This is a genomic window from Candidatus Methylomirabilota bacterium, assembly GCA_035709005.1.
Lineage (GTDB): Bacteria > Methylomirabilota > Methylomirabilia > Rokubacteriales > CSP1-6 > 40CM-4-69-5.
In genome coordinates this window covers 57,275-148,877 of record DASTFB010000047.1, presented here as the reverse complement: position 1 = coordinate 148,877, position 91,603 = coordinate 57,275, and the positions used below count along the sequence as shown (strand labels likewise).

Sequence of the window (91,603 nt, the reverse complement as noted above, 5' to 3'; positions counted from 1 at the left end):
TCGCGCCGGCCTCGAACGCGCGGCGGAACTCCCAGACCGTCCCGTAGTTCTCGCCGGCGGCCGTGGCCAAGCCGCCGCGGGCCCGCACCTCGGCCAGCCCCGCGAGATTCTCCGGAGGCCACACCGGCTCTTCCAGCCAGTCGACGTCGAGAGGAGCCAGCCGTCGCGCCATCTCCACCGCCTCGGCCACCGTCCACGGACAGTTGGTGTCGACCATCAGCGGAACGCCCGGGCCCGCGGCATCGCGCGCGGCCTTGATCTCGGGCACGGTGATCTCGTGGATCTTGATGTGGCGGTAGCCGCGGGCCAGCGCCTGATCGGTGTGCTGGGCCACGGCCTCGGCGCTGCCGTAGCGCAGGAGGCTGGCATAGGCGGGCAGGTCGGCGCGCGGGCTACCCCCGAGCAGGCGGTAGAGCGGCAGGCCCGCGGCCTTGCCGGCGAGGTCCCAGAGCGCGATGTCGATCCCCGACAGCGCGTAGATCGCCGCGCCGTTCCGCCCCACCCCGTGCAGGGCCCGCTGCAGCTCGTCGTTGACTGCCAGGATCTGGGCCGGATCGCGGCCCACGCACATCGGGCCCAGCAAGGTGTCGATGGCGGCCCGGGTAGCCGGGAAGATGCGGTGGCCGAACGCCTCGCCCCAGCCGGTGAGCCCGTCGTCGGTCTCCACGCGTACCAGCAGCATGTCGATGCTCGTCCGGGGGCGGCCGCCCAGCATGGGCGTGGCCCCTTCGATGATCATCGGCAGGTTGAGGACGACGGTGTCGACCCTGGTGATCTTCATGGGTGATCAATATACTAAGGCCCCACCGAGGAGGAGGCCACATGGGGACGAAGAAGAAGGGCACCGCGCTGCTGATGGTCTGGGCCGACGTTCCCGCCGACAAGGAGAAGGATTTCAATCGCTGGTACAACGAGGAGCATCTCGCCGAGCGGCTGGCGATTCCCGGGTTCCTGAGTGGCGCCCGTTACGAAGCCGTGAAGGGCGGCCCCAAGCACCTGGCGTACTACGAGCTGGAGAGTCCCGCGGTGCTGGAGAACGAGGCCTACAAGCGTGTGCAGGCCAACCCCACGGAAGGCACCAAACGCTACGGGCCCAGCGCCATCGCCACCACCTACATCCGCAACGTCTACGTGATGATCCACCCCAGGACGCTGGCCGCCGCGGCGATTGAGCGCCCGCCGGCGCCCGCGCTGCAGATCGGACGCATGGACGTGCCGGGCGACGTCGACGACGAGTGGAACGTCTGGTACAACACCGTCTACGTCCCCAACTACGAGAAGGTGCCCGGCGTCATTCGCGGCCGCCGGTATCGGGCTGTCACCGGCACGCCGACCTACATGACGTTCTACGAGTTCGAGCACCCCAAGGTCTCGGAGAGCGCGGCCTGGCAGGCCCAGCGCGACGTCTCTCCCCTGAACGCCCGCATGCGCACCCACATGCGCCACGCGCCCGGCTCGCCGGGCGTCTACGTCAAGACGTTCGAGCTCTGAGGGAGGCCGGCATGCCGTATCGCATCAACCACATCCATCTCAAGGCCAGGGATCCCCGACAGACGGCGGAGTGGTACGTGCAGGCCTTCGGCTTCAAGATCGTCGGCGACGAGGTGCGCGCCTTCGGCGACCGCTTCCTCCGGTGTCAGAGCGAGGACGGCGGCATGATGGTGAACATCTCGGGAGCCCGCACCGGCGAGACGCTCGGTCCGGGTGACGCCAGCGCCCATCACGGGCTCGAGCACTTCGGCTTCGACTCGCAGAACCTCGAAGCGGACATCGCCCGCCTGGAGGGTCTCGGCGCCCGTCTGCTCGAGGGACCGATCCAGGTGCCCAACGGGCCGCGGGTGGCGTTCCTGCGCGCGCCCGACGACGCCCGCGTCGAGCTGGTGGAGCCGCGCCGGGCCGGCATCGCCGGCGGCTGCTGCTGAGCCGCCGCCGTGGCACGCGGCTCGCGAAGGATCAGCCTCGTTTGAGCCGCGGCAGCACGTGCGAGGCCACCTCGTCGACCTGGGCGAGCTGGTCGCCGCCGGCGAAGCGCAAGTTGAGGTGACGCGCGCCGGCGGCGATCCAGCGCTGCAGCCACTCGATGCCCCCTTCCAGGGGGCCGGCGTAACAGGCCTGGCGGGCCAGGATCGTGCGGGCCGGCGCCGCGTAGTACGTCTCCAGAAACGTGTTGAGCCGCTGCTCGGCGGCGGCGCGATCGCGGTCCAGGGCCAGCGTCAGGTAGGCCGCGCCCGTCACGGCGTCCGGCGGGCGACCCGCCGCCCGGGCGGCGGCCTGAATCTTGGGAAAGTGCTCGGCGAAGAACTCGACGCTGGGCCCGGTGGGGAACCAGGCGTCGAAGCGCGCCGCCTCGCGGAGCGCGGTGGGCCCGCTGCCCCCGATCCAGATGGGGGGCCCGCCGGCACGATGCGGCTTGGGCTCGACGGTGGCCTTGTCCAGCGTGAAGTGCTTGCCGCTGAAGCTGACGTTGTCCTGCCGCCACAGGGCGCGGCAGATCTCGAGCATCTCGAGAAAGCGGCCCACCCGGCGCTCGAAGGGCACGCCCACGGCCGCGAACTCCCGGCGGATGGCCGGCGTATCGGCGGCGATGCCGACGCCGAGGATCACCCGGCCTTCCGCGACGCGGTCGAGGGTGGCCACGACGTGGGCCAGCACGACCGGGTTGCGCAGCGCCGGCAGCAGCACGCCGGTGCCCAGCCGCATCCGGCGGGTGCGCGCGGCCACCGCGGCCAGCAGCGTGAGCGGCTCGTGGCGCGGCCGCGCGGTGATGGAGTCGCCGATCCACACGGAGTCGAAGCCCGCCGCCTCCGCGCGCTCGGCCATGGCCAGCAGCGGGACGGTCTCCGGATGCCCGGACATCACCGCCTCGCGAGTGGGAATCAGCACGCCGAACTCGACCGCCATGACTCCCCCTTTTCCAGCGTTGCCAGCGCCAGGCCGGGCAGGACATACTCGGAGCGGAACCACGGCTTCGCCAGCCGACGCCGAAACGGCAGGTCGAAGTATACCGCGCGACGCGAGCCTAATCCTTTCCAGACGGTCAGGGCCCGTGCCATGATCGGAGGGGTCCATGCCCAATCACGTGATCCGGGTCGGCGACGTGGAGATCCTGGCGTTGTCGGACGGCCTGCTCGAGTTCGACCTCTGCAACTTCTTCCCGACCATTCCCGAGCAGGACTGGCAACCCTACGAGTCACACCTGACGGACCATCACGTCCGGTTCAACCTCGGCTCGTACCTGATCCGGTCCGACGGGCGGACCGTCCTCGTCGACACGGGCCTGGGCCCCAAGCCCGCCGACGGGCCCGACGTCCCCTGGGGTCAGCTCCTGCACGACTTCCAGGCCAAGGGCGTGCGGCCCGACGAAATCGACATGGTGGTGATGACCCACCTGCACCGCGATCACGTCGGATGGAACTTGCGGGCCGAGGGCACGCGGTACGTACCGACCTTCCCCAGGGCCCGCTACTGGATGAGCGCCGAGGACTGGGAGGTGTGCCATCAGCCCGACGTCCAGCCGACCCGTTTCGTGAACGCCCCCACGTGTGTCTGGCCGCTGGCCGAGCTGGGGCTGATCGAGTTCATGCAGGGCGAGCAACATCTGACCCGCGAGCTGACGGCGCTGCCCACGCCCGGCCACACGCCCGGGCACATGAGCATCCTGATCACCTCCAGGGGCCAGCGCGCCCTCGTGCTCGGCGACGCCGCCCACAGCCCGGTCCAGGTGCTGGAGCCCGACTGGGTCTCGCGCGCCGACATGGATCCGGACATCACCCGGCGGACCCGCCGCGCCCTGCTCGACCGGCTGGAGCGCGAAGAGATCATCGTGGCGGCCGGCCACTTCCCGGCGCCCGGGTTCGGCAAGATCGTGCGCCTGCACGGCCGCCGCTACTGGCAGGGAATCTAGATCTCGCGCCGGGCGACCACGATTACCGCGATGCGTTGGGCAGCAGCCGCTCTGGGCCTGGGCCTCGTCGTGCTCGCCGCGGGGCCGAGCCACGCGGAGTTCCGCCTGCTGAACGTGGGGATCCGGGGGGGGGCCGATGGCCCGAACGTGTTCGGCGGCGACGAGAAGGAATCGTTCCAGCAGTACGACATCTTCGCGACGGCCGCGTTGCCGTGGACGTGGTACGCGCGATCGGGGTGGGATGTGGCTCCGCGGCTCATGGCCACGGCCGGCGCGCTGATCGGAGCCGGCGAAGCGGGCTTCGTCGGCAGCATCGTGCCGCTCGTGGCGGTCGGCCGGCGGGATAGCCCGCTGGCGCTCGACGTCGGACTGGGGGCGGCGGTGCTCACCAGGCACAAGTTCGGCGTCCAGAACTTCGGCGGCGCCTTCCAGCTCGTGGCGACCTTCGGCGTGCGCGTGCCCGTGTACCGCGGGCTCGGCGTGGGCTATCGGATGCAGCATCTGTCCGACGCCAAGATCTATGGCGAGGGCACCGGGGCCGACCTCCACATGCTGGAGCTGAGCTGGACCTTCCGCTGAAGTAGCACGTCACGCCGGTCGCTGGCGCAATCGAGCCGAAGGCTCGATTGATACGTGAATGGGGTATAGGGGGCCATGTCGGGGCCCCCATCCCATGTCGCCCCCCATCTTCAAATCGAGGAGCGACACGGCTTTGCCGGGGCGCTCCGAGCGCGGGGGGTATGGGGGCCATTTCGGGGCCCCCATCTTCAATCGATCGCCGAGTGCACGCAGTTGGACACCACGTCCAGGCGCGCGCTGTGCCAGGGATCGGGAATGCGGCTGTTGGTGAAGTAAGCGAAGCTGACGCCGGAGTCGGGATCGGCCCAGCAATACGACGAGCCCACGCCCCCGTGACCGAACGTTCGCGGTGAGGCCAGCGCGCCCAGCCCCCGGATGCTATCGGTCGTTCCGCGCAGATGCGGGCCAAGACCCCGGTGCATCGGCATGCCCATGTAGCCATCGACCATGTCGCCGGTGACGTTGCGGGTGACGTACTGGATCAGGCGCGGCGAGAACAGGCGCACTCCGTTGAGCCGGCCGCCAGCCAGCATCATGTGGTAGAAGGCGGCCATGGCTCTCGCCGTGGCGTAGCCGCCGCTGCTCGGCGCCCCGGCCCGGCGGAAGCCCGCGTTGTTCTCGTCGGCGCGCCGGACCTGCCGGGTGCCGTCCGGCGACGGCTCGTGCATGTCCACCGCCCGGCCGTGCTCGGCGTCGGGAAGGCCCACGAAGAGCTCGTCGCCCAGCCCCAGAGGGGTGATGACGTTGTCGCGGATGAACGCCCGGTAGTCGGTCTTGGTGACGGCCTCGATCATCGCCGCCGCCGTCCAGTGGGCCGACCGCCCGTGGTAGTGCAGCCGTGACCCGGGCGTCCACTCGAGGGTGAAGCCACACACCGCACGCCGCAGGAGCTCGTGGTCCTCCCAAACTTCCTTCGGCACCTCCGCGCTCGGAAACCCGGCGCGGTGCGACAGGAGCTGGATGATCGTGATGTCGCCCTTGCCATTGGCCTCGAAGCCCGGCAGGTGCTCGGCTACGCGGTCGGTGAAGCGCAGGGCGCCCCGCTCGGCCAGGAGCCACACGGCACAGGCGGTGACGACTTTGGTATTGGAGTAGAGCAGCCAGAGCGTGTCGTCGCGGGCGGCCTGGCGCTGGGGCTCCAGCCGCGCGTCACCGTACGTCTTCGCGAGGGCGAGCTTGCCGTGGCGGGCGACGGCGATCTGGGCGCCCGGGTACCGTCCTTCGGCGATGTGACGATTGATCAGCTCGTCCAGTCGCGCCAGCGCGGCGGCATCGAGCTGAAGGGCCGCCGGGGTCGAGAGCTCGAGAGGAAATCGCTGAGCCATCGGGGTGTCTCCTCCGGTTAGGGGATCGGGATCACAGCGGCCAGCCGAGCCATTCGCACACCCCACGCCCCATGACCCAGGCCAGATCCTCGGCCTTGAGCCAGGGCAGCTCCTGCGTGAAGAGATCGATGCATTCCCGGTAGGTGCAGGGCATGCGGGTGAGGTCCGTGCCCCAGAACGTCCGGCGCGGGCCGAAGGCCTCGACCAGGGTGCGGATGTGCGGGTGCAAGTCGCGGAACGGATAGCCCTCGGTCGACCATGCCGGCATCCCCGAGGCCTTCACCGCCACGTTGGGGTGCTTGGCCAGCCGGCACACCGCGGGCAGGTCCTCGAAGACCTTCGGGGCCTTCTCGCGAAGGCTGATGCCCACGTGGTCGATCACGAGCTTGAGCCCGGGATGGCGGCCGGCAATGCGGTCGATCACGTCGAGCGCCCCCGGGACGAGGACCATGAGGGGAATGCCGTGGCGCTCCGCCGCCGGCCATAGCCAGTCGGCGGTGCCGTCGGTGAGGAAGTGGCGATAGTGTTCGCTGTGGAAGGTGAACCGCATGCCGAGCATGCCGGGCTGCTTCTTCCAGTCGGCCACCACCGCGCGGCTGCCGGGATCCTGCACGGCCAGCCGCCCCATGACGGCGAACCGGTCGGGGTAGCGGCGCGCGGCCTCCAACGCCAGATCGTTGCGGTCGCCCTCCCACGACGGCGGCACCAGCACCGCGCGACGAACCTTGGCCAGATCCATCTGGAAGAGCACCGCCTCCTTGGAGATCGGATAGGGCTTTTGCGCGTCCTGGGCGCGGCCCGGCGGCCACGGCCGGTCGGGCGTATCGGCACCCCAGATGTGGACCTGCGAATCGACGATGTCCATGCGCGGCTCCCTCGGGTTGAGATTCTCGCTCAGCGCGGGCGCGCCGTCATCTGTCCGGGATCCATGCCGTAGAACCGCGGAGCGCTCCCCTCACCGGGCCGCGGCCAGGGGTGCTCGCGCAGCACGCGCTCGTCGATGTCGGCGCCCCAGCCCGGCGCGTCGTTCAGCCAGATGTGGCCGTCGCGGATGACGGGCGGTCGGGTCACGAGCGGGCCCTTCCACGGCACGTCATCGATGTCGATCTCCATGATGCGCACGTTGGGCAAGACGGCGCACAGATGCAGAGAGTGCAGATCGGCCAGGTGGCTGTAGTAGTTGTGGGGGGCGATGTTGATCTCGCACGCCTCGGCCAGCCGGCCGATCTGCACGGCTTGTGAGAAGCCGTTCCAGGGCACGTCGACGATGGCCACGTCCACCGCGTGCCGCTCCAGGAACGGCCGGTACTGCCGGAGCGTCACCAGGCTCTCGCAGGAGGCCAGCCGCGTGGAGCTCGCCTGCTTGATCTGCAGCAGGGCCTCGGGGTCCCAGTTGTCGTACTCGAGCCACTGCAGGTCGTACTTCTCCAGCAACCTGGCGATGCGCAGGACCCCCTCGGTCCGGAAGTTGTAGTTGAGGTCCAGACAGAGTCCGATCCGGGGCCCGACGGCGGCGCGGAACGTACCGATGAGGCGGTCGATGGCCTCGAGGATCTCGACCGTGGGCGCACCGTCGGTCGTGTTGATGCCGCTGGCGAAGCCGGGGAAGTACACCGTGGCGGGCTCGCCCGGGATGACCATGTTGGTCTTCAGCGCGGTGAAGCCCCGGGCCACCACCTCGCGGCCGAGGGCCGCGATGTCGTCGTACGTCTTGAGCGTCGGCGTCCCCAGCAGGCTGCCCATCCGTGCCCGCGTCGTCCCGCAGTGGGACCAGTAGAGGCGGACCCGGTCGCGCAGGGGGCCGCCGAACAGCTCGTAGACCGGCACGCCGAGCGCCTTGGCCTTGAGATCCCAGAGGGCCAGCTCGATGCCGGCGATGGCCTTGTGGGAGACCCCGCCGAGATTCTGGCGAACGCGGCGCAGCATGTCCCAGTACAGGCGCTCCACCGGCCGGGGGTCCTGGCCAACCAGGAGGTCGGACAGGTCGCGCACGCAGCCGGCGATGCCGTACGGGCTCCGGTTGTCACTGCACTCGCCCCAGCCGACGAGGCCGCCGTCGGTCTCCAGCCGGACGAACGTCCACGGCCGCCAGCCGCCGTCGCAGTGCAGCGCCTCCACGCGGGAGATCTTCATGCCCGCGCTACCTCCGCGCGATCAGCCGCCGGAAGACCGCACCGTACCGAAAGCCGTAGCCGGCGGCCACCTCGGCGGCATGGCGGCGCAAGCGCTGGCCGATCGTCTCCCCATCGGCCACGTTGAAGCCGGGGAGCTGGCTCTCGTGGCGGATCAAGGCGGCGATCTGTCGGTCGATCGAGTCCGTGACGTCCACGATGATGTTGGGCTGGTCCATCCCCCAGTACCACAGCTCGCGGACCTTGTGCGGCTCGAGGCCCTCGCGGGTGATCTGCTCGGGGAAATGCAGGTGGTCGCGGGCATACGGGTACACGGCGTCGGTGGTGGCGATGCCGGCGTGGCGGTGATCGCGATGCTGGAACCCGGTGGTCCGGTAGGGATCGTGGACGAGCACGGTGTTCGGCCGGTACTGGCGCAGGGCCCGGACGAGGTCGCCCCGGAACTCGCGGGTATCCTCGAGCTCCCCGTCGGGATACCCCAGCATGACCAGGTGCTTGACGCCCATGAAATCGGCGGCGGCCCGCTGCTCCTCGGCGCGTTTCTGGGCCAGCGTGGCCGGCGTCAGCGACCGATCGGCCGTGCCGGCCTGACCGTTCGTGCACAGGACATACGTCACCTCACAGCCCGCCGCCACCCACTTGGCGATCACCCCGCCGGAGGCGATCTCGGCGTCGTCGGGATGCGCGAAGATCACCATCGCCCGGTCGGGCACCTCGGTCACGATCTCGAGTGGTCTCGTCCCCTCAGGCACTGGGTCCCTGGCCTCCCCACAGTCGTCGACTCGCCAGGGCGGCGCCCTGGCGCAACGAGTCGAGCTTGGCCCACACCACGCTGGCCGCGCAGTTCTCCGAGCCGGCGAAGGTGCCGAAGCCGCAATCGGTCGAGGCGATCACGCGCGTGCGGTCGCCGAGCGCCTCCACGGCCCGGCCGATGCGATCGGCCACGACCTCTGGGTGCTCCACGTAGTTGGTGGTCGTATCGATCACCCCGGGCAGGAAGAGCATGGCCTCGGGGAGCCGCTGGCGCGCCAGCACCCGGTACTCGTGCTGATGGCGCGGGTTGGCCAGGGGCAGGGAGATCGCCCCCACCCGGGCGCGGACGATGACGGGCAGGATGGTCTCCAGCGGCACGTCGTGGATGTGGGGTCCCTCGTAGTTGCCCCAGCACACGTGCAGGCGGATGCGATCAGCGGGAATGGCCGCGGTGGCCTGGTTGATGGCTTCGACGTGAAGCTCCACCGCCCGCACGAAGCCGCCCAGCGACTCGTGCTGAAAGAATCGCGCCCGTTCCATGGCCAGGTCCGGGCAGTCGAGCTGCAGGAGCAGGCCTCGCGAGTGGATCAGCTCGTACTCCTTCCGCATCTCCCGGGCCAGGGCCATGACGTAGCGCTCGTGAGACTCGTAGTGGGCGTTCAGGAGGATGGTGGCGACGGTGCCGGGGGAGGCGGCGGTCATGAAGCGCTCCGTGAACTGGCCGGGGGCGGCGGCGGTCGCCCGGAGGAAGAGGTCGCACTCCCGCTCCGCCTCGCGCAGGTCATCGTAGCTCACCTCGCCCAGCGCCTGGGGCGCGTTGGCGCTGCGGGCCGCGTTCTGCCGCCGGGCCTGCAGCATGGCCGCCCAGTCCGGGAACTCGGCCAGGTCACGGGCCAGCGAGCGCTTGCTCTCGCCGCCGAAGCCCCGCATCCGCCGCGCCACGTAGGTGGAAAATCCCGCGCGCGGTTGCTCACCGTCGTTGCCGATGTCGATACCAGCCTCCAGCTGCCGGGCCACCACGGCCCGCACCGCGGCCTCGGCCTGGCGCTCGAATTCGCGCTCGTCGATGGGCTGACCGCGGTCTTGCTTGACGAGGAGATCGCGCAGGACGGGGTCGCGGGGGAGGCTGCCGACGTGGGTGACGAGGATCCGGTCGTCGCTCTTGCGCATGGGTGCGGGCGCCCCGGCATCATAACAGAGATCTCACCGACGTTCGGGTCCGTCGGCGGTATGCTGAGGAGCAAGGAGAGCGAGATCGATGAGCGAGTGCAAGCATGGCTTGCGGCAGGGTTGCGCCTACTGTCACGCCCCCACGCCGCGACCGGTGAGACAGGAGGCCGAGACGAAGAAGCCGGCCCGGACGCGCCTCTCGGACAGGATGAACGACCGCATGACGGCGTTGAAGCGACGATTGCGGGAGATTCGCGGGGAGTAGCGCCCCCCGCGTCGCCCGCTCACGCGGGGGCGGCGAGCGGCTCGGGGGCCAGCGTTTTCACGAAGCAGCGAACGTCGCCCAGGTGTTCGTAGCGCTCGGTGTGAGCGACCAGCCCCGCGCGGGCGGGATCGACGCCGATCCAGCGCAACGCGGCTTCCGTGAGCATCAGGTACGCCCGCCGGGCGCTCAGGCGGTTCTTGAGCAGTCGATGGGCGAGGATGACATCCACCCCCGCCGCCTGACTCCGGCCCCCCACCACATGACGGAGAAAGCTCCCGTGGTGAGCGACGATCTTGAGATCGAGAGCGGAGATGTTGGCGCAGACGTTACACGAACAGGTCTCGGTCGCCTGCATGTCCTGCTGGCGCTGACGGAAGGCGATGAACGCCCCTTCCAGCACCTCGAGCACGCGCTCCGGCGGAACCAGGACGCCATCCGGCCCCAGCGCGAAGACCGCATCCCCCTCGACTTCCTGGATCTGCAGCGGGGGCGCGAGCTTGCCGATGACCTCCTCGAGCAACGCGGCGATGATGGGCGGTCCGTGCTCGAGCTCGGTCGCCGTGACGAACGCGGTGAATCCGGAAATATCGGCCAGGACCAGCATTCCCTGCTCGATGTGGGCATCCATACCAGTGAAACCCCGAACGGGCGACTTCGTGAAAGTGGCCGGGGACGATCAGGCTTGAAGGCCGATGGCCCGGGCGAAGGCCAGGAGCTCGCGGGACGTCTTGACCATGGCCTCGTCGACCATGTCGCCCCGGTAGGACACGGCGGCGATCCCATTCCGGGCCGCCTCGGCCATGGCCGCGATCAGGCCCTGGTGGTAGGCGATCTCGTCGGCCGTCGGCGTGAACACGCGGTTGACGATGGGAACGTGGGTGGGATGCATCACCGTCTGGCCGCGGTAGCCGAGTGCGCGGTTCCAGCGGGCGTCGCGCTCCAGCCCCTCCAGGTCCTTGATGTTCCACCACGAGCTGATCGTCGGATACGCGATGCCCGCCGCCCGCGCGTCGAGGACGACCTTGGAGCGCAGGAAGAGCGTCTCCAGCCCCTCCTTGGACCACTGATAGCCGATGGCGCGGGCGGCGTCGCCCCCGGGGCCGGCCGCCAGGCTCACCCGCTTGACCCGCCGGCATCGGGTGGCGATCTCGTAGACGCTGCGCATGGCCGGGGCTGTCTCGCACGCCAGCGGGGTCTCGATCTGGCCCTCCGGGATGCCCAGCCGGCGCTCCAGGTGTGTCAGCAGCGCGTCGAGCTGGTCCAGGTCGGCCGGGCTCTCCACCTTGGGCAGCAGCACCCGCTCCAGCTCGGGGCACAGCACGGCCTCGAGGTCGTCGAGCGTCAGCCCCGTCGCGAAGCCGTTGATCCGGACGGCGCAGGCCTGGCCCCGGGCCTTGAGCATCCGGACCCCGGCCTTGACGGTGGCGCGCGCCGCGGCCTTCTCGGGCCCGGGCACGGAGTCTTCCAGGTCGAGCATCAGCGTGTCGGCCCCGTAGCTCACGGCCTTCTCGATCCATTCCGGGCGATTGCCGGGAACGTAGAGTGCCGAGCGTGAAGGGGTCATCGCGCCTTGTAGACGGGCTTGCGCTTCTCGGCGAAGGCCCGCGGCCCTTCTCGGGCATCTTCCGTCGTCCGCAGAAACTCCTGGAAGGCTTCCTCCAGCCGCAGGCCGTGCTCCAGCGGCACGCTCTGGCTCCGGATGGCGAGCTCCTTCACGGCGCGCAGGGCCAGCGGGCCATGCTCGCACAGCCGGCCGGCGTACTGCTCCGCCGTGGACAGCAGGTCGCCCCGGGGCACGACCGCATTGACCAGCCCGTAGGCCAGCCCTTCCTGGGCGGTCAGGCGCCGGCCCAGCAGCAGCATCTCCATGGCGATGGCGTAGGGCAGCTGGCGCAGCGCCCGCTGGGTGCCGCCGTTGCCGGGCAGGATGCCGCGCTTGACCTCCGAGATCTCGAACACGGCATGCTCGGCGGCGATCCGGATGTCGGTGGCGAACAGCAGCGTCATTCCCCCGGCCAGGCAGTAGCCGTTGACGGCGGCGATGACCGGCTTCCAGACCTCCAGGCCCCGGTTCAGGATCATACTCTGCTGGGTGAGGAAGAAATCCGCCCGCTCGCGCGTTCGCGTGGTCATGGCCTTGAGATCGGCCCCCGCCGTGAAGGCTTTGTCGCCCGCTCCCGTGACGATGGCGACCCACACGTCGGGGTTGTCGCGCACGTCGGTCCAGGCCGTGGAGAGCCCGGCGTAGACGTCGGGGTCCATCGCGTTCATGGCCTCGGGCCGGTTGATCGTGATGCGAGCGACCCGGTCTTTGACGTCGTAGATGACTTTCATGGCGTGCGCCTACGGGGAAAGCCGCTGCTCGAGACGCTCGAGGCGACGGTACGTTTCGTCAAAGTGCCCGAGCATCTCTTGACGAAGCTCGGTGAACTGGCGATCGCTCTCATCGAACCGGCGATCGATCTCGCCGAAGCGGTGTCCGAGAAACTCGGCGAGCTCCTCATACTCGGTGGGAGTCACGAGCTTATCTCTACCTCAGCAGCCGACTGACCTTCAAGCGTCGACTTCTCGCGACATCGCTACGCCCGCCGATCGCTCTTGGGCCGAATCTCGTCGTTGTGCTCACCGATCTTCGGCGGCGCCCTGCGAATCGCCGGCCGGACGCCGTCGAACGAGAGCGGCAGCCCGACCAGCGGTATCTCGTCGCCGGGCACCGGCTGGAGAATCCCGAGGGCGTCGGTCTGCGGCTGGGCCAGCACGTCGGGCAGGCTGTTGATCGGTGCGCACGGCACGCCGGCGGCCTCCAGGAGGTCGATCCACTCGCCCTTGCTGCGCGTGCGGAGAATGTGTTCGATCTGGCCCAGCAGCTCCGTCTTGTTGGCCTGGCGGGCCGCATTGCCGGTGAAGCGCGCGTCGGTCGCCCACTCGGGGTGCCCCAGCACACCCGCCAGCTTGGCGAAGAGCCGATCGTTGCCGGCCGCCACCAGGATCGGGCCCGTCTTCGTCTCGAAGGCCTGGAACGGGACGAGCCGGCCGCTGCCCGTGCGATGACGGTCGGGCACGGCGCCGGTGGTGGTGAAGAGGGCGATCGGCCCCTTGAGCCAGGCCAGACCCGTCTCCAGCAGCGAGGAGTCCACGACGCACCCCCGCCCGGTGTGGGCGCGCTGGAACAACCCGGCCAGCGCGCCGATGGCCGTCCACATCCCGGTGCCGTAATCGAGCGCCGAGACGCCGATGCGCGTGGGCGGGTCGCTCTCGGCCGCGTTCATGACCATCAGGCCGGCGAAGGCCTGCACCACCGGCTCGTAGGCCGGCTTGAGGGCGAGCGGGCCCTGCCGGCCGAAGGCCCACACGGAGCAGTAGATCAGCCGCGGATAGCGGGCGGTCAGGGCCGCGGGGCCAAGCCCGATGGCGTCGAGGGAGCCGGGGCGGTGGTTCTGGATGAGGACGTCGGCCTGGCCGATGAAGTCGGCGAGCCAGGCCACCGCCTGGGGGTCCTTGAGGTCCACGGTGATCCCGCGCTTGTTGGCGTTCACCGCCAGGTAGCTGGGCGCCACGCCCTGGTAGAACGGCGGCCCCCAGTGCCGGGCGTCGTCGCCTTCCGGCCGCTCGATCTTGACGACGTCCGCTCCAAGGTGGCCGAGGACTTCGGCCGCGTAGGGACCGGCCAGGTTGGCTCCCAGCTCGACGACCGTCACGCCGGTCAGCGGCAGCATCGCAGGCGGCCGGGACCGGTCAGCGGAACAGCGAGCGGGCGATGACCATGCGGTGCACTTCGGACGGCCCTTCACCGATGCGGCGCACGCGGGCCTCTCGATACCAGCGCTCCAGGGGAAACTCCTTGGCCACGCCGTAGCCGCCGTGGATCTGCACGGCGGCGTCGATCACGCGCCCGAGCACCTCGCTGGAGTACAGCTTGGCGATCGAGGCTTCCACACGCGCATCCTCGCCCCGATCGGCTTTCCAGGCCCCCTCCCAGACCAGCCACCGGCAGGCCCGCAGCTCCACCTCGGCGTCTGCCAGCATCCACTGGATGGCCTGACGCTGGCTCAGCGGCACCCCGAAGGTCGACCGCTGCTTGGCGTGCTCGATGGCCATGCGGTGCGCGGCCACGGCCACGCCCAGGTTGCAGGCGGAGTACGGAAAGCGGTTCTTCACCAGGAGGTCGAAGGCGAGGTCCAGCCCTTGCCCCTCGGCGCCGATCAGGTTCTCGGCGGGAATCTCGCAGTCCTCGAACACGACATCGTTGGGCACGGCCGAGGTCCGGATCGTGCGGATGTTCCTGGCCGTGAAGCCCGGCGTGCCCGCCTCCACGATGAAGCAGGAGATGCCGGCCCGGCCCTTGGCCTTGTCGGTGCGCGCCCAGACCACTCCCCACTTCGCGTTGTGGGCGTTGGAGATGAACACCTTGCGTCCGTTCAACACCCACCGATCGCCCCGCCGCTCGGCCCGCGTCTGGATGGCCCCGGCGGGATCGGAGCCGCCCGAGGGCTCGGTTATGGCGAAGAAGGTCCGCCATCCCTCGCGGATGGTGGGCACCGCATATCTGGCGATCTGCTCCTTGCTGCCGGCCCAGATCGCCGGCGGCGGGTAGCGGCCGAAGACGCCGCAGCCGGGGCTGTAGAGCCCCATCCGATGCTGGGCCATCTCCTCCAGGATCACCGACATGCTGAAGGTGTTGAGCCCGCCGCCCCCGTGCTCCTCGGGGGCGCCCAGCGCCCACAACCCCGCCGCCCTGGTCTTGGCGGCCAGCCGCTGGAAATCCTCCTCGGGGATGCCGGGAGCGTCCGGGTCCAGCCGCTGCTCCAGCGGGATGATCTCCTCCCGGATGAAGCGGCGGACCTGGTCGCGGAGGAGGCGGAGCTCGTCGGGGAGGCTGAACCCGGAGAACGCCGTCACAGCGCGGGCGCCGTCAGGAGCCTGAGACGGCGACGACAGGCTCGGCGATGTCCAGGGTCGTCACCCGGCGCAGCTCGCGGCGATAGGTCGTGTCCTCGAAGGGGCGAGCCCGATGCATGGTGGCCCGGTTGTCCCAGATCACGAGGTCGCCGACACGCCAGGAATGGCGATAGACGAACTCGGGCTGGGTGGCGTGCTCGATCAGGTCGCGCAGCAGCAATCGCCCCTCGGGCACCGGCCAGTCGATGATCCGCGAGGCGTGAGAGGCGACGTAGAGCGATTGCCGTCCCGAGCGCGGGATCCTGCGTATCAGCGGGTGGATGGCGCCCTTCAGCTTCTCCTGCTCGTCCTCAGAGAACTCGAACCCGAGGGTCTGCCGGGAGTGGGCAATCGAATGGTGGACACGCAGGCCTTCCAGCCGGGCCTTGATCTCCGCAGGCAACGCGTCGTAGGCGGCGCGCATGTCGGCGAACTCCGTGTCGGCCGCCACGGGCGGGACGACCTTGGCCGAGAGCATCGAGTAGCGGCCCGGCGGATCGACGAACGACGCGTCGGTGTGCCAGAGCCGGTTGCCCAGCGTGTACATGCGACGGCGGTCCCCCTCGCGCTGGATCTCGCCGCGCTCGTCGAGGTTGGAGATGTCGGAGAGCGCCTCGTTGCCCAGTCGGCTCTTGCCGAGGGCGGCCGACCCGGTGCGGGTGTGGAGCTCCCCGTCGAGGCGCTGGGCGAAGGCCAGGTGCTCCTCGTCCGAGAAGGGCTGCTCCCGGAAGACCAGGACGGCGTACTCGTCCATGCCCGCCCGGATCTGGGCCAGGGTGTCCGGATCATGGACCCGGCGTAGATCCACCGGGCTAACCTCGGCGACGAAGTGCGGATGAAGCTTGTGGAAGGTGAGCGCCATGGTCCCCGAGACTAGGCCGGCCCCGGTCCGGGAGTCAAGCGCGCCCCGCCTGGTCAGGTCCCCCGTTGACACGGGCCCCTGTCCCCTGTTAGCGTCCGCCATGCGTCCCTTCGCATAAAGGTTCACTGTCCCGTCACTGTACAGGTCCTACGTCCCTTCGTTCGCGGGAGGTGTCAGATGGCGGAAGCAACCCGGCGTACCCGAACGCTCCTTACGGTCGTAGCCCTCACGTTCCTGCTCGGCTCGCTGGTGCTCCCGCTGCCGGATACCGCCGCGGCGGCCGAGACCCCCCGGAGAGGCGGGATCCTCCTGGCGGCCATCGGCGCCGACCCGCCGAGCCTCGACCCGCACCAGGAGAGCACCTTCGCCAACATCCAGCTGGTCGCGCCCCTCTACAGCACCCTGCTCCAGTTTGACCCGCTGGACTCCTCCAAGATCATCGGCGACGCCGGGACCGAGTGGAAGACCTCGCCCGACGGCCTTACCGTGACCGTCAAGGTCCGTCAGGACATCAAGTTCCACGACGGCTCGAAGCTGACTGCGGCCGACGTCAAGGCGAGCTACGACAAGCTCGTGTTCCCGCCCAAGGGGGTCAAGAGCATCCGGAAGGCGCATTTCGCGGCGGTCAAGGCCATCGAGGCCCCCGACGCCTCCACCGTGGTCTTCAAGCTCAAGCACCCGTCAGCCGCGTTCGTGTCCAACCTGGCCTCGCCCTGGAACGTGATCTTCCCGAAGAAGTACCTGGACAAGGACCCGAACTACTTCAAGACGAATGTCGTGGGATCCGGACCGTTCAAGTTCAAGGACTACACGCGCGGCGCCACGTTCGAGGGTGAGCGCAACCCCGACTACTTCGTCAAGGGCCGCCCCTATCTCGACGGCTACAAGTTCTTCATCAGTCCCGAGACCGCCGTGCGCTCAGCCGCCGTCCGCTCGGGCCGGGCGTACATCGAGTTCCGGGGCTTGCCCATGTCCGAGGTGGAGGCGATCAAGCGGCAGCTCGGCGACAAGGTTACCGTCCAGGAGGCGCCCACGCCCGGCTGGTGGGCGGTCTCGTTCAACCACAAGGTCAAGCCATTCGACGACGTGCGCGTCCGCAAGGCGCTCACGCTTGCCATCGACCGCTACACGATGGGCAAGGTGCTGTTCCCTCTCACCGGGCTCAAGAACGTCGGCGGCCTGGTGCGCCCGGGGACCGAGTGGGCAATGTCGCAGGCCGAGCTCGAGAAGCTCCCCGGGTTCGGGCGGGACATGGACAAGAACCGCGCCGAGGCCAAGAAGCTGCTGGCCGAGGCCGGTTTCCCGAACGGCCTCAAGTTCGTCATGGCGAACCGCAACGTGAAGCTCCCCTACCAGGACTTCGCGGTGTACTTCATCCAGGAGTGGAGGAAGATCGGGGTCGAGGCGACCAACCGGCCACTCGAAACGGCCGCCTGGTTCGACGCCGGCCGGGTCTCGCGGAATTTCGAGACGATGGTCGATCCGCACGTCGACTTCATGGACGAGCCCGACCTGACGCTGGTGGATTTCATCAGCACCAGCCCGCTGACGAACTGGAGCCAGGTCTCGGACCCCCAGCTCGACGACCTCTACGACCGGCAGTCGAGGACCCTGGACAAGGCCGAGCGCAAGAAGCTCGTGAACGAGTTCGAGAAGATCGTGTTCGAGAAGGCGTACTTCGCCCAGGGACTCTGGTGGGTGCGCAACATCGTGCACTGGTCGAAGGTGAAGAACTGGAAGGCCGCGCCCAGCCACTACTCGAACCAGAAACTCCAGGACGTCTGGCTGGCCGAAGATTGACCGGATGAGGTGACCGCGGCATGCGCACCTACATCCTGAAGCGTCTGCTGCTGGTCGTCCCCACCCTGCTGGGGGTCGCGGCCATCGTCTTCCTGATCATGCGGGTGATCCCGGGGGACGTGGCCCTCCTCATCCTGGGTGGGGACGACGGCGGCGGCCAGATCGACCAGGCGCAACTCGATGCCCTGCGGAAGCAGCTCGGGCTGGACCAGCCCCTGATCGTCCAGTTCGGGACGTGGTTGTGGGGGGTGCTGCAGTTCGACTTCGGCAAGTCGCTGTGGACCGGGCAGCCGGTCACCGAGGAATTGCTCATCCGGCTGCCCGTGAGTCTCCAGCTCGCGCTCATGGCCACGCTGGTGTCCGTGATCATCGCCATCCCGCTCGGCATGCTCGCCGCCGTCCGCCAGGACACCTGGGTCGATTATCTGGTCCGCGTGGTCAGCATCGGCGGCCTCGCTATCCCGGGGTTCTGGGTCGGCATCCTCTGCATCCTGTTCCTGGTGATCGTGTTCGGCTGGGGACCCCCGCTGGAGTTCACGCCGCCGTGGGTCGACCCCTGGGCGAACTTTTCGATGATGGTCTGGCCCGTGGTTACCGTCGGCTACCGCTACTCCGCGGTGACCACCCGGATGACCCGGTCCACGGTGCTCGAGGTGCTCCGCGAGGACTACATCCGCACCGCCTGGGCCAAGGGGTTGCGGGAGCGGGTCGTCGTCATCCGTCACGCGCTGAAGAATGCGATGCTACCGGTCATCACGCTGATCGGGACCGAGTTCGCCTTCCTCATCGGCGGCCTCGTCGTCACCGAGACGGTGTTCACCCTGAATGGGATCGGGCGGTTCGTGGTGGACGCCGTCGCGCATCGTGACTACCCTGTGGTGCAGGCCCTGGTGTTCCTGATCGCGTTCAGCTTCGTGATCGTAAACCTGCTCGTCGACCTGACCTACGCCTGGTTCGATCCGCGCATCCGGTACCGGTAGCGTGGCCACGACGGTTCTGACCCACGCCCAGGCCTCGGCCCCCATGGCGCCGCGGCTCACCCTCGGCGAGGAGGTGCTGAAGTTCGCCCGGACGAAGCCCCTCGGCGCGGCCGGCGCGGCGATCATCCTCGGGCTGCTGTTCGTCGCCGCCTTCGCGGACATCCTCGTGCCCTACGATCCGTACCTGGCCGACTACGGATTGCAGTTCGCGCGACCGAGTGTGGAGCACTGGTTCGGGACCGACGAGTTCGGGCGCGACGTGATGAGCCGTATCATGTACGGCGCGCGGATTGCCCTCTTCGTCGGCTTCACGGCCTCGTTCATGGGCTGCACCATCGGTGGTCTGCTCGGGGTGACCAGCGCCTACCTGGGGGGGAAGGTCGATCTCTTCCTCGAGCGCGTGATGGACATGATGCTGGCGTTCCCGCAGCTGATCCTGGCCCTGGCGATCGCCTCGATCCTGGGGCCGGCCGTCGAGAACGTCGTCATCGCAATCTCCATTCCCATCATTCCTCGAGCGGCCCGAGTCGTGCGGTCCGCCGCCCTGTCGGTGAAGGAGCACGTGTATGTGGAGGCCGTGCAAGCGCTCGGGGCGTCGCGGCCCCGCGTCGTGCTGCAACACATCATCCCCAACGTGGTGGCGCCCTACATCATCATCGTGACCGCACAACTGGGAGCCGCCATCCTGGCCGAGGCCGCGCTCAGCTACCTGGGCCTGGGCTCCGCCGAGCCCACGCCGTCCTGGGGGCTGATGCTCTCGGGCTCGGCCCTGTCGTACGCGGAGAAGGCGCCGTGGGTCGCCATCTTCCCGGGCATCGCCATCAGCCTGGGGGTGTTCTCGTTCAATCTCTTCGGCGATTCCTTGCGAGACGCGCTCGACCCCAAGCTGCGGGGACGGTAGGGATTCTCCTGGCTCCGACGTAACCTCCGCGCTCGCGACACGCCAGCCTTGACGCGGCGCAGGTCGCCTCCTAGGCTGCTCCCCGGTGCTTGCCTCAGCGCAGGCGCGGGCATGGAGTGCCGGCCTCGGCCTGGTCGCGCTGGTCACGCTCGGACCGCCGGCCAGCGCGCTTGCCCACGCGAGCAGCCTCGCGACCGGCGAGGTGCACATCTCGGCCGATCTGGTCGCCTACCGACTACGGGTGGCGGCGCGCGACCTGGCGGCAGCCCTGGGCATCGTGACGGATGCGACCAGGCCGATGCCCGCCGCGGCCTTCGACGATCGCCGGTCGGCCCTCGCCCGCTACCTCGCCGAGCGGCTGAGGGTGTTCGCTCAAGACGAGCCGTGTACGGCCGACGCGCCGCTGCTCGACGACGGGGAGGCGTCCGGGGAGCTCGTACTCGTGCTCCGCTACCGCTGTCCCGAGCCGGTCGCCCGACTGGGCCTGCAGTACGGGCTTTTCTTCGAAGTCGACCCGACGCACCGTTCGGTGGGGCGCGTGATGTTGCGCAGCCGCGAGGCGCCATTCACCTTCGACCACTCACACCGCCGGCTCGAGGTTGACATCACCGCGGGCTGGTAACCGCCCTCCGCCTAGCGCCGGGCGACGTCGGCGGCCGCGGCGGCGTCGGCCTTCTTGAAGTCCTCCTCCGTGAAGCCGTACAGGTGCGCGCCCCCCATGAGGATCTGGGCCGCGATCGGCCGCGGCACGTTCTTCAAGAGATTCTCGGACACGTGGGGGAAGTTCGAGTCGAAGTGCGGGTAATCGGTCGACACGCACATCCGATCGGCGCCGATCAGCCCGGCCGTCGCTTCGATCTCGGGCTCGCTGCCCTCCACCGCCGCCCAGCAGTTGCGGCGGAAGTACTCCCGCGGGGTCAGCGTGAGGTAGGGCGCGTGGGAGTCGCGGTACTGGGGATAGTCCCACTCGATGCGGGAGAGCAAGCCGGGCACCCACGAATTCTGGGCCTCCAGGAAGCCGACCCGGAGCTTGGGGTGGAACTCGAACACCCCGCCGATGATCATGGCGATGAGGGCCTGCTGCATCTCGATCCAGTGGCTGGCCACGTGCCGGTAGAAGCGGTTCTCGCCGTAGAGCTCGATCATGCGGGAGTAGATCGCGCTCACGCCCTCGTGGAACCCCCAGGTCACGCCCAGCTCCTCGTGCAGGCTGTAGAGCGGCTCCCAGTAGTTCGAGTGCCAGTAGCGGCCGTTGACGAGGTTGGGCCGGATGAACGAGCCGACCGCCCCCAGCTCCCGCACGCAGCGTACCAGCTCCTTGCAGGCCAGGTGCACGTCGTGCACGGGCAGCATGGCCACGAACTTCAGGCGATGGGGGCTGTACTGGCAGAACTCGTAGATCCAGTTGTTGTACGCCTGGCACAGGGCCAGGGACAGCTGCGGATCCATGCCGTTGCGGCCGAGCAGGGCCAGGCCCGTGGTGGGGTAGAGCACGGCGATGTCGACCCCCTCCATCTCCATGCCCATCACCTGGGCCTCGGGGTTGTAACTCCGCTCGATGGCGAAGTCGAGCCGGCCGGTGTCGAAGAGGCGGGAGCTCGAGAGCGGCTGACTGCTCTGCGCCGAGGTGGCCCGGTGCCGCTTGCGATACTGCTGGATGTCGGAGTCCGAGATGGACATTCCGTCGACGGCGATCATGCCGGCGGCCCATCCCCGGGTGGGCCGGCCGTCGGCCCCGATGGGCAGGCTGACCCGGTCCTTGAGCTTCGGATCCAGATAGCGCTCGAACAGGTCGGGGGGTTCCATGATGTGCATGTCGGAGTCGACGAAGCGGAGTCCATCTTTCATGGCGCGCTCCTTCCCACCCCTGTGCTGGAGAGTGCTCGCACTATAGCTCGCCCAACGGAGGAGTCAATACAGGTGGCAGCCTGTGCACCGACCCCGGTCGGACCGGGGGCCCGAAACGGCAGCGGTGAGGTGTCGCCGGTACTGATTCAGGAATTGATCGATAATTGCCGCGAGGGGGGCGCGATGAGCAAGACCTATCTCGAGCCGAGCGACGTCCAGAAGACCCGGGCCTTCTCGCCCGCCGTCGTGACCGAGGGGGGACGGATCGTCTGGATGGCCGGTCAGACCGCCACGCTGGACGAAGCGGGCAGGAACATCGGCGGCGACTTCGAGGCCCAGACCCGCCGCGTGTTCGCGCTCATGGACCAGACCCTGCGGCGCGTCGGGGGCACGCTGGCCGATCTGGTCACCATGACGGTGTTCATCAAGGAACCGCGGCACGGCGACCACTTCGTGCAGATCCGCAAGGAGCTGTTTCCCGACGGGAAGTTCCCGGCCAGCGCGCTCATCACCGTGTCGAACTTCGCCCGGCCCGGCATGGAAGTCGAGATCCAGGGCATCGCCGTGATCGGGGCCTGATTCGGGACGCGCGTCAGTCCGGGATACCGGCGGTGACGGTGATCTCCACGAGGAGCTCGGGAGCGTTCAGCATCGCCGATACGGTCGTGCGGGCCGGCTTGTTCGTCGGGAAGTATCTCGCGTACTCCTCGTTGTAGGCGGCCAGATCTTCCCGACGGGTCAGATGCGTCGTCGCCGTCAGGACGTTGTCGAGCGACGTGCCGGCCGCCGCCAGGATCAGTTTGATCCGCTCCAGGGCGTTCCGGGTCTGCTCGCGGACGTCCTTGCCGACTACCCCGGTCGTGGGGTGCCTCCCGGTCTGGCCGGCCACGAAGACGAGGTTGCCGAACCTGGTAGCGGCCGACAGGTGAGGGTTGGAGGCGGCGAGATCCACCTGAATGATCTGCTTCGTGGGCATAATAGACCCCTTTCCCGGGGCGAGACGCTCGCCCCCTTAGCCGATCGGAGGGCTAGCGATGGCGACACCCAGGCCGCACCGGATCGACGTCCACCACCACCATACGCCGCCGCCTTATCTCGCGGCTATCACGGCGCGGAGCATCCCGGGCCCCGTGCGCGACTGGACGCCCGAGAAGTCGCTCGCCGACATGGACCGGGCGGGCGTGGCCACGGCCCTGACCTCCATCACCACGCCCGCGCTGAGATTCCTGGACGACGGCGACGCGCGCAAGCTGGCCCGTGAGTGCAACGAATACTCGGCCCGGCTCGCCGGGGACTCCCGCGGCCGCTTCGGCATGTTCGCCGTGATGCCCATGCCCCACGTCGACGCCACCCTGGAGGAGATCGCCTACGCGCTGGACACGCTCAAGGCCGACGGCATCGGCCTGCTCACCAGCTACGGCGACAAGTGGCTCGGCGATCCGTCATTCGCCCCCGTGCTGGACGAGCTGAATCGCCGCCGGGCGGTCGTCTACACGCACCCGACCACCGCCAACTGCTGCGGCAACCTCATTCCCGATGTGCCGGAATCGATCATCGAGTGGGGGACGGACACCACGCGGACGATCGCCAGCCTGGTGTTCAGCGGCACCGCCGCCCGCTGCCGGGATCTGAAGATCATCTTCTCTCACGGCGGTGGGACCATGCCGTTCTTGACCGAGCGCTTCGTGCGCTTGCCCCTGATCAACAAGAGCCTGGCCGCCCGCGTGCCGAACGGCGTGGAGCACGAGCTCCGGCGCTTCTACTACGACACCGCCCAGGCCGCTCATCCCTACGCGCTGGCGTCGCTCCTGAAGCTCGTGGCGGTGTCGCAGGTCGTGTTCGGGACGGATTTCCCGTATCGGACCGCCGCCGACCACGTCAAGGGACTGGCGGACTACGGATTCGGCTCCACCGAGCTGCGGGCGATCGAGCGCGACAACACGGTGCGGCTCCTGCCCCGGCTCGGGGCGTAGCCGAGGCTCAGCGCAGGGCCTGCCGCCCGAACTCCTGGGCCCAGGTGTCCCAGGTGAGGGCCGCGTGGTGGGACGCCGCGTGGGCGTCACGATGCAAGCGCTGGATGGGCTCGGAGTCCAGCAGGGGCAGCCGACGCAGCCGTTCGGCCTCGGCCGCTCGCTGCTTGAGCGCGGGCACCAACCGCGCGGCCCGCTCGAGCAGCGCCTCGCGAAGCGTCGTCTCGCCTCCGACCACGCGGCTCACCGCGCGACTATACAGAACTCCCCTTGCCTTGGCGAGCGCCCGGTGGTACACGCGCGTTCAGGTGAGGGGCCGTTGCTGAGCGAAGAGCAGAACAGGATCTTGACGGCGGTCGGCGCGGGCACGCCGGTGGGCGAGTTGCTGCGGCGGTACTGGATGCCCATCGCCGCCGTCGCCGAGCTGGAAGACACTCCGATCAAGCCCGTGCGCCTGCTCGCTGAAGACCTGCTGCTCTACCGGGACGGGCGCGGGACGTTCGGGCTCCTGGACCGCCACTGCGCCCACCGCCGGGCCGATCTCGCCTGCGGGATCGTCGAGGACCGCGGGCTGCGCTGCCACTATCACGGCTGGCTCTACGGGGAGACGGGCCAGTGCCTGGCCCAGCCGTTCGAGGAGACCGTCCACCCCGAGGCGCGCTACAAGGATCGCATCAAGCTCACCGCCTATCCGGTCGAGGCCAAGGCCGGGCTGCTGTGGGCCTATCTCGGGCCCCCGCCGGCCCCGCTGGTGCCGACGTGGGAGCCCTTCACCTGGGAGAACGGCTTCGTCCAGATCGTGTTCTCCGAGGTCCCCTGCAACTGGCTCCAGGCCCAGGAGAACTCCATCGACCCCGTGCACTTCGAGTGGCTGCACGGCAACTGGTCGCGCGTGCTGCGCGGCCTCGACGGGGCCCGGTCGCCCACCCACCTGAAGATCGGCTTCGACCTGTTCGAGTACGGCTTCGTGTACCGGCGCGTCCTCGAAGGCCAGACGGAGACGGACGAGTTGTGGACGGTGGGGCGCACCTGCCTGTGGCCGAACTGTCTGTTCACCGGCGGTCACTTCGAGTGGCGCGTGCCCGTCGACGACGAGCACACGCTCAGTGTGGGCTGGTTCTTCGACCGCGTGCCCAACGAGATGGAGCCGTTCACGCAGGAGCGTATCCCGTACTGGTACAGCCCGATCAGGGATCCACGGACCGGCCGGTGGATCACCACGCACATCATGAACCAGGACTTCGTGGCCTGGACTGGTCAGGGGGCCGTCGCCGACCGTACGCGCGAGCATCTGGGAGAGAGCGACCGCGGAATCGTCATGATGCGCCGGAAGCTGCTCGAGCAGGCCGAGGTCGTTCGCCGCGGGGGCGAGCCCATGGCCGTCGTTCGCGACCGCGAGCAGAACCGGTGCATCGGCCTGCCCATCATCGGCCGCGACCGCTACGTCAAGGGCGCCGCGCGGGACCGCTACCAGGAAGCCCGGGGCACCCCGGGACCCGTCCTGCCCGAGGGCTTTCCGTTCCTGGCCGGCCAACCCGCGGAGATCCGCGCCGCCTTTCGGCGCGCCATGGGCCTGGACGGCTAGCCGCCGACGGCGATGGCCTCCATCGTCCTCGGTCTCGGCACCTCGCACACGCCGTTGCTGAGCCTGCCCGCGGAGCTCTGGCCCGCCTATGCCCGGCGCGACGAAGGCAACCGCGAGCTCGCCTACCCGCCGCACGGGCTCGTGATGTCCTACCAGGAGGCCTTGACCTCCGTCCCGCCCGAGATCCGGGCGCGGTACCGGGGGCCGGAGATCTTCGGCGAGCAGGCCCAGGCGTGCCGGCGGGCGCTCGACGAGCTGTCCGGCACGCTGCGCCGGATCAAGCCCGACATCACCGTGATCATCGGCGACGACCAGGACGAGTGGTTCTTCGAGGACAACATGCCAGCGTTCGCCGTGTACTGGGGAGACAGCGCGCCGCTCATCCCCCGCCGGCCCGAGGGCTCGGGCCCCGCCCGCGAGCTCGCGGAGCTGGCCGGGCGAAACTACGGTGACGTCCCCCTGGACGTGCCGGTGGCCAGCCGCTTCGGCCGCTTCCTGATCGAATACCTGATGGAGCACGAGTTCGACGTCGCTCACATGCGCCACGTGAGGCAGCCCTACGGCGGGCGCGTCGCCCGGCGGTACCCGACGCGGCAGGGGGAGCTGGACTATGTGAGGGAGACGGCTCCCCGCGAGCAGGGCCTGCCGCACGCCGCCGCCTTCGTCGTCAAGCGGCTCTTCGACAACGCTCCCGGGATGATCCTGCCCGTGTTCCAGAACACCTGCTACCCGCCCAATCAGCCGACACCCCGGCGGTGCTTCGCGCTCGGCGAAGCCATCGCGGGAGCGGTGGCGGCATGGCCGGAGCCGGCCTCGGTGGCGATCGTCGCCTCCGGTGGCCTGAGCCACTTCGTCGTCGACGAGGAGCTCGACCGGACGTTGCTGGAGGCTCTGGCCCGGAGGAATGCGCCGGCGCTCTGCTCGCTGCCCCGCCACCGCCTGCATTCGGCCGGCTCGGAGAGCCTGAACTGGGTGGCGCTCGGCGGCGCGATGCACCACACGCCCCTGACGATGGAGCTGTTGGCCTACGTCCCCGTCTACCGGACGCCGGCCGGCACGGGAGGCGGCTGGGCCTTCGCCCGCTGGCAGTGAATCAGGCTTCGAGCCCGACGTACAGCTCGCCCCGCTCCTCCTTGAGCCGATAGCTCTTGAGCCCCATCTGGGCGTCGGCCAGCGGCGCCCCGGTCTTGAGATCGAACTGCCACATGTGCTCGAGACAGGTCAGGACGGAGCCATCGTGGATCCCCTGCTCGAGGGCGACGGCCTCGTGGGGGCAGAGCGCCTGATACGCGTAGTACGCCTCCGCGGCATTGACGATGAGGACATCGAGTCCGTCCACCGAGAACTGCTTCATCCCGTTCGCCGGCACGTCCTCGGCTCGACAGACGCGCTTCCACGCCGCAGTCCCGTCCTCGGCGCCGGCCGCCGTACTGGCGATGGCTTGCAGCTCGGCCTCGCTCTTCTTGTTGGCGCCGGCGAGCCCCGGCTCGTAGCGGAGCCGCGCGACGGGTCGGCCGCCGACGATGTGGGAGGTCAGGATGTCGTCCAGGTCGGACTCCTGGACGCCCGCGTACCAGACGTTTTCGGGGTAGACCACGATCATCGGGCCGTGGCCGCACTGGGAGAAGCAGCCGGCCTTGTTGACGCGCACTTCCACCTGCCGGCCGGCCCGCTTCGCGCCTTCCCGGAGGATCTTCACGTACCGCTCGACGTCGCCCTGCGCCGGACACGTTTCGCCGCTCGTGCAGACGAACACGTGACGCTCGTACTGGCCCATCGTGGCTCCTTTCCCGGATTAATTCCATGGGGGGCTCCGGGCGCCCCCCATACCCCCCAACCCTCAGCCCGGCCCGGCCTAGCCGGCCCGGGCCTCGACCTCACGCTCCGTCACGGGGGCTCCGGGCGGCCCCCCATACCCCCCAACCCTCCGGCCCGGCCCAGCCGGCCCGGGCCTCGACCTCACAATCGTTCAGCTGAACTTGTCGTAGCGAATGTCGGCCGGCGGCAGCCGGGCCTCGCGCAGCAACAGCCGGAGGCTCGCGTCCACCATCGGCGGCGGCCCCGCCACGTAGGCTCGGACTTCGGCGAAGCGCTCGCGCATGCCCTCCCCGGCGACCGCGTGGACCAGGCCCCGGGCGAACCGGAAGGCCGGATACGCGGCGGGCAGCGCGGCCGGGATGTCCTCGTCGGAGAGCGCCACCGTGACCGCCAGTCGGGAAGGATAGCGCGCCCGGAAGCTCTCCAGCTCGTCGAGGAAGAAGACGTCCTGCGCGGTCCGGATCCCGAAGAAGACCTGACCGTCCCAGGCGGCGAAGTGGCCGGCCTGACAGGCCCGTGACAGGATCGACATCATGCCGGCCAGGCCGCTGCCGCCCGCGATACACAGCAGGTGACGGGGCACGCCGGGATGGAACGTCGCGTGCCCCAGCGGCGCGAACAGGGCGACGCGCGCGCCGTCGACGCCACCGCCGAACAGCCACTCGCTCACCTCGCCCCCGGGCTTCTTTTTGACCACGAAGGCCAGGCGCTGGGCCCGACGGTCGAAGTTCACCATCGAGTAGGCGCGGGCCCCGACGATCCCGGGGACGCGGAGCAGGGCGAACTGGCCGGCCGCGAAGTCGAGCGGCTCGTCGAGCCCCACCTCGAACGCGGCGATATCGGCCGTGAGGCGACGGAACGCGCCGAGGCTTCCGCCCAGCGCGCGCGGCGGCGTCGCCTCCGGTTCCGCGGGCTTGAGGGCACCGCCCACCTGGAGCGCGCAATCCTCCAGCGCCACGCTCTGACACATGAGGATGTCGGCCGCCGTCTTCAGATATCGGCGGCCCGGGGCGTCGGGCCACTGGCTCTCGGCCCGCCCGCTGACCAGGGTCGCCTTGCACGTCCCGCACGTGCCCGTGGCGCACTCGTAGGGCAGCTCCACGCCGTGCCGAAGGCCGGCGTGAAGGATCTTCTCTCCGGGATCGCACGCGAAGTCGCGGGTCCCATTCCGGGCGGTGACGGTGATGTCCACGGGCGCGCGTTGGTAGCCTGTTGGCTGTGATTGGGCATCGTAATCCCGGCGTACACACAGCGCAAGGCGACCGGCTCGTCGCCGAACGCTCTTGCTAGTCAGGCGTGTTGATGGCGTGGCAGGCGACGAGGCGCCCCGGGGCGGCCTCCTTGAGCAGGGGCTCCACCTCCGAGCAGATCGCCATGCGCAGGGGGCACCGGGGGTGGAAGCGGCACCCCGCGGGCGGGTTCAGCGGGCTGGGGACCTCTCCCGACAGCACGACACGACTCCTGCGGAACGAGGGGTGCAAGGGCAGCGCCGCCGAGAGCAGCGCCTGCGAGTAGGGGTGCAGCGGGTTACTGTAGACGTCCTGCGATTGCCCCGTCTCGACGATCTTCCCGGCGTACATCACGTTGAGGCGGGTGCTGATGTAGCGCATGGTGGCCAGGTCGTGGGAGATGACGAAGTAGCTCAGGCCCAGTCGTTGCTGGATGTCCTTCAGCAGATTGAGCACCTGGGCGCGGATGGAGACATCGAGCGCGCTCACGGGCTCGTCCAGGATGATGGACTTCGGATAGGTCACCAGCGCGCGAGCCACGGCGATGCGCTGACGCTGGCCGCCGCTGAACTCGTGAGGAAAGCGGTCACCGCTGGCGAGGCTCAGCCCCACCTCCGACAACACCTGCGCTAATCGCTCTCTGGCCTGGGGCTTGGGAGTGTCGCGCGGAAGGGGCTCGGCGATGATCGTCGCCACCCGCATCCGGGGATTGAGGGAGCTCCACGGGTCCTGGAATACGGCCTGTACCGTCTGCCGATACCGGGCGAAGTCCTCCCGGGTGAACTGGCCGAGGTCCTTGCCGTAAAAGCGCAAGGTGCCTTCGGTAGGCTGCTCCAGCAGCAGGAAGAGCTTGGCCAGGGTGGTCTTGCCCGAGCCGGATTCCCCCACCAGCCCCACCGTCTCTCCCTCCTTGAGGCTGACGTTCACATGGTCGACCGCTTTGATCCACCCCGTGACCCGGTTGAAAACCAGTCCCCTGGTGACGGGAAAGTGCTTGCGGAGCCCCGCGCCTTCCAGAATGGTCTGCACGCTCACGGCTCCTTCACCGCCAGCCAGCACTTGGTCACGTGGCCGGGAGAGACTTCCACCTCGGGTGGGTAGGCTTCCCGGCACCTCTCCATCGCCTTGGGACAGCGGGGGGCGAAGCTGCATCCCGTGGGAAGGTTGGCCAGATCAGGCGGCTGACCCGGGATGTCTACCAGACGGGCCTCCAGGCGGTCGGACCGGGGCACGCACCGCAGCAGCGCCTCCGTGTAGGGGTGGGCGGGGTTGTCGAAGATTTCTTCGGTGGTGCCCATCTCCACGATCTTCCCCGCGTACATCACCGCCACCTTGTGAGCGGTGGCGGCTACGATGCCGAAGTCGTGCGTGATGAAGATGATCGAGATCTGAAACCGCTGCTGGATCTCCCGGAGCAGCTCCATGTACTGGGCCTGGATGGTGACGTCCAGTGAGGTGGTTGGTTCGTCGGCGATGAGCAATCGGGGCTGGCAGGACAGCGCGATCGCGCCGCTGACCCTCTGCCGCATGCCGCCGGACATCTGGTGGGGGTAGTCGAACATCCGGGACTCCGCGGAGGGGATCTTGAGTCGGGAGAGGGCCTCGGCCACCCGCCGCCGCAGCTCCCCGCCCCCGACCCTCTGGTGCAGGCGCACCGCCTCCCCGACCTGGTCGCCGATGCTGAAGGCGGGGTTGAGGGAGGTCATCGGGTCCTGCAGGACCATGGAGATCCGGCTGCCGCGGATGCGACGCATCTCGCGGGGCTTGAGCTTGAGAATGTTCTGGCCTTCGAGGAGCACTTCACCGTCGACGATGCGCCCGGCGGGTTCGGGAACGAGGCGAAGGAGAGAGAGGGCGGTCACGGACTTGCCCGAGCCCGACTCACCAACGACGGCCAGTGTCTCACCCGGGTCGAGAGAGAACGAGACACCGTCGACCGCCTTCAGGGTGCCGCGGCGGGTGAAGAAGTAGGTCTTGAGGTCTCGAACCTCCAGGAGAGGAACGGGACCGCCCACGGGCCTACACCTGCCGCAGCTTGGGGTCCAGCTTGTCCCGCAGCCAGTCTCCGAACATGTTCATGGCCAGGAGCGTCAAGCCCATCGCGATCCCCGGGAAGGCGGCAACCCAGGGCGCCGTCCATACCAGCTGGCGCCCCTCGGCGATCATCAGGCCCCAGGCGGGATGCGGCGGGGGCACGCCCACGCCGAGGAAGCTGAGAGACCCCTCCACCAGGATGACGTAGGCCACCTGAAGCGTGGAGACGACCAGCAGGCTGGGGATCACGTTGGGGAAGATGTGGCGCCACACGATGTAGGCGCCCGACCGTCCGGCCACGCGGGCCAGCGCGATGTAGTCGTTCTCCTTGATGGACAGGGTTTCGCCCCGGACCTGCCGTGCGAACCGGGGCCACAACAGGAACCCGATCACCAGGATGACGTTGCGGAAGCTCGGCCCCGTGACTGCCGTGACGACCACCGCGATGAGGATGAGGGGCATGGAGAGCCCGATGTCGGCCAGGCGCATCAGCAGGGCGTCGATCAGGCCCCCTTTGTAGCCGGCGATGAGCCCCATAGCCGTGCCGATGGTCCCGGCCAGCAGGACGGCACTCAGCGAGACGGCCAGGGAGATGCGGCTGCCGTAGATGATGCGACTCAGGATATCGCGCCCCTGGTCATCAGTGCCCAGGGGATGCGTGGTGCTGCCCCCCTCCACCCACGCGGCGGGCTTGGTCCGCATGCGGAGCTCGCCCTCGGTGGGATGGTGGGGAGCCAGTTGCTCGGCAAAGACCGCGCCCATGATGACCAGCGACAGAATGATGGTGGGGGTCAGCGGCAGCTGACGGGCCAGACCCCAGGCCCTGCGCAGGCCGTACCCGACCAGGACGGGACGCTGTGCCTCTACGGTCGCCATGGACTAAGCTCCCGGCCGGGCGTAGCGGATCTTGGGGTTGAAGTACGAATACAGGATGTCCACCATCAGATTCGCCAGGAGGTAGATGGCGCTGAAGACCATCACGCCTCCCTGCACGATGGGGTAATCCCGGGTGTTGATGCCCTCCAGGATGAGCCGGCCCAGGCCGGGCCAGGCGAAGACCGTCTCCGTCACCACGGCGCCGCCCAGGAAGATGACGAAGAGCATCACGGAGAAGGTCAGCACGGGGATCGTCGCGTTCTTCAGGGCGTGCTTCCAGACGACCACCTGCTCGTGCAGACCCTTGATGCGGGCGAACTTGACGTACTCCGCCCCCAGGACCTCCAGCATGCTGGAGCGGGTGAGGCGCATGATGGCGGCAGCCGTGAAGTACCCCAGGGTGATGCCCGGCAGGATATAGCTCTCCGGCCCGCTCTTGCCGCCTGGCGGCAACCACGCCAGCCACACCCCGAAGATGAGAATCAGCATGATGCCGAGCCAGAACGTGGGCACCGCCTGCCCCGTGACGGCGATCACCCGCGCCACGTGATCCAGGGCGGTGCCTCGCTTCACCGCGGAGTACACCCCGATGGGCACGCCGATGATAATGCTGAAGGCGATGCCCACGGCGCCCAGGGTGAGGGTGTTGGGCAATCGCTCCCAGATGTGCTCCAGCACCGGGCGCCGGCTCAGGACAGACCGGCCGAAGTCCCCGGTGGCCATGCCGGCGAGGTAGACCGCGTACTGCACCGGCAGGGGCTTGTCCAGGCCCAGATGCACCCGCAACGCCTGCTTCTCTTCCTCGGTGGCGCGCACGTCCAGCATCAGCTGCACCGGGTCTCCGGACAGACGGGAGAGTAGGAAGACGAACGTTACCACCACCAGCAGGCTGACGAAGAGTTGGGCGATGCGGCCCACAATGTAGCGCTGCATCGACCTGTCCTAGTCGACTCGCGTGATGTACTCGGTGTAGTGGGGCACGCCCTGGCCCGGCACGAGCGGCCACTTGCCCACGCGCTTGGAGACCCCGAAGAGGGCCACCGTGCCGCCCAGCTCGATCCTGGGCACGTGCTTGTACATCCACGTGGCCATCTCCCTCTGGAGCTTGGCCCGCGACTTTGGATCTGGTTCCTTCGAGACGCGGTCGAGGAACTCATCCATCACGGGATGCTCGAATCCCGAGATCTGGGCCGCCCCCTTGCCATGGCCGACCCGGATCCAGATCTCCCAGGGCTCGGTGCCGACCTGGGGGAAGGCATAGGCCAGGGCCTTGCCCGGGTAGGTCCGGGCGCCGAAGTGACGGGAGAAGATCGCCCGGTCCATGGGCTCGCGGGTGATCTTGCACCCGAGATTCTTCTCCAGCATGGAGGCCACGGCCTCCCCGGCCCGCGGCCCGTAGCCCCGGCCCGGCCAGGTCACCATCAGCATCGTGAACTCGAAGCAGTTGGGGTAGCCCGCCTCCTTCATGAGCTGACGGGCCTTGGCCGGGTCGAAGCCGTATGGCTTCAGGGCCGGAGTCCACGGCTTGCCGGGGAAGAACATGGTAGCCGACGTCACGTCGAGGAAGCCGCCGAAGATCTGCTCCTTGATGGCCTGGACGTCCGTCGCCAGGTTGAAGGCCAGGCGCACCTTGCGGGCCTTCTCGTCATCCAGAGGCGCCCAGGGCAGCCCGGCCTTGGAGGTCCCGGGGCCACGATCGGGCCACATGCCGCCGAGGGTGATTCCCACTGACGCGAACTCGGCAATGGCGCGGGTCTCCACCCGCGCAGCCTTCAACTCCTTCACGAAGTCCACGCCCACCTCGGCGATGTCCACCTGCCCCGCGGCCACCATGGCGATGCGAGTGGCGGCCTCGGGCACCTTCAGCAACACCAGCCGCTCGAACTCGGGGGTCTTGCGCCAGTGGTTGCGAACGGCCTTGTACTCCACGCGGTCACCGAAGGTATGCGACACGAACTCCCAGGGACCGGTGCCGATGGGGTGTCGGTTCGCCGCGTCGTCGCCCCGCTCGAGGGCCTTCTTGGACTGCACGTAGGTCACCTGGGCGAAGACGCCGGAGTTGACCTCGTTGAGCATCATGGGATGCGGCGAACCGAGCTTCACCACCGCCGTGTAGGGGTCCGGGCACTGGACCTCCTTGAGTTTCTTGAGAAACGTCGTCGTGTTGGCCGTCCCCGGCCTGGCTGCCTTCGTGAATGTGTGCTTGATGTCCTCGCAGGTCATTTCGCCGAAGCCGCCGTGGAACTTGACGCCGCGGCGAAGCTTGAAGACCCAGGTGGCGGCCGCGTCGCGCATCTCCCAGCTCTCTGCGAGCATGGGCAGGTTCTCGCCCGTGTTGGGGTCTCGGCGCACCAGGTGCTCGAACATGTAGTTACTGAAAACCATCTCGGCGCCCGGCGTGGCGTCGGGCAGGAACGACTCGTTGGCCATCGTGGCCACGGCAATCGTCAGGGTCCCGCGCGGGTCCTTGGCGTCCACGGCGGTGGGGCTCCACCCGGCAGCGACGACAGACCCGAGCATCAGCACCGTTAGCAGCCCCAAGGGGAAACGACGACGGCGTACGAGCGGGTCAACCATCATCCAGTTACCCTCCCTCCGGTCACCGTTGTTCGACGTGCCTTGGCGCGCGTTCGGGTAGACGCGCCCTCCTTCGCCCCGTGCAGGGCAACGATCTCCAGCAAGCGTCGTGCAGGGGGCTATTGCGGGATGCGCGGCGAAAGCGTAGGCGGACGGGGCGGGCCTGTCAAGTGGGGGAACCTGTCAAGCCTGTTCGAAGTCCAGCGGCTGCAGGCGAAGCTCGAGGATCTCCCGCGAGTCCGGCGTTACGGCGGCTTGAGCTCCGCGGCGAAGTCCCCCGACCCACACGATGCTGCCCTCAACCTCGACCAGCGGCAGGCGGTCGCGGTCCCAGCGGGGCACCTTGGCGTCGATGAGCAGCTGCCTGAGCCGGCGCTCACGATTGTCACCGAAGGCCCGAATGCGGTCGCCCCGGCGCCGGCCGCGCACGATCAGCGGACCGGTCAGCCGCTGGGCATCGAAAGCCACCCGCTCGGGCTCACGCGGCACCCGATACCCGGCCGCCGGCGCCAGCACCGCCTCGAGCTGGAGGCCGACTTCGGGCAGGGCCACAACACCAGGCACGGGAACCGGTCGGGCCGGCAGCGCGACCGACCTGGATCGTCCGACGCGGACGAGCGACCCGCTCACGTCGATCATCACCCCGCCGACGGTCACGGGGCGCCGCGGTGGCGGGCTGGTCAACGCGCGCGCGAGCCGGCGTTGGGCCCAGGCGCGAAGCCGCGTCCGGCCGCCCGATCGCCCGATGGCCTGGCGGAGCACTTCGATCGCCACCGGCAACGGCAGTGCGGTCAGCGCGCCTCGGGGCAGGAGGAGCGCGTCCGGCTCCTCCCGCGCCATCCGCTCCAGCTCGAGCACGGCCATGCCCTCCAGCGCGTCCAGCACCTCGCGGGCCCGGTGGGCCACCCGGCAGAGCGGGTCGACCAGGTCGGCGTCGTGGACGGCGGTCAGCATCGGCAGCAAATCGTGTCGGATGCGATTACGGAGGAACTTGCGATCGAGGTTGCTGGGGTCCTCGATCCATGGGATGCCGGCGTCCGCGAGCACGGCCACCAGCGCGGCACGGCGAAGCCCGATGAGCGGCCGGATGATCCGCCCGCGCACGGGTGGGATGGCGGCCAGCCCGCGCACGCCGGCGCCCTCGAGCAGCCGCATGATCACCGTCTCGGCCTGATCGTCCGCCGTGTGGCCCAAGGCGATGCGCTGTGCGCCCAGCCGGTCGGCGTGGGCCTGCAGCGCCGCGTACCGGGCAGTGCGGGCTGCCTCTTCCAGCGACCCGTGCCGGGAGACCGTGACCCGAGCGACTTCCACGGGTACGCCCACCTGCTGGCCGAGCCTCCGCACCGCGTGCGCCTCCTGCCCGGACCCCTCGCGCAACCCGTGGTCCACGTGAAGCGCGTGAAGGCGCAAGCTCCAGGCCGGGGCCAGACGAGCCAGGACGTACAGGAGCGCGGTGGAGTCGGCGCCACCGGAGAGGGCGATCAGGACGGTTTCGCCGCCCGCGAGCATCGCGTGGCGGCGAATGGTGTCTCGCACGAGGGCGAGGACGTCAGCGGCCACGGCGCGTCAGCCGCCCTGCAAGCCGACCCAGACCTCGCCGTCTTCGAAGTGTTCCTTCTTCCACACCGGGACCGTGCGCTTGAGGGTGTCGATGGCGAACTTGCAGGCCTCGAAGGCCTCCTGGCGATGGCCGGCCGAGACGGCGATGAGCACGCTGGACTCGCCGATCTCCAGACGCCCCACCCGATGCAGCATGGCCACCCGCTTGACGCCCGGCCACCGAGCGCGGAGGGCCCGACCGATCTCGCGCAGCTTGGCCTCCGCCATCGGCGCGTGCGCTTCGTACTCCAGGAACTTCACCGAGCGTCCACCGGTCTCGTTGCGGACGACTCCGGAGAAGATGACGACGCCACCTGCACCGGGGTGATCGACCGCCGCCGCGATGGCGTCCGCCGACAGCGTCGTGTCGACCACGCCGTACATATCGCCACTTTCCGGCGCGGGCTTTGCCCGCGCTCCGATGGCCCTGGGGGAGGATTCGGAGGGGGCCGTCGCGCCTTCAGGGCGCGCCTGTGGGGGCGCCCCCTCCGACGCAGCTCCGCCGCTCACCGGCGGAAACAGGCAGAGCTCGTCGCCGGACTTGAGCCGATGGTCCGGCGCGACGTAGTCGTGACCGACCGCGAAGAGTGTGTGCGGCCGGTACTGCTTCAGCTCGGGGTGGCGGTCGACGACCGCCGCCCAGGCGCGATCGACGGTATCGCCGTCGGCAAGCTCGAGCTCGAGCCGCTCTCGCCCGGTGGCCTCACGATATCGGGCGAAGAGACGGACCCGAATCTGCACTGCACGCTCAGAAGCGGTGGGACTGGCCGCAGCCGCAGCTCGACTTCACGTTGGGGTTCTTGATGGAGAACCCGGCGCCCAGCATGTTGTTGTCGACGTAATCGATCTCGCTGCCGGCGACGTAGGCGGCGCTGTGGCGATCCACATAGAGCTTGACGCCGTGCGATTCGACCACCGTGTCGCCCTCGGCTTCCTGGTCCTCCCAGCCCAGCTCGTAGGACATGCCGGAGCAGCCACCGCCGACCAGCCGAATCCGCAGCCCCCACTCGGGCTTGCCTTCCTCCATCCGCAGGTCGGCCACCTTCTTGGCGGCCAGTTCAGTCATCGTCACCATGCGATCCTCCCCGTCCCCATTTGTCTTTGATATTTTCGGTGGTTATGTCACAGCCATCGTATCACAGAATCCCGGCTGCCGGCATCAGGACGAGCTCTTCCAGGGTCGCGCCCCGCGGCAGGGAAACCATCAGCATGACGGCGCGCGCGACGTCGTCGGCAGCCAGCATGCGCTCGCGGGCGGGAGCGTTGGGAATCGTGTCCCACAGCGGCGTGGAGACGGCACCAGGCAGCACGACACCCACCCGGATGCCGTCGGCGCGCACCTCCTCGGCGAGCACGCGGCTCCAGGCCACGACACCGGCCTTGCTGGCGCTGTAGGCGGCGGCGCCCGCGATCGGGCGAGAGGCCGCGATCGAGGCGACATTGACGATCGTGCCACGGCGCTGGCGGATCATCGGGGCCAGCGCCGCCCGGCAGCAGACCATCACCGCCCGAAGATTCACGGCGAGCATCGCGTCCCAGTCGGTGGGTTTCGCGGTGCTCACCGACCCGAAGCTCGCCGTCCCCGCGCACGTGACCAGGGTGTGCAGCCCTCCCAGCTCGGCCACGGTCTGCTCGACCAGGGCGTCGACGGCGGCATCCTGCGTCACGTCGGTGGGCACTGCCAGCGCGCGGCCCCCCGCTTCGCGGATCTCGGCGGCCACCGCGGCCAGCTCGGCCCGGGTCCGCGACGCCAGGGCCACGGCGGCGCCTTCCCCGGCGAGGGCTCGGGCGACGGCCCGCCCGATGCCGCGGCCGGCGCCCGTGACGAGCGCCACCTCGCCGGCCAGCACGCCGCTCAAATCTGCAACCCCCGGCCGGCCTTGATGAGCTCCATGAACTCGGCTCGGGTCTCCGGCCGATCGCGAAACGCGCCCAGCATGGCCGAGGTCACGGCCTTGGAGTTCTGCTTCTCCACCCCCCGCATGATCATGCAGAGGTGGACGGCTTCCATGACGACGGCGACCCCCCGGGGCTGGAGCACCTCGTTGAGCGTGTTGGCGATCTGCGTGGTCAGCCGCTCCTGAACTTGCAGCCGGCGACTGAACATCTCCACCAGACGCGGGATCTTGGACAGTCCCACGATCTTCTTGTGCGGCATGTAGGCGATGTGGGCCTTGCCAAAAAAGGGGATCAGATGGTGTTCGCAGAGCGAGAAGAAGTCGATGTCCTTGACGACGACCATCTCGTCGTACTCCTCGACGAAGAGGGCCTCGTTGAAGACGTCGGCGATGTTCATCCGATAGCCGGCGGTGAGAAAGCGCAGCGCCTTTTCGACGCGCTCGGGGGTGTGTTCCAGCCCCTCCCGGTAGGCGTCCTCGCCGAGCTCCTTGAGCAGCTGCTCGACCAGGCGCGCGATGGACCTCTCGGTCTGGCTCATGCCTCCTCCCCCCGGTACTCGAAGCGGTTCTTGGCCGTCTCCACCACCGCGACCTGCCGTAAGACGGCGGGCGCGACCCGGCCGGCCAGAAGGCGCCAGAACGCGCGAGCCAACCCCTCCCCGGTACTGATCACGCCGGTCAGCTCGGGCACCGTCTCCAGGGTGTGGTGGTCCACGCGCCGCACGATCGCCTCCTGGACCAGCGCGTCGAGCCGGCCCAGATCCAGCACCATCCCCGTCTGGACGTCGGGCACGCCGGCCACCGTGACCTCCAGATAGTAGTTGTGGCCGTGGGGGCGGGCGCAGGCGCCGTACAGCCGGGCGTTCTCGTCGGCGGTGAGCGCCTCGTTGCGCAGCTGATGCCCCGCGCTGAAGTGGTAGCTGCGGGTCAGCGCGACCTGCCTAGGCGCCGTAGTAGTCGGCATGGAGCGTCGGATCCTCCCAGACCCGGATCCGCCAGAGGCGTTCGCTGCCGAGCTTCGGGGCGAGCAGCTCCCAGATCACGAGGGCCAGGTTCTCGGTCGTGGGCACGCGCCCGCGAAACAGGGTGTCGGCGTTCAGGTCGGCGTGGTCGAACCGCTCGATCACCGTCTCCGTGACGATCTGCTTCAGCTCGCTCAAATCGATGACCATTCCCGTGCGCTCGTCGATCGGGCCGCGGACGGTCACGTCGACGGTGTAGTTGTGGCCGTGGGGCCCGGTGAGCCGGCCGAAGCGACGCTCGTTCTCCGCGGCCGACCAGGTGTCCACCCAGTACCGGTGGCCCGCCGCGAACGTGAATCGCCGGGTGCTGTAGGCGGGCGCGGTCACGGCAGCGATTCCAGGAACCGCCCGGCCACGCGATCGAGATCGAAGTCATCCACGCGACGTCGGCCCTCCTCGCTCAGCGCGGTACGCAAGCCCCGGTCCCCCAGCACCGTCTCCAGAGCGTCCGCCAGCTCGACGGGCCGGCGCGGGGCCACCAGGAGCCCCGTACGCCGATCGAGGACGACTTCGGGCACGGCGCCGGCCCGGCAGGCCACGACCGGCAGCCCCGCGGCCATGGCTTCCACGAAGACCAGGCCGAACCCCTCCTGCACGCTGGGCAGACAGAAGCAATGAGCGCCCATATATTCTACGGCCAGCGTCACGCGAGGCACCTCGCCCAGGAAGATCACTGTATCGGCGAGGCCCAGCCGCGTGTGCAGACGGTGCAGCCGGGCCCATTCGGGGCCGTACCCTACGATGCGAACCTGGATGTTGGGGATTCGCCGCCGCAGGAGGTGCGCAGCTTCCAGCAGGTCCTCCACCCGCTTGCGCGGATACATGCGGGCCACGCAGAGCACGGTAGGTCGAGCGGCCGGGGGCCGCTGGGCCTGCCCGAACAAACGGCGCCAGGCGGCAAGGTCGATCGGCTCCGGCACGACGGCGAGCCGGGCTGCCGGCACTCCGTAGAGCTCGCGCGCGATGCCGGCCGAGTAGCGGCTGGGAACGATGACACGATCGGCCCGGGCGCAGTTGGCGCGCTCCCATCCCGCCTGCACGGAGAGCAGCCGGCGCACCCAGCCCCGCTCGTTGCGCAGCTCGTCGGCGATGATGCCCTTCAACGCCACCACGAATGCGCGGACGCCGCGACGCCAGCGCGCCCACAGGAAGCCGTCGAGGTCCACCCCGACCACGACGTCGGCGGCGGGCGGCGCCAGGGCGGCGTGCACGTTGAAGAGCCAGCGATCCAGGGTGTGGAAGCGCGTCCGCAGGCGCAGGGACCGGACTGTCGCCTGGTGGCCCCGGCCCTGCAGACCGCGCACGAGTCCGTCGAGGGCCACGAATGTCCCGCTGCCCGCCGTGGCGGAGAGCGGGGTCGACGTGAGAACGGCGAACCGCAACTAGCGGCCCTGGAATCGCGGGGGCCGCTTCTCCAGGAACGCCCGCGTACCCTCCTTGTAGTCCTCGCTCTCGAAGACCTCGAGCTGCTGCTCGCGCAGGCGAGCGCGGCGCTCTTCGGTCAGGCCGGCCAGGTAGCTCTCCACCGTGACCTTCGACCCGCGGACCGAGAGCGGCGCATTGTCCGCCACCCGGCGGAGATACTCGTATGTCTCGCGCTCCAGGTCGGCCGCCGGGAACAGGCGCTGGATGAAGCCCATGGCCAGCGCTTCACGATCGCTCACCGTGCGGGCCGAATAGAGGATGTCCTTGGCATAGGCCGGTCCGACCAGATCGACCAGTTGCCCCACCGCGTCGGCGCCATAGATGATGCCGAGCCGTCCGGCCGGGATCCCGAACTTCGAGCCTTCCGCGGCGAACCGCAGGTCGCAGGCCATGGCGACGGCCATGGCACCCCCCATGCAGAAGCCGTAGATCATGGCGATGGTGGGCTTGGGACACTCGCGCAGCGCGACGTGGGCCGCGTGGGTCTGGGCGTTGTAGCGCAGCGCGGTCTCGGTATCCTTGCGCTGTTCCTTGAACTCGGAGATGTCGGCCCCCGAGGCGAAGGCCTCGCTGCCCGCGCCCCGATACACGACGGCACGCACGTCGTCGTCCTTGGCCAGGTCGTTCGTGACGCGGGCGATCTCCCCCCACATGGCCAGATTGATGGCGTTGCGCACGCGCGGTCGATTGAAGACGACGGTGGCGATGGCGCCATCGCGTTCTACGAGGATATCGTCGGCTCCGCTCATCGGGCCACCTCCACGGGGCACGAGTCTAGCAAAGTTTGGTGGGAGCGGAAGCCGGGCTACTCGAGATCTTCGGTGAGGGCCGCCCGCTGGGCGGGGGTCAAGGGCACCTCGGCGGCGAGGCCGGGCAGGTCGATGCCCACCGCGACCGGCACTGCCGACCCCACCCGGAACTTCAGGTACTGCACCGAGGAGAGGCGCCCCTGACCGCGCTGGGACTCGTCGAAGCTGGCTCGCACGGTGCCGCCATCCGGCAAGCGCACGTAGACGTGCTCGGGGAGCCCGTACCACTCGCGGAGCCGCGTGGCCCGCAGGGCGGGGTCATCGATCTCGATCAGCAGGGTGCAGCCGAGCTCCCCCGGTCCGCCCAGCAAGCCGTTGTAGGTGTCCACCTCGTGCTGGATGGCCGCCCGGTCGGCGATGTGCTCGGCGCGGATCATCTCCTGGATCTGGTAGCGGATCGTCAGCGTGTTCTCGAAGAGAAAGGTGAAGTACTCGCCGACGTGGATCCGCCGCCGGTCCTTGGCCCGGAACACCTCGTCGCGAAACGCGGGCCGCTGGCTCTCGTAGGCGCCGGCATCGAGGAGGTCGGCCACGCGCACCTGTCGGGTCATCAGCGGGGCTCCGGGCCCGCGGCCGGCGCCGGCGCGAGGCGACGGGGGAAGCCGTCCGGACGGTAGGCCCGGGCCAGGACCGACATGGGGTGCAGCGGATGCGCCCCGGCGTGCTGGGCGAACTGGAGCGCGGCCAGGGGGCAGTCGCTGGTCCAGACGCTCGCCTCGGCCACCTGCATGGCCGCAAAGGCTTTGATGCCGATGCGGCGGGAGGGCTCGAACCCTTCGACCGTCATCGCGTAGGTGCCGTCGTGGCCGCTGCACTCCATGACCATGGCCAGCCGGACTCCGGGGATCTTGCGCAGCAGGTCCCGGCTCTTGAAGCCGATGCCCTGGGCCCGCAGGTGGCAAGGCACGTGGTAGGCGATGGTGCCCTCGGGTGCGCTTTGAAACGCCGTATTGAAGCGAGGCTCGTCCCGGATCCCCCACAAGAACTCCGCGGGGTCCATGGTGGCTGCGGCCACCCGGGCGGCGGCCTCACGGTCGGCCGGATCGACGAGGCCGGGATACTCCCGGCGCAGCATCATGGAGCAGGTCGGGTTGATGGCCACGATGCGGGCCCCCTGCTCCACGAACGGGCGGAGGCGCCGGAGATTGTCGCGCGCCGCAGCCTGCACGCCCGCGAGGTCCCCCTTCTCCCACGCCGGCATCCCGCAGCAGCGCAGCCCGGCCACGCAGCGAACGGTGACTCCGTTCCGCTCCAGGACCTCCACCGTGTCGGCTCCGATCTCGGGCGCATTGTGTTGGACGAAACACGTCTGAAAGAGCACGACCTCCGCGGGCGGCGTCGCGGTCAGCCGGCCGGTCCGCCGGGCCCAGTCCTCGAAGGTTCGCCGGGCAAAGGGCGGCAACAGCTTGCCGCGATGGATGCCCACGGCCTTTTCGAGCAGCCAGCGGAGCATCCGGGAGCGGCTGGCCAGGTTGGCCAGGCCCAGACTGGCCCGGGCCACGCGGCCGGCCCGGTCCGGATCGCCCAGCAATCGGTCGCGGAGGCGCCGGCCACAGGCCTGCACCTGCACAGCCCGCTGCCGATGCACGAGCTTCGGAAAATCCAGCCGGTACTCGTGGCCATCCCGCACGGTGTACGGGCAGTTCACCTCGCACAGCTTGCACTGGAAACAGTCGTCGAGGACCGCCGTGGCCTCGAGCGTGATGAGGGGGATTTCGCCCTGGTGTCGGCGGTCGATCAGGTCGAACAGGTTCGGGAAGACGTCGCAGTATTTGAAGCAGAGCCGGCACCCGTGGCAGATGGCGAACGTGCGCCGCAACTCACCGGCCAGACCGTCCCGGTCCCAGTACACGGGATCGGCAGGGTCGTACGACAGTCCTGCTGTCGGTTGATACGAGACGATGTCGGTGTCGTCAGACATGAGGGGGCGCGGGCCGGCCCGGCGCGGCATTTCTCCGGGCCGGCTCCCGCTGTCGGTTAGCTGATCGTCTTCAGCAGCTTCTCGAAACGACCGGCGTGCGACTTCTCCGCCTTGGCCAGCGTCTCGAACCAGTCGGCGATCTCCGGGAAGCCCTCGGCCCGCGCCGTCTTGGCCATGCCGGGGTACATATCGGTGTACTCGTAGGTCTCTCCGGCGATGGCCGCCCGAAGATTGGCGTCCGTCGGCCCGATCGCCAGGTCGGTGGCGGGGTCCCCGACCGCCTTCAGGTAATCCAGATGGCCGTGGGCGTGCCCCGTCTCGCCTTCCGCGGTCTCACGGAAGTTGCCCGCGATCTCCGGGTAGCCCTCCACGTCCGCCACCTTGGCGAAGTAGAGGTACCGCCGGTTGGCCTGCGACTCCCCGGCAAACGCGTGCTTGAGGTTCTCGTGGGTCTTCGATCCTTTCAGCTTCGTCATGCGTCCTCCGATCGGGTGATAGGGTGTCGCGTCGAGCCCAAGTTAGATGTGATCTTAATCTAGAATGACTCAAAATCAAGGCTGGACTCGTCCGGGGAGTGTCGTACAATGATTTTGTGACGGAGCCACGCCGACTTATCGACCGCCTGCAGGGCCGGCCCGACTGGCGCATGACGGCGCAGCGCCGGGTGATCGCCCAGGCCCTCGACGGCGATCACGTGCATCTGACGGTCGAGCAGGTCTTCCAGCGGGCGCGGCGTCACCTGCCCGAGCTCAGCCTGGCCACCGTCTACAACACCCTCAACGAGCTGGTCGCGCTGAAGGAGCTCCAGCAAATGGAGGTCCCCGGCAGCCCGACCCGGTACGACCCGAACACCGAGCACCGGCACGATCACCTGGTGTGTCTCCGGTGCGGTGAAGTCCACGACGTGTTTCCCCGCGGGAAACTCCAGCTGCCGGAGTCCCAGCGCTTCGGTCACCGGATCGTCGGTCAGGAAACGGTGTTCAAAGGCTACTGCCCGCGCTGCAGCCACTCCGAACACCGTTGACGACCGTGTCGGGATCGTGGGTGGTGGCGGTGGGAGGAATTGAACCTCCGACACGGGGCTTATGAGACCCCTGCTCTGCCGCTGAGCTACACCGCCGAATCCGTTGGACAGGTGGGCCGTTTTGCTATAATCCCGCTTCGAGCAAGCCAACGGTAGCGATTCCAGCTACTCAAGTCAAGCCGGGCACGGCTCGGAGGAACCTTCAATGCAGTTGCGGACACACCCCTGGCATGACACCGATCTCGCACTCCGTCATCGCTACGCCGACGAAGACGAAGAAGAAGACGACGACTCCGAGGACGACGAGGACGAGCTCGAGGACGACGAAGGCGATGAGGACGACGACGAGCTCGAGGACGACGACGACGTCGCCGATGAGGACGAGCTCGAGGACGACGACGAGTTCGAGGACGACGAGCTCGAAGACGACGAGGAGGATGACCTCGACGAGGACGACGACGTCGACGAGGAGGAGGATGAGGAGGTCGAGGAGGAGAAGTAGTCCATCACGCGACGAGGAGGGGCCAGACCATGGCGCTGTTCAGCGGAGAGGGTTGGCTGTTCTTCCTGCGGTGGTTCCATTTCCTCGCCGGGATCACCTGGATCGGGCTGCTCTACTACTTTAACTTCGTCCAGACTCCTTACTTCGCGGGGGCTGAGGCTCCCGTCCGTAGCGGCATGATCACCGGCGGCCTGGTCGAGCGGGCTTTGTGGTGGTTCCGGTGGGGCGCCATGCTCACGTTCATCACCGGCTGGCTCATCATCCTGCACAAGATCGGACAACTCGGGCTCGACGGCTTCTTCAACACCTCGTACGGCTGGGCCATCTTCTACGGTGGGATGTTGGGCAGCATCTTGTGGTTCAACGTCTGGTTCGTGATCTGGCCGGCCCAGCAGGTGGTCATCGCCTCGGCGAGGCAGGTCGCCAAGGGCGGACAGGCCATCGCGGAGGCCGCGGCCCGGGGGCAGCGGGGCGGGTTCGCATCCCGGACGAACACCCTGCTCTCGATTCCCATGCTGTTCTTCATGGGCGCGGCCAGCCATCTGCCCATGTTCGCTCAGGCCACCGGTGGGGCCATCGCTGGCGCTCTCATCCTGCTGACCATCGTCTTGATCGCCGCCGAGGCCAACGCCATGGTCGGCACGACGGGGCCCGGCAAGAAGGTGCTCGGCAGCGTCAAAGGCACGTTCTGGGCGGGTTTCGTTCTGACCGCGATCCTCTACTTCGGGCTGGAGATCATGTTCCCCTGAGGGCCCGTCTCCGCGACGGCGCTCGCCCTCATTCCAGGTATGCAGCGAGCGGCGGAATGTCGGGAGCGAGCGCCGGCTGGGGCGGCATGAGGTGGGTGGGACGCTTGGGCTGGTAGCCCGGCGGGTACGTGCCTCGGAGCACCTTGGCCTCCAGCAACTCGCGGGACGAGCCTTTGACCGGAGGCCCGAGCGGCCCGGCCTGGGACGGGTCGGTCGCGTGGCACGCCGTGCACTGCGTGAGGTAGACCTGGCGCCCGCGTTCGGCCTCAGCATTCAATTGTGGCCGGTCGCCGCAGCCGGCGGCCACGGCCAGCACCGCCGCCGTCACCATGATCCAGACTCGTCCCATCCGAGGACCTGAGCCTCTTCTAGCGAGCCCGCGGACGCCTGTCAATCGAGCGGGGAGAGTCTCAGACCTCGTGCGCGACCGGCCGGAGTCGCTGGCGCGCTTGCTCGAAATCGATGATCCGGGCCGGGCCGCACGGGCGGGGCGGCAGGGGCGCCGCCGAGAAGAAATCGTAGGCCGTGTAGCGGGGCTGGGATCGGAGGATCCCCCGCATCTCGATCACGGCCAGCCGCAGTCGCCACCAGGCGTTGCGCAGACGCACGGCCAGGCTCGGCCATTCGGAGATCGTGGAAACAGGCTCATTCTGGGTACGCGTGGGCAAGTAGTAGACGTTCATCGCAGTCCTCGCTCTTCCAAGAGGGCCTGGGCGCGCTGGAGCGTCCTGCGCAGGATGCCGTCGAGCTCCGCGTGGATCCGATAGGCCTCCACCACCGCCGCCACTCTGAGGCCCGGCGAGCCCGCCGTCGCGGCACGCCGCTCGGCGGCCGCGGCCCGGGCGCCGAGCGCCATCTGGGCCTCGGCCATGGAAGACAACAGCGACTGGGTCGCCTCGAGCTGTGCCCGCACCGCGTCGGGCCTCGTCGTCGGCTCGGCGACGACCACCCGGGGAGAACGGGCCGTGGCGAACGCGTCGGGCAGGACGATCCCGGGGCGCCAGAGCGTTATCCCGGAAGCGCGGGGCCTCGGGGCCTCACCCGGGAGGTGCAGCTCCGGCTGCAGCAAGCGCGGGCTCGTGATGTTCATCTCACCTGGGGTGTGTGGCAACCGGGGTGCCACACGCGGTGCGCGCTAAGTCAGCATTGAATCGAGGCGTCGCGGGACGGTGAAAACGGCGAGGCCTGGGAGAACATCCCCGGGACGGGGACTTTCTCCCGGGAGAGTCAGGCAGAACGGCTCAGGCCGTAGTCGCGGATCTTCTTGTTCAGGGTCTTGATGTCGACGTCGAGGACTCGCGCGGCCTGGGCCTTGTTCCAGCCGGTGGCCTGAAGCACGCGCTCGACGTGGCGGCGCTCGATCTCCTGCAACGAGACCAGCGCAGCTTCCGGCTCGGGGGCGGCGCGGGCGGGCGCGCCCAGCTCGGCCGGTAAGTCATTGACGCGGACCTCGTCGCCCTCGTGCAGGATCATCAGGCGCTCGACCAGGTTCCGCAGCTCCCGGATGTTGCCGGGCCACGAATAGCTCATCAGTCGGTCCATGGCCTCGGCGGCGAACTTCAGGGACTTGCCCCGGGTGGCGGGCCCGGTGAAGTGCTGGACCAGCAGCGGGATGTCGGCCCGGCGTTGCCGCAGGGAGGGAACGGGCACACTGATCGTGCTCACCCGGTAGAACAGGTCCCAGCGGAACCGCCCCTCGGCGGCTTCCCGGCTCAGATCCTTGTTGGTGGCGGCCAGGATCCGCGCGTCCACGTGAAACGCCCGCTCTTCGCCGACCCGGCGCACCTCGCCGGAATCGAGCACACGCAAGAGGCGCACTTGCATGGCGGGAGACATCTCACCGATCTCGTCCAGGAACAGCGTCCCGCCGTCCGCGGCCTCGAACAGACCGACCCGCGAGGCCACGGCCCCGCTGAATGCGCCGCGCTTGTGCCCGAACAGCTCCGTCTCGAGGAGGGTGTCGGGAAACGCGCCGCAGTTGACCGACACGAACGACCGGCTCGCCCGGCGGCTCTTGAGGTGGATGGTCCGGGCGACGAGCTCCTTGCCGGTCCCGCTCTCACCGAGGATGAGAACCGGACTGTCGCTCTGGGCGACCCGCCCGATGATCGAGATCAGATCCTGAACTTCCGGCGTCGCCCCCACGATCTGGGGGAGGCCGTCACGACGGGTCATCACCTCTCGGAGCGCGGAGTTCTCCCGGCGCAGCTTCTTCTTTTCCGCGGCCTTGCCCAGGACCTCCACGAGCTCGGCGTTGCGCCAGGGTTTCCCGAGAAAATCGTAGGCGCCCAGCCGCATGGCTTCCACCGCGGTCTCCACATCCGCGTTGCCGGTGAGGACGATGAACTCCGTGTCGGCCTCGGCCTCACGGGCCCAGCGAAGGATGTCGAGACCGGATGCGTCGGGAAGCTTCACATCGACGAGGGCCACGTCGTACTCGTGCCGGCCGAGAAGGGCCATCCCCTCGGCGCCGGAGACCGCCTCGCCCACCGTGAATCCGGCCTTGGTGAGAACCCGGCCGAGCAGCGCACGAACCTCAGCATCGTCGTCCACGACCAGCACGCGGATGCGATCGTGCATGTAGCGCCATCATAGCACTTTCAGTAACATATCGACCTCAGGAGGATTTCGCGCATGCCGCGCCCCCCGGGGCTCCGGATCGAAGGCGCCCGGCAGAACAACCTGAAGAACGTCTCTCTGGAGGTCCCCCATGACCGCCTGACCATCGTCACCGGCGTTTCGGGGTCGGGCAAGTCGTCGCTGGCGTTCGACACCATCTTCGCCGAGGGACAGTGGCGCTACATCGAGTCGCTGAGCACCTACGCCCGGATGTTCCTCGATCGGATCGATCGGCCGGATGTGGACCGGATGGAGAACATCCGGCCGGCCGTGGCGCTGGAGCAGAAAAACCCCGTCCGGACTGCTCGCTCCACCGTCGGCACGGCCACCGAGGTTTACGACTACCTGCGTCTGCTCTACGCCAAGATCGGCCAGGTCCACTGCCTGGCCTGTGAGGTCCCGGCCGCCTCCCACTCGGCCGAGTCGATCGTGGACACCTTGCTGGCCCGGCACCCGGGTGCCCGGGCGCTGATCGGCTTCCGTCTCGCCGTCCCCGCCGGGATGCCCCTGGCCGATCTGTGGGCGGCCTTGATGCGACGGGGCTTCGCGCGCGTGCGCCTGGGCGAGGAGATTCTCGATCTGACCGCTCCACCGCCGGCGACCGAGGTCGCCAAGGAGCTGGTCGTCGTCCTGGATCGCGTGACGCTCGACGCCGCACGACGAGCCCGTCTGACCGAGTCCGTGGAGGCCGCCCTGCGCGAGGGCAGCGGCCGGATGGAGGTGGACGTCGTGGGCGCCGGCGTGCTGGCCTTTGCCGAGGCGCTCAAGTGCCCGCAGTGCGGCGCAGCTCTCGAGCGGCCCCAACCCCTGCTGTTCTCCTTCAACCATCCCCTGGGGGCCTGCCCCGAATGCCGGGGCTTCGGCAACATCCTCCAGTACGACGAAGGCCTCGTGGTGCCCGATCCCACGCGCACCCTGGCCGAGGGCGCGGTGGAGCCATGGACCTACCCCTCGGGACGGCGGTACCAGCGGCAGCTCGTCAAGGCGGCGCGGCGCCTCGGCCTCGACACGAGCAAGCCGTACAACACGCTCACGGAGGCGGAGCGCCGCCTGGTGTACGAGGGCGACGACGGCTTTCCCGGCATCCGGGGCTTCTTCGAGGAGGTGGAGTCCTACCGCTACAAGCTGCACGTCCGGGTGTTCCTCTCCCGCTACCGCAGCCAGTCGCGCTGTCCGGCCTGCCAGGGGAAGCGGCTCAAGCCGGCGGCGTTGGCCGTCCGGGTCGGCGGGCTGACGATCGCGGACGTGTGCGCCCTGACGATCGAGCAGGCCTTCCGGACGCTGACCGGGCTGCGATTGTCGGCCTGGGAGAGCACCATCGCCCGGGAAATCCTCAAGCAGCTCGGCGCCAAGCTCACCTTCCTGCTTCGCGTCGGGCTCGGCTACCTGAGCCTGTCTCGCCAGACCCGATCGCTGTCAGGCGGCGAGGCGCAACGCATCAATTTGGCCAACCAGCTCGGCTCGCAGCTCGTCGGCACCTTGTACGTCCTCGACGAGCCCTCCATCGGCCTGCACGCGCGCGACACCGCCCGTCTCGCCGATCTCTGCCGGGAGCTGGCCCAGGCCGGCAACACCGTCATCGTGGTCGAGCACGATCGGACCTTCATCGACGCCGCCGACCACATCGTGGAGCTGGGGCCCGGTTCGGGGGAGCGCGGCGGGGAGCTCGTGTTCAGCGGCCCGAAGGTCGAGTTCGCCAAGGCCTCGCACTCCCTCACCGCCCGCTACCTCACGGGCCGGGAGTCGATCTCGGTGCCGCCGGGGCGCCGTCCGGGCCGCCGGCACCTCGTGCTGACCGGCGCCCGCGAGCACAATCTCAAAAACGTCGTCCTGCGCATCCCGCTCGGCACCCTGACCGTGGTGAGCGGGGTCTCCGGCTCGGGCAAATCGACGCTCGTGCACGACACGCTGTACCGCGCCGTGGCCCGCGCCTTCAAGAGCGACTTCGCCCTTCCCGGGGCCTATGACAGCCTCGCCGGGCTGGAGTATCTCAAGGGCGTTCGCCTCATCGATCAGGAGCCGATCGGCCGCACCCCCCGCTCGAATCCCGTCACCTACGTGAAGGCCTTCGACGAGATCCGGAAGCTGTATGCCGCCCAGCCGAAGGCCAGGGCGCTCGGTCTGCCGGCGGGCGCCTTCTCCTTCAACGTCCCCGGGGGGCGCTGCGAGAAGTGTCAGGGCGACGGGTTCGAGAAACTCGAGATGTACTTCTTCGAAGACGTCTATGTGACCTGCCAGGAATGCGAGGGCCGCCGGTACCGGCCGGACGTGCTCTCCGTGAAGCACCGGGGGCGCAACATCGCCGCCGCGCTGAAGATGACGGTCGACGAGGCCGTCGAGTTCTTCGCGGCCCACAGCACGCTGGCGCGTCGTCTCCGTGTGCTGGGGGACGTCGGCCTGGGGTATCTGCGGCTGGGCCAGCCCGCCACGACGTTGTCGGGCGGCGAGGCCCAGCGGCTCAAGATCGCCGCCGAGCTCGGGGCGCGGACCGCCGGCGACATGCTGTATATCCTCGACGAGCCGACGACCGGGCTGCACCTGGACGACGTGAAACGCCTCCTGGGCGTGCTGAACCGGCTGGTGGACGCCGGCAACACCGTGCTGGTGGTGGAGCACCACCTCGACGTCATCAAGTCGGCGGACTGGGTGATCGACCTCGGTCCCGAGGGGGGCGACGAGGGCGGCGAGATCATCGCCGAGGGCCCGCCCGAGATTGTGGTCCAGACTCCCGGCTCCTACACCGGCAAGTTCCTGGCCGAGATCCTGCCCCGGCTCAACGGCAAGAACTGTCGCCCCTGAGCCTGGCGCGCAGGCGCTCCAGCCAGCTGCGGGAACGTGCTACTCTCGGCTCCCGGTGACGCCCAGAACCCTTCGCGACAAGTACTGCATCGTCGGTGTCGGCGAGACCGAGTACTCGAGGAACTCGGGGCGGACCACCCGGGCCATGGCCGTGGAGGCGATCGGCAAGGCGATGGCCGACGCGGGGCTGCGTCCGACCGACATCGACGGCATGATGAGCTACCAGAACAACGACTCGACCCCGGCGAACTGGGTCGCCGCCGACCTGGGGATCCGGCTGAACTTCTTCATGGACGTCCTCGGAGGCGGCTCCTCGACCGAAGCGCTGATCGGCCTGGCGATGGGGGCGATCGAGGCCGGGATGTGCCAGGCGGTGGCGATCTTCCGCTCCATGAACGGTTACAGCGAGCTGCGCATCGGCGGCACCGGGCCCCGGGCGGCGGCCCCCGTGCGCGGGCAGGACCTGGCCCAGGTGCCGTTCGGGATGCGGAGCGCGGGGCAGAACTTCGCGCTGACCTTCATGCGCCATATGTACGAGTACGGCACGACCTCGGAACAGGTGGCGCACGTAAAGGTTACGCACAGCAAGCACGCCTCGCAGAACCCCAAGGCCCTGCTGAAAGAGCGCGTCACCGTCGAGGATGTCGTGAGGTCCCGCTGGATCGTCAAGCCGCTGCACCTGCTCGACTGTTGCCTGGAGACCGATAACGCCACGTGCCTCATCGTGGCCCCGGCCGAGCGGGCTCGCGACCTGCGGCAGCGTCCCGTCTACATCATGGGCGTGGCCGGGCGGGTCTCCAAGCCGCGCACCGACTTTCACTGGGCCCACGGGCCCATCACCCGGGTGGCCGGCTACTACGCCCGGGACATCGTCTTCGGGCAGGCCGGCATCACCCCGGAGGATGTCGACATCACGGGATCCTACGACGCCTTCACCTTCACCACGATGCTCCAGCTCGAGGAATACGGCTTCTGCCGAAAGGGCGAGGGCGGGCCATACGTGTCCAGCGGGATCATCGAGCTCGGCGGCCGGCGCCCCAACAACACCGCGGGCGGCCACCTGTGTGAGGGCTACACCCACGGGATGTCGATGGTCATCGAGAACGTGCGCCAGCTCCGCGGCACCGTGGACGACTACTGCCCCCGGGCCGCCGAGGGCGTGCACGGCTACGACTACGCGCCGGGCCGGTGCCGCCAGGTCCGGGACCCCGAGATCGCCATGAATCTCGGGTGGGCCATGCCGCCGACGGGCAGCGCCGTTATCTTGCGCCGGTGATGGACCAAGGTCGGGACTCAGATATGGTCAGTGAACAACCGGGCGCGTCCTTCCGGCGGGGCATGGGCGTGGCGAAGCGGGTGGGTCGCGACTCTGATCGGGTGATCGAACAAGATCGAGCGTCGTTCCGGCGGGGTGCGGGCGGGCGCGAGCCCGGGTGCCCGCACCCTGTTCAATGATGCCCGAGCCCGTCCACTACCGGGGGATGCCGTTGATCGTCCCGGACAACGACTCGGAATGGAAGGAGTACTTCGCCCTGGCCCGGCAGCATCGGCTCATGCTGCGGCGCTGCCGAGCGTGCGGGCTGATGCGCTACCCGCCGACGCACGCCTGTCCCTGGTGTATGGAGCTTCAATGGACCTGGCAGGAGGCCAGCGGCCGCGGCACCATCTACTCCTACGAGATCGTCGTGCACGCGATCCAACCCGGGTTCAGGGAGGTCACGCCCTACCCGGTCGTGCTGGTGGAGCTGGACGAACAGCGGGGCAGACCCACATCCGACGAGGCGCTCCGGATGGTCGCGAATCTGATCCGGCCGGACGGGACCATGGAAGACTCGCGGAACGTGGCCATCGGCCGGCGCGTCCGCGCGGTCTTCCAGGACCTCGCCGATCAGTTCACCCTGGTGCAGTTCACGCTGACTGACGAGCCGCCGGAAGGGCGCGTCTGGCGGCTGCCCGAATGAGGCCCGAGGAGCGGCCTATTCGGGATACAGCATCAGGTTGACCGACACCCGGCGCCGCTTGGCCGCCGCTTCCTTGCTGTCCCGGTCGAAGATCGGGCCCAGCCCGACCGCCTGGATGCGCGGCATCTCGACGCCCTGCTTGACCAGGTACCGTCGCACCGCCTCGACCCGCCGCTGACTCAGCCCGACGTTATAGTTGGTCGTCCCCACCGGGTCCGTGTATCCCTGGAGATCCACGGTCAGCCGGGGGTTCTTCTGGAGCTCCTGGATGATGGACCGGAGCGCGGTCTCGGCGCCATCGTCCAGATCCCAGCGGTCGAACCCGAAGTGGACGGACACCGTCTCCACCTGCTGGCGGGTATGACGCTGGGACCAGAGCCGGGTCAGCCGCTTGTCGGTTTCCTCGGCCTTCGTCAGGGCGGTGTTGGCGCGGTCGCTGACGTCACCGACGGACCGCTCGATCCCCTGGACCTTGGTGTTCAGGCCGGCGATCCGATCGGCGTGTTCGACGATGCGCGCGGCCTGCTCGCGGGCCTCGGCGTCGGCTCTGGCGATCTTCTGGTCTTGCTGGCCGACGACCTCACGCACCCACTTTTTCGTCGCGCAGCCGGTAGTGAGGGCAACGATGCCGAGGAGAACTATGACTGACGTGCCAATGTGTCGCATGACTCCCCCTTGTGAGCGGTCCGTCGCGCGGGTGCAAGGACCTCGCCAGGACCGTGCTTCTGAAAATCCCGCGCCAAATCGCTGAGCGGCGACATGTGCGCGTCGCTTCAGCGACGGCGCCGACGTCGCGCAGTCATCGGGCTGACGCAATGTGCAACCGCTTACCCGGATGCGGGCCTGGTGAGTCTGTAAAGAATTTCCGCGAACGCCTGATCCGCGAGCTCCTGCACTTCTGCTCGGGTGAGGGGCTGGATCGGGTGCGGCACGACGACCGGCCGGTAATCGGTAGCTCCCAGCGCCTGGGCCTGGGCCCGGGCCGCGTTGACGAACTCGGCGGAGACGACCGTCGCGGTCGGGATGCCATGATCCTCGAAGAATACGCCGTCGTGCACACTGCACGTGGTGCAGGACCCTCAATCGGCGAGCGCCTCTACCAGGACGTCGGTGGCGCCCACGATCTCCTGACGGAGCTCCTCGGGGGCCGGCCGGGCGAACGTCGGCTTGCGCTTCCGGACGATCGCCTTGGCCCGGGTTCGGGCCCGCAACAGCTCCTCGATCCGGTCCAGGAGGTGGTTCCCTTTGGCCTTGGAAATATCGAGCAACGTGATCACCTTGCCGTCCAGCGTCGAGGGCCGCGGAGCCACCTTGCGGGGCACGGCGACCGAGTCGGTGGGGTCCAGGAACTCCTCGGACATGGGCACCTCCTTCAGGGAGTCGGAATCCGGCGGAACACGAGGCGAGAGGCCCGCGCGAAGGTCCACCCCGGCACGATCGCCGAGAAGCGGCCCGCCGTCCCGCCGGCCACCAGGATCTTGATGTTGTCCGCCGACCGGAACTTCGTGATGGGCGTCTCGTCACGCTGGGGGTCGGGGTACTTGGCCAGCACGTGCTCGGGGAGCCCCGTGCCTCCGTTGCGGCCAGGAACGAGCTCGCGCACCGGCCAGCGCAACCGATCGTGGAGGAACCGCCTGATATCGTCCTTGCTCCAGCCATCGCCGGCGATGGTGCGGGCGTGCTCGGGCCCGAGGACGAGCAGGCTGTCGCCCCAGTGCGTCATCTTGTGGTTGACGATCACGGCCAGGCTGGCCGCGATGGTGCCGAGCAGATCGGTCGCCGTCCGGCTCACGTGATCGTAGACGCCGAGCGGCGCGTCAGCGGCCAGCACGGCGACGACGCTCTCGCTCGGCCCGAACCCGTGCTCGACGGCCAGCGACGTCCAGGGGTTGGCCTCCTCGTGTTCCCCGATGCAGTACGTGTAGTGACCGGGGTGGGCCAGTGTCGACATGCTCACTCCGCCGGCGCGAGCCCCACCGATGTTGCGGCAGACCAGGCGGACGGCCCGTCCGATGGTGGCGTTGGCCCGGGCGCCCGGACCGAACACCGCCGCTCCGCAATTGATCCCGAGCGTCCCTCGCACCGGGCCATTGACGATCACCAGGGGCGTCGGCGCATTGGTGGTCGCCGCCACGCCGTGCAGGTCGAACGATTCGTCGCAGACGGCCTCGACCGCCGCCACGACGACCGGCAGGTACTCGGGCCGGCACCCGGCCATGACGGCGTTGACCGCGATCTTCTCGATGGTGGCGCGCCCGTAGTTGGGCGGGACCAGGGCCACCAGCTCGTCGGGGTCTCGTCCCGAGGCCGCCACCGCCAGGCGCACCCGGTCGGGCGTGGGCAGCACGACGGGCAGCCCGTCGGTCACGCCACGGGCGTGGAGCTCTTCGAGAGAATCAGCGGCCGCGGGAGTCGGTGGGGAGCCTGCCGGCGCCATGGCCGGAGGCTATCACAGTCGAGCGGGGACGCGACGACGGTAGCGCTTGCCCCACTGCGTCGCGCGGAACCGGCGCAGGCAGTGGCCGCAGCGGAAGGGATAGATGTAGGCGACGCTCAGCAGGTGGTCGACGACGCCCACCCGGGGAATGCGGTGGACCCGCATGCTCTGGCAGTGGGGCAGATGGTGCCCTGATTTATACTCCAGCGATACCATCGACCTCGCCTCCCCGACCATAGGACCGATGCCTGGCGCTACTGGCGGCACACCCGAAAGTTAGCGTAGTCCCCCTGGGCACTGGACTCGGTGTCGTCGGAGTCGGTGAGGACGGCGATGCCGGCGGGCTTGGGGACCTCGCTCACCTCGAAGTATCGGAGGTAGTCGTCGCGCACGTTGACGCGCTCGTCGACCCACTCCCCGAGCCCCACGCGGCCGCTGCGCAACACGCGGACCTGGGTGAGCCCGTAGTTCGAGCTCAGTCGCGTTCCCGCCGGCACCGTTTCGCTCCAGATGTATTTGACGGCCCGGGGCCCTCGGATGCGGGAGTGGGGCACGGCCATGTAGACCGCCAGCGCGCTGTCGTTCTCGCCGTGCTGCTCGTCGGCTCCTCGGGGAAACTGCCGGGGGCGCCAGCTCCAGGCCAGGACCGGGTAAGCGTTGAGGTCCCACTCGTAGGGTTTGGCCGCCTGGACCCCCAGCCCTTTGGAGTGGGCGTGGAGGAAGCGCCTTCCATCCTCTTCCTGGACTCGGTATACCGTCTGGCCTTCCGCCTTGCGGGCGCGCCAGTCGCGGGGGAACTGTCCCAGGCCCCCCCCGAAGTCCTCGATCGCCAAGCAGTCGTCCTCGGCGCGGGCCGTGGACCCGGCGAAACCGGCGCCCATCTGGACGACGAGGGACGCGCTGATCAGGCCGAGGAGGGCACGGTCGATCAGCGCCCGCGCCGCCACCAGTGATGCACGAGGTTGTCGACCACCTCACCGAGTTGGCCGACGGTCCGGCACTCTCGGACCAGGTCACACGCCGGCGCGTAGAGCGGCATGACGCTGTCCCCGACGCCCCAGCCCCACTGGCCCTCGGGATTCAGCCAGATGATGCCCTTCACCCGCTCGCGAATCATCCTGAGCGCCCAGGCCTGAGGATCGTTATAGTTGTTGCGGGCGTCGCCCAGGAGCAGGATGGTCGTCCGGCGGTCCAACGTCTCGAGCTGGCCGCGCACGAACTGACTGAAGGCATAGCCGAAGTCCGAACGGCAGTGATAGTCCACCGGCGCGGCCTTGAGCGCCCACTCGATGGCCCGCTCGACCGGATAGGCGCCGAACGCCTCCGTCACTTCGGCCATCTCCGAGACGAACACGAACGACCGCACACGGCTGAAACACTCCTGCAAGCTCCACACCAGCTGCAGCATGAAGCGCGAGGCATTGCGCACGGAGTCGGAGACGTCGCAGATCGTGATGAGCTTGGGCTTGTCGCGGTGACGCCGGCGCAGGGCGATCTCCATGGGGACCCCGTCCCAGGCCAGGCTCTTGCGGATCGTGCGTCGCGTGTCGATCCTCCCCCGCTCTTGCTGGCGCTGGCGGAGAGCCAAAGCGTCTTTGATCTTGCGGGCGAGGCGGGCGACCACCGCCTGCATCTGGGCCACTTCCTCGGCCGTCAGGGCGAACAGCGGCTTGTCGGACAGGACTTCGCGGGTGAGCCGTTCACCCTGGCGCCAGGCCCGGCGCTCCAGCTCGCGCTCGACGTGCTGGCGGATCATCCGCCGAAAGGCCTCGAGGCGCAGCTCCAGATAGTTGCGGATCCGCGCGAGCTGCCCGGGATCGAGCCCGCGGGTCGCCAGCAGGCGCAGGAGCTCCTCCAGGTCACGCTCGATGGCGGCCAGATCCAGCTGATCGCCGACCCGGCGGGAGAAATAGCCGACCTGGAGCCCGTACATGAGCCGTTCCAGGCTGGCGTTGCGGCTACCGGAGCGGATCGCCATCTCCATCTCGCCCCCCTGGCCGCGGAGCAGAAGCTCGGTGAGGGGGTCGAGCTCCAGCGACTCGTCCGCCAGCAGCTCGTCGAGGAGGTCCTGGACCCGGGGATCCTCGGGGCCCAGCGCCTTGCGCAACCCCTCGCCCAGGGCCTGCAAGTCGAGAAAGTAGAGGTCGAAGATCCGGTCGAACGTCGCGCGGTCACGGGCTTCCTTCACCAGAGTCGCGCCCAGCGCCGTCTTGAACGTCTCCCGGTCCTCGAGGCCGACTTGGGAAGCGGCGGCCAGGGCGTCGAGCGCCTCCGAGGGAGAGATCCGCAGCTCGGCCCGACGGAGGTCACCGATGAACTCGAGGATGCGTTCGTCCATGTCGAGGGCCGCGGTCGTCAGGGCGCCAGAACCTTGTCCAGGGCGCCGCGCACGCGCTCCAGGTCCTTCTCGTACTTCACCAGCATGGTCAGCGTGGATTCGACCATCTCCGGATCGAGCCGCTGGGCGTTGAGGATGACCAGCGAGCGGGCCCAATCCAGTGACTCCGACACGGAGGGTGGTTTGCGGAGGTCCATGGCGCGGATCTTCTGGACGGCCGCCACCACGGCTCCGGCCAGCTGTTCCGAGATCTCGGGGACCTTGAGCCGGATGATCTCGAGCTCCTCGGCCGGCGCCGGAAAATCGATGAAGAGGTGCAGGCAGCGCCGCTTGAGCCCGTCGGAGAGCTCGCGGGCGTTGTTGGAGGTCAGGACCACGAGCGGAATGTGCTTGGCCCGGATGGTGCCGAGCTCGGGCACCGAAACCTGGAAATCGGACAGGACCTCCAGGAGGAAGGCTTCGAATTCCGGCTCGGCCTTGTCGATCTCGTCGACCAGCAGCACCACAGGGCGCTCGGCCAGGATGGCGTTCAGCAGCGGGCGTGGCGACAGGAACCGGAACGAGAAAAAGGCGTCGTCCTGGCCGGCGATCTTGACCACGGCGTCGGGCAGCGACGGGGCATCGGCGATCAGCTCGCCGATACGCTCGCGCAGGAGCTGCGTGTAAAGGAGCTGTTTGGCATACTTCCACTCGTACAGTGCCTTGCCTTCGTCGAGCCCCTCGTAGCACTGTAGGCGGATCAGGGGCCGCTCGGACACGTCGGACAGCGTCTTGGCCAGCTCCGTCTTGCCGACGCCGGCCGGACCTTCGATGAGGACAGGCCGCCCCATTCGCTCGGCCAGAAAGACGACGGTGGAGATACGTCGGTTGGCGATGTACTTCGCGCCCCGAAACCGCTGCTGGACGTCCTCGACGGACTCGAACATGGAGGCTCCCTGTGCGCGGCGCGCACCGACTGAACGTTGAGTCATTGTAACGTACAATTGCGAGACCGACTTGAAGGAGGGAGCATGCGTTCGCGGCAGACGCTTCGCGCACTCGTCGGTCGCAAGGCCGGTCTCGTCGTCCCCGGCGCATACGACGCCGTCTCGGCCAAGCTCGTCGAACGCGCCGGCTTCCCCGCCGTCTACATGACGGGCTACGGCACCTCGGCCTCCCGGCTCGGACTGCCCGACCTCGGGTTTGCCGGGCTCGCCGAGATGGCGGACCACGTCCGCAACCTGGCCGCCGCCGTGCAGATCCCCCTCATCGCCGACGCCGACACCGGGTATGGCAACGCCTTGAGCGTGCGCCGCACCGTGCAGACCTACGAGGCGGCCGGGGTGGCCGCGCTGCACATCGAGGATCAGGTGGCCCCCAAGCGGTGCGGACATCTCTCGGGACACCAGGTCGTTCCCCGGGAGGAGTTCGCGGGCAAGATCCGGGCGGCCATCGAAGCACGTACCGATCCCGATCTGCTCATCATCGCCCGCACGGATGCCATTTCCGCCGTCGACTTCGACGAGGGATTGCGCCGCGGCGACGCGGCGGCCAAAGCGGGCGCCGACGTGCTCTTCATCGAGGCGCCGCGCACGGAGGAGCAGGTCGCCCGGATCGCCCGCGAGCTGACCACTCCGCTGCTGTACAACTACGCCCCCGGAGGGCGGTCGCCGCTCCTGCCGTTCGCCAGCCTCCGCCAGCTCGGATACGCGGTGATCCTGTTGCCGGTGGACACGTTGCTCGTGGCGGCGAAGGCCATCGCCGACTTTCTGCGCGAGCTCAAGCGCCGTGATGACGTCGGGGCGCTCGTCGACCGCTACCTGCCCTTCCGTGAGTTCAACGACCTGATCGGCGTCACTGCACAGCTCGCCCTGGCCGAACGCTACAAGGCCGAAGCCGGTAGCTGAGCCGGCCGACGGGACCGGGCAAAGGGCCCGACCTCCGGGCACCTCGCCCGCGCCGCGGCGGCCCGCAGTGCGGTAACCGTTCGATTTTCCTCGCCGGCGATTGTGGCACGTCGCCTGCTGACAGACGACGGCACGAGCTCACCGATTCACGGATCGGAGGTGGTCGAAACCACCGGCGAGGAGAGAGCGATGCACACGAGCGTGTGGTACGAACTGGCGCTGCTGGAGTTATCGGGGAACGATCCCTTACGTGAGCGACTCCGCGAGGCCGAGGCGGTACAGATGCCGTCGACTGAGCCGGAGGCGGCGGAGCCCGCGGGGGCGCAGCCGGACGTGGCGGAGCCGGCGACGGCCCAGCCCGAACGTGCGGCCGAGCAGGAGGACTGGACCTGCTAGCGTGCGCCGGCTCAGAGCTTCGGCGCGAGGTCTGAGGCGAACCGCTCGAGATGCTCCATCTCGTCGAAGACGGGATTGAGCATCAGCAGGCCAGCCCCGGCCCGTACGACGCGGCCCAGGCCATCCAGGCATGCGTCGACGTCGCCGTACACGGCGACCTGACCGGCCAGCTCGGGGCGGCCGTAGAAGGCTCGGAACCACTCGCCCAGGCGGCGCGCGGCGAGATCCCGATCGCGATCGATGGCGAGGTAGACGCGCTTGCCGATGGGAAAGCGGTCGGGATCGCGCCCGGCCTCACCCAGAAACCGCCTCAGCCCCCTGACCTCCTCGGCGAACTGCTCGGTGGAGACGGAGCCGGCGCCCATGAATCCGTCCCCCAGCATCGCCGCCCGCCTCAGGGCATCGGGGTGGTGGGCGCCGAACCAGATCGGCGGATGCGGCTGCTGCACCGGCTTGGGCTCCATGGCGACGTTGTCGAGCGTATGGAACTCCCCGGCGAAGCTCACACGGGGCTCGGTCCACAGCCGCCGTAGCAGCTGGATGCCTTCGGCGAAGCGCGCCGCCCGACGGCCGGCGGGAAGGCCGAAGGCGGGATAGATCCTGCGGTTGCCGCCGAGGCCGACGCCGACGATCAGCCGGCCCCCGCTCAGCTGATCGAGCGAGGCCAGGCTCTTGGCCAGCTGCACCGGGTTGCGCAGGGCGGTCAACAGCACCGCGGAACCCAGGGCGATCCGCTCGGTGACCGCGGCGGCGTAGGTGAGCAGGGTCACCGGCTCCAGGCTGGGAATCGTGCCGACGATCTGCTCCACGACCCAGGCGCTGTGGACGCCCAGCTGCTCGGCGCGGGTCAGGAACGCCCGGATGCCACGGCGGTCCACGGAGCCGGTGAGGAACGTCTGCGGGATCGCGACGGCGAGCTGGACTCTGGCGTTCACGGGCACCTCGTCGCGTCGGTCGACAGCGCCGGCATCGTACCACAAGCCCGCAGGGCGCTCCCCGAGGGCCGGTGATGGTATAGTTGGGCGCCGGAAACACGGAAGGTCCGGAGAGAATCCATGGGCGCCCCCAAAGAGATGATCGTGCAGGCTGTGGACCGGCTGGCCGGCGATCTCGAAGCGTTGTCCCGAACGATCCACGACAACCCGGAGCTCGGATACCAGGAGGTGAAGGCCGCCGGCTGGCTCGTGGAGTTCCTGTCCAAACAGGGCTTCACCGTCGAGCCGGGTGTGGCCGGCGTTGCGACGGCCTTCCGAGCCACGCTCGAAACGGGTGAAGGCCCGACGATCGCCATCATGTGCGAATACGACGCGCTGCCCGCGATCGGGCACGCCTGCGGTCACAACGTCATCGCCGCCGCGGGCGCCGGCGCGGGAGCGGCGCTGGCCGCGATGAAGGAGCGCCTGCCCAGAGGCCGCATCCGCGTCATCGGCACGCCGGCCGAGGAGGGGGGCGGCGGCAAGGTCAAACTGATCCGCGCGGGCGTGTTCGGCGATGTCGACGCGGCGCTGATGGTCCACGGCTGGGCGGCCTGGGTTCCCCATCAGGACTTGCTCGGCATCGTCCGGGTCAGCTTCGAGTTCACCGGCAAGGCCGCGCACGCTTCCGCCTATCCCTGGGATGGCGTCAACGCCCTGGACGCCGTGATCCAGACCTTCAACAACGTGAGCATGATGCGTCAGCAAATGCGGCCCGATGCCCGCATTCACGGCATCGTCACGCACGGCGGCGCGGCGCCCAACATCATCCCGGAGTTCGCCGCCGCGACGTTCTACGTACGGGCTCCCCGGATCGACGCCATGTGGGATCTCCACCGCCGGGTCATCGCCTGCGCGGAGGGCGCGGCCACGGCCACCGGCTGCTCCCTCAAGGTGATCGAACGGCAGGAAACTGCGTACGAGCCGTTCAAGCGGAATGCCGCGCTGGTGGAAGCGTTCCGGGCGAATCTGCAGCGGTTCGGGGTGACCGAATCCCCGGAGGACAAGGAACACCTCGGCTCCTCGGACGTCGGCAATGTGAGCCAGGTCGTGCCCACGATCCAACCGCTCGTCAAGATCGCCCCGGACGGAACCCCGATCCATTCGCGCGCCTTCGAGGCCGCGGCCGTCAGTCCCCTCGCCCGCGAGGGCCTGCTCATCGCAGCCAAGACGCTGGCCCTGACGGCCTACGACATACTGGCCGAGCCCATGCTGCTGGCCCAGATTCGAAAGGAGTTCGCGGCCACGTGAGCGCGGCGGCCGACGCCATCAAGACCGGGCTCGCCGAGGCCGTCGACCGTCTGGGCGACGAGCTCGAGCAGCTGTCCCTCAGGATCCACGGGCATCCCGAGCTGTGCTTCAAGGAGGAGCAGGCGCACGCCTGGCTCACGGAGTTCCTGGAGCTCCACGGCGCGCGGGTCGAGCGGGGTGTCGGGCTGCCTACGGCGTTCCGCGCCACCATCTCCGGCGCCGGGCCCGGCCCCCGCGTAGCCATCCTCTGCGAGTACGACGCCCTGCCCGGCATCGGGCACGCCTGCGGCCACAACGTCATCGCCGCCGCCGGCGCGGGAGCCGGGGCCGCGCTGGCGTTGGGTCGGCTTCCGTTCGCCGGTGAGATCCAGGTGATCGGTACGCCGGCCGAAGAGGGCGGGGCCGGCAAGGTCAAGCTCCTGGAGGCCGGGGTGTTCCGTGACGTGGACGCCGCACTGATGATCCACGGACGCTCGGGCACTCGGGTGTGGCGGCCCAGCCTGGGAATCGTGAAGGTGAAGGCCGAGTTCTTCGGACGCGCGGCGCACGCCTCCTCGTGGCCCTGGCGCGGGGTGAATGCCCTCAACGCCGTCATCCAGCTCTTCGTGGCTCTGGACGCCATGCGCCAGCAGCTGCGCCCGGACGCGCGCGTGCACGGCGTCATCGTGAACGGCGGCGCCCAGCCCAACATCATTCCCGAGCACACCAGCGCCGACTTCTATCTGCGGTCGTTGGACAGGACGTACTGCTTCGAGCTGCTCCGTCGGTTCCAGGCCTGCGCCGACGGCGCCGCGACGGCGACCGGCTGCACCGCGAAGGTGACGGCCGATCCCGTCGTCCACGAGCCGCTACGGCCCAACGCCACCATGGCTCGACTGTTCGCCCGGAATCTCGCCTTGATCGACGTCTCGGAAGATCCCGAAGACGGCGACGCCGGCTACGGCTCGACGGACTGCGGCAACCTCAGCCATGCCGTCCCCACGATCCATCCGTACGTGCGCATCTCGCCGGACGGGGTGCCCGGCCACTCCCGAGAATTCGCCGAATGGGCGCGCTCGCCGATGGCCCGGGCTGGCATCCTCGTGGGGGCCAAGGCCCTGGCCATGACCGCCCTCGACTTGCTGGCGTCACCGGATGCGCTCCGGCAGGCCAAGGACGACTTCGCCCGCGGTGGCGCGGCGCCCTGAGGATCGGCGAGCGAAGACACCCATGCCCACGAGTGCCGGCGCTGACGGGGATCGTCGGGGACGGACGCTGGCCCGTCACGCTCGCGGTGATCTTGCTTGCGACCGGGGGGTGCCTGGCCGTGCTGCAGGCCCCGCCCGCCACGGCGACTGCCGTGCTGAGGAACGCCCGGGACGAGGTCGTCGGGACAGCGTCGCTGGCCCAGGTGACCGGTGGCGTCCGGATTGTCGTTACCGTGAGCGGCCTGCCCCCCGGTGACAAGGGCGTCCACATCCACGAGATGGGGCGATGCGATCCACCGAGCTTCGCCTCGGCCGGGGGGCACTTCAACCCGACCCGGAGGGGGCACGGAATCCTGAACCCCGCCGGCCCCCACGTCGGCGACCTCCCCAACATGCGGGTCGACGCCGATGGAACCGGCCGCCTGGAGACGTTCACCGAGCGGGTCACCCTGGGCACCGGGTGGAACTCGCTCCTCGATGACGCCCGCGCCCTGGTCATCCATGCCGCTGCCGACGACCACCGTACGGACCCCACCGGCAACAGCGGCCCCCGCCTCGCCTGCGGAGTCCTCGTCAAGCCATAGGCCGGAGGGAGGCGGCGAGGACCTTCTTGGCCTGACCCAGGTGATCGAGGACGTGCAGGCGCCACACGACGGCGTAGGCTTTCCAGTCGAGCTCCTCGATCCAGTGATCCGGCGTGCAAGTTCCCCCGGGGCCGGGAACATTGACCACCATGATCAGCGGGGCCCGAGCCGCGGTCTCGAAATCCGAGGGGACGGCCGCCAGGACGCCGAGGATGTCGTCATGGAGCCGCGCAAGCTCGGTGCGCAGCCAGGGCCAGGGCCTCAGCATCGGCGCTTTGGATTGCAGCCCGGCCGGAATGGGAGGACCGGGCGGCCGCTGCCCGCCGAGGAGGCAGCGCAGCTCGTCCAATCCCGCGCGATGTGTCTCGAGCAGGTGATCGGCGATCTCCTGCACCGACCATTCTCCGGGGAGCGTCCGCCGGGCCGCCACGTCGGGCGAGCGGGTGTCCAGCAACCCTCCCAGCGCGGCGAACGCCGCAGCGACGCGATCGTGAATGACCGCGGCGGCCGCCTGGCTTCCCCGGGTCGTCAGATACTCGCGTGCCTTCCGCCGCAACTCCGCTGATTGAGCCACCATGATTCCTCCCCGGCGGGATGTCCCGTTCAGCGGGACGACGTATCGCCCGAGCGCCCACGGCGGCGCTCGGCGGCGCGTTCGGACTCCAGGCGCTCCAGCGCGACCTCGGAGTGGTCGGCAAAGGTCATGGCCGCGGCGATGGCCCGATGCCCGGCGCGCTCTCCGATCAGCCGGTGCATCGTCTGAGCCAGCCGCCGGTAAGTCGGGTGTCCCTGGGGCGCGCTCCGCAGCTCGATGACATGCATGGCCTCCCGCGCGTTCATCTCCATGTAGAACCGCACGCGGTAGGCCATGGCGACCGCGTAGGAGGCGACGTCGGTAAGGCCGTGGGCGGCGATCGCGTCGTGCAGCGCCGCGGAGGCGTCCATCACGCGCTCCCAGTCCGCGCGCGCGCCCACCTCGTCCACCGCCACGGGAACCGTGTAGCCATGGGCGGGCGTGAGCCGCTGCCACTCCAGCGTGAGCAAGCGGTGGCGTTGCAGATCGCGGAAGGCGCCGTAGTCGGCCAGGATGTCGAAGCGGTAGCCCGTACGCTCGAAGGCCCGGCCGGGCTTGTGCCGGCGGTTGCGCCGCTTGCCGACGTAGGCGTGGAGCACGGCGAGCCGCTCCTCGGGGCTCAAGCGGCGGGCCAGGGCGAGCAGCTGGTCATCGGGCAACCGGGACGCGGCGTAGAGCGCGGCGGCCACGACTTTCACCTCGCCGTCGGGGTCGAAGTCCGACAGTGTCACCTCCTCGCGCGGCTCGGGGGACGCCTCACCGAGCACGTCGGCGGCCACGCGCCGGGTGGCCTCTCGCGTGTCGGCCAGGTAGGCCGACCAGGCGCCGCCCCGGTCGGCGAGGTCCACTCGTCTGAGGAAGGCCGGGATGACCTTGCGCAACTCCCGCAGCATGAGGTCGGCGCAGGCGCGGACCTCGGCCAGCGGATGCGCGCGCATGCGCAGTAGGAGCTGCTCGTAGGCCTGGCCGGTGCCGTAGATGCCCACGTTGGACACGGACGCCGCGGGCAGCAACCCGCGCAGGGTGTCGAGGGCCTTGGCCCGGATGGTGAGGCGGTGCACCTGTTCGGAGTCCCCACCGGCGCGGGGGAAGCGCCCTTCGTAGAGCTCGCGCAGCCGCGGCAGCCACCGACGGTAGGTCTCGAAGGCCTGGTCCAGCGCGGCGACGTACCGATCTCGGAGCGGCCCCTCCAGCTCGGCGGGGACGTGATACCGGTAGCGGCCATCCGGCCGGTCGTCGTAGGGGATGTAACGCGTGGACTGCTCGAGGTAGGCCATGAGGCGCCCCCACTCGAGCACCTTGGTGAGGATGTTCGAGGCTCCCTCGCAGGCGAGGTGGACCCCGCCCAGCTGGGCGACCGAGTCGTCGCCGTATTCCAGCAGCACCCGCTCGTAGAGGGCGTCCGCCCGAGCCGTGCGGACACCGGGGCCCGAGTCCGCGCCTCGGGCCGATTCCACGTCGCTTCTGAACTCGTCGAGGAACAGCCGGCGAAGCGACTTCGGCGAGCGCGAATACCGGGCGAAGAGGGCGCCCTTGACGACCTCGGGCAAGTTCACCAGGGCGAAGACCGGGCCGTCGAGGTCGGTGAAATACGGGGCGAGGGCCGCGCGTTCCTCGGGGGTGAGGCGCTCCATCATCTGCGCACGATCTTACCCCGGCCCGCGGCCCGGCTCGTCTACCCCCGCCGCATGTAGGCGGGGGCCTCGCCGGACAGAAAGTCTTCGCGAGGCGGCGAGAAGACGTCGACGACCTCCGTATCCTCGGGGAACCACGCCTCGTGCTCGACTCCGCCGGGAATGACGGCGATGTCCCCCGCTCGGCACGTGCGCCGCTCGTCACCGAGGCGAAACTCCATCCGGCCGGACAGCATCCAGAAGATCTGCTCGTGCGGATGGCGGTGGGCCGCGGCGTGGGCGCCCGCCTTCATGGACCACCACACGATCATCTCCCGGTCGCCGGTCAGTATCCGGCGGCTGATCTTGTCGGTCACCCGTTCCTCGGGCAGCTTCTCGAGAGCATGGAAGCCTGGCATGAGTGCCATCCGGTCCTCCTTGATCCGTCGGCTGCCCACCCTAATCGCCGACCTCCGGGGAGTCAACTCAAGAAGGGCCGTCGCCGGCAACCCGCCTCACGGGCCAGGGTACAATGCGGCCCGCAAAAGGAGAATTCCATGGGCCGACTGAAGATCGGTTTCATCCCCATCGAGGGCGGCCACTACTATCGCGAGGCGCTCGAAGAGGTGTGTCGGGCCGAGGAGCTGGGGTTCGACTCCGCGTGGATGGAGGAGCACCACTCGGTGACGAATCACTACTGGCCCTCGCCGCTGACCGTGCTGGCCGGCTTCGTCACGCGCACGACCCGCCTGAGCCTCGGGACGGACATCCTGGTGTCCGCCTTCTACCACCCGGTGCGGCTGGCCGAGGACGTGGCCCTCCTCGACGTGATGTCCCAGGGTCGGTTCACGCTGGGCATCGCCATCGGCTACAAGCCCGACGAGTTCGCCCTCTACGGCGTGGATCTGGAGAAGCGGGGCGCGCGCTTCGAGGAGCAGCTGGCCATCATGAACGGGCTGTGGTCGGGGGAGCGGGTGCAGTTCAAGGGCCGCTACTACACCGTGGACGGGCGGCTCGAGCCTCCGCCCCTGAGCCAGCCGCACCCGCCGCTCTGGATCGGCGGCTGGGGCGAGATCACGCTGAAGCGAGCCGCCACGCTGGCCGACAACTGGATCCCCGGCCCCACGGCCGGCCTCGAACGGCTCCTGGACGGCAAGCGGCGGTTCCTCGAGCACCGCAAGGCCGCCGGACGGGACGGGCCCATCGCCGAGTGGCCGCTCACCCGCGACGTCATCATCGCCGACAGCGACCGGCGGGCCCGTGAGCTGGCCGAGCAGCACATCATGGTCGCCTACCGTAAGGAGTACGCCGGCGGGTGGCGTCATCCCTTCATCGACGCCTCCATCGCCACCGACTTGGACCGCCTCATGGAGGACCGGTTCATTATCGGCGGACCCGAGCAGTGCATCGCCCAGGTCGAAAAGTTCGTCGCGCGATACGGCATGACCCACCTCATCTGCCGGATGTTCTTCCCCGGCATGCCCCACGCGCACATCGTGCGGGGACTCGAGCTCATCGCCCGCGAGGTGATGCCGGCCTTCCGCTAGTGCAGCGGTTCTAGGCTGTTTGATGGCTAAAGATGCGGATTTAAAGGTGTGGCGGGCGGTCCAGCATGGACGCTAAATGTCTGATATACTTACGTTTCAGCGGCAGCGGCCGCATGAAAGGAGTGGTGGAGCCTGTCTTTGGTGTACCGGGTCGATCGATCGTATGCCTGGAACTACGCTCACGCCCCTGCGCTCCCGCGTCCCCGTCATCTGCCCTCGCCCACGGGCGGACATCTCCTCGGCTACGCCCTGAACTCGCCGCTCGGCATCGCCGCCGGGCCCCTGCTCAACTCCAAGTGGGTGGAAGGCTATGCCCGCCTGGGCTTCGACGTGCTCACCTACGCGACGGTCCGGTCGCGGCCGCATCCGGCGCACAACCTGCCGAACATCCGGCTCGTGGACAACCGTGAAGAGGTCGCCGTGGCTGGCCGGCGAGGACACCTCAACGGCACGACCATCGCCGTCTCGCTGGGGTTGCCCTCGATGGAGCCCGAGGTGTGGCGCAAGGACATCCGGCGGGCCAAGGACCGGCTGCGGGCCGGCCAGATCCTGGTGGCGAGCGTGGTGGGCACCCCGGCGCCCGGTGAAGGGCCCGAAGGGTTCATCGGCGATTACGCCCGGTGCGCGCGATGGGCGGCCGAGGCCGGCGCCGACGTGATCGAGGTGCACCTGGCCATCCCCAACCCGTACGGCGAGCCGGGGCAGATGGTCTACGAGCACGTCACGCTCTCGGCGCAGATTCTCCACCGGGTCCGCACGAGCGTGGGCGTCCCGCTGCTGGCCAAGCTCGGCGTGTTCCGGAGCCCGCGTGCACTGCACGACACGATCTCTCGCGTGGCCCCATGGACCAACGGCTTCGTCCTCGTCCACGGCATTCCCCGGCGTGTGATCGACGAGGGGGGCAACGCGGCCTTCGAGGGCAGTGGCCGCGAGTGGGCCACCGTCGTGGGGTCGGCGACCTTCCCGGTGGCCTACCGGCACATCGCCGAGATGCTGGCCTGGCGGCGCGCAGGAGAATGGCCCCACGCGGTGCTCGCGGTCGGCGGCATCTCGACGGTGGCGCGCGCGCGGCAACTGCTGCGCGAGGGGGCCAATGCCGTGTTGGTCGCCACGGCGGCGCTCGAAGATCCTCTGTTCGCGACCCGCTTCCGGCAGACGGTCACCTCCGCGGTCGCCTGAGCCGGTTCCTCGCCGCGTCAGGCCGCCGACGCCTCTGTGCTAGGCTACCTCTGATGCGCTGGCTGATCGTCCTCGGCGTCGAGCGCGCCGGGGACTTCGGGGTCGATTTCCGGGACGAGCTCACCGCGATGGGCCACGAGGCGCGCACGTTCGCGTACCGGCGGGAAAACGTCCTGTACCGGAACCGGTCCACCAAGGCCGTGTACCAGCGCGTCATTCTCGCCCGCCTGGAACGGGAGTGCCGGGCCTGGCGACCGGCCATCGTGCTCGTGCTCAAGGGCGGCCCGATCACCCCTGAGCTCATCCGCCGCGTCAAGGCGGCCACCGACGCGCTGTTCCTGAACGTCTTTCCCGACAATCCGCTCCTCATGATGCCGTTTTCACACATCGAGCCGTACGACGTGTTCTTCACCAAGGAGCGGTACGCGATGCGGCAGCTCCAGCTGGCCGGCTTGCGCAATCTCTATTACCTGCCGCTGTACTGCGTGCCCGCCTTCCACCACCCCGTCGACCCCACGCCGGAGGAAGCGCGAGCCCTCGACGGCCTCATCGCCCTGGTCGGCCGCCGCTATCCCTATCGGGAGCGATTCGTCACCGAGCTCGTAGACTATCCGCTCGGCGTGTGGGGGCCCGACTGGCATCGAGCCGCCGACCCCCGCGCGCGCGCCGTAGTCCGGGGCGGGGGCGTCTGGGGTCGGGCCAAGCTGGTCGTCTATTCGGGCGCGCGCCTCTCGCTGAACCCCCACCATCCCCTGAACGACATCGTGGGGGTCAACATCCGAGCGTTCGAGCTGGCGGCGGCCGGGGCCTGTCAGGTGGTGGACCTCAAGGACGATCTCTCCACGCTGTTCAAGCCCGGCGAGGAGGTCGTGACCTACCGCGATGTGGCCGAGCTGCGGCGCCAGCTCGACCACTACCTGGCCCATCCGGAAGAAGCGCGCGCCATCGCCGAGAGCGGCCGGCAGCGCGCCCTGGCCGAGCACACGCTGCGGCACCGTCTCGAGGAGATCCTCTCGGTCGTCGACCAGCGTTTCGGCGTCCGATGATCGACTCGCTCGCGCAGCAACTGGTCTGCATCGACTGTGGCGCGGGGTACCCGCTCGGCTACCGGCTGGAATGCGACAAGTGTCAGGGCCTCCTCGAGTTCCGCTACGACCTCGACAGGTTGCGGCGGCATGGGCGCGCCCTCTTCACCGGCGCCGGCCTCTGGCGCTACGCGCCCGTGCTGCCCATCGCGGACCCGGCCCATCGGGTCAGCCTGGGTGAAGGTGAGACGCCACTACTCGAGTGTCCCCGCCTGGCCGCCCGGCTCAACGTGCGGCGGCTGCTGGTCAAGTTCGAGGGCGCCAACCCCACGGGGACCATCAAGGACCGCACGTCGGCCACGGCCGTCGCGGCCGCGCTGCAGTTCGGCTTTCACGCGACGTCCGTGGTGTCCTCGGGAAACGCCGGGTCGTCCATCGCCGCGTACTCGGCCCGGGCCGGGCTCCGCTCGCTGATCTTCGCCTACGAACGCGCCTCGGCCCCCAAGCTCCTGCACATGGCGGCGACCACGAGCGACCTCGTGCTCTATCAAGGCGTCTACGACGACCTCATCCAGCTGTGGGACCGCCTGGCTCAAGAGCAGCTCTTCTTCGATTGCGGGGCCTCCCGCAATCCGTACAAGCACGAGGGCAAGAAGACCCTGGCCTACGAGATCGCCGAGCAGACCGGGTGGGTGCCGCCCGACGTTGTGGTGGCGCCCGTCGCCGTCGGGGAGACCTTCATCGCCGCCGCCCGCGGCTTTCGGGAAATGCTCGAGGCGGGATGGATCGCCAAAATGCCCCGCCTGGTGGCGGCCCAGGCGACCCGCGCCAACGCCATCGCCCGGGCGTTCCGTGACGGCGGCGCGCTCACGCCGCTCAAGATCGGCTACACCGTCGCCGAGGGCCTGGCCGCCGGCGACCCGGGCCGCAAGGGCCAGTGGACGCTCCGCATCCTCCGCCAGCTGGGCGGCCTCGCGGGGGATGCCGAGGACGACGACATCCTGGACGCCCAGCGGATGCTGGCCCGGACCGAGGGGATCTGGGCGGGGCCGACGGGGGTGGCCAGTCTCGCCGTCCTCCGGCGGCTCTTGGCCGAGAAGGCGCTGGATCCCGGGCAGAGCATCTGCGCGATCGTGAGCGAGACCGGCTTGAAGACCGAGGCGGCGCCGCCGAGCCGGCAGGCCACCGCCTTCGACGCCGCGTCGCTGCGGCGGATGGTCCGCAACCGCCTCGACGTCTAATGCCGCTGCCCCGGCGGTTCTACCTTCGCCCCGCGCCAGCGGTGGCGCGTGACCTGCTGGGATGCGTCCTGGTTTCACGCGTCCGCGGCACGGTAACCGCGGGTCGGATCGTCGAGACGGAGGCTTATCTCGGTCCCGAGGACGCCGCCTCCCATGCCGCCTTCCGCCCCTCGTGTTGTCGCCTCTTCTACGGCGAGGGTGGCTTCGCCTACGTGTTCCTCAACTACGGCATGCACCACTGCCTCAACGCCATCACCGGGCCCGCCGGCACGCCGGGGTGCGTGCTGATCCGCGCCCTCGAGCCGCTCGTGGGCCTCGCCGTGATGGCGCGCCGCCGGGGGCTGCTCGCCGACTCGCCCCGCCTGACCAGCGGCCCCGGCAACCTGACCCGTGGGCTGGGGATCGGGCTGCGGGACAGCGGCGCCGACCTCACGATCCCGGGCCTCACCATCGAGCCGCCCGACGGTCCCCGCGATTTCCGGATTGCGCGCGGGCCCCGGGTGGGGATCACCCGGGCAGCCGACCGGCCGCTGCGGTTCTGGATCGTCGGCAACAGGCACGTCAGCCGTTGACGCGGGCTGGCACAGCCCGAGCCGTCCGGTCAGAAGTCGTAGGGAGCGAACTCGCGGGCGATCTCCACCGGGCCGCCGAAGCTCTTCCGAGCTTCCCCGGCGAGGGAGTCCGCCTCATCGTGGTAGTCGGCCTCGATGTGCGTGAGGAGGAGGCGACGGACCCCGGCTCGGGCGGCCACCTGACCGGCCTCGTAGGCGGTCGAGTGCACGCCGAAGCGCCCCCGGTCACGGTGGGGAAAGGTCGCTTCGTGGATCAGGGTGTGAGCGCCTCGGGCCAGCGTGGCCACGGCCTCGCAGGGCGCCGTGTCCGAGGAGTACACGACACCGCGCTCGAGCTGGCCCACGACATCGACCCGAACGGCGTAGTTCGGCATGTTGCCATGCTCGACCGGCGCCGTGCTCACCAGCAGCGGCCCCAGCTCCAGCACCCCTGCCGCGGGCGCCGCGCCCGTCTCGGCCAGTCGCAGGGGAAAACCGGGACGCTCCCATAACTGGAAGACGGTGAGCAGTTGCCGGATCGTCCCCACGTGCTCGGGCCGGCAGAAGACCGTCAGCTCGCGCTCGCGCCCGAGCAACCGTAGATTCTGCACCAGCGCCGGCAACCCGTAAGCGTGGTCCGGATGCACGTGGGTGATGAAGACGTGGCTGAGCACGAAGGGGTCGACGCCGGCCCGGCGCAGCCTGGCCAGCGGACTGCCTCCACAGTCGATCATCATCGCGCCCTCGGAGGCCACGACCACCAGCGCCGTCGTGTCCCGGCTGGCCGAGGGGACGGCCCCGGACGTGCCGAGAAACGCGAAGTACATCAGCGCTCGCGACGGAGCGCGTCGGGATCGAACAGGGCGTCGGGCACGCTACCATTGATGGTCACCGAGTGCACGATCAGGCGCAACAGGAGCTTGCCTCCCGAGAACAGCTCCTGCCGATGGGGAAAGTACAGCGCGCTGGCGACTGGCCGGTGCTCCGAGCACGTCAGATCCACCAGTCCCCGGCCCGTGGGCAACGTCCGCGCGATGACGCGCACGACCCCATATTCATGGTCCAGCCACACGGCCGGACTGTCCCGATCGCCGGCCTTGGCGCCGATGACGGTGACCGGACGCCGCCGGACCTCCACCTGGTGGCTGACGTCGTCTCGGACCCCGAGATTGCGCCACTCCGCCAGCAGGTCGGCCGGGCGCCGGGTGAGCGGGGCGCAGAGATCCGTCCGGTCGGGTCCGCGGCGATCCCGCGGGACGTCCTCCACGCGGCCGTCCGCCAGGCGAACCCAGGCGCGACCGCCCACCGTCAGGTGGACCTCCCGTCGCCCGTCGACCATCTGCTCGACGCGACGGCGGTGCGGGCCCTTGACGTAGAGCACCTGATCTCCGGTCGAGTGGGGGTGAAGCCCGTCGGCGTGGTAGATCGTCACCTGCTGGCGTATGGTCAGGTCCGTGACCGTGACGCCGGAAATCCGGTCGAGGAACGACACCACCGCCCGCCGAGCCTCGTCGGCGGCCCTGCCCGACACGGGCGCGAGCACGAGGGCGACGATGAGAAGCGGGCCCAGGGCACGCACGCTGGCACCCCTTATACGATGGAGGAGGCCTCGGGATGTCAAAGAAAGCGAGTGCTTTTGGTAGTATCGTGACTATGGAAAGGAGCCTCCGTGCCGCCTACTGACTCTCTGCACAGCGGGGTCCTCGATCTCATTCTCAACGCCGGGCCCGTCGGCAAGACGGTGCTGTTCATTCTCCTCGGCTTCTCGATTATCAGCTGGGCGCTGATCGTCGAAAAATGGTGGCAATTCAGACGGATCAAACGACAGACGCTGGCGTTCCTCAAGCTGTACAGGGAGGGCCGCCACGCAACGGTCGCGCACAGCGTCACCCGAAAATACCGGGACAGCCCGCTGGCCGTCCTGTACGCCGCCGCGCACCAGGAAGCGTTCGGCCCAGACGACCTCGATGAGGGCGAGGACGGCCTCGGCGCCGAGCGTCTCGAGCACGTGGAGCGGGCGCTACGCCGGCAGGCCGCCCACGAGGTGGCGCGCCTCGAGCGGTATCTGCCGTTCCTGGCCACGACCGCCAGCGCCGCGCCGTTCATCGGCCTCTTCGGGACGGTGTGGGGCATCATGGCGGCCTTCCACGGCATCGGGCAACAGGGCTCGGCATCCCTCGCCGTGGTGGCGCCGGGCATTTCCGAGGCGCTGGTGGCCACGGCGTTCGGCCTGGCCGCCGCCATCCCGGCCGTCATTGGCTACAACTACTTCGTCAATCGCGTAAAGCACTGGGCCACCGAGATGGAGGGGTTCACGCTCGACCTCCTCAACGTCTTCTCGCGGCCGACCAAGGTGGCGCGGGTGGGCAAAGATGGCCTTTAATCCGGACTCGGGCGCGTCCCGGCGCATCGGAACGTCACTGGCCGAGATCAACATCATCCCGCTCGTGGATGTCGTCCTCGTCCTGCTCCTCATCTTCATGCTCACCGCGCCCATGATGTACCGGGGCATCGACGTCAATCTTCCCCGGGCCGCCTCCCGACCGACGGCGGTCGAAGAGCGGATGGTGCTGACGGTCACCCGAGATCAGGGCCTGTTCCTCAACGACCGCCGGGTCACGCCGGCGGGCCTGGAGCAGGCGCTGCGGGACACGTTCAAGAACCGGAACGACAAGACGCTCTATCTCAAGGCGGACGCGGGGCTGTCCTACGGTGCCGTGATCGAGACGATGGATCGCGTGCGCCGAGCCGGCATCGAGCGACTCGGCATGGTGACGGAGCCAACCCGCCGGCGCTGAGATGTCCACAGCGGCGATGACGCTGCGCCTCCCGCCTCGGCCCGACCCGGGGCCGGCCCTCCGTCGCGGGCAGATCCCGCTCTTCCCGCTCGCCCTATCGGCGCTCGGGCACCTGGCGCTCATTCTGGGCCTCGTCGCGATGGCCGCCGCCTGGCGCGTCAGCCCATCCAAGACGTACGTCGTCAATCTGGTCCCGGCCCTGGCGGCGGCGCCCAGTCCACAGACCCGACCCGCCGCGCCCGAGCCGGCTGCCCCGGCCCCACGCCGGCCGGCGCCCGAGCCGCCACGGCGCGAGGCGCCGCGGGAGCTTCCCGCGCGCGAGTCCGCCGCCACGAAGGAATTGCCGCCCGCGCCGCGCGCATCCGCGGCCCGAGAGCCGGCCGTGCTGCCCGAGCGGCGCTCGACGCCCCGCGCGCCGGCGGCCCTGCGTCCGGGCGACAAGGAGCTCCCGACCATCGCCCGCGCGCCGGCCTCTCCGCGCTTGCCGACACCGAGCCGGCCGTCAGCAGCGAAGCCCGCTCCCGCGCCGGCCCCCGAAGCGCCACCGCTGCCCCCCGCCGGCCAGCCGACTGGCGCCACTCAGGGTCTGGGCAGCCTTTCCCTCAACGTTTCGGATTTCCCGTACACGTGGTACATCCAGGCCGTGCACCGGAAGATCCAGGAGCGGTGGGAGGGCCAGGCCATCCAGGGAAAGCAGCCGGAGGTCATCTTCGGGATCGCCAGTGACGGCCAGCTCAAAGGGCTCTCGGTGAGCAAGTCCTCGGGCAACCCGGCCTACGATCAGTTCGCGCTGCGTGCGGTCGCCGGAGCCAGCCCCTTTCCCCCGCTCCCTCAGGGCTTCGAGAAGCCCGTCCTGACCATTGGTCTTCAGTTCATGTACGATCCCAGCGCGAGGTAACGCCTGTGAAACTACGCCTGGCCATCATGATCCTGACCTTGAGCGTGCTGGCCTTGCCGTTCGGGACCGCGCCCCCGCCCTCACGCGCTCAGGGGCGCGGCGTCGACGTTTGGATCAACATCCAGGGTACCGGTGGCAAGAAGATCAACATCGCGATCCCGGAATTCACCGTCGTGGGCGGCGCCGATGCCAACGACCTGGCCAAGCAGTTGCCGGCCGTGACCGGGCGCGATCTCACGTTCACCGGGCTCTTCAGTGTCGTGGCCGCGACCGGCGCGATCCCCGCCAACAACCCGGTCGCCCTCCGGCAATCCTGGGCCGACTTCGCCGCGGCCGGGGCCCACGCCGGCGTGCATGGCCTCCTGGCGGTCCGGGGTAACCGGCTCGAGGCCGAGATGCGCCTGTACGACTTGACGAACCCCGAGCAACGCCTCATCGCGTCCCGTCGCTTCGAGGTCTCCGCCGATCAGCCCCGCCGCCTGGCTCACAAGATCGCCGACGAGATCGTGCTGCAGTTCACCGGGGAACGCGGCGTGGCGGATACGAAGATGGCCTACGTCGTGGGGCCCCGCGGGGCGAAGGAGATCATGGTCGCGGACTACGATGGGTACGCCGAGCGACCCCTGTCGCGCAACGGCTCGATCAACCTCATGCCGGTCTGGGGCCCCGACACCCGGTCGCTCGTCTATCTGTCGTTCAAGAACGGCTATCCGGACCTCTTCCGGGCCTTTCCGTTCGAGCGCCGGCCGGAACAGGTCCTGGCCGCCTTCGCCGGCATCAACTCGGCGCCCGCCTGGAGCCCGGACGGGCGGATGCTGGCTCTCACGTTGTCGAAGGATGGCAACCCGGAGATCTACGTCCTCACGCTGGCGACCGGCACCTTCCGGCGTCTCACCCGGCATGCCGGCATCGACACCGATCCCTCATGGTCGCCGACCAGCCGCGAGCTGGCCTTCGCCTCCGACCGTCTGGGCCGACCGCACATCTTCGTGATGGACGTCGATGGCGCCAACCTGCGCCAGATCACCTCCGGCGGATTCCACACCCAGCCGCGGTGGTCGCCTCGAGGGGACACCATCGTCTTCACCATCCGGGAGGGCACGCACGACCTCTGGGCCATCGCGCCCGATGGCTCGAATCCCCGCCGCCTGACGGCCGGCCCCGGCGACAACGAGAGCGGCAGCTGGGCCCCCAACGGCCGCCACCTGCTGTTCCAGTCCAGCCGGTCGGGCTCCTGGCGGATCTACGCGATGCAGGCCGACGGAAGCGAACAGGCTCTGGTAACGCGCGGTTCGGCGGATCACACAAGTCCTTCCTGGTCGCCGCGCCTACCGTGATACGATCAGTTGTCGTTCACTGCGGGCATACAGGCCCCAAAGGAGGAGTCATGGTGAGCCGTGGTTGCCGTGGCGTTCTCGTCTCGCTCCTCGTCTTAACCGTGACACTCGTCGGGTGCGCGAAACGCCCGGCGACAAGCCAGACCTCGGCGCCGGCTCCGGGTGGCGGTGCCCGCAGCATGCAGGCGGGGCCTGCGTCTCAGCCGGGTGATCCCGGGAGCGGGCCGGGCATCGACGGCGCGCGGTCCGGTGGATCCACCCAGTCCGGTTCGACCGGGTTTGCTCCCGGCGGTTCTAGTGGGGCCGGGATGACGCCCGGTACGGCCGGCGCGCGGCCGATCCCGAAAGACTTCGTGGAAGTACCGGACCTGCAGGACGTCCACTTCGACTTCGATCGGTACGACATCCGGCCGGCCGACGCCAAGACGCTCGACGCCAACGCCAGTTGGCTCAAGAGCAACAGCAGCATGCTGGTACTGATCGAGGGACACTGCGACGAGCGGGGCACCAACGAGTACAACCTGGCCCTGGGTGAGCGCCGCGCCAAGGCGGCCATGAACTACCTGGTGTCGCAGGGCGTCCAGGCCAGTCGAATCACCATCATCAGCTACGGTGAGGAGCGACCCGGTTGTATGGAGAAGAGCGAGGCGTGCTGGGCCAAGAACCGGCGCGCGCACTTCCTGGTCAAGCCGCGCTGAGCCCCGTCATGACCGCGGCGAGGAGCACGGGCGGGCTCCTCGTCGCGCTCGTGCTGGTAGCCGGTTGCGCCAACGTCGCCGAAGTCACCGGTACCGCCAGCCAGCAGGACGTCGAGATGCTCCGCGCCGACGTCATCGCCATGCAGACGGCGGTTCGGCAGCTCAAGTCGCAGCTCGACGGGCTTGCCCCTCAGGTCGAGGGCCGGGTGCGTGAGCGAACCGGCGAGACCGAGCGACAGGCTGGCCTCGCCCAGCGCATCGAAGGGTTGTCGACGACGGTGACCTCCCTGAGCAGGCGCGTGGATGACCTGGGCGCCAAGCTAGACGCCATCGGCCGCCAGGCCCGCCCGCCCGCCTCCCCCGGCCCGACGCCGACTGCGCCGAGTCCCGGGGCCACGGCGAGCCCGAGGCTGGCGCCCCGAGCCACCTCCCCGGCTCCGATTCCCGGACGGGCTGCCCCCACCCCGGGCGCTCGGTCGTCCACCGGGGCGCTCCAGCCGCAGGACGTCTACCAGGCGGCGTACATCGACTTCAGCAAGGGCGGCTACGCCCTGGCGATCTCGGGGTTCCATGAGTTTCTCCGCCGGTACCCGGATCACGAGCTGAGCGCGAATGCCCAGTACTGGATCGGGGAAGCCCACCTGGCCATGGCCCGCGGCCATATCGACGCGGGAAAGAGCGAGGAGGCCACCAAGGAGCTGCAGCAGTCGGTGCAGGCGTTCCGGCAGGTGCTCGCGAACTACTCGCGCAGCGACAAGGCTCCGGCGGCGCTGTACAAAGAGGCCCTGGCGCTGATCGAGCTCAAGCAGCCGGCCGCCGCCCAGGCCCGGCTCCAGTATCTGGTGGAGAACTTCCCGCAGGCCGAGGAAACCCCCCTGGCCCGGGAGCGGCTCGCCGGTCTCAAGGAGCGCTGAGCCGGGCCTTCACTGCTTCTCGAGGATCCACACGACCGCCAGGTCCCGCTCCGGCGGCGCGTAGACCATGAGACCTCCATCCGGGATTTCCGTCCGGGCGGACCTCACCATCACCCGGTGTTCGGGGGCGAAGTCTGGCCAGAGCGCCTGCCAGACCATCAGGCTGGCGAGCAACGCGACCAGCGCGCCGCCGAGGGCCAGCCGGGGCCTCCACCCCAGCCCTGGCCGCGCCGCCGCCGCGGGCGTGGGCGCGGAGCGGCGAGGCCGCTCGATCCGGCGCACGATGCCGGGCCAGAACCCGGTCCAGTCGGGTGCGCTCGCCGCTGGCATCGCGTCACGGAGCAACGCGTGCAGGCGGCGCAGGCGCTCGGCCTCCCGCTGACACCGCCCGCAGCCGGCAAGGTGACGGGCCGTGGCCCGGGCCTCGGATTCCTCGAGGGCCCCATCGAGGTAGGCGCCGATGCGATGCCGGGTCAGATAGTGAGCTAGCACATCAGTTGGACGGACCGACCGTCGGTCTGTATTCTCTGGCGATATGATAGCCGAACGGGCGGCGACTCTCGCCACCCGCGACGGCGTCCTGCTCGAGGCACAAGTCGCCTCGGCCCCGGCCGTCCCGGCCGGGGCGGTGGCCTGCCACCCCCATCCCCTCTACGGGGGCGACATGGACAACCCCGTGGTGGTGAGGGCCGTCGAGGTGTGCTCCGCGCTGGGATTCGCCACGCTTCGCTTCAACTTCCGGGGCGTGGGCGCGTCCACAGGCGTTCATGACGGAGGCGTGGGCGAGGAGCGCGACGTCCAAGCGGCCATGGCCTATCTGCGGGGCCTCATCGGGCCCGCCGGCCCCCTCGTCCTGATCGGCTACTCGTTCGGGGCCACGGTCAGCGCCCGGCTTGCCACCGACCGCGGCGCCGGGCCGACCCTGGCGGGGCTGGCGCTCATCGCTCCCCCGCTGGCCATGGTCGGTGAGGAGCCCTTCGTCGCCCTCGACCGGTTCCCGGCCTCCCTGCTCATCGTCGCCGGCAGCCGCGACGAGTATTGCCCGATCGACTCGCTCGAGCGCCTGACCCGGCGGCTGCCCGACGCGGTCGTCAGCGTCATCGACGGGGCCAACCACTTCTTCCTGGGTAAGCTCTTCCCGCTGGGCGAGGCGGTGAGCGGCTGGGCGCGTCGGCTACGAGCGGGGGAGACGAGCCGGGGTAGCGGTTCCGGCTGACAGGATGACCCGGATCCCCTCCTCGACGGTGAGCCCGGTCGCGATGACGTCGGCGTGCGGCACCAGCACGATTTCGCCCAGATACAGGTTGTTGGTGGGGATGAACACGGTGACCATCTGCACCTTGCCCGTCGGCGTTTCGACGAAGACGTCGCTGGTGACGAACCCGAAGGCGTACTCGCCCTCGCGGGGATGTTGCACGAGCACCACGGCCTTGAACGAGCTGCGGCGCTCGGGCGAGAAGGCCTCCACCAGCGTCTTGACCGACGGATAGAGACGGCCGAAGAGCGGGAGCTTGAGCAGGACGACATCGGCCCACGTGAGCACCCGCTGGCCCACGACGTTGCGGGCGATGGCGCCCATCAACACGATCACCGCCACCGCGGTGAGAAACCCCAGTCCCGGCACCGGCCGCCCGAAGACGTGCTGGTACATCGGGCCGAAGATGTCGTCGATGCCACTCCAGAAGATCCACAGGATCCACGCCGTAACGACCGCGGGCACCGTCACGAAGAATCCGGTGATGAGCCGGACCTTCAGCCAGGCTCTCATGTTCCACGCCATGCCGGGTCGATGATGACACCACAGCCGCGCGCGAGCGTCAAGAAACGAGGTCGCGCCCTGGTGACCGGTGGCGCCATCCGGCTGGGCCGCGTCATCGCGCTGGCCCTGGCCGAGGCCGGGATGGATGTGGCCATCAGCTACCACCGCTCCGCGCGAGCGGCCCGGCAGACGCTCGCCGACCTCCGGGGATACGGCGTGCGCGCATGCGCGCTTCGCGCCGACCTCACCGACCCGCGGGCCGCCCGGCGTCTCGTGGCCGAGGCCAGCCGCTGGCTGGACGGTCTGGATGTGCTGGTCAATAACGCCGGGGTCTTCGCGCGCACGCCATTCGCGACGGTAACCCCAGCCCAGTACGATCGGTTCCTCGACGTGAACCTGCGCGCGGCATTCTTCTGCTCGCAGGGCGCGGCCGCCGCGATGCGCCGCGCCGGCGGCCACATCGTGATGATCGGCGACGCCGGAGCCGACCGGGCCTGGCCCGGCCACGTCCCCTACACCGTCTCCAAGGCCGGGCTCGTGGCGCTGACGCGCGGGCTGGCCGTCGCGCTCCGCCGGCGCGGCATCGCCGTCAATTGCGTCTCCCCCGGCGCGGTGCTCCGGCCTGCGGGGTTCCCGGTCGCTCGCTGGACGGCGCTGACCCGGGGCCGGGCCGGCCGGCCCGAGGATGTCGCCGCCGCCGTGCGGTTCTTCGCGACCTGCCCGGCCTACATCACCGGCCAGGTTCTTCGCGTGGACGGCGGAGGCTGACCGAGCCCCCCATCGCCCCCAGGAAGTCCCCGAGCGACGTGAAGCGCAAGCACGGGTTGTGACGCCTCTCGCGGCCGATGGACGACGAGGAGCCGCCGTAGTTGTGACCGGGCAGCAGGACGGTCTCGTCGGGCAGGGCGTTCAGCCGTTGGGTGAGCGAGTAGTACATCTCGGTCGGGTCGCTGCCGGGCAGGTCGGTGCGGCCACAGGCGTTGATGAAGAGCGTGTCCCCCGAGACGAGCCGGCCCTCGACCAGGAAACACTGCGATCCCGGGGTGTGGCCGGGAGTATGGAGGAAGGTGATGGTCAGGCCCCCCACCTGGAGCCTGTCGTGGTTGTCGACCGGCCGCACATCGGAGCCGAATCCCTTGAGGAACTCACGCTCGGCCTTGTGCACGTAGACCTTGGCCGGCACCCGCGCCAGGAGCTCTTCGACGCCGGGAATCCGGCCGGGCATCCCCCACGATTCCAGGCTGCCGCCCACGTGATCCTGGTGCGTGTGGGTCACCAGCGCGCCGCTGATCGTGAAGCCGTCGGCGGCGGCGGCGCTCACGATGGTATCGATCTCCCAGGCCGGATCCACGACCACGCAGTCTCGGGTGGCCGGGTCACCGATGAGGTACACGAAGTTCTGCATCGGTCCCAGCTCCAGTTGCTTGAGATAGATCGCCGTCTCCGTCATGGCAGGCCGCTACCAGCGGCGGCTAGAGCTCTTCGAGCTTGGGGAGCTGCACGAGGCTGGTGTCCACAACATACACGGCCGGCTTGGAGCCGAGCTTCACGAACGATCGCTCGCCCTCGGGTTTGCTGACCGCTACCGTTTCGATCGCCGTCCCGTCGTCTCGATAGAGGCCGATCTCCGCGGCGGGAGCCTTGAGCCCGAACTTGCCAGGATCGTCAGCGTTCGGCGTCGCGATCTCTTTCCATTTCAGGGTCCGCAGCATGTAGAGCACGTCGTCGACCCTGGCCGCCTTGGCGTCACCCGTGCCGCCTTCCAGGAACCGCCACCCGGCATCGCCCCGGCGTTCCAGGAGCACGGCCGAGCTCTCACGTCGGATCTGGATGCGCCTGACCTCCTTGGGCTCGAGCCCGGCCACCAGCGTCCGATCGCGTAGCTCGAGCAGCGGGCGGCCGACATCCTTGAGCGCGCTGGCCTCGACCAGGACCACCGGGCCGCGGTCGGCCACCGCCGCATAGGCCATGGGCCGGCCATCCCGCTTCTCCGGCGCGGGCGCCAGCAGCACGGTGAGCGGCGCACCCTCCTTCACCGTCACCGTGGCCCGGACCGTGGGTCGCGCCAGGTAGCGGCGCTGGGCGGAGGGCTCCTCGGCCACGAACGCGCGGGCTTTCAAATTCCTCAGACTCATGAGCACCGCGCCCGCCTCCACCTGATCGGCCGGCAGCGCATCTGGCTTGGTGATGGCCCAGCGATCCTCCTGCCGGCTCAGGGCCACGGACCCGCGGGGACTGTCGATCTCCAGAGCCGTCACCTGGTCGCGGTCGAAGTCGACGACGGTCTTGTCCCGCATGGCTGCCGTCGTCCGGGGCAGCGTGGTCCAGACGTCTTCCGGGAGCAGGAGCACGCTGCGTTCGCCGGGACGCAGCGCGTAGACGCCCTTCTTCGCGTCGTCGGTCCGTCCCAGCAAGAGGGTTCTCGTCGCCCGGTCCTTGTCCTTGCCGACGTGGATGGCCACGCGCACCGGCCGGGCCAGGCCGTAGGGCTCCAGGGAGCGCGGGGCCTCGGCCACGAACTCCTTGACCCGGGCGCCCGTCAGCTTGTCGAAGAACTCGGAGATGGCCTCGCCGTCGGCGCGAAGCGGGCGAGGCCGGGTGAGCTTCCACTGCGAATCGTCCGTCCGCTCGACGACCAGCGTCTCGTCGGGCAGGACCACCTCGAGCGCGGCGACGTCCTTGCGGTCGAAGGTCAGCACCGTCTTGTTGCGGAAGTCGCTGACCGGTCGGGTCACGTCGCGCAGCACGGTGTCCGACACCACGATGACGTTGGGGCGGCCGCGCTCCTGCGCATATATCCAGACGCCGGTGGGACTCTTGGTCCCCAGCAACAGCGTCCGCTCCTTGCCGTCCTTGTCGATCAGCGTCGCCTCGGCGGCCGGCTTGTCGAGGCCGAACTCGGCGAGCGCCGCCGGCTTGTCGGCGATCTCCCGGTCCATCTTGGCGGTGGCCACCGAGGTCACCACCTCGTCGACGCTGCCCCGGTCACCGCGGCTCTTGAGCGGCTCCAGCATCTCCCAGCCGTCGCCCTCGCGCCGCAGACGAACGGTCTCCGACCCCCGGCGCAACACGACCTCCTTGATGTCGGCCGGCTCGACCGCGAAGACCCGTCCCTGCCGGGCCGCCGCCTTTTCCCGATCGGGGGCCAGCCGCACCTCATACACGTAGTAGAAAGCGATGAGGGCGCCGAGGATGACGGCCAGGGCGGCCGTGGTCTGCCAACGCATGGGTCAGTGGCCTGGGCGACCGCCTGCGATGACCACCGGCTACTTGGCGGCGCGGCGGCGCAGGAAGGTCACCACGCCCCCGACGAGGACGAGTCCGGGAACGAAGACGACCGGAACCAGGAAGACCATCTGGGCCTGCCGCGACGTGAGGAAGACCGGGCTCTGCTTGCTGTCCTTCGGGCGGATGGAGATGAGGTCCTCCTGCTCGGCCAGCCAGGACACGGTGTTGAGGAGGAAATCGCGGTTGCCCTGCAGATTGAGGAACTGGTTGGCGGCCAGGTTGGACGTGCCGAAGACGACGAGGCGCGCCTTGTCCTTGGTGGCCACCGCCGCCACGCTCAGCGGGCCCTTGGGGTCCTGTCCGTCGGGCTTCACCTGCCCCGCTTGCAGCGAGGCCCGGTCGGTCTCCCCCCAGCTATCCGGGCTCGTGCGGGCCAGTGGCTGCACGCTGACACCGGTCGGCGCCGTCTTGGCGCCGCCCACGCTGCGGGTCACCGGGAACAGCGTCGTGATGCCGGCCAGATCCCGCGTGATCGGGTGCGTCTCATACTGCTGGACGATCGGCACCTCGGGCCCGATGCCGAACATTCGCCCGAGAGGATTGACCTCGACGACGAGGTTCTCCCCCAGCTCGAAGCCATAGCGGGCGAGCAGCCGCTTGATGCCCTCGACCTGCACGCCGCCCAGGATCGTGGGGTCGAGCATGGCCAGCAGCTTGCCGTTGTCTCCGAGGTATTTGTCGAGCGCGTCCAGCTCGGGGGGGAGCAGCTCCGTGCGGGGCCCGGGCAGGACGACCACGGACGCGTCGGCCGGGATCTTCTCCTGCCTGGCCAGGACGAGCGGCTTGACCTCATAGTTGGCGCGCTCCATGGCCGCCTTGGCTTCGCTGAACCCGGGCCGGTCGCTGTTGGTGAGCTCGCGCTCGCCGTGGCCCTGCACCACGTAGACCACACGCTTGCCCTCGCGAGTGAGCTTGACCAGGCCGTTGGTGAGCTTCTCCTCTTCGGCATCCAGGACCTTCTCGGAGCGGTCCTTGGATTCCAGAACGACCGTGCCGTAAGACTCCACCCCGTAGCGCCGCGCCAGCGCTGGCTCGCGATCGGGGTCGACGACGCGCCACGTGAAGCGGCTGCCGCCATAGCGGGCGTACTGGGTGAAAAGATCTTCGGCCACCCGCTTGCCCGGCTGGTCGTTCCGGAAGAAGGCGATGGCGTTGACGTCGGTCTTGAGCGTTTTCAGGATTTCGATGGTCTGGGGAGCCAGGCTGTGACGCCGGTTCTCCGTGAGGTCCAGGCGCGCACTGTGACGGTAGGACACCGCTTCCACCAGCCCGATGATGCCCAGCAGCAGCACCACCATGACCGCCGTGTTCAGGCCGTAGCGGGCGGTGCGAGCCCGCAACGCGGTCCGGAAGTCGCCGAGGTGCGTCAGGGCCGACGCCAGCACGAGGACGACGCCGCCGACCAGGAGCCCCCACCAGAGCCAGGCGCCCCTGGACCCGCTCAGCAGCGGGGAGCCCGTGAGCTTGAGAAGGGCCAGCGCGGCCAGGGCGGCGAGGCCGACGTACCCGACCCAGTCCAGCATCCGCCTCATCGGCCTAGCCCTTCCATCGCCGGGCCTCCAGCGAGCGCAGCGTGAGGAACAGCGCCACGATCGTGAAGTTGACGTAGTAGAGGATGTCCTTGGTGTCCAGTACGCCCTTGGCGAAGCTGTCGAAGTGCTCGAGCAGCGAGATGTGCGACAGGACCCGCCCCCACATCCCGCCGGCGTAATCGGCGGACCAGCCGATCACCCAGAAGATCAAGAGGACACCGAAGGTGATGATGGAGGCGACGATCTGGTTCTCGGTCAGCGAGGACGCGAAGACGCCGACGGCGAGGAACGTGGCGCCCATCAGCAACAGCCCCAGGTAGCCGGTGGCCAGGACACCCCATTCCACGGGCGTGAAGTACAGGACCATGGCCGGGTAGACCAGGGTCAGCGCCAGCATCACCCCGTACATGGCCACGGCGGCCAGGTACTTGCCCACCAGGACCGCCCCGTCCCGGACGGGATAGGTGAGGAGCAGCTCGATCGTCCCCGACCGCCGTTCTTCGGCGAACAGGCGCATCGTCACCAGGGGCATGAGCAGGAGGAGGATGACGCTGATGTTCGAGAAGAGCGGCCGCAGCACGCTGTCGCTGACGTTCATCTCCCGCGCCATCATCGGGTTCATCATCGACTGCATGGACGCCAGGGTGTAGTAAGCGAAGATCGAGTAGAAGAAGTAGCCGGTGATGAGCGTGAATATGGTCAGGATGACCCAGGCGATGGGCGAAGTGAAGTACAGCCGCATCTCCTTCTTGAAGATCGGCCACACCTTCATGTCGCCGCTCCTGGCTCGGCCACCGCCTCGGCCGTGTCCTCGCCGGCCACCACCCGGATGAAGACCTCCTCCAGCGTCATTCCCACCCGGCGCAGCTCCTGCAGCGACCATTTCTGCTGGGCGGCCATCTGGAAGATCTCGCTGCGCACGTCGCGCCCGCGTGCCGACTCCACCACGTAGGTGATCCGGCCGTCGGTCAGCCCCTGCGCGCGCACGTCGACCACCCCGGGGATGCGGCGCATCCCCTCCTGGACCCCTGCCGGCGGTCCGGCGATCTCGACCTCCACACGCGACGTGGGGAAGAACTGCTCCACCAGCGTGTCGATGGGGCCCTGAGCCACGATCATGCCCTTGTTGATGATGATGACCCCGCCGCAGACCATGGACACCTCGGGCAGGATGTGGGTGGACAGGATCACCGTGTGATCGCCCGCGAACGACTTGATCAAGGCCCGGATCTCGGTGATCTGCTTGGGATCGAGCCCGATGGTGGGCTCGTCGAGAATCAGCACGTCCGGGTCGCTGATGATGGCCTGGGCCAGCCCCACCCGCTGGCGATAGCCCTTGGAGAGCTTGCCGATCATGCGGTGCTGCATGTCGCTGATGAGACACCGCTCCATGGCCTCGCCCACCCGCCGGCGTCGCTCGGCCCGGCCGATGCCCTTGACCTCGGCCACGAAGTCGAGGTACGCGGCCACCCGCATGTCCGTGTAAAGGGGGACGCTTTCGGGCAGATACCCGATCCGCTTGCGGACCTCCATCGATTGGTGGAAGACGTCGTAGCCAGCTACCCGAGCCGTCCCGCTGGACGCCGGCATGAAGCAGGAGAGGATGCGCATCGTCGTCGATTTCCCCGCCCCGTTGGGGCCGAGGAACCCTACGATCTCGCCCGGCGCGACCGAGAAGGAGACCTCGCGGATCGCGGCGACTGGGCCGTAGTGTTTTGTGAGACCCTGGACTTCGATCATGCCTGGCCGGTCAAACGCGGCCTATTATACACGGGCCTCCGGCGTGTCAATCACAGGCATGAGCGCCTGCAGCCACGGGGGCACCGCGATCATCCGGCTGGTGGCGGGATCCCAGCAGGCGTGCAGCGTGTAGCCGGTGGCCACCGGCTCGCCGGCGGCGTTGCGTAGATCGTAGGCGAACCGGAACGAGGCCCGCTTGCGTTCGCTCACCCAGCATCGCACCTCGAGCAGGTCGTCGAGCCGGGCCGGCCGGAGGTAGCGCACCAGCGTCTCCACCACCGGCATGTGGATCTTTCGGTCGACCTCGGACATGGCCATGCCCGCCTGGCGCAGGTATTCGACCCGGCCCACTTCGAAGTAGGTGAGGTAGTTGCCGTAGTAGACCACCTTCATGCAGTCGGTGTCCTTGTAGCGGACCCGGATCTGTGTGGACGCGATCATGGCGGGGCCGTCAGAGGTACTGCCCGTACCGGATTTTCTCCACGACGCCTCGCACCCGCTTGTAGCCGTCGACGGCGTCCAGGAGGTCCGCGGTCGTCACCAGGCCCGCCTGACCGCGATCGGCGGCGAGCTGGACCTTGCCCTCCAGGGCCCGGGTGAGGATTTCCGAGATGTCGGCGCCGCTCATTCCCCCCATCAGCGGCGACAGCGTGCGAAAGTCGACCGGCTCGAAGAGCGGCCGGCCGGCCTGCTTTTCCATCTTGGCCCGCAGCAGCTCGAGGATCTCCTGCTGGTCGGCGGCGTCGGGCAGCGTGATCTCGATGAGGTGATCCAGACGACCCGGGGCGACCAGGGCGGGGTCCAGCGCGTCGGTCCGGCTCGTGGAGCCCACGATGAGGACCCGCGCCGACGCCTCCATGGCGTCGAGCTTCTCGCAGAGCGCCGCGACGAGCCGGGCGCTGGCCTCGCGGGCCTGGGGCGGCGGCAGCAGGTGGTCGAGGGACAGCGCGTCGACCTCCTCCATCAGAAACACCACGCGGCCTTCGCCGATGGCGATGCGCAGGATCTCCTGGAGCAGCTCGGCGGTGTTGGCGCCGAACTTGGAGGTGATGTTCAGCAGCCGCAGACGGAAGAAGATCGCCTCGGCGGCGCTGGCCAGGGCCCGGGCCAGCATGGCTTTGCCCGTCCCCGGCGGCCCGTAGAGCAGCACGCCTTTCGGTGGCTGGATGCCCCACTGCCCGTAGAGCTCGGGCGCGGTGAGCGCGTTCTTGAAGCCGCCCAGCGCGGCCTTGGCCTGACGCAGCCCGCCCACCTCGTCGAAGGAGACATCGGGCCGGATCCTCGTTTCCAGGCGGCCGGTGAGATCACCATACTTCTCGCCGAGCTTGGCGAACACGTCTTCCAGGCGCCGCTGCAGCGCCCAGTGCAGATCGTTGCTGTCCAGGGGCGTCATCGTCTCAGATGGATTGGCGCCGCTGTCGCGTCGCCGACCCGGCCTTCTCGAAGACCCGGTCGTCCACGAAGACCGGCACCTTGGCCCGGACGGCCAGGGCGATGGCGTCGGACGGCCGTGAGTCGAGCGTCAGCTGACCGGCCGCGCTCGTGAAGTGCAGCAGCGCGTAATAGATGTCGTCGCGCAGGTCGGTGATCACCACGCGGGTCAGCGTGACCTTGAGCCGACCGAACAGCGTCAGGAAGAGGTCGTGGGTCAACGGCCGGGGCGGGGTCACGCCGTTCAGCGGAATGGCGATGCCGTTCATCTCGGCCAGTCCGATGACCATCTCGAAGCGCCGCCGGTCGTGCTTGCGCTCGAGAACGACCTTGGGTGCCTGGACCGCCGAATCGAGGTAGACGGCGACGACGTCGACTTCGTGGATGCTGGCCGGCTTGACGGCGGGTGCGGCCGCATCGGAACGCGGACCGGCGGCGAGGGCGAGCGCGATGGCCACCAGCGCCATTCCGATCGTGCGGTTGTTCGACATCGTCCCACCCCCGGCGGCGCCCGACGATCGCGTCGCGCGACCCAGTATAAACGCACCGGCGACGTTCACGCAGCGGCGCCCCCCGGTCAGGCGGCGGCCGCGTCCGGCATACCGCCGGGCAGCCGCAGGCTCAGGCCGGCGCCGCCCAGGAGCAGCGCGGTCAGCACACCCCACATCGGGCCGTAGCCGAGGGCGTGCACGACGTAGCCGAAGAAGAAGGCCCCGGCCGTGTGGCCGACCAGGAACACGGCGCTGAAGACGCCCACCACCGCGCCGCGGCGAACGGGCGAGGCCTGGTCGGTCACGAGCGCGGCGAGCCCCGGGTAGAGGAAGCCGTGCGCGCCGCCGCCGACGAAGCCTGCGCCCACCAGCAGGACCAGTGGGGAGGCGGAGGCGGCCTGGCTCAGCCCCAGGAAAGCCAACAGGGCGGCGGCCAGGGCCTGGCCGAACATCGATGGCACGATCACCGCCCGGCGGCCCAGAGTGTCGATGAGATGCCCGCCCAGGATCCGCACCGCCATGGCCGCTCCGGCGTACGCCGTGTAGAAGAGGGCCAGCGTGGTGACCCCGAGGCTCTCGGCGAAGGTCGGCACGAAGGTCGCGATCGTGCCCGTGCCCAGGCCGAAGAACAACGTCACCGTCATGTGCAGGCGGAAGACTTCCTCGAGGCTCAGGCGCGCCCACTCGGCGCCGCGCACCGGCGTTCCCACGTCACGATGCCGTTCGCGGAGGCCGAGGACGAGGGCGGCCGCCACCGCCGCCAGCACCCCGCACAGGGCGAACAGCGGCCGGAATCCCAGGCGGCGGACGACCCACTCGCCGACGAGTGGGGCCAGGGCGGCCGAGACCAGCCCGGACACGCCGTAGATGCCCAGCGCCCAGCCGCGCTCCGCCGGGGGCACCAGGTCGATGATGTAGGCGAAGTTCGCGACGAAGAACGCGGAGAAGCCGAGCCCCTGCAGGATGCGCACGACGGCCAGCCAGCCGATCGTGCTGGTCACGGTGGCCAGCACGGTCGAGCTCAGCACGACGACGACACCGAACAGCATGAAGGGCCGGCGGCCCACGGCATCGATCCAGGGGCCCAGCAGCGGCTGGCTCACGATCCCCACCGCGCTGTAGACCCCCATGACCACGCCGATCTCCACCGGCGTCCCGCCGAGTTGCTGGATGTGCAGCGGCAGGAGCACGAATCCGTTGAGGCTGGCGAAGAAGAAGAAGTTCACGACCGTCGCCCGGATGAAGGGACGGTGCGCTAGAATCGACACGAGCGATTATCGCATGCCGACGACGGACGCCGTCCTTCGCCGCGGCCTGGAAGTCCACGGCGCCGAACGTATCCTCACGCTGGACCCCGCGTTCCAGGGGCTGCCCGACACCGCGCACGGCGGCTCCGTCCTCGCGGCCTTCCGCCTGCTCGCCGAGGCGTGGCCGGCGGCCGAGCTACGCGGAGTCTATCGCAAGCGCGTGCCGCTCGGGGTGCCGCTGCGCCTCGTCGCCGACCGCGCCGACGACGCCACGCTCGCCTGCTCGCTGCTGGATGCCGCCGACACGCCGCTGGTGGAGGGGGCGGTCCGGCGCGGCGCTTCCTCTTCTCCGAAGAACGGCTCCCCGCGCCACGGCGCCGAGGGTGACCCGTTGCCGGTGTCGGCGACGTGTTTCGCCTGCGGCATCGACAATCCGCTTGGGCTCGGTGTCCGCCTGAACTGCGATGACGACAGCGTGTGGGGGCTCTGGCCGGCGCGGGAGCGCTTCTGCACCGCCGATCGCACGCTGGCGCCGGTAGCCCTCACCACGTTGCTCGACGAGGCCGCGTTCTGGCTGGGGGCTCTGGCCAGCGGCGAGTCCGGCATGACCACCGACCTGGCCATCAGGCTGCGCATGTCCGTGCCCTTCGGCACGGCGATCACGGTGGGCGGACGGCGGGACAGCGTTCGGCCGCGCCCCGAGGACCCGCGTTACTTGGACACCACCGTCACGGCGTGGGATCAGCATGGCCAGGTAGTGGCCGACGCCTCGATCACGTTCGTCGCCGTGCGCGGGGCGGCCCGCCGACTGGCCGCCTGGCTGCTCCAGGTCAATCCACCCCAGATCGTGCGGCGCGTCTTTCCCGCGTATGCCTGACCGCTCGACTGCCATCCCGGAACCGTTTCCCGAGGAAAGGGGGACCCGTCATGCCGAAGCTCACCCAACTCGTGCTCACGCTGCGCTCGCAACCCGGTGTTCTGGCCGGCGTGGCCAGAGCCCTGGCCGATGCCGGCGTCAACATCACCGCGCTGTGCGCGAGTGACGCTGCCGGCCGAGGCAAGATCCGCATCCTGACCAGGAATGTCGCCCAGGCGCGGCGGGCGCTGCGGGCGGCCGGCTATCGTCCCACCGAGGAACCGGCATTCGTCGTGCGGCTGGCCAACAAGCCGGGGACGCTGGCGCGGACCGCCGAGAAGGTCGCGAAGGCCCGGATCAACATCAGATCGGCCTACGCGACGGCGGCCGGCCGCTCTTCCATCGTCGTGATGACCGTGGGCAGCCCCGCCCGGGCCCGCAAGGTTCTCCGCTAGCGGGGCGAGCGGTCGGCCTGGAGCCACACCGTCCACTCCTGGGGGGCGTGGCCCACGCTCACCCGGTTGGCGCTTCGTACCAACGGCGTGCGCAGCAGGCGCGGCTCGGTGAGAGCGCGGGCGAGCAGCCGCTCCGGGGAGTCGCCGCTGACGTGCAGGCCCAGGGCCCGGAAGCGCGGCTGCTCGCGATCGATGAGGGCCGGGGCCCCGAAGCGCTCCTGAAAGCGGCGCAGCTCGCCGCGGGACGCTGGACGCTCGGCGAGATCCACGAAGTGAACGGCGACCCTGCGCTCCGCGAAGAAGCGGAGCGCCTTGCGCGTGTCCTGACAGTCTTTGAAGCCGAGCACCTGGACGGTCAGCGGTCGCGGCGGCTGCGCCTTGGCTGGCTCGCGCATGGCCGGCTCAACCGCCAGCCGGCTCGCGTCTCGCCCCGTCCGCTCGCCGCTGGAGCTCTTCCCAGGCTGCCCAGGGCACGGCGGGTGTCCCGACGGGATTGGTGCGTCCGCTCTGGGGGCCGTGATAGTCGGAGCCGCCGGTGGCGACCAGATCGTACCGTCGACACAGGCTCAGATACTCGGTGACCTGAGCCGCCGAGTGCTCGGCGTAGTAGGTCTCGATCCCCAGGAGTCCCACCGCGACCAGCTCGGGGATGAGCTCATCGCGGCCGGCCAGCCCGGGATGGGCCAGGACCGGCACCCCCCCCGCCCGCCGGATCACGCGCACGGCCTCCTGAGGGGTGAGGCGGCGGCGTGGCACGTTCGCCGGACCACCGGATCTGAGGTACTTGTCGAACGCCTCCCGGACGGACTTCACGTAGCCCCGCTTGACCATCACCTGGGCAACGTGCGGACGTCCCGCCGCTCCCTCCCCGGCGAGCGTGAAGACCTCGGCGGGATCGATCGGCATGCCCAGCTCGCCCAGGCGCTCGGCGATGCGGTGGACGCGGGTCACCCGCTCTGCGCGCTGCTCGCGCAGGAACTCCTGGAACCAGGGCGCCGCGTAGTTCACGAGGTAACCGAGCACGTGGATCTCGGCGCCCTCGACGTCGCAGTTGATCTCCAGACCGGGCACGATGGTCAATGGGGCGTGCTTGGCCGCCTCCGTCATCGCCTCGCTCAGGCCCTCGGTCGAATCGTGGTCGGTGACGGCGAGGACGGTCACACTCTGCCGGACCGCGGCCAGGACGAGCTCACGGGGCGACAGCGTGCCGTCGGACGCGGTGGTATGCGTGTGCAGGTCGACGCGACCGGTCATGCGGTCAGGTAGCTGAGGAGCGTGCGCACGGCCACGCCGGTCCCGCCCTTGGGCGCCAGCGGCAAGTCCTTCTCGCTGAAGGCCGGCCCCGCGATATCGAGATGCGCCCACGGCGTCGAGCCGGCGAACTCCTTGAGGAACAGGCCGGCCGTGATGGCCCCGCCGCCCCGAGGGCCGACGTTGTTGAGGTCGGCGATGTCGCTCTTGAGGAACTCGCGATAGTCCTCGATGAGCGGCAAGGGCCACAG

Annotated in this window: 106 protein-coding genes and 1 tRNA gene (1 of these 107 only partly in view); 39 read left to right on the top strand and 68 right to left on the bottom strand. The window is 69.2% G+C overall.

The window, feature by feature from the left end; genetic code table 11:
* On the bottom strand, positions 1–781 hold a 781-nt coding region (locus VFR64_07580; GenBank protein ID HET9489598.1), incomplete at its 3' end, for a mandelate racemase/muconate lactonizing enzyme family protein.
* A gap of 41 nt (positions 782–822) precedes the next feature.
* On the opposite strand from VFR64_07580, the gene VFR64_07575 reads away from it, so the two are divergent.
* Together VFR64_07575 and VFR64_07570 are read left to right on the top strand one after the other, a co-directional pair.
* Positions 823–1,491: a hypothetical protein gene (locus VFR64_07575; GenBank protein HET9489597.1), complete on the top strand. Its 669-nt coding sequence runs from the start codon at positions 823–825 to the stop codon at positions 1,489–1,491.
* A gap of 11 nt (positions 1,492–1,502) precedes the next feature.
* On the top strand, positions 1,503–1,922 hold the full coding sequence (locus VFR64_07570) for a VOC family protein (GenBank protein HET9489596.1): 420 nt from the start codon (positions 1,503–1,505) through the stop codon (positions 1,920–1,922).
* 31 nt (positions 1,923–1,953) lie between these two features.
* Here the strand turns inward: VFR64_07570 and VFR64_07565 are convergent, their stop codons facing one another.
* A complete protein-coding gene (locus VFR64_07565) occupies positions 1,954–2,901 on the bottom strand; it encodes an LLM class flavin-dependent oxidoreductase (GenBank protein ID HET9489595.1) in 948 nt (315 codons plus the stop codon).
* Between the two features lie 166 nt (positions 2,902–3,067).
* Between VFR64_07565 and VFR64_07560 the strand changes: the two genes are divergently transcribed.
* Positions 3,068–3,904, top strand: a complete 837-nt coding sequence (locus tag VFR64_07560; GenBank protein ID HET9489594.1) for an MBL fold metallo-hydrolase — start codon at positions 3,068–3,070, stop codon at positions 3,902–3,904.
* Between the two features lie 30 nt (positions 3,905–3,934).
* Positions 3,935–4,483: an acyloxyacyl hydrolase gene (locus tag VFR64_07555; protein ID HET9489593.1), complete on the top strand. Its 549-nt coding sequence runs from the start codon at positions 3,935–3,937 to the stop codon at positions 4,481–4,483.
* Between the two features lie 188 nt (positions 4,484–4,671).
* On the opposite strand, the gene VFR64_07550 is transcribed toward VFR64_07555, so the two are convergent.
* Genes VFR64_07550 through VFR64_07530 form a run of 5 tightly spaced genes read right to left on the bottom strand, consistent with a single transcriptional unit; the run spans position 4,672 to position 9,863 of the window.
* The gene (locus VFR64_07550; GenBank protein ID HET9489592.1) at positions 4,672–5,808 is read right to left on the bottom strand and encodes a serine hydrolase domain-containing protein; all 1,137 of its coding nucleotides are present in this window, start codon (positions 5,806–5,808) and stop codon (positions 4,672–4,674) included.
* A gap of 31 nt (positions 5,809–5,839) precedes the next feature.
* Positions 5,840–6,673, bottom strand: a complete 834-nt coding sequence (locus VFR64_07545) for an amidohydrolase family protein (protein HET9489591.1) — start codon at positions 6,671–6,673, stop codon at positions 5,840–5,842.
* A gap of 29 nt (positions 6,674–6,702) precedes the next feature.
* Complete coding sequence (locus tag VFR64_07540; protein ID HET9489590.1) at positions 6,703–7,941, bottom strand: mandelate racemase/muconate lactonizing enzyme family protein; 1,239 nt, start codon at positions 7,939–7,941, stop codon at positions 6,703–6,705.
* Between the two features lie 7 nt (positions 7,942–7,948).
* Complete coding sequence (locus VFR64_07535) at positions 7,949–8,662, bottom strand: PIG-L deacetylase family protein (GenBank protein HET9489589.1); 714 nt, start codon at positions 8,660–8,662, stop codon at positions 7,949–7,951.
* A gap of 22 nt (positions 8,663–8,684) precedes the next feature.
* Positions 8,685–9,863 carry a methionine synthase gene (locus VFR64_07530; GenBank protein HET9489588.1) on the bottom strand — a complete coding sequence of 393 codons (1,179 nt, stop codon included), beginning with the start codon at positions 9,861–9,863 and terminating at the stop codon, positions 8,685–8,687.
* Between the two features lie 88 nt (positions 9,864–9,951).
* Here VFR64_07530 and VFR64_07525 point away from each other — a divergent pair, with 88 nt between their 5' ends.
* Entirely contained in the window at positions 9,952–10,128 is a 177-nt protein-coding gene (locus VFR64_07525) for a hypothetical protein (GenBank protein ID HET9489587.1), read from the top strand.
* Between the two features lie 19 nt (positions 10,129–10,147).
* Here VFR64_07525 and VFR64_07520 read toward each other — a convergent pair whose 3' ends face one another.
* The 7 genes from VFR64_07520 to VFR64_07490 are packed head-to-tail and all read right to left on the bottom strand — an operon-like array spanning position 10,148 to position 15,928.
* Positions 10,148–10,756 (bottom strand): DUF2652 domain-containing protein, encoded by a 609-nt coding sequence (locus tag VFR64_07520; GenBank protein ID HET9489586.1) that lies wholly within the window; start codon positions 10,754–10,756, stop codon positions 10,148–10,150.
* A gap of 48 nt (positions 10,757–10,804) precedes the next feature.
* Positions 10,805–11,692 (bottom strand): CoA ester lyase, encoded by an 888-nt coding sequence (locus VFR64_07515; protein HET9489585.1) that lies wholly within the window; start codon positions 11,690–11,692, stop codon positions 10,805–10,807.
* Positions 11,689–12,462, bottom strand: a complete 774-nt coding sequence (locus VFR64_07510; protein HET9489584.1) for an enoyl-CoA hydratase-related protein — start codon at positions 12,460–12,462, stop codon at positions 11,689–11,691. The genes VFR64_07515 and VFR64_07510 overlap by 4 nt, the downstream gene beginning before the upstream one ends.
* 9 nt (positions 12,463–12,471) lie before the next feature.
* Positions 12,472–12,648: a hypothetical protein gene (locus VFR64_07505; GenBank protein HET9489583.1), complete on the bottom strand. Its 177-nt coding sequence runs from the start codon at positions 12,646–12,648 to the stop codon at positions 12,472–12,474.
* Between the two features lie 59 nt (positions 12,649–12,707).
* Positions 12,708–13,844: a CoA transferase gene (locus tag VFR64_07500; protein ID HET9489582.1), complete on the bottom strand. Its 1,137-nt coding sequence runs from the start codon at positions 13,842–13,844 to the stop codon at positions 12,708–12,710.
* Positions 13,845–13,863: 19 nt separating this feature from the next.
* The gene (locus VFR64_07495) at positions 13,864–15,027 is read right to left on the bottom strand and encodes an acyl-CoA dehydrogenase family protein (protein ID HET9489581.1); all 1,164 of its coding nucleotides are present in this window, start codon (positions 15,025–15,027) and stop codon (positions 13,864–13,866) included.
* Positions 15,028–15,040: 13 nt separating this feature from the next.
* Positions 15,041–15,928: a TauD/TfdA family dioxygenase gene (locus VFR64_07490; GenBank protein ID HET9489580.1), complete on the bottom strand. Its 888-nt coding sequence runs from the start codon at positions 15,926–15,928 to the stop codon at positions 15,041–15,043.
* Positions 15,929–16,105: 177 nt separating this feature from the next.
* Here VFR64_07490 and VFR64_07485 point away from each other — a divergent pair, with 177 nt between their 5' ends.
* The 4 genes from VFR64_07485 (at position 16,106) to VFR64_07470 (ending at position 20,231) form a co-directional block, all read left to right on the top strand.
* Positions 16,106–17,728, top strand: coding sequence for an ABC transporter substrate-binding protein (locus tag VFR64_07485; GenBank protein HET9489579.1), 1,623 nt, complete (start codon positions 16,106–16,108; stop codon positions 17,726–17,728).
* Positions 17,729–17,748: 20 nt separating this feature from the next.
* Positions 17,749–18,708, top strand: coding sequence for an ABC transporter permease (locus VFR64_07480; protein ID HET9489578.1), 960 nt, complete (start codon positions 17,749–17,751; stop codon positions 18,706–18,708).
* Between the two features lies 1 nt (position 18,709).
* A complete protein-coding gene (locus tag VFR64_07475; GenBank protein HET9489577.1) occupies positions 18,710–19,609 on the top strand; it encodes an ABC transporter permease in 900 nt (299 codons plus the stop codon).
* A gap of 85 nt (positions 19,610–19,694) precedes the next feature.
* Positions 19,695–20,231, top strand: coding sequence for a hypothetical protein (locus VFR64_07470; protein ID HET9489576.1), 537 nt, complete (start codon positions 19,695–19,697; stop codon positions 20,229–20,231).
* 11 nt (positions 20,232–20,242) lie between these two features.
* On the opposite strand, the gene VFR64_07465 is transcribed toward VFR64_07470, so the two are convergent.
* The gene (locus VFR64_07465) at positions 20,243–21,457 is read right to left on the bottom strand and encodes an amidohydrolase family protein (protein HET9489575.1); all 1,215 of its coding nucleotides are present in this window, start codon (positions 21,455–21,457) and stop codon (positions 20,243–20,245) included.
* A gap of 183 nt (positions 21,458–21,640) precedes the next feature.
* Between VFR64_07465 and VFR64_07460 the strand changes: the two genes are divergently transcribed.
* Entirely contained in the window at positions 21,641–22,036 is a 396-nt protein-coding gene (locus tag VFR64_07460; protein HET9489574.1) for a RidA family protein, read from the top strand.
* Positions 22,037–22,049: 13 nt separating this feature from the next.
* On the opposite strand, the gene VFR64_07455 is transcribed toward VFR64_07460, so the two are convergent.
* Positions 22,050–22,433, bottom strand: coding sequence for a RidA family protein (locus VFR64_07455; GenBank protein ID HET9489573.1), 384 nt, complete (start codon positions 22,431–22,433; stop codon positions 22,050–22,052).
* 58 nt (positions 22,434–22,491) lie between these two features.
* On the opposite strand from VFR64_07455, the gene VFR64_07450 reads away from it, so the two are divergent.
* Positions 22,492–23,430 (top strand): amidohydrolase family protein, encoded by a 939-nt coding sequence (locus tag VFR64_07450; GenBank protein HET9489572.1) that lies wholly within the window; start codon positions 22,492–22,494, stop codon positions 23,428–23,430.
* Between the two features lie 7 nt (positions 23,431–23,437).
* On the opposite strand, the gene VFR64_07445 is transcribed toward VFR64_07450, so the two are convergent.
* A complete protein-coding gene (locus VFR64_07445; protein HET9489571.1) occupies positions 23,438–23,674 on the bottom strand; it encodes a hypothetical protein in 237 nt (78 codons plus the stop codon).
* A gap of 99 nt (positions 23,675–23,773) precedes the next feature.
* Between VFR64_07445 and VFR64_07440 the strand changes: the two genes are divergently transcribed.
* Complete coding sequence (locus VFR64_07440) at positions 23,774–25,012, top strand: aromatic ring-hydroxylating dioxygenase subunit alpha (protein HET9489570.1); 1,239 nt, start codon at positions 23,774–23,776, stop codon at positions 25,010–25,012.
* A gap of 12 nt (positions 25,013–25,024) precedes the next feature.
* On the top strand, positions 25,025–26,104 hold the full coding sequence (locus VFR64_07435) for a hypothetical protein (GenBank protein ID HET9489569.1): 1,080 nt from the start codon (positions 25,025–25,027) through the stop codon (positions 26,102–26,104).
* Position 26,105: 1 nt separating this feature from the next.
* Here the strand turns inward: VFR64_07435 and VFR64_07430 are convergent, their stop codons facing one another.
* The 19 genes from VFR64_07430 to VFR64_07340 all read right to left on the bottom strand — a co-directional run bounded on the left by VFR64_07430 (position 26,106) and on the right by VFR64_07340 (position 42,696).
* Positions 26,106–26,789, bottom strand: a complete 684-nt coding sequence (locus VFR64_07430) for a Rieske 2Fe-2S domain-containing protein (protein ID HET9489568.1) — start codon at positions 26,787–26,789, stop codon at positions 26,106–26,108.
* 192 nt (positions 26,790–26,981) lie between these two features.
* Positions 26,982–28,022: a 2Fe-2S iron-sulfur cluster binding domain-containing protein gene (locus tag VFR64_07425; protein HET9489567.1), complete on the bottom strand. Its 1,041-nt coding sequence runs from the start codon at positions 28,020–28,022 to the stop codon at positions 26,982–26,984.
* Positions 28,023–28,116: 94 nt separating this feature from the next.
* Positions 28,117–29,088: an oligopeptide/dipeptide ABC transporter ATP-binding protein gene (locus VFR64_07420; protein HET9489566.1), complete on the bottom strand. Its 972-nt coding sequence runs from the start codon at positions 29,086–29,088 to the stop codon at positions 28,117–28,119.
* A gap of 2 nt (positions 29,089–29,090) precedes the next feature.
* On the bottom strand, positions 29,091–30,074 hold the full coding sequence (locus VFR64_07415) for an ABC transporter ATP-binding protein (GenBank protein HET9489565.1): 984 nt from the start codon (positions 30,072–30,074) through the stop codon (positions 29,091–29,093).
* Positions 30,075–30,078: 4 nt separating this feature from the next.
* Positions 30,079–30,969 carry an ABC transporter permease gene (locus VFR64_07410; GenBank protein ID HET9489564.1) on the bottom strand — a complete coding sequence of 297 codons (891 nt, stop codon included), beginning with the start codon at positions 30,967–30,969 and terminating at the stop codon, positions 30,079–30,081.
* Positions 30,970–30,972: 3 nt separating this feature from the next.
* On the bottom strand, positions 30,973–31,902 hold the full coding sequence (locus VFR64_07405) for an ABC transporter permease (GenBank protein HET9489563.1): 930 nt from the start codon (positions 31,900–31,902) through the stop codon (positions 30,973–30,975).
* Positions 31,903–31,911: 9 nt separating this feature from the next.
* Positions 31,912–33,549 carry an ABC transporter substrate-binding protein gene (locus tag VFR64_07400; protein ID HET9489562.1) on the bottom strand — a complete coding sequence of 546 codons (1,638 nt, stop codon included), beginning with the start codon at positions 33,547–33,549 and terminating at the stop codon, positions 31,912–31,914.
* A gap of 180 nt (positions 33,550–33,729) precedes the next feature.
* Positions 33,730–35,106 carry a tRNA lysidine(34) synthetase TilS gene (gene tilS, locus VFR64_07395; GenBank protein HET9489561.1) on the bottom strand — a complete coding sequence of 459 codons (1,377 nt, stop codon included), beginning with the start codon at positions 35,104–35,106 and terminating at the stop codon, positions 33,730–33,732.
* A gap of 6 nt (positions 35,107–35,112) precedes the next feature.
* Positions 35,113–35,886: a molybdenum cofactor biosynthesis protein MoaE gene (locus VFR64_07390; protein ID HET9489560.1), complete on the bottom strand. Its 774-nt coding sequence runs from the start codon at positions 35,884–35,886 to the stop codon at positions 35,113–35,115.
* A gap of 7 nt (positions 35,887–35,893) precedes the next feature.
* The gene (locus tag VFR64_07385) at positions 35,894–36,211 is read right to left on the bottom strand and encodes an iron-sulfur cluster assembly accessory protein (GenBank protein ID HET9489559.1); all 318 of its coding nucleotides are present in this window, start codon (positions 36,209–36,211) and stop codon (positions 35,894–35,896) included.
* A 70-nt stretch (positions 36,212–36,281) separates the two neighbouring features.
* On the bottom strand, positions 36,282–36,995 hold the full coding sequence (locus VFR64_07380; protein HET9489558.1) for an SDR family NAD(P)-dependent oxidoreductase: 714 nt from the start codon (positions 36,993–36,995) through the stop codon (positions 36,282–36,284).
* Positions 36,996–37,000: 5 nt separating this feature from the next.
* Positions 37,001–37,582 (bottom strand): GTP cyclohydrolase I FolE, encoded by a 582-nt coding sequence (gene folE / locus VFR64_07375; GenBank protein ID HET9489557.1) that lies wholly within the window; start codon positions 37,580–37,582, stop codon positions 37,001–37,003.
* The gene (locus VFR64_07370; protein HET9489556.1) at positions 37,579–38,007 is read right to left on the bottom strand and encodes a 6-carboxytetrahydropterin synthase; all 429 of its coding nucleotides are present in this window, start codon (positions 38,005–38,007) and stop codon (positions 37,579–37,581) included. The genes folE and VFR64_07370 overlap by 4 nt, the downstream gene beginning before the upstream one ends.
* The gene (locus VFR64_07365; GenBank protein HET9489555.1) at positions 37,985–38,392 is read right to left on the bottom strand and encodes a 6-carboxytetrahydropterin synthase; all 408 of its coding nucleotides are present in this window, start codon (positions 38,390–38,392) and stop codon (positions 37,985–37,987) included. The genes VFR64_07370 and VFR64_07365 overlap by 23 nt, the downstream gene beginning before the upstream one ends.
* Positions 38,389–39,387, bottom strand: coding sequence for a glycosyltransferase family 4 protein (locus VFR64_07360; protein HET9489554.1), 999 nt, complete (start codon positions 39,385–39,387; stop codon positions 38,389–38,391). Before VFR64_07360 ends, VFR64_07365 begins: the two co-directional genes overlap by 4 nt.
* A 60-nt stretch (positions 39,388–39,447) precedes the next feature.
* Positions 39,448–40,239 (bottom strand): enoyl-CoA hydratase, encoded by a 792-nt coding sequence (locus tag VFR64_07355; protein ID HET9489553.1) that lies wholly within the window; start codon positions 40,237–40,239, stop codon positions 39,448–39,450.
* A 56-nt stretch (positions 40,240–40,295) separates the two neighbouring features.
* Positions 40,296–40,850, bottom strand: coding sequence for a DUF3501 family protein (locus VFR64_07350; GenBank protein HET9489552.1), 555 nt, complete (start codon positions 40,848–40,850; stop codon positions 40,296–40,298).
* Positions 40,850–42,220 carry a heterodisulfide reductase-related iron-sulfur binding cluster gene (locus VFR64_07345; protein HET9489551.1) on the bottom strand — a complete coding sequence of 457 codons (1,371 nt, stop codon included), beginning with the start codon at positions 42,218–42,220 and terminating at the stop codon, positions 40,850–40,852. Before VFR64_07345 ends, VFR64_07350 begins: the two co-directional genes overlap by 1 nt.
* 56 nt (positions 42,221–42,276) lie before the next feature.
* Positions 42,277–42,696, bottom strand: a complete 420-nt coding sequence (locus VFR64_07340) for a rubrerythrin family protein (protein ID HET9489550.1) — start codon at positions 42,694–42,696, stop codon at positions 42,277–42,279.
* A 116-nt stretch (positions 42,697–42,812) separates the two neighbouring features.
* Here VFR64_07340 and VFR64_07335 point away from each other — a divergent pair, with 116 nt between their 5' ends.
* The gene (locus VFR64_07335; GenBank protein ID HET9489549.1) at positions 42,813–43,244 is read left to right on the top strand and encodes a transcriptional repressor; all 432 of its coding nucleotides are present in this window, start codon (positions 42,813–42,815) and stop codon (positions 43,242–43,244) included.
* 21 nt (positions 43,245–43,265) lie between these two features.
* On the opposite strand, the gene VFR64_07330 is transcribed toward VFR64_07335, so the two are convergent.
* Positions 43,266–43,340 (bottom strand) — tRNA-Met (locus VFR64_07330).
* A gap of 109 nt (positions 43,341–43,449) precedes the next feature.
* On the opposite strand from VFR64_07330, the gene VFR64_07325 reads away from it, so the two are divergent.
* Positions 43,450–43,746: a hypothetical protein gene (locus VFR64_07325; GenBank protein HET9489548.1), complete on the top strand. Its 297-nt coding sequence runs from the start codon at positions 43,450–43,452 to the stop codon at positions 43,744–43,746.
* Positions 43,747–43,775: 29 nt separating this feature from the next.
* The gene (locus VFR64_07320) at positions 43,776–44,495 is read left to right on the top strand and encodes a urate hydroxylase PuuD (protein ID HET9489547.1); all 720 of its coding nucleotides are present in this window, start codon (positions 43,776–43,778) and stop codon (positions 44,493–44,495) included.
* A gap of 28 nt (positions 44,496–44,523) precedes the next feature.
* Here VFR64_07320 and VFR64_07315 read toward each other — a convergent pair whose 3' ends face one another.
* The 4 genes from VFR64_07315 to VFR64_07300 all read right to left on the bottom strand — a co-directional run bounded on the left by VFR64_07315 (position 44,524) and on the right by VFR64_07300 (position 47,075).
* A complete protein-coding gene (locus VFR64_07315; protein HET9489546.1) occupies positions 44,524–44,844 on the bottom strand; it encodes a cytochrome c in 321 nt (106 codons plus the stop codon).
* A 61-nt stretch (positions 44,845–44,905) separates the two neighbouring features.
* Positions 44,906–45,178, bottom strand: coding sequence for a hypothetical protein (locus VFR64_07310; GenBank protein ID HET9489545.1), 273 nt, complete (start codon positions 45,176–45,178; stop codon positions 44,906–44,908).
* Positions 45,175–45,585, bottom strand: coding sequence for a hypothetical protein (locus VFR64_07305; GenBank protein ID HET9489544.1), 411 nt, complete (start codon positions 45,583–45,585; stop codon positions 45,175–45,177). Before VFR64_07305 ends, VFR64_07310 begins: the two co-directional genes overlap by 4 nt.
* Before the next feature lie 137 nt (positions 45,586–45,722).
* A complete protein-coding gene (locus tag VFR64_07300) occupies positions 45,723–47,075 on the bottom strand; it encodes a sigma-54 dependent transcriptional regulator (protein ID HET9489543.1) in 1,353 nt (450 codons plus the stop codon).
* Between the two features lie 54 nt (positions 47,076–47,129).
* Between VFR64_07300 and uvrA the strand changes: the two genes are divergently transcribed.
* From uvrA to VFR64_07285, 3 genes are all read left to right on the top strand, one after another.
* Complete coding sequence (gene uvrA / locus VFR64_07295; GenBank protein ID HET9489542.1) at positions 47,130–49,913, top strand: excinuclease ABC subunit UvrA; 2,784 nt, start codon at positions 47,130–47,132, stop codon at positions 49,911–49,913.
* Positions 49,914–49,968: 55 nt separating this feature from the next.
* On the top strand, positions 49,969–51,189 hold the full coding sequence (locus VFR64_07290) for a hypothetical protein (protein ID HET9489541.1): 1,221 nt from the start codon (positions 49,969–49,971) through the stop codon (positions 51,187–51,189).
* 175 nt (positions 51,190–51,364) lie between these two features.
* Complete coding sequence (locus VFR64_07285) at positions 51,365–51,874, top strand: OB-fold domain-containing protein (GenBank protein HET9489540.1); 510 nt, start codon at positions 51,365–51,367, stop codon at positions 51,872–51,874.
* A gap of 15 nt (positions 51,875–51,889) precedes the next feature.
* Here VFR64_07285 and VFR64_07280 read toward each other — a convergent pair whose 3' ends face one another.
* The 7 genes from VFR64_07280 to VFR64_07250 all read right to left on the bottom strand — a co-directional run bounded on the left by VFR64_07280 (position 51,890) and on the right by VFR64_07250 (position 57,575).
* Positions 51,890–52,462, bottom strand: a complete 573-nt coding sequence (locus VFR64_07280; protein ID HET9489539.1) for an OmpA family protein — start codon at positions 52,460–52,462, stop codon at positions 51,890–51,892.
* Between the two features lie 239 nt (positions 52,463–52,701).
* Positions 52,702–53,235, bottom strand: a complete 534-nt coding sequence (locus tag VFR64_07275) for a UGSC family (seleno)protein (protein ID HET9489538.1) — start codon at positions 53,233–53,235, stop codon at positions 52,702–52,704.
* Between the two features lie 11 nt (positions 53,236–53,246).
* Complete coding sequence (locus VFR64_07270) at positions 53,247–54,242, bottom strand: hypothetical protein (protein ID HET9489537.1); 996 nt, start codon at positions 54,240–54,242, stop codon at positions 53,247–53,249.
* 81 nt (positions 54,243–54,323) lie between these two features.
* Positions 54,324–54,527 carry a hypothetical protein gene (locus VFR64_07265; GenBank protein ID HET9489536.1) on the bottom strand — a complete coding sequence of 68 codons (204 nt, stop codon included), beginning with the start codon at positions 54,525–54,527 and terminating at the stop codon, positions 54,324–54,326.
* 38 nt (positions 54,528–54,565) lie between these two features.
* Positions 54,566–55,258: a DUF3047 domain-containing protein gene (locus VFR64_07260; protein HET9489535.1), complete on the bottom strand. Its 693-nt coding sequence runs from the start codon at positions 55,256–55,258 to the stop codon at positions 54,566–54,568.
* Entirely contained in the window at positions 55,240–56,649 is a 1,410-nt protein-coding gene (locus VFR64_07255) for a VWA domain-containing protein (GenBank protein ID HET9489534.1), read from the bottom strand. Before VFR64_07255 ends, VFR64_07260 begins: the two co-directional genes overlap by 19 nt.
* 17 nt (positions 56,650–56,666) lie before the next feature.
* Complete coding sequence (locus VFR64_07250) at positions 56,667–57,575, bottom strand: MoxR family ATPase (protein HET9489533.1); 909 nt, start codon at positions 57,573–57,575, stop codon at positions 56,667–56,669.
* A gap of 84 nt (positions 57,576–57,659) precedes the next feature.
* On the opposite strand from VFR64_07250, the gene VFR64_07245 reads away from it, so the two are divergent.
* Positions 57,660–58,535: an isocitrate lyase/PEP mutase family protein gene (locus tag VFR64_07245; GenBank protein HET9489532.1), complete on the top strand. Its 876-nt coding sequence runs from the start codon at positions 57,660–57,662 to the stop codon at positions 58,533–58,535.
* 189 nt (positions 58,536–58,724) lie between these two features.
* Positions 58,725–58,931, top strand: coding sequence for a hypothetical protein (locus VFR64_07240; GenBank protein ID HET9489531.1), 207 nt, complete (start codon positions 58,725–58,727; stop codon positions 58,929–58,931).
* Between the two features lie 11 nt (positions 58,932–58,942).
* Here VFR64_07240 and VFR64_07235 read toward each other — a convergent pair whose 3' ends face one another.
* Positions 58,943–59,866 (bottom strand): LLM class flavin-dependent oxidoreductase, encoded by a 924-nt coding sequence (locus VFR64_07235; protein HET9489530.1) that lies wholly within the window; start codon positions 59,864–59,866, stop codon positions 58,943–58,945.
* A gap of 120 nt (positions 59,867–59,986) precedes the next feature.
* Here VFR64_07235 and VFR64_07230 point away from each other — a divergent pair, with 120 nt between their 5' ends.
* The 3 genes from VFR64_07230 to VFR64_07220 are packed head-to-tail and all read left to right on the top strand — an operon-like array spanning position 59,987 to position 62,927.
* A complete protein-coding gene (locus VFR64_07230; GenBank protein HET9489529.1) occupies positions 59,987–61,156 on the top strand; it encodes a M20 family metallopeptidase in 1,170 nt (389 codons plus the stop codon).
* A complete protein-coding gene (locus tag VFR64_07225) occupies positions 61,153–62,343 on the top strand; it encodes a M20 family metallopeptidase (protein ID HET9489528.1) in 1,191 nt (396 codons plus the stop codon). The genes VFR64_07230 and VFR64_07225 overlap by 4 nt, the downstream gene beginning before the upstream one ends.
* A gap of 32 nt (positions 62,344–62,375) precedes the next feature.
* On the top strand, positions 62,376–62,927 hold the full coding sequence (locus VFR64_07220) for a superoxide dismutase family protein (protein HET9489527.1): 552 nt from the start codon (positions 62,376–62,378) through the stop codon (positions 62,925–62,927).
* Here the strand turns inward: VFR64_07220 and VFR64_07215 are convergent.
* Genes VFR64_07215 through VFR64_07205 form a run of 3 tightly spaced genes read right to left on the bottom strand, consistent with a single transcriptional unit; the run spans position 62,917 to position 65,542 of the window.
* On the bottom strand, positions 62,917–63,504 hold the full coding sequence (locus VFR64_07215; GenBank protein ID HET9489526.1) for a DinB family protein: 588 nt from the start codon (positions 63,502–63,504) through the stop codon (positions 62,917–62,919). The genes VFR64_07220 and VFR64_07215 overlap by 11 nt on opposite strands.
* A gap of 26 nt (positions 63,505–63,530) precedes the next feature.
* Positions 63,531–65,138: an FAD-dependent thymidylate synthase gene (locus VFR64_07210; protein HET9489525.1), complete on the bottom strand. Its 1,608-nt coding sequence runs from the start codon at positions 65,136–65,138 to the stop codon at positions 63,531–63,533.
* Positions 65,139–65,176: 38 nt separating this feature from the next.
* Complete coding sequence (locus tag VFR64_07205) at positions 65,177–65,542, bottom strand: cupin domain-containing protein (protein ID HET9489524.1); 366 nt, start codon at positions 65,540–65,542, stop codon at positions 65,177–65,179.
* A gap of 129 nt (positions 65,543–65,671) precedes the next feature.
* Here VFR64_07205 and VFR64_07200 point away from each other — a divergent pair, with 129 nt between their 5' ends.
* From VFR64_07200 to VFR64_07180, 5 genes are all read left to right on the top strand, one after another.
* Entirely contained in the window at positions 65,672–66,661 is a 990-nt protein-coding gene (locus VFR64_07200) for an LLM class flavin-dependent oxidoreductase (GenBank protein ID HET9489523.1), read from the top strand.
* Positions 66,662–66,802: 141 nt separating this feature from the next.
* On the top strand, positions 66,803–67,840 hold the full coding sequence (locus VFR64_07195; protein HET9489522.1) for a hypothetical protein: 1,038 nt from the start codon (positions 66,803–66,805) through the stop codon (positions 67,838–67,840).
* Between the two features lie 53 nt (positions 67,841–67,893).
* Complete coding sequence (locus tag VFR64_07190; protein ID HET9489521.1) at positions 67,894–68,886, top strand: glycosyltransferase; 993 nt, start codon at positions 67,894–67,896, stop codon at positions 68,884–68,886.
* Complete coding sequence (locus VFR64_07185; protein HET9489520.1) at positions 68,883–70,106, top strand: pyridoxal-phosphate dependent enzyme; 1,224 nt, start codon at positions 68,883–68,885, stop codon at positions 70,104–70,106. Before VFR64_07190 ends, VFR64_07185 begins: the two co-directional genes overlap by 4 nt.
* Positions 70,106–70,678, top strand: coding sequence for a DNA-3-methyladenine glycosylase (locus tag VFR64_07180; GenBank protein HET9489519.1), 573 nt, complete (start codon positions 70,106–70,108; stop codon positions 70,676–70,678). Before VFR64_07185 ends, VFR64_07180 begins: the two co-directional genes overlap by 1 nt.
* A 29-nt stretch (positions 70,679–70,707) precedes the next feature.
* Here the strand turns inward: VFR64_07180 and VFR64_07175 are convergent, their stop codons facing one another.
* Positions 70,708–71,484 carry an MBL fold metallo-hydrolase gene (locus tag VFR64_07175; GenBank protein HET9489518.1) on the bottom strand — a complete coding sequence of 259 codons (777 nt, stop codon included), beginning with the start codon at positions 71,482–71,484 and terminating at the stop codon, positions 70,708–70,710.
* Positions 71,484–72,236 (bottom strand): hypothetical protein, encoded by a 753-nt coding sequence (locus tag VFR64_07170; protein HET9489517.1) that lies wholly within the window; start codon positions 72,234–72,236, stop codon positions 71,484–71,486. The genes VFR64_07175 and VFR64_07170 overlap by 1 nt, the downstream gene beginning before the upstream one ends.
* 90 nt (positions 72,237–72,326) lie before the next feature.
* Here VFR64_07170 and VFR64_07165 point away from each other — a divergent pair, with 90 nt between their 5' ends.
* From VFR64_07165 to bamD, 6 genes are all read left to right on the top strand, one after another.
* Entirely contained in the window at positions 72,327–73,040 is a 714-nt protein-coding gene (locus VFR64_07165) for a MotA/TolQ/ExbB proton channel family protein (protein ID HET9489516.1), read from the top strand.
* Positions 73,030–73,455, top strand: a complete 426-nt coding sequence (locus tag VFR64_07160; protein HET9489515.1) for a biopolymer transporter ExbD — start codon at positions 73,030–73,032, stop codon at positions 73,453–73,455. Before VFR64_07165 ends, VFR64_07160 begins: the two co-directional genes overlap by 11 nt.
* A 16-nt stretch (positions 73,456–73,471) precedes the next feature.
* Positions 73,472–74,353, top strand: coding sequence for an energy transducer TonB (locus VFR64_07155; protein ID HET9489514.1), 882 nt, complete (start codon positions 73,472–73,474; stop codon positions 74,351–74,353).
* Positions 74,354–74,358: 5 nt separating this feature from the next.
* A complete protein-coding gene (gene tolB, locus VFR64_07150; protein HET9489513.1) occupies positions 74,359–75,690 on the top strand; it encodes a Tol-Pal system beta propeller repeat protein TolB in 1,332 nt (443 codons plus the stop codon).
* Positions 75,691–75,998: 308 nt separating this feature from the next.
* Positions 75,999–76,388: a peptidoglycan-associated lipoprotein Pal gene (gene pal / locus VFR64_07145; protein HET9489512.1), complete on the top strand. Its 390-nt coding sequence runs from the start codon at positions 75,999–76,001 to the stop codon at positions 76,386–76,388.
* Between the two features lie 8 nt (positions 76,389–76,396).
* Positions 76,397–77,302, top strand: coding sequence for an outer membrane protein assembly factor BamD (gene bamD / locus VFR64_07140; protein HET9489511.1), 906 nt, complete (start codon positions 76,397–76,399; stop codon positions 77,300–77,302).
* Positions 77,303–77,311: 9 nt separating this feature from the next.
* On the opposite strand, the gene VFR64_07135 is transcribed toward bamD, so the two are convergent.
* On the bottom strand, positions 77,312–77,794 hold the full coding sequence (locus tag VFR64_07135) for a zf-HC2 domain-containing protein (protein ID HET9489510.1): 483 nt from the start codon (positions 77,792–77,794) through the stop codon (positions 77,312–77,314).
* Positions 77,795–77,837: 43 nt separating this feature from the next.
* Between VFR64_07135 and VFR64_07130 the strand changes: the two genes are divergently transcribed.
* Positions 77,838–78,518, top strand: a complete 681-nt coding sequence (locus VFR64_07130; protein ID HET9489509.1) for an alpha/beta family hydrolase — start codon at positions 77,838–77,840, stop codon at positions 78,516–78,518.
* Here VFR64_07130 and VFR64_07125 read toward each other — a convergent pair.
* Positions 78,477–79,070: a DUF502 domain-containing protein gene (locus tag VFR64_07125; GenBank protein ID HET9489508.1), complete on the bottom strand. Its 594-nt coding sequence runs from the start codon at positions 79,068–79,070 to the stop codon at positions 78,477–78,479. The genes VFR64_07130 and VFR64_07125 overlap by 42 nt on opposite strands.
* A gap of 21 nt (positions 79,071–79,091) precedes the next feature.
* Between VFR64_07125 and VFR64_07120 the strand changes: the two genes are divergently transcribed.
* Positions 79,092–79,829 carry an SDR family oxidoreductase gene (locus VFR64_07120; protein ID HET9489507.1) on the top strand — a complete coding sequence of 246 codons (738 nt, stop codon included), beginning with the start codon at positions 79,092–79,094 and terminating at the stop codon, positions 79,827–79,829.
* Here VFR64_07120 and VFR64_07115 read toward each other — a convergent pair.
* The 9 genes from VFR64_07115 to VFR64_07075 form a co-directional block, all read right to left on the bottom strand.
* Positions 79,792–80,511, bottom strand: a complete 720-nt coding sequence (locus tag VFR64_07115; GenBank protein HET9489506.1) for an MBL fold metallo-hydrolase — start codon at positions 80,509–80,511, stop codon at positions 79,792–79,794. The two genes, VFR64_07120 and VFR64_07115, sit on opposite strands and share 38 nt — an antisense overlap.
* A 22-nt stretch (positions 80,512–80,533) precedes the next feature.
* Positions 80,534–82,288 (bottom strand): DUF4340 domain-containing protein, encoded by a 1,755-nt coding sequence (locus VFR64_07110; GenBank protein HET9489505.1) that lies wholly within the window; start codon positions 82,286–82,288, stop codon positions 80,534–80,536.
* Between the two features lie 39 nt (positions 82,289–82,327).
* Positions 82,328–83,881: a GldG family protein gene (locus tag VFR64_07105; GenBank protein ID HET9489504.1), complete on the bottom strand. Its 1,554-nt coding sequence runs from the start codon at positions 83,879–83,881 to the stop codon at positions 82,328–82,330.
* A gap of 4 nt (positions 83,882–83,885) precedes the next feature.
* Positions 83,886–84,653: an ABC transporter permease subunit gene (locus tag VFR64_07100; GenBank protein ID HET9489503.1), complete on the bottom strand. Its 768-nt coding sequence runs from the start codon at positions 84,651–84,653 to the stop codon at positions 83,886–83,888.
* Positions 84,650–85,621: an ATP-binding cassette domain-containing protein gene (locus VFR64_07095; GenBank protein HET9489502.1), complete on the bottom strand. Its 972-nt coding sequence runs from the start codon at positions 85,619–85,621 to the stop codon at positions 84,650–84,652. Before VFR64_07095 ends, VFR64_07100 begins: the two co-directional genes overlap by 4 nt.
* A 24-nt stretch (positions 85,622–85,645) precedes the next feature.
* Positions 85,646–86,062, bottom strand: a complete 417-nt coding sequence (locus tag VFR64_07090; protein ID HET9489501.1) for a thioesterase family protein — start codon at positions 86,060–86,062, stop codon at positions 85,646–85,648.
* A gap of 10 nt (positions 86,063–86,072) precedes the next feature.
* The gene (locus VFR64_07085) at positions 86,073–87,014 is read right to left on the bottom strand and encodes an AAA family ATPase (protein HET9489500.1); all 942 of its coding nucleotides are present in this window, start codon (positions 87,012–87,014) and stop codon (positions 86,073–86,075) included.
* 4 nt (positions 87,015–87,018) lie between these two features.
* The gene (locus tag VFR64_07080; GenBank protein HET9489499.1) at positions 87,019–87,543 is read right to left on the bottom strand and encodes a bifunctional nuclease family protein; all 525 of its coding nucleotides are present in this window, start codon (positions 87,541–87,543) and stop codon (positions 87,019–87,021) included.
* A gap of 86 nt (positions 87,544–87,629) precedes the next feature.
* The gene (locus VFR64_07075) at positions 87,630–88,811 is read right to left on the bottom strand and encodes an MFS transporter (GenBank protein ID HET9489498.1); all 1,182 of its coding nucleotides are present in this window, start codon (positions 88,809–88,811) and stop codon (positions 87,630–87,632) included.
* Positions 88,812–88,824: 13 nt separating this feature from the next.
* Here VFR64_07075 and VFR64_07070 point away from each other — a divergent pair, with 13 nt between their 5' ends.
* Positions 88,825–89,667: a hypothetical protein gene (locus tag VFR64_07070; protein HET9489497.1), complete on the top strand. Its 843-nt coding sequence runs from the start codon at positions 88,825–88,827 to the stop codon at positions 89,665–89,667.
* A 50-nt stretch (positions 89,668–89,717) separates the two neighbouring features.
* The gene (locus VFR64_07065; protein HET9489496.1) at positions 89,718–90,101 is read left to right on the top strand and encodes an ACT domain-containing protein; all 384 of its coding nucleotides are present in this window, start codon (positions 89,718–89,720) and stop codon (positions 90,099–90,101) included.
* On the opposite strand, the gene VFR64_07060 is transcribed toward VFR64_07065, so the two are convergent.
* The 3 genes in view from VFR64_07060 to VFR64_07050 are tightly spaced (at most 7 nt apart) and all read right to left on the bottom strand, a layout consistent with a single transcriptional unit that may run on beyond the window.
* On the bottom strand, positions 90,098–90,496 hold the full coding sequence (locus VFR64_07060; protein HET9489495.1) for an ArsC/Spx/MgsR family protein: 399 nt from the start codon (positions 90,494–90,496) through the stop codon (positions 90,098–90,100). The genes VFR64_07065 and VFR64_07060 overlap by 4 nt on opposite strands.
* Positions 90,497–90,503: 7 nt before the next feature.
* Complete coding sequence (locus tag VFR64_07055; protein ID HET9489494.1) at positions 90,504–91,355, bottom strand: PHP domain-containing protein; 852 nt, start codon at positions 91,353–91,355, stop codon at positions 90,504–90,506.
* On the bottom strand, positions 91,352–91,603 hold the 3' end of the coding sequence (locus tag VFR64_07050; GenBank protein ID HET9489493.1) for a leucyl aminopeptidase. It continues 1,245 nt past the right edge of the window; only the last 252 of its 1,497 coding nucleotides appear in the window; its start codon lies beyond the right edge, outside the window — the gene reads right to left on this strand; the stop codon is at positions 91,352–91,354. The genes VFR64_07055 and VFR64_07050 overlap by 4 nt, the downstream gene beginning before the upstream one ends.

Excerpts from the sequence above, each read along its gene's own strand:
- VFR64_07500 (HET9489582.1), bottom strand. The coding sequence starts at position 13,844 with ATGCTGCCGCTGACCGGCGTGACGGTCGTCGAGCTGGGAGCCAACCTG.
- VFR64_07230 (HET9489529.1), top strand. The coding sequence starts at position 59,987 with ATGGGCGCCCCCAAAGAGATGATCGTGCAGGCTGTGGACCGGCTGGCC.
- VFR64_07185 (HET9489520.1), top strand. The coding sequence starts at position 68,883 with ATGATCGACTCGCTCGCGCAGCAACTGGTCTGCATCGACTGTGGCGCG.
- VFR64_07355 (HET9489553.1), bottom strand. The coding sequence starts at position 40,239 with ATGAGCGGAGCCGACGATATCCTCGTAGAACGCGATGGCGCCATCGCC.
- VFR64_07285 (HET9489540.1), top strand. The coding sequence starts at position 51,365 with ATGATGCCCGAGCCCGTCCACTACCGGGGGATGCCGTTGATCGTCCCG.
- VFR64_07060 (HET9489495.1), bottom strand. The coding sequence starts at position 90,496 with ATGCGCGAGCCAGCCAAGGCGCAGCCGCCGCGACCGCTGACCGTCCAG.
- VFR64_07125 (HET9489508.1), bottom strand. The coding sequence starts at position 79,070 with ATGAGAGCCTGGCTGAAGGTCCGGCTCATCACCGGATTCTTCGTGACG.
- VFR64_07450 (HET9489572.1), top strand. The coding sequence starts at position 22,492 with ATGGCGACACCCAGGCCGCACCGGATCGACGTCCACCACCACCATACG.
- VFR64_07215 (HET9489526.1), bottom strand. The coding sequence starts at position 63,504 with ATGGTGGCTCAATCAGCGGAGTTGCGGCGGAAGGCACGCGAGTATCTG.
- VFR64_07435 (HET9489569.1), top strand. The coding sequence starts at position 25,025 with ATGGCCTCCATCGTCCTCGGTCTCGGCACCTCGCACACGCCGTTGCTG.
- VFR64_07350 (HET9489552.1), bottom strand. The coding sequence starts at position 40,850 with ATGACCCGACAGGTGCGCGTGGCCGACCTCCTCGATGCCGGCGCCTAC.
- VFR64_07110 (HET9489505.1), bottom strand. The coding sequence starts at position 82,288 with ATGCGTTGGCAGACCACGGCCGCCCTGGCCGTCATCCTCGGCGCCCTC.
- VFR64_07480 (HET9489578.1), top strand. The coding sequence starts at position 17,749 with ATGCGCACCTACATCCTGAAGCGTCTGCTGCTGGTCGTCCCCACCCTG.
- VFR64_07095 (HET9489502.1), bottom strand. The coding sequence starts at position 85,621 with ATGATCGAAGTCCAGGGTCTCACAAAACACTACGGCCCAGTCGCCGCG.
- VFR64_07565 (HET9489595.1), bottom strand. The coding sequence starts at position 2,901 with ATGGCGGTCGAGTTCGGCGTGCTGATTCCCACTCGCGAGGCGGTGATG.
- VFR64_07340 (HET9489550.1), bottom strand. The coding sequence starts at position 42,696 with ATGACGAAGCTGAAAGGATCGAAGACCCACGAGAACCTCAAGCACGCG.
- VFR64_07300 (HET9489543.1), bottom strand. The coding sequence starts at position 47,075 with ATGCACGATCGCATCCGCGTGCTGGTCGTGGACGACGATGCTGAGGTT.
- VFR64_07240 (HET9489531.1), top strand. The coding sequence starts at position 58,725 with ATGCACACGAGCGTGTGGTACGAACTGGCGCTGCTGGAGTTATCGGGG.
- VFR64_07085 (HET9489500.1), bottom strand. The coding sequence starts at position 87,014 with ATGACGCCCCTGGACAGCAACGATCTGCACTGGGCGCTGCAGCGGCGC.
- VFR64_07405 (HET9489563.1), bottom strand. The coding sequence starts at position 31,902 with ATGCAGCGCTACATTGTGGGCCGCATCGCCCAACTCTTCGTCAGCCTG.
- bamD (HET9489511.1), top strand. The coding sequence starts at position 76,397 with ATGACCGCGGCGAGGAGCACGGGCGGGCTCCTCGTCGCGCTCGTGCTG.
- VFR64_07155 (HET9489514.1), top strand. The coding sequence starts at position 73,472 with ATGACGCTGCGCCTCCCGCCTCGGCCCGACCCGGGGCCGGCCCTCCGT.
- VFR64_07310 (HET9489545.1), bottom strand. The coding sequence starts at position 45,178 with ATGAACGTCTACTACTTGCCCACGCGTACCCAGAATGAGCCTGTTTCC.
- VFR64_07555 (HET9489593.1), top strand. The coding sequence starts at position 3,935 with ATGCGTTGGGCAGCAGCCGCTCTGGGCCTGGGCCTCGTCGTGCTCGCC.
- VFR64_07410 (HET9489564.1), bottom strand. The coding sequence starts at position 30,969 with ATGGCGACCGTAGAGGCACAGCGTCCCGTCCTGGTCGGGTACGGCCTG.
- VFR64_07550 (HET9489592.1), bottom strand. The coding sequence starts at position 5,808 with ATGGCTCAGCGATTTCCTCTCGAGCTCTCGACCCCGGCGGCCCTTCAG.
- VFR64_07525 (HET9489587.1), top strand. The coding sequence starts at position 9,952 with ATGAGCGAGTGCAAGCATGGCTTGCGGCAGGGTTGCGCCTACTGTCAC.
- folE (HET9489557.1), bottom strand. The coding sequence starts at position 37,582 with ATGAGCCAGACCGAGAGGTCCATCGCGCGCCTGGTCGAGCAGCTGCTC.
- VFR64_07455 (HET9489573.1), bottom strand. The coding sequence starts at position 22,433 with ATGCCCACGAAGCAGATCATTCAGGTGGATCTCGCCGCCTCCAACCCT.
- VFR64_07385 (HET9489559.1), bottom strand. The coding sequence starts at position 36,211 with ATGACTGAACTGGCCGCCAAGAAGGTGGCCGACCTGCGGATGGAGGAA.
- VFR64_07530 (HET9489588.1), bottom strand. The coding sequence starts at position 9,863 with ATGCGCAAGAGCGACGACCGGATCCTCGTCACCCACGTCGGCAGCCTC.
- VFR64_07320 (HET9489547.1), top strand. The coding sequence starts at position 43,776 with ATGGCGCTGTTCAGCGGAGAGGGTTGGCTGTTCTTCCTGCGGTGGTTC.
- VFR64_07105 (HET9489504.1), bottom strand. The coding sequence starts at position 83,881 with ATGAGGCGGATGCTGGACTGGGTCGGGTACGTCGGCCTCGCCGCCCTG.
- VFR64_07465 (HET9489575.1), bottom strand. The coding sequence starts at position 21,457 with ATGAAAGATGGACTCCGCTTCGTCGACTCCGACATGCACATCATGGAA.
- VFR64_07255 (HET9489534.1), bottom strand. The coding sequence starts at position 56,649 with ATGGACGAACGCATCCTCGAGTTCATCGGTGACCTCCGTCGGGCCGAG.
- VFR64_07115 (HET9489506.1), bottom strand. The coding sequence starts at position 80,511 with ATGACGGAGACGGCGATCTATCTCAAGCAACTGGAGCTGGGACCGATG.
- VFR64_07490 (HET9489580.1), bottom strand. The coding sequence starts at position 15,928 with ATGGCGCTCACCTTCCACAAGCTTCATCCGCACTTCGTCGCCGAGGTT.
- VFR64_07055 (HET9489494.1), bottom strand. The coding sequence starts at position 91,355 with ATGACCGGTCGCGTCGACCTGCACACGCATACCACCGCGTCCGACGGC.
- VFR64_07510 (HET9489584.1), bottom strand. The coding sequence starts at position 12,462 with ATGAAAGTCATCTACGACGTCAAAGACCGGGTCGCTCGCATCACGATC.
- VFR64_07250 (HET9489533.1), bottom strand. The coding sequence starts at position 57,575 with ATGTTCGAGTCCGTCGAGGACGTCCAGCAGCGGTTTCGGGGCGCGAAG.
- VFR64_07370 (HET9489556.1), bottom strand. The coding sequence starts at position 38,007 with ATGCCGACTACTACGGCGCCTAGGCAGGTCGCGCTGACCCGCAGCTAC.
- VFR64_07325 (HET9489548.1), top strand. The coding sequence starts at position 43,450 with ATGCAGTTGCGGACACACCCCTGGCATGACACCGATCTCGCACTCCGT.
- VFR64_07175 (HET9489518.1), bottom strand. The coding sequence starts at position 71,484 with ATGTACTTCGCGTTTCTCGGCACGTCCGGGGCCGTCCCCTCGGCCAGC.
- VFR64_07065 (HET9489496.1), top strand. The coding sequence starts at position 89,718 with ATGCCGAAGCTCACCCAACTCGTGCTCACGCTGCGCTCGCAACCCGGT.
- VFR64_07205 (HET9489524.1), bottom strand. The coding sequence starts at position 65,542 with ATGGCACTCATGCCAGGCTTCCATGCTCTCGAGAAGCTGCCCGAGGAA.
- VFR64_07100 (HET9489503.1), bottom strand. The coding sequence starts at position 84,653 with ATGAAGGTGTGGCCGATCTTCAAGAAGGAGATGCGGCTGTACTTCACT.
- VFR64_07560 (HET9489594.1), top strand. The coding sequence starts at position 3,068 with ATGCCCAATCACGTGATCCGGGTCGGCGACGTGGAGATCCTGGCGTTG.
- VFR64_07400 (HET9489562.1), bottom strand. The coding sequence starts at position 33,549 with ATGATGGTTGACCCGCTCGTACGCCGTCGTCGTTTCCCCTTGGGGCTG.
- VFR64_07460 (HET9489574.1), top strand. The coding sequence starts at position 21,641 with ATGAGCAAGACCTATCTCGAGCCGAGCGACGTCCAGAAGACCCGGGCC.
- VFR64_07545 (HET9489591.1), bottom strand. The coding sequence starts at position 6,673 with ATGGACATCGTCGATTCGCAGGTCCACATCTGGGGTGCCGATACGCCC.
- VFR64_07080 (HET9489499.1), bottom strand. The coding sequence starts at position 87,543 with ATGTCGAACAACCGCACGATCGGAATGGCGCTGGTGGCCATCGCGCTC.
- VFR64_07305 (HET9489544.1), bottom strand. The coding sequence starts at position 45,585 with ATGAACATCACGAGCCCGCGCTTGCTGCAGCCGGAGCTGCACCTCCCG.
- VFR64_07090 (HET9489501.1), bottom strand. The coding sequence starts at position 86,062 with ATGATCGCGTCCACACAGATCCGGGTCCGCTACAAGGACACCGACTGC.
- VFR64_07345 (HET9489551.1), bottom strand. The coding sequence starts at position 42,220 with ATGTCTGACGACACCGACATCGTCTCGTATCAACCGACAGCAGGACTG.
- VFR64_07180 (HET9489519.1), top strand. The coding sequence starts at position 70,106 with ATGCCGCTGCCCCGGCGGTTCTACCTTCGCCCCGCGCCAGCGGTGGCG.
- VFR64_07210 (HET9489525.1), bottom strand. The coding sequence starts at position 65,138 with ATGATGGAGCGCCTCACCCCCGAGGAACGCGCGGCCCTCGCCCCGTAT.
- uvrA (HET9489542.1), top strand. The coding sequence starts at position 47,130 with ATGCCGCGCCCCCCGGGGCTCCGGATCGAAGGCGCCCGGCAGAACAAC.
- VFR64_07070 (HET9489497.1), top strand. The coding sequence starts at position 88,825 with ATGCCGACGACGGACGCCGTCCTTCGCCGCGGCCTGGAAGTCCACGGC.
- VFR64_07160 (HET9489515.1), top strand. The coding sequence starts at position 73,030 with ATGGCCTTTAATCCGGACTCGGGCGCGTCCCGGCGCATCGGAACGTCA.
- VFR64_07130 (HET9489509.1), top strand. The coding sequence starts at position 77,838 with ATGATAGCCGAACGGGCGGCGACTCTCGCCACCCGCGACGGCGTCCTG.
- pal (HET9489512.1), top strand. The coding sequence starts at position 75,999 with ATGACGCCCGGTACGGCCGGCGCGCGGCCGATCCCGAAAGACTTCGTG.
- VFR64_07485 (HET9489579.1), top strand. The coding sequence starts at position 16,106 with ATGGCGGAAGCAACCCGGCGTACCCGAACGCTCCTTACGGTCGTAGCC.
- VFR64_07265 (HET9489536.1), bottom strand. The coding sequence starts at position 54,527 with ATGGTATCGCTGGAGTATAAATCAGGGCACCATCTGCCCCACTGCCAG.
- VFR64_07515 (HET9489585.1), bottom strand. The coding sequence starts at position 11,692 with ATGACCCCTTCACGCTCGGCACTCTACGTTCCCGGCAATCGCCCGGAA.
- VFR64_07570 (HET9489596.1), top strand. The coding sequence starts at position 1,503 with ATGCCGTATCGCATCAACCACATCCATCTCAAGGCCAGGGATCCCCGA.
- VFR64_07120 (HET9489507.1), top strand. The coding sequence starts at position 79,092 with ATGATGACACCACAGCCGCGCGCGAGCGTCAAGAAACGAGGTCGCGCC.
- VFR64_07575 (HET9489597.1), top strand. The coding sequence starts at position 823 with ATGGGGACGAAGAAGAAGGGCACCGCGCTGCTGATGGTCTGGGCCGAC.
- VFR64_07200 (HET9489523.1), top strand. The coding sequence starts at position 65,672 with ATGGGCCGACTGAAGATCGGTTTCATCCCCATCGAGGGCGGCCACTAC.
- VFR64_07315 (HET9489546.1), bottom strand. The coding sequence starts at position 44,844 with ATGGGACGAGTCTGGATCATGGTGACGGCGGCGGTGCTGGCCGTGGCC.
- VFR64_07245 (HET9489532.1), top strand. The coding sequence starts at position 57,660 with ATGCGTTCGCGGCAGACGCTTCGCGCACTCGTCGGTCGCAAGGCCGGT.
- VFR64_07540 (HET9489590.1), bottom strand. The coding sequence starts at position 7,941 with ATGAAGATCTCCCGCGTGGAGGCGCTGCACTGCGACGGCGGCTGGCGG.
- VFR64_07520 (HET9489586.1), bottom strand. The coding sequence starts at position 10,756 with ATGGATGCCCACATCGAGCAGGGAATGCTGGTCCTGGCCGATATTTCC.
- VFR64_07190 (HET9489521.1), top strand. The coding sequence starts at position 67,894 with ATGCGCTGGCTGATCGTCCTCGGCGTCGAGCGCGCCGGGGACTTCGGG.
- VFR64_07430 (HET9489568.1), bottom strand. The coding sequence starts at position 26,789 with ATGGGCCAGTACGAGCGTCACGTGTTCGTCTGCACGAGCGGCGAAACG.